Raw genomic sequence first — 113332 nt, 5'->3', positions numbered from 1 at the left:
GTTGACGGGTGCGCTCGCCGATCCAGACCATGTGGCCCGAGGTGTCGTAGAGGCGCCCGGTGCGCGAGTCGACGCGGGTGAGGGCCGACTCGTAGTCGAGCAGCAGCGCCTCGTGCGAGGCGTAGAACTCGACGGTCTGGAACTCGGCCGGGTCGGTGCCGCAGGCCCGCATGAAGTTGAGCGCGTTGTCGATCTCGCGCGCCAGCTGTTCGTAGCGCTGGCCCGAGGGGGACGACTTCACGAAGTCCTGGTTCCAGGCGTGCACCTGGCGCAGGTCGGCGTAACCGCCGGTGGTGAAGGCGCGCACCAGGTTGAGCGTCGAGGCGGAGGCGTTGTACATCCGCTTCAGGCGCTCGGGGTCCGGGACGCGGGACTTCTCGTCGAAGTCGAAGCCGTTGACCGAGTCGCCCCGGTACGTCGGCAGGGTCACGCCGTCGCGGGTCTCGGTGCCCTTGGAGCGGGGCTTCGAGTACTGCCCCGCGATGCGGCCCACCTTCACGACGGGCACGGAGGCGGCGTAGGTCAGGACGGCGCCCATCTGGAGCAGCGTCTTCAGCTTGTTTCGGATGTGGTCGGCGGACACGGCGTCGAAGGCCTCGGCGCAGTCGCCGCCCTGGAGCAGGAACGCCTCGCCCTTGGCCACAGACGCAAGGCGGGCGCGCAGCTGATCGCACTCGCCTGCGAAGACGAGCGGCGGATACGACTCGAGGTCCGCGATCACATCGCGCAGAGCCTCGGCATCGGGGTACTCAGGCTGCTGCGCCGCGGGAAGGTCTCGCCAGGTGTTGCCACCGGTTGCGGTGGTCTTAGCGTTCACGGTCACCTCGTTAACCTTACGGGGTCGGGCCGGGCGTCCAAGCAGGTGCCCAGAAGTTGAGACGCGGGGAGCATGACACCATCCCACCCAGGCCTCCTGACAGAAATCAGCCAATTCCTTCCGTGAGTTTCTCCGGGTGAACGCCTCCCTTCCTCGCCACGCATTCTCGGCGCTACGTTTTAGAGGCCGGGACCGGTCACCCGACCTCTCCGTCCGAGGGGGTCTCGATGGAAGCTGAGCAAGTTATCCGAGAGGCCGTCCGTGACGGCAGGTGGTACTTCGTTCTCACGATCCCCGCGGGGTGGCTTCTAGCGGCGATCCCGGTTTTCCATGCCTCCGCGCGACTGAAATGGCAGAGGCTGCGCAGGGAGGGGACGCTATTCGCCGCGACCGGCGCACTCACCTTCATCGCCGTGTACTTCATCCCCCTGCGCCAGCTGCAGATCTCCCTTGCTGCACTGGGCTCCACGGTCGCTGCCGCCCGTTCGGCGCGGATACGCCACTTCGCCTACACTCTGCCCCACCATGACCCCGAATGGATTTCCCGCGACCGCCGCGAACGCCGCTACAACGCGCGAAAACTGGTGGCTCTCAATCCACATGAGGCTGACGCAAGGCGTATAGGCCACCCCACCAACCGGCCGTCCCGCATTCCGGACCCCCGGGACGGCGGCCTTGTCGACGTAAACAGGGAAACCGTGTATTCCATTTCCCACGGATGTGAGATATCGACGGAAGAGGCGGAGTCAGTGGTGCAAGCCCGAGAGAAGATCGGCCGCTACACGAGCCTCCAGGAGGTGGTGACGCGCGCCGATCTGCGTGACCTCACCGACGTCGCCCTGCGCGAGCACGGCGTGATCTATCCGGATACCGAGGACTGGGACGCCGGATGGCGCAGCCGGTTCGCCCGCTGGAGCCGCTGGCATCTGCGACGCGAAGGATTCCGGTAGGCTGCCGCTCATGTTCGCGCACGCATCGATCCAGAACTGGTGGTGGACCGCTCTCCCGGCGGCCCACTGACTGCGCGTACACCGAATCGCGAAGGCCGCCCGAGGGGCGGCCTTTGTTGCGTTCTGAGGCCGTTCCTCTCCGAGTGAGAAGGAACGACACCGATGCACCTGACCGACCTCCTGTCCGACGACCGCCCGTTCGCCGTGCTCCGCCGCCGCACCCCCGGCCACGACCACGACACGGTCGAGGTCCTGATCGGCTCCGTCGGCACCTACGACCGGCTCGCCGACATCCCCGACGAGGGCCTCGCGCTCATCCCCTTCCGGCAGATCAGGGAGCGCGGCTTCGACGTGCGCGACGACGGCACGCCGCTCGCCGTCCTCACCCCCGACGAGACGTACGAACTCCCGCTCGCCGAGGCCCTGTCGGCACTGCCCGCACACGACGTGCGGGTCGAGGACGGGGCCTTCGACGTGGACGACGACGCGTACGCGGACATCGTCGGGCGGGTCCTGCGCGAGGAGATCGGGCGGGGCGAGGGCGCCAACTTCGTCATCCGCCGTACGTACGAGGGTGCGATCCCCGGCTTCGGCAGGGCGGACGCGCTCGCGCTCTTCCGGCGGCTGCTGGTGGGCGAGCGGGGTGCCTACTGGACGTACGTCGTACACACCGGGGACCGCACCCTGGTCGGGGCCAGCCCCGAGGTGCATGTGCGGATGTCCGGCGGGACGGTCGTGATGAACCCGATCAGCGGGACGTACCGCTACCCGGCCGACGGCCCCACCGCGGACGATCTGCTCACCTTCCTCGCCGACGGCAAGGAGACCGAGGAGCTGTCGATGGTCGTCGACGAGGAGCTCAAGATGATGTGCACGGTCGGCGACATGGGCGGTGTCGTCGTCGGCCCGCGCCTGAAGGAGATGGCCCATCTCGCGCACACCGAGTACGAGTTGCGGGGCAAGTCGTCGCTCGACGCGCGCGAGGTCCTCAAGGAGACGATGTTCGCGGCGACGGTCACCGGGTCGCCGGTGCAGAACGCCTGCCGGGTCATCGAGCGGCACGAGACCGGGGGCCGCGGCTACTACGCGGGCGCCCTCGCCCTCATCGGCCGCGACGCGGGCGGCGCCCAGACGCTCGACTCCCCCATCCTGATCCGCACCGCCGACATCTCCCCCGCGGGCCGCCTGCGCGTCCCGGTCGGCGCCACGCTGGTGCGCGGCTCGGACCCGGCGGGCGAGGTCGCGGAGACCCACGCGAAGGCGGCGGGCGTGCTCGCGGCTCTGGGAGTACGTCCCGGACGGCCCCGCCACGAGGACGTACGCCCCGCACTCGCCGACGACCCGCGAGTGCGGGCGGCACTGGACAGCCGCCGGGCCGGGCTCGCCCCGTTCTGGCTGCGGATGCAGGAACAGACGGCCGAGCTGTCCGGGCACGCCCTGGTGGTCGACGGCGAGGACACGTTCACGGCGATGCTCGCGCACCTGCTGCGCTCCTCGGGACTGGACGTGACGATCCGGCGCTACGACGAGCCGGGCCTGCGGGAGACGGTGCTCGCCCACGAGGGCCCGCTGGTCCTGGGCCCGGGCCCCGGCGACCCCGCGGACTCCACCGACCCGAAGATGACCTTCCTGCGCTCGCTCGCGGCCGACGCCATCAGGAACCACCGGCACGGAGTCCTCGGCGTCTGCCTCGGCCATGAACTGCTCGCCGCCGAACTCGGCCTGGACATCGTCCGCAAGGAGGTCCCGTACCAGGGCGCGCAGACCCGGATCGATCTGTTCGGGCGGCCGGAGACGGTCGGCTTCTACAACAGCTTCGTGGCGCGCTGCGACGACGAGACGGCGGCCGAACTGACCGCGCACGGCGTCGAGGTCAGCAGGGACGCGGCGACGGGCGAGGTGCACGCGCTGCGGGGGCCCGGCTTCGCGGGCGTCCAGTTCCACCCCGAGTCGGTGCTCTCGCTGCGCGGCACGGCGATCGTGCGGGAGCTCCTGTCGGGCGTACTGGTCTAGGGGGCAGGGGCAGGGGCGGGGGCCGCCGGGACCAGCACGTTCTCGCCGCGGCGGCCCTCCCGGTAGTCCAGGACGTTCTGCACCGTGGTGTCGATGATCTGGCCCACCGCGTCCCGGGTGTAGTACGCCTGGTGCGAGGTGACCACGACGTTCGGGAATGTCACCAGGCGGGCCAGGGTGTCGTCCTCGACGACCTGGAGGGACTTGTCGAGGAAGAAGAGCCCCGCCTCCGCCTCGTACACATCGAGCCCGACGCCCGCGAAACGGCCCGCGCGCACCTCCCTGACGAGGGCCTCGGTGTCGATGAGCCCGCCCCGGCTCGAGTTCACCAGGATCGCGTCGTCCTTCATCATCCGCAGCGCGTCGGCGCCGATGATGTGGTGGGTGGCGGGGAGCAGCGGCACATGCAGGCTGATCAGGTCGGCCTCGGCGAAGAGCCGGCCCTTCTCGACGTACTTCATGCCGAGCTCGACGCACGCGGGGTTCTGGGTGATGTCCCAGCCGAGCAGCTTCATGCCGAAGCCGTGCGCGATCCGGGTGAACGCCTCGCCGATCTTCCCGGTGCCGAGCACGCCGACCGTGCGGCCCCGCAGGTCACGGCCCATCAGGCCGTCGAGGCGGAAGTCGAAGTCGCGGGTGCGGTTGCTGGCGCGGACGATGCGGCGGTTGACGGCCATCGCGAGGGTCCAGGCGAACTCGGCGACGGAGTACGGCGAGTAGTACGAGACGCGGGCGACGGTGAAGCCGAGGCGCTCGGCGACCTGGAGGTCGATGTTGTTGAACCCGGTCGAGCGCTGGGCGATCATCTGCGTCCCGCCGGCGGCGAGGGTCTGCAGGACGCGGTTGCCGAGGTCGGCGTTGACGCTGGTGGAGATGATCTCGTAGCCGGCGGCGATGGGGGCGGTGTCCTCGGTGAGGAAGACGTCCAGGCAGCGGACGTCGTGGTGGGCGGCGAAGGCCTTCTCGATCAGCGGCTTCTCGTCGGCCTGCACGCCGAAGGCGAGGATCTCCATGGGGCCGAGTGTAGGTACCGCCCTGGGGGACGGCACCCGGAGGCCGGAGCCTCCGGGGCGCTCCACTCAGCCGAAGAAGACCCCCACCTCGGAGTACAGCTTCGGATCCACGGTCTTCAGCTTCGACGTGGCGTCAGCGATCGGTACCCGCACGATGTCCGTCCCCTGCAGCGCGACCATCTTGCCGAAGTCGCCGTCCCGTACGGCCTCGATCGCGTGCAGGCCGAAGCGGGTGGCGAGCCAGCGGTCGAAGGCGCTGGGGGTGCCGCCCCGCTGGACGTGACCGAGCACGGTCGTCCGGGCTTCCTTCCCCGTCCGCCCCTCGATCTCCTTGGCCAGCCACTCGCCGACCCCGGAGAGCCTGACGTGCCCGAAGGAGTCCTGCGTCCCGTCCTTGAGGACCATCTCGCCGTCCTTGGGCATGGCCCCTTCGGCGACGACGACGATCGGGGCGTACGAGGCCTTGAAGCGCGAGGTCACCCAGGCGCAGACCTGGTCGAGGTCGAAGCGCTGCTCGGGGATGAGGATGACGTTCGCGCCGCCCGCGAGGCCCGAGTGCAGGGCGATCCAGCCCGCGTGCCGCCCCATGACCTCGACGACGAGGACCCGCATGTGCGACTCGGCGGTGGTGTGCAGCCGGTCGATCGCCTCGGTGGCGATCCCCACCGCGGTGTCGAAGCCGAAGGTGTAGTCCGTGGCGGACAGGTCGTTGTCGATGGTCTTCGGTACGCCGACGACATCGATGCCGTACTCGTCGGTGAGCCGGGCGGCGACGCCGAGGGTGTCCTCGCCGCCGATCGCGATGAGGGAGTCGACCTCGTACTTGGCGAGGTTCTCCTTGATCCGGCGGATGCCGTTCTCGACCTTGAGCGGATTGGTGCGCGAGGAGCCGAGGATGGTGCCGCCGCGGGGCAGGATGCCGCGCACGGCCGGGATGTCGAGCCGGACGGTGTCGCCCTCCAGGGGACCGCGCCAGCCGTCCCGGAAGCCGACGAAGTCATAGCCGTACTCCTGGACGCCCTTGCGGACGACGCCCCGGATGACGGCGTTGAGCCCGGGGCAGTCGCCGCCTCCGGTCAGTACTCCGACTTTCTTGGCCGCCATGGAATGTCCCTTCGCCTCAGTGACCTGATGCGAGTCACGCTAATGGTGATCCAGGTCACTGAGGGACGGTGCGGACGGTCAATTCCGTTGCCCCGCAAGGGAGTTGATCAAGCATGTTCACTCGAATGAGGGTCGAATGAGGGCTACTCGTCGTCGAGTCCGCGCTCGATCGCGTACCGCACGAGCTCCACCCTGTTGTGCAGCTGGAGCTTGCCCAGGGTGTTCTGCACGTGGTTCTGCACGGTGCGGTGCGAGATGACCAGGCGCTCGGCGATCTGCTTGTAGCTCAGGCCCTTGGCCACGAGCCGCAGCACCTCGGTCTCGCGGTCGGTGAGCTGCGGGGCCTTCGGGTCGTCCGGGGTGCCCGGCGCCGGATCGGACGCGAGGCGGCGGTACTCGCCGAGGACCAGGCCCGCGAGGCCCGGCGTGAAGACCGCGTCGCCGACGGCCGTGCGGCCCACCGCGTCGGTCAGCTCGGCGGTGGAGGCCGACTTCAGGAGATAGCCGGTGGCCCCCGACTTGACCGCCTCCAGGACATCGGCGTGCTCGCCGCTGGCCGAGAGGACGAGCACCCGCAGGGCCGGGTTGGCGCCGACGAGTTCCTTGCAGACCTGGACGCCCGCCTTCAGGGGCAGGTTCAGATCGAGTACGAGGACGTCCGGCGCGGCGGCCTGCGCGCGGCGCACAGCCTGCTCGCCGTCGCCCGCCGTGGCGACCACGTCGAAGCCCGCCTCCGCGAGGTCGCGGGCGACCGCGTCCCGCCACATCGGGTGGTCGTCGACGACCATGACCTTGACCGCACCCTTGCCGTCCCGGTCGTCCCGCACGTCCTGCCGCTGCTCGCTCATCGTTCCTTTCCTGCCTTCCCCCGTGTGCTGCCCACGTTCTCCGGGCTCCCCGCGATCCGCGGGACCCTCATTTCCACTTCCGTACCCTGCCCCGGCACCGAGATCAGCTCGGCCGTCCCCCCGATGTCCCGCAGCCGCCCCCGAATCGACAGGGCGACGCCGAGCCGCCCCTCGCCCTCGGCCTCCGCGAGGCGGCCATCGGGGATGCCGGGGCCGTCGTCCCGCACCGTCACGATCACCGCGTCCGGCTCGTCCTCGACGAGGATCCAGGCGGCGGCGTCCGGGCCCGCGTGCCGGTGGACGTTGTCCAGGGCGGCGCCGACCGCGGCGGCCAGTTCCCGTGCGGTCTTCGCCGGGAGCCCGACGGGGGCGCCCGGCTCCGAGACGGTCACCTTCGCGCCCGCGTACGGAAAGAGCAGCGAGCGCAGGTCACAGGGGTCGGCGTCCTCCGCGTCCTCGTCGGGCTCCTCCACCGCGCGGACCACGGCCCCCAGCGAGGCGTCCTCCGACACATGGGACGTACGGACCAGGCCGCCCGCCACCAGCGCGCGCAGCGCGACCTCCTGCTCCCCCGCGAGCCGGCCGAGCTCCGCCGCCTCGCCGCCGAGCGCGCTGCCGCGCCGCTGCACCATCGCGAGGACCTGGAGCACGCTGTCGTGGATGTCGCGGGCCAGGCGCTCACGCTCGCGGGTCGCGGCCTCGATCTCCAGGGCGCGGGCGAGGGTGCGCTCGGAGGCGCGGGCCACCTCGACGACGTAACCGATGGCGATGGAGGCGATGCAGACCAGGAGGACGTTGTGCAGCGTGTCCTGGGTGGGCCTGCCGCGCTGCGCGATGTTGGCGACGCCGACGAGTGCCGACGCGAAGGCCGCCCACCGCCAGCCGCCCTTGATCGCGAAGGCGAGCACCGCGCCCGCCGTCCATATCGAGGGCAGCGTCGGGCCGTCGTGCACGATCCGCTGGTGCGAGTCGGCGACCGGCGTGAGCAGGATCCCGGTGATCGCGACGGTCAGGTCGATGACGAGGAACCGCTTGGTGCAGCTCGCGGCGCCCGCGACCTTCGGCAGGGTGGCGAGCGTCCAGCAGACGAGCACCACGTAGTACGCGATGGCCACCCAGGGGCGGTCGAACCGCTCGTACGCGGCGACGAACAGGCCGATCGCGTAGAGCATGGTCAGCACGCGGTAGCCGGTCAGCGCACGCCACAGCGGCTGCTCGACCGACATTCTCATGACGCGTACACGCTTAGCTGTGCTGGTCACGTCCCCCCTTGCCCCTGAGGGCGCCTCTCGGCTCCCCCTCCGCACCGACGCCGCTAGGCGCCGGACCGTTCCTTCTCGGCCACCGCGGCCTTCTTCTCGGCTTCCCTCTCGGCCTTCGCCTCGTCCGCGAGACGGCGCTTCGCGGCGGTCGCGTACTCGTCGACGTACTCCTGGCCGGAAAGCTTCATGATCTCGTACATGACCTCGTCGGTCACCGCCCGCAGGACGAACCGGTCGTGGTCCATGCCCTGGTACCGGCGGAAGTCGAGCGGCTCACCGATCTTGATGCCGGGCCGCATCAGCTTCGGAAGGACCTTGCCGGGCGGCTGGATCTTCTCGGTGTCGATCATCGCCACGGGAAGCACCGGCGCCCCGGTGGCGAGCGCCACGCGGGCCAGGCCGCCGGGCTTGCCACGGTAGAGCCTCCCGTCGGGCGAACGGGTGCCTTCCGGGTAGATACCGAAGAGCTCACCGCGCTCCAGGACCTCGATGCCGCTCTTGATGGCCGCCTCGCCCGCGCCGCGCCCGCCGGAGCGGTCCACGGGGAGCTGGCCGACGCCCTTGAAGAAGGCCGCCGTGAGCTTGCCCTTCACACCGGGTGACGTGAAGTACTCCGCCTTGGCGATGAAGGTGACCTTCCGGTCGAGCACCGCGGGCAGGAAGAAGGAGTCCGAGAAGGAGAGATGGTTGCTCGCCAGGATGGCCGGTCCTTCGGCGGGTACGTTCTCAAGGCCTTCCACCCAGGGCCTGAAGCCGAGCTTCAGCGGCCCTCCGATGGCGACCTTCATTGCGCCGTAGATCAAACCGAGTGCCTCCTGTTATGTGTGGATCAGACCTTAACCCGCTGTAAGCCCAAAGGGCCCGACGGCCCTGGTCGGTGTCAGTCCGGTCGCGTACCGTGAAGTACTCCGCGTAACCCCGCAGCCACATCTCACGAAGGAGACCGAAGTGCCGGTCCTCCCCGGAGCCGAGCCGTACCGCCACGAGGGCGGCGAGGTCGGCGTCCTCCTCTGTCACGGCTTCACCGGATCCCCGCAGTCCCTGCGCCCCTGGGCCGAGTACCTCGCGGAACAGGGCCTGACCGTCTCCCTCCCGCTGCTGCCCGGACACGGCACGCGCTGGGAGGACCTGCAGATGACCGGCTGGCAGGACTGGTACGCGGAGGTGGAGCGCGAGCTGCACGGGCTCCTCGAGCGGTGCTCGGAGGTCTTCGTCTTCGGCCTCTCCATGGGCGGCGCGCTCACCCTGCGGCTGGCCGCGAAGCACGGCGACGCGGTGCGCGGCATCGTCCTGGTGAACCCGGGGAACAAGGTGCACGGCCTCGCGGCGCGCGCGCTGCCGGTCGCCCGCCATCTGGTGCGTACGACGAAGGGCATCGCGAGCGACATCGCCAAGGAGGGCTCGGACGAGGTCGGCTACGACCGGGTGCCGCTGCACGCGGCGCACTCCCTGCGCCAGTTCTTCGCCCGGGTCGACGGGGAGCTGCCGCAGGTGACCCAGCCGCTGCTGCTTCTGCACAGCCCGCAGGACCATGTGGTGCCGCCGGTCGACTCGGCCAGGATCCTCAGCCGGGTGTCCTCGACGGACGTCACCGAGATCCTGCTGGAACAGAGCTACCACGTCGCGACGTTGGACCACGACGCGGACCGGATTTTCGACGAGAGCCTCGCGTTCATCGGCCGGCTCGCCCCCAGTGTCGGCAAGGAAGGGACGGCCTCCGGTGGCTGAGCAGGACCGACGTGAACCGGACCACGACGAGGACCGCGAGCCCGAGGAGAAGGCGACCCCGGAGGGCGGCGTGCCGCTGGACGAGGACGCGGTCTGGCAGGAGATCGTCGCCGGGTACGGCCAGGAACCGGCGGACCCGCCGGGCGCCAAGCCGTTCAAGTCCGTGGAGGACCTGGCGCTGCTCGAGCCCGAGACGAACGAGCCTTCGGAGAAGGACGGCAAGCGGGGCAAGGACTCCGAGGACACCGACGCGTCCGGCACGAAGACACCCCTCGGCGGCTCCGTCTCCTTCGCGCCCGGAGTCGGCGGTCCGCGTGACTACGACGCGCCCGAGGCCTCCGACGACGACCTGGACGCGGACGACGAGGGCCACTTCGTCCCGCCGGAGCCGCCGCCGCTGCCCGAGGCCGACGTGACGGCGAAGTTCGCCTGGCTGGCCGTGATCGGCGGGCCTGTGCTGCTCCTGCTCACCGTGCTGCTCGGCTGGAACATGACGTGGTGGATCGCCACGCTCAGCATCGGCGGCTTCCTCGGCGGCTTCGCCACGCTGGTGACGCGGATGAAGGGTGACGACGACGAGGACGACGATCCGGGGCGCGGCGCGGTCGTCTAACCCCCTTGAGCTGCCGGGATTCTGAGGGCGGCGAGCACGGGCAGATGGTCCGTGGCCGCCCGCAGATCCGCCTCGCTCACCCCGTCGAGCTCCAACGGCACACCGCAGCCGAGCACTTCGACCCCGGACGTCGCGAAGATCGCGTCGATACGCTGATGGGGGTCGCCCGGCGTCGAGGTGTTCTCGCCGCCCCAGGGCGCCGTCGCCCAGCAGTCCCGCAGCTGAGCGGCGAGCCTGCGGAACGTACGCCCCTTGGGGCGGTCGTTCAGGTCACCGCCCGCGACGGCGTGCTCCACGCCCATCCCGGCGAGGCGGTCGAGCAGCATCCCGCCCTGCGCGTACCGCTCGTCGCTCCGCAGGCTCAGATGGCAGCTCAGCACGCCGAGCCTGGCGCCCCCGAACCGCACGACGGCGGTCGCGAAGCCGCGCCGGTGCAGGCCGGGGGTGAGCGGGAGCAGCACGTCCTCGGTCCGCTCCACGGTCGCCCGCAGCGAGCAGAGCAGCGCGGGCCCGGAGGCGGTGGCCCCGCCCGAGAGGATCACCAGATCGGCCGCACGTGCAAGGCGCGCCAGCTTCTTGCGCCACCGGAAGAACCGGGGCGCCTCCTGGACGAGTACGAGATCGGGCTCGCACGCGGCGATGACGCGGGCCAGCGCGTCGGTGTCGTCCCGCATGGACCGAATGTTGTAACTGAGCACCCGGACGACGGCTGAACCGTCTTCACCGGTCCGTGAGTTGGGCAGCGGAGTGATCGCCATGCGGGCCAAGATACGCGCTGGCCGCCTGCGTTGTGGGCAGGCGTTCCGCACGGCGCATGGGGCCTCCCCTGCTCGAGCGGAGCCGAGAGCCTGGGGAAGGGTGGGCACAACGCACCAACGCCGGGCAGCAACGCCGGGCACCGACGCCGGGCACCGACGCCGGGCACCGACGCAGCAAGGCGCCCGCCGCCCCGCAGAGGGGCAACGGGCGCCAAGAAAAAATCACCGAGCAGCGACTACCCCTGCCGAGCAAGGTCAGCGGCACCGACGAGCCCCGCCTTGTTGCCCAGCTGAGCCGCCAGCACCTGCGCATGCGGGCGCCACTCCCCGCCGATCAGCCACCGCCGGAAGGACTTCCGGATCGGGTCGAGGACCAGCTCGCCCTCGTCGGAGAGCCCCCCGCCGACGATGAACGCCGAGGGGTCGAAGAGCGAGGCCAGATCGGCCAGGCCCGCGCCGACCCAGCGGGCCAGCTCACGGTAGGAGTCGACGGCGACAGGATCACCCTGCCGGGCCGCCTCACTGATGTGCTTGCCCTCGATGCCGTCCACCGTGCCGTCGCCGAGCCCGAGGAGGATCTCCGCGGCCTCCGGCGTCGCGTTGGCCCGCTGCCGCCCGTACCGCAGAAGGGCACGCCCCGACGCGTACTGCTCCCAGCAGCCCTGGCTCCCGCAGCCGCACAGCAGTCCGTCCGGCACGGTCCGGATGTGCCCGAACTCCGCGGCGACGCCGAAGCGTCCGCGGCGCAGCTTGTTGCCGATGATGATGCCGCCGCCGAGGCCCGTGCCCAGCGTGATGACGATGACGTCCTCGTGGCCCTGGCCCGCACCGAACCTGTACTCGCCCCAGGCCGCCGCGTTCGCGTCGTTCTCGACGACGACCGGCAGGCCGACCCGCTGCTCGACCTTGTCCTTCAGCGGCTCGTGGCGCCAGTCGATGTTCGGCGCGAAGAGAACGGTGGCGCGCTTGTCGTCGACGTATCCGGCGGCACCGATGCCGACGGCCTCCACGTCGTTCCCCTTGCCGGCCCCCGACACGGCGGCACAGATCGCGTCCACGATGCCGTCGGCGGTCGGCGGCGTGGGCACCTTGTGGGTGTCGAGAATGGTGCCCTCTTCGTCGACCACTCCGGCCGCGATCTTCGTGCCGCCGATATCGACGCCGATGGTGAGTCCCATGTGTCCCTCAGTTTCGGTCGAGCCCCGCTACGGCCAACCGTACCCGAGGGGTGTGTCAGTCCAAGTCGATGTGTTCGCCGGGCCCAGGCCCTTCGTCACGCCGCTCCGGGCCGCCCGCCGAATCGCTCCCGCGGGTCCAGCGGCCCTCTTGGCTCTCGACCGCGGAGCGGTAGGCGGCGAGCAGTTCGTTGCCCGCGGCGGCGAGGTGGTCGAAGACATCGGGGTTGCGCTCGATGACCGGTTCGACGGCGGCCTTCGCCTGCTGGACGACCTGCTTCACCGTCTGCTCGACGGCGCCCTGCGCGACCGCGCCGAGCAGCGGCGTCTGGAGTCCGGACAGCTTCTCGGAGACGGCGTCGACGAGCTTGCGCAGCTCCTCGCCCGCCGATCCCGGCGGTGTCCCGTACTGCTCCCGGCGGCGGGCCTTCTCCGCCGCGAGGTCCTCGGCGCACGCCTTCTCCCAGGCGTCGGCGTCGGTGTCGGCCGCTTCGGGCTCGGGCACTTCGCGCTCGGTGGCATCGCTCATGACGGGCAGACTCCTGCGGAGGGCGGCCGGTGGACCCATGGACCGGGACCATGGACCGGGGACCTATGGATTCGTACTCCCGACGTTACCCGAACGGCGGTAGGCCGTTCACCGTGTACGCGGCCACAGATCCGGGTCGGGCGTGAACCGCACCCGCAGCTCGCCCTCGCGAAGACCGGCGCCCGCGACGGTGCAGCGGCGCAGCGCGGACGGCAGGGTGACGATGCGCCGGAACGGGCCCGCCGTGACGACCAGTTCGTCGCCGCGCCGGATCAGGCCGAGCTCGTCGCGCACGGCTCCGGGGAGCGGGATGTGCCAGACGAGGACGCCGTCGTCGGCGAGGGCGTCGGTGACGGGCCACTCGACCGGCTCACGGGCGGCGCCCGGCGCGGGCACGCCGAGGGCCGCCAGGTCGTCGGCGCCGCTCGGGTCGTGGCCCAGGTGCGGCAGTGTGCGGAGCTCTTCGCCGTACGTCCCCGTCCACTCGGCCAGGGTCTTGCGCTGCTGGGCGATGAGCCCGGCGAGCCAGGTGTCGGTGGTGTCGTCGGGCAGCACGCGGTTGGCGAGGACGGCGTCGGTGCGCAGGCCCTGCAGGGCGAGGCCGGTGGCGGCGGCGCGCACCGCGTCGGCGCCCGCGGGGCCCGGTTCAACGACGAGCCGCACGGTCGTGCCCGGATCCTCGATCACGGCCTGCGCGGCGGCGAGTTCGGCGTCCCAGCGGGCCGCCGTGTCGTACAGCCAGCCGGCGGGCATCGGGACGCCCGCGATGCGGCCGAGCATCGGGCGCAGGGCGCGGGCGGCCTGCCGCTCGGGGGGCAGCAGCCTGCGCAGGTAGCGGCGCAGCTGCTCGGGGAGCGCGAGCAGCGCCAGGGCGCGGGGTGCCGGAGGGAGGTCCACGACCACGGTGTCGTACGCGGCCTGCCCGGCGTCGCGCAGGGCGCGCAGCAGGGCCAGCTCGTCGCTGCCGGGCAGCGGGGTCAGCTCCTCGCCCTCGAGGCGTCCGGCGCCGAGCAGGTCCAGGGCGGAGGCCGCCTTCTTCTGCAGGGCGAGGAGGTCGTCACGGAATGCGTCGCCGGGGGTCAGTCGCCGGACGGTGAGGCCCGGCTCTTCGGCGGTGTCGACTGGGTCGGCGGAGATGAGGAGGGTGCGGGCGCCCTCCCGGGCCGCGGTGAGCGCGGTGGCCTTGGCGACAGTGGTACGGCCTGAACCGCCGGGGCCCGTGACGAGGAGGGTGCGCATAAGGGTGAACGGTACGCCCCTGGCCTGCGGTGCCCCGAAGCGCTTAAGCCCCGGCCTCCACACGCTTCTTCAGGCCCGCCAGAGCCCGGTCGATGATGACCTTCTCCGCCTTGCGCTTGATCATGCCCAGCATCGGGATCTTGACGTCGACGGTCAGCTGGTAGGTGACCTCGGTGGCCTCGCCGGACGGCTTCAGGATGTACGCCCCGTCGAGCGACCTCAGCATCTGGGACTTGACGAGGGTCCAGCTGACCTCGCTCTCGCCGGTCCAGGTGTAGCCGAGCGTCTGGTCGTCCTTGATCGCGCCCGCGTCCATGACGAGGCGGACCTCCTTGGCGCGGCCCTGGTCGTCGGTGGTCAGCACCTCGGCCTTCTTCACCTCGCCCGTCCAGTCCGGGTAGCGCGCGAAGTCGGCGATCACTCCCATGACCTCGGCCGGTGCCGCCTCGATCGTGATGCTCGAGCTGGTGTGTTCCGCCATCGCCGTGGCTCCTCCAGATGCGGTCCGTCAAAGGGGTCATGCAGACGTGTGTGACGCGTGAAGGCTATCGCGCACCGGGTCGACCGCTGTCACCACTCCAGCGACCACGGCCTGCCCGAGCCCGCGAAGTGCCCCACGTTCACACACTCGGTGGCCCCGATGCGCATGCGCCGGGTCAGCGGCTGATGGACGTGGCCGAAAAGTGCGTATCTCGGGCGGGTCTTGTGAATGGCCGCGAGCAGTGCCCGGCTGCCCCGCTCGAAGCGGCGCGCGACGGTGTCGTACACGAGCTCGGGAACCTCCGGCGGGATGTGCGTGCAGAGCACGTCGACCTCGCCGACGGCCTCGATCTTGGCCGCGTACTCCTCGTCGCTGATCTCGTAGGGCGTCCGCATGGGCGTGCGCAGTCCGCCGCCGACGAAGCCGAAGACCCGCCCGCCGATCTCGGCGCGCTGGCCGTCGAGGACGGTGGTGCCGGGCGCCGCGTACTCGGACCACAGGGCCGGTATGTCGACGTTGCCGTATGTGGCGTACGTAGGCGTGGGGAAGGCGGCGAAGAGTTCGGCGTACTGCTTGCGCACCGCGCGCTCGATGGCCGGTCCCCTGTCTATGCCCGCCCACAGCCGCTTGCCGAGCTCCCTGGCCTCGTCGAAGCGGCGCGCGGTGCGCAGCTCGACCAGGCGGTCGGCGTTCTCCTCGCCGAAGAGGTCGGGGAAGATGCCGCGCGAGTGGTCGGCGTAGTCGAGGAAGAGCACCAGGTCACCGAGACAGATGAGCGCGTCCGCGCCCTCGCCCGCGCGGGCGAGATCCTTTGTGTTGCCGTGCACGTCACTGACCACATTGATCCGGAAACCTGGCATGCCGATCACCCTAGAACGAGCGGGCAAAGGTGGGTAGAGGCCTCATGAGCGGGCGGACCTGCGGTTACTTCCGAGTCGTGAGGAGCGTGGCGTACTGTGCGGTTCAGACCACAACGACGTGTGACGCACCGAACATCTGGCCCGGACCCCCTACCGAACAAGCCATACCCATGGGTAACGTCCGGGCAGTCCAGTAGTGCTCCAGTTCAACTTCCCCCCGGGAGCACCTGCCCGATCTTGGACCGCACCGTCGCATCGCACAACGTCGTGGCGCCGGCGCCCTATGTAGGAGCAGCAGTCTTGCGCGAGTTCAGCCTTCCGGCCCTGTACGAGGTCCCCGCGGACGGCAATCTGACCGACATCGTCCGCAGAAATGCCGTGCAGCATCCGGATGTCGCCGTCATCGGCCGCAAGGTGGACGGCACCTGGCAGGACGTCACCGCCAAGAACTTCCTCGCCGAGGTGCGCGCCGCCGCGAAGGGGCTCATCGCCTCCGGAGTGCGCCCCGGCGACCGCGTCGGGCTGATGTCCCGCACCCGGTACGAGTGGACGCTCGTGGACTTCGCGATCTGGAGCGCGGGCGCGGTCACCGTGCCGGTGTACGAGACGAGTTCGGCCGAGCAGATCCAGTGGATCCTGGGTGACTCCGGCGCCGTGGCCATCGTCGTCGAGCTCGACGCGCACAGCGCGGCCGTCGATTCCGTCCGCGACCGGCTTCCCGACCTGGTCGACGTATGGCAGATCGACCGCGGCGGTGTCGAGGAGCTGAACCGCGCGGGCGCCGACGTCCCGGAAGAGACCGTCGACGAGCGCAGCGCGGTCGCCGGCGCCGACGACCCGGCGACCATCGTCTACACCTCGGGCACCACCGGCCGCCCCAAGGGCTGTGTGCTCACGCACCGCAGCTTCTTCGCGGAGTGCGGCAACGTGGTGGAGCGGCTGAAGCCGCTGTTCCGCACCGGCGAGTGCTCGGTGCTCCTCTTCCTTCCCGTCGCGCACGTCTTCGGGCGTCTCGTCCAGGTCGGCGCGCTGATGGCGCCGATCAAGCTGGGCCACGCGCCCGACGTCAAGAACCTCACGGACGAGCTGGCGTCGTTCCGGCCGACGATGATCCTGGGCGTCCCGCGCGTCTTCGAGAAGGTCTACAACTCGGCGCGCGCCAAGGCGCAGGCCGACGGCAAGGGCAAGATCTTCGACAAGGCCGCGGACACGGCGATCGCGTACAGCCGCGCGCTCGACACCCCGAGCGGTCCCTCGCTCGGCCTGAAGATCAAGTACAAGACGTTCGACAAGCTGGTCTACAGCAAGCTGCGGGCCGTCCTCGGCGGCCGCGGCGAGTACGCGATCTCGGGCGGCGCGCCGCTGGGTGAGCGCCTGGGCCACTTCTTCCGCGGCATCGGCTTCACCGTCCTCGAGGGCTACGGCCTGACGGAGTCCTGCGCGGCCACCGCCTTCAACCCGTGGGACCGCACGAAGATCGGCACGGTCGGCCAGCCGCTGCCCGGTTCGGTCGTCCGGATCGCCGACGACGGCGAGGTGCTGCTGCACGGCGAGCACCTGTTCACGGGGTACTGGAACAACGAGGGCGCGACCGAAGAGGCGCTCGCCGACGGCTGGTTCCACACCGGCGACATCGGCACGCTCGACGAGGACGGGTATCTGCGGATCACCGGCCGCAAGAAGGAGATCATCGTGACGGCGGGCGGCAAGAACGTCGCTCCCGCGGTGATCGAGGACCGGATCCGCGCGCACGCGCTTGTCGCCGAGTGCATGGTCGTCGGCGACGGCCGCCCCTTCGTGGGCGCGCTCGTCACGGTCGACGACGAGTTCGTGGGCCGCTGGGCCTTGGACCATGGGAAGCCCGCGGACTCCACGGCCGCGTCGCTCCGTAACGACGCGGATCTCCTTGCGGCGATCCAGAGTGCCGTCGACGACGGCAACGCGGCGGTCTCCAAGGCGGAGTCCGTACGCAAGTTCCGCGTTCTCGCTACGCAGTTCACGGAGGAGTCGGGGCATCTGACTCCGTCGCTGAAGCTGAAGCGGAACGTTGTGGCGAAGGATTACGCCGACGAGATTGAAGCGCTTTACCGGGGCTGACGGTGCGCCCCCTCACCGTGGGGGCTGGTGCTGTCTCGCGACTCCCGGTCGCGGCTGGTTGCTCGCGCAGTTCCCCGCGCCCCTGAAGCCGGGGCTGCGCCCCGCTTCCCAGGGGCGCGGGGAACTGCGCGACCAGCCCATGACGGCAGAAAGCCGCCAACGAACCCCCAGCAGCACCCCCATAGGCGCTACAGAAGTTCCTTGAGCCTCTCCGCCAAGAGATCCCAGCGCCACTTCTCCTCGACCCAGGCCCTCCCCCGCTCCCCCATGCGCTGCCGCAACTCACCGTCGCCGAGCAGGGTGACGATCCTGTCGGCCGCGTCCTCGGGGACGCCGCCGCGGACGACCCACCCCGTCTCCCCGTCGAGGACCGCGTCCGGCGCGCCCCCGGAGTCGCCTGCGACGACCGGAAGGCCCGTCGCCGAAGCCTCCAGGTAGACGATGCCGAGCCCCTCCACGTCGAGGCCCCCGCGCCGGGTGCGGCAAGGCATCGCGAAGACGTCGCCCGCCCCATAGTGCGCGGGCAGTTCCTCCCACGGCACCGCTCCGGTGAAGCGGACCGACTCCGAGACGCCCGTCTCGGCGGCCAGTTTCCGCAGCTCCTTCTCGTAAGGGCCGCCTCCGACCACCAAGAGCACCGCTTCAGGCTCCCGCGCCAGAATCCGCGGCATCGCGAGGATCAGCGTGTCCTGCCCCTTGCGCGGCACGAGGCGGGAGACACACACCACCACCGGCCGGTCGGTCAGGCCGAGCCGGGCCCGGACCGCGTCGCCGCCCGAGCCCGGGTGGAACGTCTTCTCGTCGACGCCGGGCGGCAGTTGGACCATCCGCCCCGCAGCCGCGGGGGTCAGCGCGGCGGCGATCCGGGAGCGCGTGTACTCACCGAGATAGGTGATCGTGTCCGTCGACTCGCCGATCCGGCGCAGGAGTTGCCGCGACGCGGGCAGCTGCGCCCACCCCGCCTCGTGCCCGTGCGTCGTCGCCACGAGCCGCGTCGCCCCCGCCTTGCGCAGCGCGGGCGCCATGAGCCCCAGCGGTGCCGCCGCCCCGAACCACACCGACGTACAGCCGTGTTCGCGCAGCAGCGAGACCGCGCGCCGGGTGACGCGCGGGGTCGGGAGCAGCATCGTCGTGGGGTCGCGTACGACCTTGAAGGGCTGCTCGGCGTCGAAGGCGGCCGTCGCCTCCGCGCCCTCGCGGCCGCGCTTCCAGGTCGAGGCGTAGACGACGAGCTGCTCGGGGTCCAGGCGAAGGGCCATGTTGTGCAGGAACGCCTGGATGCCACCGGGCCTGGGCGGGAAGTCGTTCGTGACGATCAGGGTCTTGTGCATCGTCGCCGACAGTACCGAAAGCCGGGCAAGGCGCCGAACGGCCCCGCCTCTTGGCCCCTTCACCGCCCCGCCTCGTGGCCGATCCACGGCCCCGTCCGCCATCATGGCTCCCGAATCCCAATGAACCGGCTGAAAAGGGGCGTGGTGGCGCGTGGTGCGGATCCTCTCCGTCTGGGTCCTGACCCGGACCGTCCTGCTGCTCTGCGTCCTCAAGGTCCTCACCGCCCCGGGCCCCGACGTGACCAGCGACGTCTGGGTCATCTACCAGGGCTGGTACGAGGTCCTGCGCACCGGCACCTTCCCGCTCGACGACGTCACCTGGCAGTACCCGCCCGCCGCCGCCCTCGCGGTCCTCTCCCCCGCCCTGCTGCCCTTCATCGGCTACGGGACCGCCTTCTTCGTCCTCGCGCTCCTCGCCGACGCGCTGGCCCTCGGGCTGCTCCTGTACGCGGGGCCGCGGCCCGGCAGAACGCTGCGGGGGGCCTGGGTGTGGGTCGTGGGCGTGGCGCTGCTCGGGCCCACCGTGTACGCCCGTTACGACCTGATGGTGACGGCCGTCGCGGTCGCCGCGCTGCTCGCGGGGGCCCGGCATCCGCGCACGATGGGGGCGCTGGCGGGCTTCGGCGCGCTGCTCAAGGTGTGGCCGGTGCTGCTGCTCGTCGGCACTCCACGCGCGCGTGCCACCCGGCGCTCCTGGGGCGCGGCGGCGGTCACGGCCATCGGTGTCGCCCTCGCCTTCCTGGTGACGATGCCGGGGGCGCTCGCCTTCCTGACCTTCCAGCGCGACCGGGGCACCGAGGTCGAGTCGCTCGGCGCCCTCGTCTTCCATGTCGCGCGGCACTTCGGCTGGAGCGGCCAGGTGCAGCTGAACTACGGCTCGGTGGAGTTCCTCGGCCCCTACGTCCCGCTGGTCAGCACGGCGGCGCAGGCGCTGTCCGTGGCGGCCTTCTGCTGGCTGCTCGTGTGGCGGCTGCGGGCGCGCGCCTGGTCGGCGGGCACGGTCGCGGACGCGGCCTTCGTCGCGGTGCTGCTGTTCACGGTGACGAGCCGGGTGATCAGCCCGCAGTACCTGGTCTGGCTGGTGGGGATCGCCGCCGTGTGCCTGGTGTTCCGTACGAGCCGAATGGTGCTGCCCGCCCGGCTCGTCCTCGCGGCCACGTTCGTCACCTTCCTGGAGTTCCCCGTCTGGTTCTCGCACGTGGTGGCCAGTGATCCGCTGGGCATCGCGCTGCTCTTCGTACGCAATGGTCTGCTCGTCGCCGCCGCGCTGCTCGCCTGCCGGAGCCTGTGGCGGCGGACGGTGTCCGAGCCCCGCCTCCAGGGGTGCGACGCGTCCCCCGGAGAGGTCAGCCGAGCTCCGCGCGCAGATACGTACGCCACCGCGCCGTGAACTCCTCCGGAGTGGTGTCGAGGACCTCCTTCAGGGCGCCCTCCACCGCACCCGGCCTCTTCTTGTGCTCGCCGACCTCTTCGTAGAACGCCGTAAGGCGTTCCTCGCCCCACTGGTCCGCGATCATCCGGCAGGCCAGCCACGCCCCTTCGTACGCCTGCGCGAGCTTCCCCGCGTCCCCGCTGAAGCCGAAGTCGCCGTCCTCGGGCAGCGCTCCGGGCAGCCGCTCCTCCTGTACGGCGCGCCTCAGTTCGGGCGCGGCCTGCGCCGCCGTGCGGCCCGTGCCGCGGTAGCCCACCCAGTCGGCGAAGCCTTCGGAGAGCCACAGCGGGGTGGCCGGAGAGGTGTGCGCGCGGGTCGCTACGTGGGTCGTCTCGTGGGTGATGACGACCTGCTTGCCGAAGGCGCCGAGCACGCCGTACGCCTCCGGGTTGACGATGATCCGGTCGGCGGGCGCCTGCCCGGAGCCGCCCGCCTCCCCCGTGGTCACCGCCGCGATCCCCTGGTAGCCGGAGGCGGGTGCCCCCAGCAGCCCCGCCATGCCGTCCAGGGACTTGGGCACCAGGACGACGACCCGGCCGGGCCACTTCCCCCGCCAGGCGTCCCGCACCAAGGGCACCGCACGGTCGGCCATGTCCGCGTACTCCCGCAACTCCGCATCGCTGCGCCCGACGCCCAGGACGAGGCTGTGAGCGCCCCGTACGGACGCGACGGGCCCCTGGTCCCAGAGTTGCTCGGTGGCCTTCTTCGCGGGGCGCTCGGCGGCGACGTACCACTGTCCGTCGCGCTCCCGGAGCGAGAGCGTGCGCGTCGTGCTCAGCGGCGCCGTGTCGTAGCCCTTGATCCGGTAACGCAGCTCGGCGGTCGCCGTGGCCCGCTCGCCGTCCCGGTCGAAGGCGGTCAGGCGGTACCCCCATGAGGCGAGCGGGAGATCACGGAGGTTGTCGTAGGCGTCGGCGGGGCGGCCGGTCGCGCGGTACGCGGCGGCGTCCCGGTCGAGCACCGCCTCCGCGCGCCGCTCGAGCATCCGGCGCACATCACCGGGGGCGGCATCGGGCGCCGAAGGACCGCCGCACCCGACGAGCAGCGCGACGCAGAGCCCAAGCACCCCCGACCCACGCCCGCGACCAGCCATGTTTCAGATCGTACGGGCAGCGGGCGGCGGAGCGCCGGTCAGATCCGCGTCACGGACGACACCGGCATCATGCCCACCGGGTCGTAGCGCACGGCCGCGCCGGGGTAGGGCGCGTGCACGACCTGGCCGTTGCCCATGTACATCCCGATGTGGCTCGCGTCATCGCGGTAGGCCACGAGGTCGCCGGGCTGCGCCTGCGCGAGCGGCACCTGCCGCCCTGCGTACCGCTGCGCCTGCGAGGTGCGCGGCAGGCCGACGCCCGCCTGTGCGTACGACCACTGCGTGAGGCCCGAACAGTCGAAGCCGGAGGGACCGTTGGCCCCCCACACGTAGGGGCGGCCGACCGCCGAGCGTGCGGCGGCCGTGGCGGCCGCGGCCCGCGCCGACGCGGGCACCGCGGCGCCGAGGTCGGGCAGCTCACCGCGGCCCGAGCGCGACGCCCTGTCGTACGCGTCGCGTTCGTCGGACGGCAGCGAGTTGAGCAGCCGCCGCGCCTTGGCGAGCTTGTGCTCGACGGTGCGCTTGTGGCGGGCCACGGCCTTGCGGCTCTCCTCGAGCTCGGCGAGTTTGCGGGTCGCCTCCGTGCGCTCCTGGGCCAGGGCGCGCTGGGCCTTGTGCAGATCGGTCAGCTCATCGGCCTGCCGGGCGCCGATGCGGTCGAGCGCCGCCGCCTTGTCCAGATAGCCGTCCGGGTCGGAGGAGAGCAGCAGGGCGAGCGAGGGGTCGATGCCGCCGGAGCGGTACTGGGCCCCGGCGAGCGCGCCCAGCGCGCCGCGCATCGTGTTGATGCGCTCCTGGCCGCGGGCGACGCTGTCCTTGGCGATTCGGACCTGCTCGCGCAGCTTGTCCGCGCGCTCGTCGGCCTTGTTGTACGACTCGGTGACCTGCTCGGCCTGCTCGTAGAGGCGGTCCACCTTGGCCTTGGTGTCGGACGGAGTGTCCTGCGGCGCGGCGCCCGCCGGTGCGGCGCCGAGGGCGGCGGCAGCGGTGGCCGCCGCGACGGAAAGAACGGTGACGCGGGTGCCACGCGCACCCCGGTCGGGTCCGGAATCTGCGGGACGACGATGGGATCCCAAGGGAAGCCGCTCTCCTCTTCCGCTGACGCCCCCGACGGTCGGGGAATGCGCGCGACATTGACGTCCTCCCCGGCACGGCGGCCGAGGCTCCGGCCTGCCGACCCGCGTCGCGGACCGGCTTCCGGCGGGTTCCTGCTTCACGGGCCCCTGCCGGACGCTGTGTTCCGGTCTTACGCGAGCCTCCACAGGCGTCACTTCCCGCCCGTCCGGCGGTAGATCCGTCGGCCGGGGCTGACGGACAGCGCGCAAGCTATCACGCAGCGCGACGCGGATCGCCTGTGCACAGCCGGACGCCCCGCCATCGACGCAGGTCGAGGACGGGGCGTTGAGTCAGCGGTAGTTGGCGGAATTCGCCCGTTCGGGCGGCATGCCGGTCGTTTCAGATGCGGACCGCCGGACGGGAATCCGACCGGAAATCAGATGCGGACGCCGAACTGGAAGGACCCGATGGTCGACATCGACTCGTAGCGCACCACGGCGCCCGGCTTCGGGGCGTGGAGCACCTGGCCGTTGCCCGCGTAGAAGCCGACGTGCGCGAGGCTGTTGAAGAACACCAGGTCGCCGGGCTTCAGCTCACCCCGGCCGATCTTCGTGCCGTCGTTCTGCTGGGTGTAGGTGGTGCGGGTGATCTGCACACCGGCCTGGTTGTACGCCCACTGCGTGAGGCCGGAGCAGTCGTAGGAGTTGGGGCCGCTGCCGCCGGAGACGTACGGCTTGCCGAGCTGGGTCGCGGCGGCGCTCAGGGCGGCCTGGCCGCGCTGCGAGGCCGGGACCTCCTTGCCGAGGTCCACGCGGTCGCCGGCGTCGCGGCTGGCGCGCTGCTCCTTGGCGGCGAGCTCCGCCTTCTCCTCGGCGGTCAGGGTGTTGAGCAGCTTCTGGGCTGCGCCGAGCTTGCTCTGGACTTCCTTCTTCTTCTTGCCCAGTTCCTTGCGCGTGTCGGCGAGGTCCTTGAGCTTGTCGGAAGCCTCCTTGCGCTCCTGCGCGAGGGTCCGCTGCTTGTCCTGGACCTTCTGGAGCGCCTCGACCTGCTGACTGCTCAACTGGTCCATGGTGGACGCTTTGTCGAGGTAGTCGTCCGGGTCGGCCGAGAGGAAGAGCTGGACGGAGGGGTCGATGCCGCCGGAGCGGTACTGCGCGCTGGCCATCGAACCGAGGCCGCTGCGCAGGTCGTTGAGGTCCCCCTGGCCGCGCGCGACCTTGTCCTGAAGCTCGCCGATCTCCTTCTCGAGCTTCTCCTGCTTCTCCTTGGCGCCGTTGAACCGGTCGGTGGCCCGGCCCGCGTCCTCGTAGAGCTTGTCGACCTTGGACTTGACCTCGTCCTTGCTCGGCTTCTCGCTCGGCGATGCGTTGGCGGCCTGCGAGGTGAGCGCCACGGCAGCGGCGGCGGTCGCGGTGAGCACGGTCACGCGGGTGCGGCTCGGCTGCTTGGGTCGACGGTGGGACGCCACGAAGGCGGCTCCTTCTTCCTCCAGCCGCCTACCGAAACCCGGTGGGCGGGTACCACCGCTGTCACCCCGGATGGGTGATCAACCGAGCGGAGGTTCGAGGCGAGACCTTAGTGACCTTCTTGTGATCAGTTCAAATCCTGACCAGCAAAAAGTCGCCGGTCGGGCGCATTCTTTACCGTTGACGCACAGGCGGTGATGGGCACTTGACGCTACGTTGCGTAAGCGTCGCCCCAATTCGGGCATAGGGCACAGGAGTTACTCAGGCACCCTTAGCTCCACAGAATCGGGCGTACGGTCAGCCGCGCGAGAGCCGCTTCAGGAGGACGACCGAAGCGACCGGTCGCGCCCCCGCCTTCGCGATCCCGTCGGCCACTTCGCGGTCGGTCGAGACGACGACCACGGGGCGCCCGGGAGGCTCGGCGCGCACCAGCTGGCGGATCAGTTCGTCCGCGGTGACGCCCGGCTTGGAGAACAGCACCCGTACTCCGCGCGGCGGCGCGAGCAGGACGGGCGCGGCGAGTTCGGCCCCGTCGAAGACGCAGGTCACCTCAGCGCCGGTCTGGGCGGCGAGCTGCGAGAGCGAGCCGAGCAGGCGGAGGCGCTGCTTCTCCAGGGGCATCGTGGGATAGCCGGTCTTGGTGACGTTGTAGCCGTCCACGACCAGGTGCGCCTGCGGCAGCGCGAGCAGTTGGTCGAGGATGGCCGGATCGTTCTCGGAGAGCGCGCGGGCCGCGATGTCCTTCGGGGTCATCCGCCCCGGCTCGACGGCGTCCACGGTCTCGGCGGGCCGCACCGACACGGGCGGCAGGGCGAGTTCACGGCGCAGCCCCTGAGTGGCCTCCAGGACCGTGTCCAGGAGCAGCCGCACCCGCATGTCCTCGACGCTGCGGCCCTCGCGCGCCGCCCTGCGGCTGGCCTCGAGCGCCGCCTCGGTCTCGCCGAGCCGGGCCTTGAGCCGCCGGGTCTCGCTCTCGGCGGCGGAGACCTGCGCCTGGACCTCGGCGCGTACGGCGTCGGCGTCGGCCGCCGCCTTGCGCAGGGCCGCCTCGCCGCGCTTGACGTCGCTGAGCGCGCCGCGCAGCTTGCGATGCATCGATTCGGCTTCCTTCTTCGCCGACTCGAGCTCCGCGCGCAGCCGTTCCGTCTCGGCCTTCGTCTGGCCGCGGGCCGCCGCGAGCTCCTCGCGCAGCCGCTCCAGCTCGGCCCGCGTCTCGTCGTCGACGCGCTCGGCGTCCGCCCGCTGGGCCTCCTCGCCCGCGGCGGTCACCAGCTTCACCCAGCCGGTGGGGCGCAACACATAGGCCGCGGCCGCCACGTCGAGCGGGTCCGCGGCCGGGGGCGGTGAGCCCGCGTCCAGGGCGCCGGTGAGCTCGGGCTGCGCCTCTCTGAGACGTTCGCCGATGCGCTGCCGGAAGAGCGGATCGCCCTCCAGGGCGGTCGCCATCGCGTTGCCCGCGAACTTCGTGCGCCGGGTCGGTGTGAAACGGGCGTACTGCCGAAGCTGTGCGGGCAGTTCGCTCACCGTGAGTCCGCCGAACCCGTCCGAGACGATCTGGACGACCCGGCGGCGCACCCCGTCGGGCAGCGGGCGGTCGAGCACCTCAGCGGCGCCGTCGTCCGGCTCCCCGCTCGCGCTCTCCACCATCGCTCACCCCACTTGCTGTGCGGGGCCCGCTCCCTCAGGAGCCGGCGCCCGGCCTGTCCACGAGTTCCACCTTGTCCACCGCGTTGCACCAGCGGCAGCGCACCGACTCGATGGTCTCACTGACCACCTCGCGTTCCTCGACGTTCGACTCACCGGCCAGGTCGAGGTGCACATATTCGACGACCTTCGACGAGCGGGTCACGTCGAAACGCGTGAGGTTGCCGCAGAGCGTGCAGCGCCACCGGGTGGTGTCGGTCGGCAGAGGAACCGTCATCGTGGCTGTATCGCTTTCCTTCGGGATTCCATGGTGCGCGGTGCCCGTAACCCTAAGGCCTGTAAGGGTCTCCATGCGGCGGCGTCCACGGCGGCGAGGCGGTCTGTGCGGGTAGCGTCCGTTACGTCATGCTCTGTTCATGATCACCACATGGGGTGCGACGGCGGTCCGGCTGGTCAGGGGCCAGTCGGCCCCGGTGACGTACGGCCTGATCGTCGTCTGCTGTCTGGTCTTCGCGATCTCCCCAGTGTCCGGGCTCAACCCCGTGTACGGCACCGGCGACGAGCTGCTCGCCGCCCAGCAGGACTACTTCGCGCGGTGGGGCGTGGTCCCCTCGGAGCTGATCAGCGGGGTGCCGCGCGCCGCGCTCGCCCCGGCCACCGCGCTCTTCGTGCACGGCAGCTGGCTGCATCTGCTCGGCAACATGCTCTTCCTCTACGTCTTCGGGGCAATGGTCGAGGAGCGGATGGGGCACCTGCAGTTCGCGCTCTTCTACCTCGGCTGCGGCTATCTCGCCCTGCTCGCCTACGCGGCCGCGCACGCCGGCTCCGACCAGACCCTGGTGGGCGCGTCGGGGGCGATCTCGGCGGTCCTCGGGGCCTTCCTGCGGCTCTTCCCCAAGGCGCGGGTCACCAGCCTCTTCCCGTTCCTCTTCTTCCTGCCGCTGCGCTTCCCCGCCTGGGTGGTGCTGCCGTTCTGGGTGACACTGCAGTGGCTCGCCGCGCTCCAGGGCGGGCAAGGTCCCGGCGTCGCCTATCTGGCCCATCTGGTGGGCTTCTCGCTGGGCTTTCTGTACGCGTGGGTGCGCTATGGCCGGACGGATAGAGTGAAGAAACCAGCACCGGCCACCGAGGGAGACAGCCAGCCGTGATCACCGCGATCGTGCTCATCAAGACCAGCGTGGACCGGATCCCGGAGATCGCCGAGTCGATCTCCGCCCTCGAGTGCGTCAGCGAGGTCTTCTCCGTCACCGGCACCTACGACCTGATCGCCATGGTGCGCGTCGGCCGCCACGACGACCTGGCCGATGTCATCCCCGGCAAGATCAGCAAGATCCCCGGCGTGGAGGCGACGGACACGCATGTCGCGTTCCGTACGTACTCGCAGCACGACCTGGAGGCGGCGTTCGCGATCGGCCTCGACTCCTAGCCGTGTCGCCTGGATGAGGGTTTCTTCATCCGCGGCTCATGCTGCTGCGTACGGCGGCGGGCGGCCCGGAGGTGACGGTGCTGCGCGGCGGGGATCTGACGCTGGATCTGCGGACCCGCAGGGCGCGTTCGGACGAGCGGACGGTGGACCTGACGGCACGTGTGGGGTACCGGCTTCCGGGACAGAGCCCCCCATAGGTCCGGTGAACTTCCTTTCATCTACGGCTCATTGAGGGCTCACGGCGCCGCACCACGCTGAACGGCGTGACCCTGAACCCGCGCCAAGGCATCACCCTCTGCGACCGGCGTGATCAGCAGCGACACCCTCTTCGGCACCCTCGGCGACGAGACCGTCTGGCTGCTGATCTGCGCTTCCGTGCTCGCCGCCGCCGTGGCCCGCAGCGGCCTCGCGGGACGGGCGGCGGCCTTTCTGGTCACCGGGGCGCGCAGCGTACGGCAGTTGACGCATCTGACGACGGCGGCCCTGGTCGTGACGGCCTTCGCGGTGCCCGCGACCTCCGGGCGCGCCGCGCTCGCGCAGACTCAGGCCCCGGTGGTGTCCGGCACGCAACGCCCGTCCTCGGTGCGGTAGTTCCAGCGCGCGCCGTCCGCCACCAGCTCCTTGACGGCGCGCACGAAACGCTCGACGTGCTCGTCCGGGGTGCCCGCGCCGAAGCTCACCCGGATCGCGTTCAGCGACTTCTCGCCGGGCGCGGCCTCGGGAGCGCCGCACTCGCCCTGGGTCTGCGGGTCGCTGCCGAGCAGGGTGCGCACCAGCGGGTGGGCGCAGAAGAGACCGTCGCGTACGCCGATGCCGTACTCGGCGGAGAGCGCGGCCGCGAAGTGCGAGCTGTTCCAGCCCTCGACCACGAAGGAGATGACGCCGACGCGCGGGGCGTCGTCACCGAAGAGCGAGAGCACCTTCACCGCGGGCACCTCGGCGAGACCCTCGCGGACCTTGGCGATGAGGTGGTTCTCGCGGGCGACGAGCTCGTCGAAGCCCGCCTCGGTCAGCGCCTTGCAGGCGGAGGCGATGGAGTACACGCCGATGACGTTCGGCGAACCGGCCTCGTGCCGCGCGGCGGTGTCGTGCCACTCGACGTCGACGCCGCCGTCCGTGCGCCGCGCCACCTTCCGCGAGGCGCCGCCGCCGGCGAGGTACGGATCGGCTTCCCGCAGCCAGTCGGAGCGGCCCGCGAGGACGCCCGAGCCGAAGGGCGCGTACAGCTTGTGACCGGAGAAGGCGACCCAGTCGACGTCCAACTCGCTGACGGAGACGGGGTGGTGGGGCGCGAGCTGCGCGGCGTCGAGCACGATACGGGCGCCGTGCGCGTGGGCGGCGGCGGCGAGTTCCTTGACCGGCCACAGCTCACCGGTGACGTTCGACGCACCGGTCACGCAGACCAGGGCGGGCCCAGTGGGGCCTCCCCTGCTCGAACGAAGTTGAGAGCTTGGGGAAGGGTCGCGGTCGGCGAGGGCGCGCTCGAGGGTGGCGACGGCCTGGTCGGCGGTGCGCGGGGCGTTCAGGTACGTCACACGGGCGTCGCGCCAGGGCAGCAGCGAGGCGTGGTGCTCGGTCTCGAAGACGAAGACCTGGCAGTCGGCCGGGAGCGCGGCGGCGAGCAGGTTGAGCGAGTCGGTGGTCGAGCGCGTGAAGACGACCTGGTCGCCCTCGCGGCAGTCGAGGAACTCGGCGACGGCGACCCGGCTGTTCTCGAACAGGTCGGTGGAGAGCTGCGAGAGGTACCCGGCCCCGCGGTGCACGCTGCCGTAGTACGGCGCGTACGCGGCCACGTCGTCCCACACCCGCTGCAGGGCCGGCGCGCTCGCCGCGTAGTCGAGCGCGGCGTAGGTCACCTCGCCACCGGTGACGAGCGGCACGGTGACGTCACGGCCGAGGACGGCGAGGGGGGCACAGACGGACGAGTCGGCGGCAACGGCGGAAACAGACATGGCGAACTCCCGTGGGAAGGCAGGCGAGTTCACTGCGTCGACGCCCGTGCGGCACGCAGGGCGGTGCAGTGATGAAGAGAAAAGGGGGGTGCGGAAAAGGGGCCGAGAAGCCCTATCGCATTCGCTTGCTCACGAGACTGCTCCCTTGAGGACCAGGACCCCAGGGATGCGACACTCATCGAGTGCGCAGGGGTCCGCGCTTGCCATACGCCTTGCTGCGTACGACCTGGTCTTCACCCGGGGCACCCCGCCACGGACGGAGGGTTGCCGGACAGCGAGCCGGGGCCTAATCGCTGTCACTCATGACCTGTTGAGCATCTTGCCACACGATCTTCGACGCGCAAGGCGCAGTCCAGAATCCGGACTGCGCCTTGCGTCACACCTGTCGGCCGCCTCAGCGGTTGCTGGCCGCCACCCAGCGCTCCAGGGTCCGCTTCGCGGCCCCCGAGTCGATCGACTGCGCCGCCTTCGCCATACCGGCCCCGATCTGCGCCGCGAGCGGCTCGTCGGTCGGGTCGAGGGCGACCAGGGCCGCCGCCGCGTTCAGCAGCACGGCGTCCCGCACGGGCCCCGTCTCACCGTCGAGCAGCCGCAGCGCGACATCCGCGTTGTACGAGGCGTCGGCGCCCCGCAGCGCCTCGATGGGCACGAGGTCGATGCCGACGTCCCGCGGGTCGAAGGCCTCCTCGCGCACCTGCCCGTCCCGCACCACCCAGACCCGGGACGTCGAGGTCGTCGTCAGCTCGTCGAGGCCGTCGTCACCGCGGAAGACAAGCGACGAGTTCCCGCGCTCGGCGAAGACTCCGGCCACGACGGGGGCCATCCGGGCGTCGGCGACGCCGACCGCCTGGGAGCGGACCTTGGCCGGGTTGGTGAGCGGGCCGAGGAGGTTGAAGACGGTCCGGATCCCCAGCTGGCTGCGCGCCGCGCCCGCGTGCCGCAGCGCCGGGTGGAACTTCACGGCGAAGCAGAAGGTGATCCCGGCTTCCTCGGCCACCTCGACGACCCGGTCGAGCGACAGCTCCAGGTTCACCCCGAGCTTCTCCAGTACGTCGGAGGCGCCCGAGGCGCTGGAGGCCGCGCGGTTGCCGTGCTTGACGACCTTGGCGCCCGCGCCGGCGATGACGATCGCGGACATCGTGGAGATGTTGACGGTCTTCGCGCCGTCACCGCCGGTACCGACGATGTCGACGGTCCGCCCCGGCACCTCGATGAGATTGGCGTGCTCGTACATCGCGCGTACGAGACCGGAGATCTCCTCGACCGTCTCGCCCTTGGCCCGCAGCGCCACCACGAAGCCGGCGGTCTGCGCGTCGGTGGCCTCGCCCCGCATGATGCGGTCCATGGCCCAGGCGGTGTCGTCGGCGCTCTGGTCGCGCCCGTCGAGCAGTCCGTTCAGTACGTCGGGCCAGGAACGGCCCGCCGCGGTGTTGCCTCCTGCGGGGGTCACAGCGCTCATCTGCCGCTCCTGAGTTCGTATAAAGGGGCCAGGGACACCCTATCCAGGTCCGGGGACGGCAAAGAGCCCCGTCCGCGCAATGGACGGGGCTCTTGCCGTGGCGACCTTGTGGTCAGAGCTCGATGAGCTCAGGGATCAGTGGTGGCCGTGGCCGCTCGTGATCTCCTTGTACTCCTCGACGGTGGGCTTGGGGATCTGGCTTTCCTCCCCGTAGTAGCCCTTCGAGAGCTTGACCCGGAGCTTCTGCGAACCGGTCACCTTGCGCTTGACGCCGTTCTCGTCGACCAGCGGGCCGATCTCGACCGGCTTGTACTGCTCGTGCGCGGTGAGCGTGTGCAGCTGCTCCTTGTTGAGCGGCTCGTGGACCTCGATGAACTCGCCGTGCGGCAGGCGCTTGATGATGCCGGACTCGCGTCCGTGCAGCACCTTGTCCCTGTCACGCCGCTGCAGCCCCAGGCAGACCCGCTTGGTGATGATGAACGCGAGGACCGGGAAGACGAAGAAGGAGATCCGCACGAACCAGGTGATCGAGTTGATCGACAGGTGGAAGTGCGTGGCCCACAGGTCGTTGCCGCCGCCGATGAGCAGCACGAAGTACCAGGACAGCCAGGCGACGCCGAAGGCCGTACGGGTCGGGGCGTTGCGCGGGCGGTCCAGGATGTGGTGCTCGCGCTTGTCCCCGGTGACCCAGGCCTCGATGAACGGGTAGACCGCGATCGCCACCAGGACCAGCGGGAAGATCACCAGCGGGATGAACACACCCAGGACGAGCGTGTGACCCCAGAGGTTGATCTCCCAGCCCGGCATGAAGCGGATCAGGCCTTCCGAGAAGCCCATGTACCAGTCGGGCTGGGCTCCGGTGGAGACCTGGTCCGGACGGTACGGGCCGAGCGCCCAGATCGGGTTGATCGTGGCGATCGCCGCGATGGCCGTGATGACACCGAAGACCAGGAAGAAGAAGCCTCCGGCCTTGGCCATGTAGACCGGGAGCAGCGGCATGCCGACGACGTTGTTGTTGGTCTTGCCGGGGCCCGCGAACTGCGTGTGCTTGTGGAAGAAGACCAGGATCAGGTGCGCCACCACGAGGCCGAGCATGATGCCGGGCAGCAGCAGGATGTGCACCGAGTAGAACCGGGCCACGAAGTCGGTGCCGGGGAACTCTCCGCCGAACAGGAACATCGACAGGTACGTACCGACGATCGGCACGGACAGGACCGCGCCCTGCATGAAGCGGACACCGGTGCCGGAGAGCAGGTCGTCCGGGAGCGAGTAACCGGTGAAGCCGGTGAACATGCCGAGGACGAGCAGCGTGAAGCCGAACAGCCAGTTGACCTCACGCGGCTTGCGGAAGGCGCCCGTGAAGAAGACGCGCATCATGTGCACGAACATCGCGGCGATGAAGATCAACGCGCCCCAGTGGTGGATCTGCCGGATCAGCAGACCACCGCGCACATCGAAGCTGATGTGCATGGTCGAGTTGAACGCCTCCGACATCAGCTGTCCCTGCAGCGGGACATAGGTGCCGTGGTACTCCACCTCGTTCATCGACGGGTGGAAGAACAGCGTCAGATACACACCCGTGAGGATGACGACGATGAAGCTGTAGAGGGCGATCTCACCGAGCATGAAGGACCAGTGGTCCGGGAAGATCTTGCGCATGTTGGACTTGGCCAGGGAGTAGATCCCGAGCCGGCCGTCCGCCCAGTCGGCGAGCCGCTCACCGGCGGGCGCCTCCTTCTTGCGCTTGTCGCTTGCCGAAGTGCTCATCCGCGCTCCCAGAATGCAGGACCGACGGGCTCTTCGAAGTCGCCGAGCGCCTCGAGGTAGCCCTCGTCGTTCACGCCGATGCGCAGCTGCGGCAGTGCGTGACCGGCCGGGCCGAAGATCACTCGGGCACCGTCGGAGAGGTCGAAGGTTGACTGGTGGCACGGGCAGAGGACGTGGTGCGTCTGCTGCTCGTACAGGGAGATCGGGCAACCCACGTGGGTGCAGATCTTGGAGTAGGCGACGATGCCGTCGTGCGACCAGTCGAGCTCGCGCTTGTCCTTGATGTTGTCCGGCTGGATCCGGACGATCATCAGGGCCGCCTTGGCGATCTCCGTCTGGAAGCCGTGGTCGTGCTCCTCCAGGCCCTCGGGCTTGGCGAAGGTCAGCGATCCGACCGCGACGTCCGCCGGGCGCAGCGGCTCGTTCGTGTTCATGTTCACGAGCAGCTTGCCCTTGCCCCAGAGCGTGTGCCGCAGCTTGTCCTCGGGCAGCGGACCGAGGTCACGCAGCAGGACGAGGCCGGTGAGCGGCACCATGGCGAGCGCACCGAACATCGTGTTGCGGATCAGCTTGCGGCGGCCGAACTGGGACTCCTCGGTGCCGGTCTTGAAGTCGTCCATGACCTTGGCCCGAAGCTCGGGCGAGGCCTCGATGGCGTGCCGCTCGTCGGCGATCTCCACGTCGGACATCAGGGTGCGGGCCCAGTGGACCGCTCCCGCGCCGATGCTGAAGAGGGCGATGCCGAGGGTCATGCCCAGCGCGAAGTTGAGCGCGCTGATGCGGCCGATCGGGAAGATGTAGACGCTCTGGTCGACCGGGAAGGCCACGAACGCGGCGATGAAGCCGACCGTGGACAGCATCGAGAGCAGGAACAGGAAGGCGACTGTGCGCTCGGAGCGCCTTGCGGCCTTCTCGTCGATGTCCTGGACGCGATGCTGATGGGGCGGCAGCCCCGGGTCGGCGAACGGGTTCTCCTCGTCCGCGACCGCTACCGAGGTGTGCTCGGTCTCCTGCACGCTGGGCAGGTTCTCTTCTGGATTCTCTTGGCTACTCATGACTTCTTGGCCTTTGCGGTCCGAGCGGCGACCCACACGGCGACCGCGATCAGCGAGCCGAGGCCGAAGATCCAGCCGAACAGGCCCTCACTGACCGGTCCCAGACCGCCCAGCGAGAGACCACCGGGGCTCTCGGTCTCTTCGCCGTTGACCGCGTCGACGTACGCGATGATGTCCTTCTTATTCTTCTCCGGCATGACCGTGTCGGGGAAGGACGGCATGTTCTGCGGGCCGGTCTGCATGGCCTCGTAGATGTGCTTCGGGGAGACATCCTCCAACGACGGTGCGAACTTGCCGTTCGTCAACGCGCCGCCTTCACCGGTGAAGTTGTGGCACTGCGCACAGTTGGTGCGGAACAGCTCGCCGCCCTTGGCGATGTCCGCCCCTTCCGGGCTGTACTGCTTCTCGGTGGGGACGTTCGGCCCGGCGCCCAGCGAGGCGATGTACGCCGCGAGCTGGTCGACCTGGGCCTGGTTGTAGATGGCCTTCTTCTTCGGCGCCTGGGCGCCCGGCTGCTGGAGCGGCATACGGCCGGTGCTGACCTGGAAGTCAACAGCGGCGGCGCCGACGCCCACCAGGCTCGGACCGTCGGAGGACCCCTGACCGCCGGTTCCGTGGCAGCTGGAGCAGCCAACGGCGTAGAGCTTCTTGCCTTCGTCGATGGCAAGGGACTGGGCGGTGTCGTCGGCCTGCGCCTTGTCCGCGGGTGCGAACGCGGCGTACAGCCCCCCGGTGGCCGCCAGCGCGAGGAGTAGTACGACGACCGCCGCCAGCGGGTGGCGTCGTCGTGCGGAGAGCTTTTTCACGGATTACCCCGGTGTCAGGATCTTCTGCGTCGATGCTTCGGAATGGTTCGGGTTCGGGCCCGGCTACTTGATCATGTAGATCGTGGCGAAGAGACCGATCCACACGACATCGACGAAGTGCCAGTAATAGGACACGACGATGGCTGCGGTCGCCTGCTCATGGGTGAACCTCCTGGCCGCGTAGGTGCGACCCAGGACCAGCAGGAAGGCGATGAGGCCGCCTGTCACATGCATGCCATGGAAACCGGTGGTCAGGTAGAAGACCGAGCCGTACGGGTCGGAGGAGAGCGAGAGCCCATCCTTCTTGACCAGCTCGGTGTACTCGAAGACCTGACCGCCGATGAAGATCGCACCCATGATGAAGGTGACGATGAACCACATCCGGAGCTTCTTCACGTCACCGCGCTCGGCGGCGAATACGCCGAGCTGGCAGGTGAGGGAGGAGAGCACCAGGATCGTGGTGTTCGTCGCCGAGAACGGGAAGTTGAGGGCCGAAGCCATTTCCTTCCAGTGATCAGGACCTGTCACCGATCGCAGGGTGAAGTACATCGCGAAGAGGGCCGCGAAGAACATCAGCTCGGAACTGAGCCAGATGATGGTTCCGACGCTGGTGAGGTTCGGCCGATTGACCGGCGGGTGCGCGTGCCCGGTATCTACTGTCGTTGCTGTCGCCACGACCGACATTATGTCGGTCGCTTATCCCGCCCTCACCCCGGGGGGTGCCGTTCGGAGTGTCTACGGCGTGTGTCCTGCCCGTATGGCCCATCGAAGGGCTGTCCGAACCGCTGTTGACGGGGTGTTCGGAGGAGTAGCATCCGCGCATCGGTCCCCGGCCGAGAGCCCCTCAACAAAGCGGAGGAACAATGCAGCCGACCGCCACGGTGCTGGTCTACAGCGACAACGCGAGCACCCGCGAGCAGGTCCGGTTGGCCACCGGACGCAAGCCGGCTGCGGACGTTCCCGCGGTCGAGTTCATCGAGTGCGCGACGCTGCCCGCCGTGCTGAAGGAACTGGACCGGGGCGGCATCGACGTCTGTGTACTCGACGGCGAGGCCAAGCCCGTGGGCGGCATGGGCGTCTGCCGTCAGCTCAAGGACGAGATCTTCCAGTGCCCGCCCGTACTGCTGCTCATGGGCCGCCCGCAGGACGCCTGGCTGGCCACCTGGAGCCGCGCGGAGTCGGCGGTGACCCTTCCGGTGGAGCCGGTCGAGTTCGCCGAAGCGCTGGCCGCCCTGCTGCGTGTCAGGCCGGCTGTCGGAGCCTGAGGCGACCTTCTGGGCGCACAGGACGTGCGGGAGGGGCTCACGCGCCGCGTGAGCCCCTCCCGCACGTCTCCCTGAGGCCGGGTCAGACCTGCGGCCGCAGCCGGGCCGCGTCGACCGCCGTGGGGCCTTCCTTGGCGCCGGCGAGCAGCTCGCTGCCGTCGCGCCATTTCTTCCAGTCGACGTTCCAGTCGCCGAATCCGTTGCCGAACGGATCCATGTCCGCGCCGTAGCTGTTGACGACCTTCACGATGTCGCCCCGCCGGAAGGTCTCGTAGAACCAGGCGGCGTTGTCGGTGCTCATGCCGGTGCAGCCGTGGCTGGTGTTCTCGTTGCCCTGCGAGCCGACCGACCAGGGCGCCGCGTGCACGTACTCGCCGGAGTCGGTGACCCGCGTCGCGTAGTAGACCATTTTGTCGTAGAAGTCCGACGCTCCGATGCTGGCACTGGTCATGCGTACGGAGTACTCCTTGCCAAGGACCACCTTGACGCCGTTGCGCGTGGAATAGCCGGGCTTGCCCGTGGTCACCGGCATGGAGTTGATCTCCTCGCCGTTGCGGTAGACCGTCATGTAGTGCGACCCGGCGTCCGTCACGGCCTCGATCCGGTCGCCGATGGTCAGCCTCAGCGGCTTGGCGTCGCCGCCCCAGAGCTTCTTGCCGACCTTGATGCCTTCGAGGTTGCTGCGTACGGCGATGCTGGCGCCCGTGGGCCAGTACTCCTTGGGGCGGTAGTGCAGCGTCTTGCTGTCCACCCAGTGCCAGGCGCCCTCCGTCACGGGCTGCGTCTCCACCTTCAGCGCGCGCTCCACGACGGCCCGCGCCTTCTTGTCCTTCACATTGTGGCTGAGTGCGGCCGTGACGGGCTGCCCCACGCCGTACTTGCCCGACTCGGGGCCGAAGGTGACGTCGAGGCGCCGCTTCTTGGCCGGGGCGTCGGTGTCGAAGGCAAGGACCTTGCGGCCCGGCGCGCCGTCCTCGTCCTCGGTGCTGACCCGCACCGTGTAGTGGGCCCCCGCGGCGAGCGGCGAAGTGCTGTGCCAGCGGGCGCCGTCGGCGGCGAGTTCACCGGCGATGTACCGCCCCATGGCGTCGGTGGCCGTCACATCGGTGATACGCCCCTCGTCGCCCTCGGCGGTGATCTCGAGCGCCTTGTCCGGGTCCGCCTTCTGGCTGCCCACGGGGCCGTTGAAGGCGATCTGGCCGGCCGCGTCGTACGGCTTGGCCGAGAGCGGATGGCCGTCGGAACCGACACATGCCGTGGCCCCGACACCGAGGCCGGCCACCAGCATCGTGCAGCTCAATACAGTGCGGATTCGCGGTGAGTGGCTCATGAAACACACGCTATGAAGGTTCATCACCTCCGGCGCGTCGGGTGACCCGTACGAGTGTCAAGCCGACACGCCGAGGGGCCCGGACTCTCTTGACGGAGTGTCCGGGCCCCTCGGTGCGGGGTGAACTACAGACTCACTGGGTCTGGTTCTCGCCGCGGTAGTACTCGAAGACCCAGCCGAAGAGACCGATCAGGATGATCGGGGTCGAGAAGTACAGCAGCCACCAGCCGAAGACGACGCCCAGGAAGGCGAGCGCGCCACCGACGGCCAGGGAGAGCGGCTGCCAGCTGTGCGGGCTGAAGAAGCCCACCTCGCCGGCCTCGTCCGCCACCTCGGCCTCCTTGTCGTCCTGTGCGGCCGCGTCGACACGCCGGGCCGTGAAGGCCAGGTAGTAGCCGATCATGATGCACAGGCCGAAGGCCAGGAAGAGCGCGGTCGTACCGGCCGGCTCCTTGGACCACCAGCCGTAGACGATCGCCATGGCGAGCACGAAGACGCTCAGCCAGATGAACATCTTGCCCTGGATCTTCACTTGCCGGCCTCCTTGCCACCGGTGAGGACGCTGGCACCGTGACCGCCGTGCTCGAGCTGCTCGAGCGCCACGATCTCAGGGTGATGCAGGTCGAACGCCGGGGATTCCGAGCGGATGCGCGGCAGCGTGAGGAAGTTGTGCCGCGGCGGCGGGCAGGACGTCGCCCACTCGAGCGAGCGGCCGTAGCCCCACGGGTCGTCGACCTCGACCTTCTTGCCGTACTTGGCCGTCTTCCAGATGTTGTAGAAGAACGGCAGGATCGACAGGCCGAGCAGGAACGAGCAGATCGTCGAGATCGTGTTCAGCGCGGTGAAGCCGTCGGCCGCGAGGTAGTCCGCGTAACGACGCGGCATGCCCTCGGCGCCCAGCCAGTGCTGCACCAGGAACGTGCCGTGGAAGCCGATGAACAGCGTCCAGAAGGTGATCTTGCCGAGCCGCTCGTCCAGCATCTTGCCGGTGAACTTCGGCCACCAGAAGTGGAATCCGGAGAACATCGCGAAGACCACGGTGCCGAAGACGACGTAGTGGAAGTGCGCGACCACGAAGTACGAGTCCGAGACGTGGAAGTCCATCGGCGGCGAGGCCAGGATGACGCCGGTCAGACCACCGAAGGTGAAGGTGATCAGGAAGCCGACGGCCCAGAGCATCGGTGTCTCGAAACTCAGTGAGCCCTTCCACATCGTTCCGATCCAGTTGAAGAACTTCACGCCTGTTGGCACGGCGATCAGGAACGTCATGAAGGAGAAGAACGGTAGGAGCACGCCACCGGTGACGTACATGTGGTGCGCCCACACGGTCACGGAGAGACCCGCGATCGCGATCGTCGCGCCGATCAGGCCCATGTAGCCGAACATCGGCTTCCGGGAGAAGACCGGGATGACCTCGGAAATGATTCCGAAGAATGGCAACGCGATGATGTACACCTCTGGATGGCCGAAGAACCAGAAGAGGTGTTGCCATAGCAGCGCGCCGCCATTGGACGCGTCGAAGACATGGGCACCGAACTTGCGGTCCGCCTCCAGGGCGAACAGCGCGGCGGCCAGGACCGGGAAGGCCAGCAGGACCAGCACGGCGGTCAGCAGGACGTTCCACACGAAGATCGGCATCCGGAACATCGTCATGCCGGGCGCGCGCATGCAGATGATCGTGGTGATGAAGTTGACCGAGCCGAGGATCGTGCCGAAGCCGGAGAAGGCCAGACCCATGATCCACATGTCGGCGCCGATGCCCGGCGAGCGGACGGCGTCCGACAGCGGGGAGTAGGCGAACCAGCCGAAGTCGGCCGCACCCTGCGGGGTGAGGAAGCCGCCCACCGCGATCAGCGAGCCGAAGAGGTACAGCCAGTACGCGAACATGTTCAGCCGCGGGAACGCCACGTCGGGCGCGCCGATCTGCAGCGGCATGATCCAGTTCGCGAATCCGGCGAACAGCGGCGTCGCGAACATCAGCAGCATGATCGTGCCGTGCATCGTGAACGCCTGGTTGAACTGCTCGTTCGACATCAGCTGCGAGCCGGGACGAGCGAGTTCGGCGCGCATGAAGAGCGCCAGCACGCCGCCGATGCAGAAGAACGCGAACGACGTGACCAGATAGAGCGTGCCGATCGTCTTGTGGTCAGTGGTGGTCAACCACTTGATGACGACGTTTCCCGGCTGCTTGCGCCGTACCGGCAGCTCATTCTCGTACGAGTCGTCTGCTGCCTCGGCACCCTGAGGTTCGTTGAGGATGCTCACAGGTTGTTCGTCTCCCGGTTCTTCTCGTGGCTCGTCTGCTCGATGCCGGCCGGGATGTAACCGGTCTGGTTCTTCTTCGCGAGGTCCTCGAGGTGCTTCTGGTAGCGCTCGGGGGAAACGACCTTCACGTTGAAGAGCATCCGGGAGTGGTCGACACCGCAGAGCTCGGCGCACTTGCCCATGAAGGTGCCCTCCCTGTTGGGAGTCACCTCGAAGGCGTTGGTGTGGCCCGGGATGACGTCCTGCTTCATGAGGAACGGCACCACCCAGAAGGAGTGGATGACGTCACGCGAAGTCAGTACGAAGCGGACCTTCTCGCCCTTGGGGAGCCAGAGGGTCGGGCCGGGGTTGCCGTTCTGCGGGTTCCGCTCGCCGGGCGTACCGACCTCGTAGACACCGCCGGCGTTCGCCGGGAAGGCCTTGCGGAACTTGTCCGGGATGGCCTCGAGCTCCTTGGACGTCTTGGCGTCGCCCTTGTTGGAACCCGGCACGTCCTCGATGTAGTTGAAGCCCCAGCTCCACTGGAAGCCGACCACGTTGACCGTGTGGGCGGGCTTTGCGTCGAGCTTGAGGAGCTTCGACTCATCGCGAGCCGTGAAGTAGAAGAGCACCGAGACGATGATGAGCGGGACCACCGTGTACAGCGTCTCGATCGGCATGTTGTAACGCGTCTGCGGAGGTACCTCCACCTTGGTGCGGCTGCGCCGGTGGAAGATGACACTCCACAGGATCAGACCCCAGACCAGCACGCCCGTGGCGAGCGCTGCCGCCCACGAGCCCTGCCAGAGGGAGAGGATCCGCGGAGCCTCTTCCGTTACGGGGGTGGGCATACCAAGGCGGGGGAAGTCCTTGTATGTGCAACCTGTAGCGGTCGCAAGGATCAGGCCCGCAGTCAGCACCTGCGGCAGCTTCCGCCGCATCGGGCGCCGCGACGAGCGGTCGGAGCCGTTGGGACTCACGTAGCGCCTTCCCGAGAGTCTCGGCCCGCGCTTCGGCTGCGGCCTTCTCGGTGGTCGGTCGCCGCCCTGCGGCGGGCAGGGGTTTGGATGTTTATGCGGGCCAAACCTTACTGGACGCTATTTGGGGTCGCGCGGGGAGGGTGCCTAACGCGCCGCGGGTCACTCCGAAGGGTGGGCGCCCCTTCCGGCGGCGGCTTTCTGACGGGGGGTCGGGGCGCCCAGTAGCTCGGTGGAATCCGTCCGTCCGCGAGTGCGGGTGCGTTGGGGCTTGTCGCGCAGTTCCTCGCGCCCCTACGGGGCCGCTCCTCGGGCGCGGGCGTTCTATAGCGTGGTGGTGTGTCCTACTTCGATGCCGCTTCCTCCGCTCCCCTTCATCCCGTCGCCCGGCAGGCGCTGCAGGCCTCGCTCGATGAGGGGTGGGCCGATCCCGCGCGGCTCTATCGGGAGGGGCGGCGGGCCCGGCTGTTGCTCGATGCCGCGCGGGAGGCCGCCGCGGAGGCCGTCGGGTGCCGCCCGGACGAGCTCTCCTTCACCTCGTCCGGCACCCGCGCGGTGCACTCCGGGATCGCCGGGGCGCTCGCCGGGCGGCGGCGCGTCGGGCGGCATCTGGTGGTGTCCGCGGTCGAGCACTCGTCGGTCCTCCATGCGGCCGCGGCGCACGAGGCCGATGGCGGGACGGTCACCGAGGTGGGGGTGGACCGGGCCGGTGCGGTGGACCCCGAGGCGTACGCCGGGGCGCTGCGCCCCGACACGGCACTCGCCTGCCTCCAGTCCGCCAACCACGAGGTGGGCACCGAACAGCCGGTGGCGGAGGTCGCGTCGGCCTGTCGCGCCGCCGGGGTGCCGCTGCTCGTGGACGCGGCGCAGTCGCTTCCGTGGGGTCCTGTCGACGGGGACTGGTCACTCCTTGCCGCGAGTGCCCACAAATGGGGCGGGCCCGCGGGTACGGGACTTCTCGTCGTACGCAAGGGAGTGCGGTTCGCCGCTCAAGGCCCCGCCGACGAGCGGGAGTCGGGGCGGGCGGCCGGTTTCGAGAACATCCCCGCCGTGGTCGCCGCCGCGGCCTCGCTGCGGGCCGTGCGGGCCGAGGCCGCCGCGGAGGGGGCCAGGCTGCGGGAGCTGACCGAGCGGATCCGGGCGCGGGTGCCGGGGCTCGTGCCGGACGTGGAGGTGGTGGGCGATCCCGTGCGGCGCCTGCCCCATCTCGTCACGTTCTCCTGTCTCTATGTCGACGGGGAGACAGTGCTGCACGAGCTGGACCGGGCCGGCTTCTCGGTCTCGTCCGGCTCGTCCTGCACCAGCTCGACGCTGACCCCGAGCCACGTCCTGAAGGCCATGGGCGTACTGAGCGAGGGCAATGTCCGGGTGTCACTCCCACGGGGGACCCAGGAGGCGGAGGTCGAGCGCTTTCTCGAGGTGCTGCCGGGTGTGGTGGCCGGGGTGCGCGAACAGCTGGGCGCTCCGGTGGCGGCGCCCCCGTGCGCGCAATCCCCCGCGTCGCTGGTCGTGGACGCGCTCGGCAAGCGCTGCCCGCTGCCCGTCATCGAGCTCGCGAAGGTCATCGGGGACGTGCCGGTCGGCGGCACCGTCACGGTCCTCGCGGACGACGAGGCGGCGCGGCTCGACATCCCGGCGTGGTGCGAGATGCGGGAGCAGGAGTACGTGGGCGAGCGGCCGGCGGACCACGGAACCGCCTATGTGGTCCGCCGGAGCTCGTGACCGGGCCAGGTGCGCCCGGATCGTGACTAGGGTCTGTCCGATGGGTCCTGCCGGGGTCGCGGGCCCTGATCAATCGGCACCCGGCGCGAAGGCCGGCCTGACCCATCGGACAGGCCCTAGGCCAGGTGCGTCTGGACCTCGGCGGCAGCCGCATGGCCGTACGCCTTGGTGAAGCGCTCCATGAAGTTGCTGCGCCGCAGCTCGTACTCCTGCGTGCCCACGGTCTCGATGACCAGGGTGGCCAGCATGCAGCCGACCTGTGCCGCGCGCTCGTGCGAGACGCCCCAGGCCAGGCCCGAGAGGAAGCCCGCGCGGAACGCGTCACCGACGCCGGTCGGCTCGACCTTCGCCTCCTCCTCGGGGACGCCGACCTCGATCGGGTCCTTGCCGACGGACTCGATGCGGACGCCGCGCGAGCCGAGGGTCGTCACACGGTGGCCGACCCGCGAGAGGATCTCGGCGTCGCTCCAGCCGGTCTTGGACTCGATGAGCCCCTTCTCGTACTCGTTGGAGAAGAGGTACGTGGCGCCGTCGAGGAGGGTGCGGATCTCCTCGCCCTCCATGCGCGCGATCTGCTGCGAGAAGTCCGCGGCGAACGGGATCTCGCGGGAGCGGCACTCCTCGGTGTGGCGGAGCATCGCCTCGGGGTCGTCAGCGCCGATCAGGACCAGGTCGAGGCCGTCCACGCGGTCGGCGACGGTCTTCAGTTCGATGAGGCGGGCCTCGCTCATCGCGCCCGTGTAGAAGGAGCCGATCTGGTTGTGGTCGGCGTCCGTGGTGCAGACGAAGCGCGCGGTGTGCAGGGTCTCGGAGATGCGCACCGACGCGGTGTCCACGCCGTGCCGGTCGAGCCAGGCGCGGTACTCGTGGAAGTCGGAGCCCGCGGCGCCGACCAGGATCGGGTCGGTGCCGAGCTGCCCCATGCCGAAGCTGATGTTCGCGGCGACGCCTCCCCTGCGGACGTCGAGGGCGTCGACCAGGAAAGAGAGGGAGACCGTGTGCAACTGATCGGCGACCAACTGGTCGGCGAAGCGGCCGGGGAAGGTCATCAGGTGGTCGGTGGCGATGGAGCCGGTGACTGCGATACGCACGGCTGAGTACTCCTGTGGAGGAGAGGCGAGGGGTTGACAGTTCACGCTACCGGGTCAGAGCACCCCCACTGAAGAGGCAAAACTACCCGATAGTAGGGCTTTTTTCGCAGGGCTTCAGATGCGTACGGTGCGTTTATGGCCGTTATCTCGAAGCATGTCGTCACCACGCGTCCCGTCGAGCTGCCCTCCGAGCCCCCGGAGAACATGGAGACCCTGCGCGGCGACTGCGCCCGCATGGCCCGGCATTGGGTGGCGCCCGCCGCGGCCACCGCCGCCCCGGTGTCGCCCGCCCTGATCCACGGAGTCACCGTGCCGACCGCGTCCGCGCGGCTGATCGACGGAATGTCCGAGTACGGAGACTGACCGAAACTGACTCCAGGGGCACCGGAGCGCACGGAGGGAACCGTGCGCTCCCCCGCTGCGTCCCACCGCTGTCCCCCGTAAAGGGGATGCGGGATACGAACGAGACTCACCCACGGGTCTCAAGGGACAGCAGTGCAGTCGAAGGAGCGATGCGGTGAGCACCGAGCGATCCGTTCATGACGCGGCCGAGCCGCAGCGGCGGCGTTCCCGCCTTGCCGTCGCGTCGGTGGCGGCAACGGTCCTGCTCGTCGGTGGCGGCGGCGCCTACTTCGCCGCGACGGCGACCGGCGGCAGCGGCAGCAGCAATGACGGCGGCGCGCCCGCGGGGGACGGCGGGGCGCCCCCGCCGCTCGCGCTCGACGGATACACGGACGGCGACCGGAGCGGCGGCACCGGAGGGATCGCCCCGGGCGAGCCCGACCCGAACGGCGCCGCCTACCGCGCCGAGGGCAAGCTGCCCGACGGGCCGGATTCGGCGGCCGTGTACCACGCGCGGGGCACGGTCGGCGCGGACCAAGTGACCGAGCTCGCCCGGGCCTTGGGCGTCGAGGGCAAGCCCACTTCGCGGGACGGGGCCTGGCGGATCGGTCCGGCCAAGGACGGCTCGGGACCCTCGCTCCAGGTGAGCAAGCAGGCCCCCGGCACCTGGACGTTCACCCAGTACGCCACCGGTGGTACCGACAACTGCCAGAAGGGCAAGCCCTGTTCGGGGACGTCGACCGCACCGAACGGCTCGGGCGACGCGGTCGGTGAGAGCGCGGCGAAGAAGGCCGCCGCGCCGGTCCTGAAGGCGCTCGGCCAGGACGACGCGAAGCTCGACGCCCGCCAACTCATGGGCGCCGTACGGGTGGTGAACGCCGACCCAAAGGTGGGCGGCCTCCCGACGTACGGCTGGTCGACCGGCATCCAGGTCGGCTCGGACGGTCAAGTGGTCGGCGGCAGCGGCCAGTTGAAGGCGCCGGAGAAGGGCGCGACGTATCCGGTGACGAGCGCCGACGAGACCCTGAAGCAGCTCAACAAGTCGGGCAAGGGCGATGGCCGTGTCGGCATCGGCGGTTGCGCCACGGCGGTGCCGGACCACGCGACGGGCTCCGGGGAGCAGCCGGCGCCGGGCAACGGACAGCAGCCGGCGGCGGGTGACGGCGACAAGCAGACAGCGGGTGACGACGACAAGCGGACGCAGGCGCCCTGCGAGCCCTCGTCCGCTCCCCCGAAGCCGCAGCCGATCACCGTGAAGGGTGCGACGTTCGGGCTCGCCGTGCAGTTCGTGGACGGGCGCCAGGCGCTCGTGCCGTCCTGGCTCTTCGAGGTGAAGCCGCAGGGCGCGCAGGACAGTTTCACCGTGACGCACCCGGCGGTGGAGCCGAAGTTCCTGACCTCGCCGAGCACGCCGACCCCCAAGCCGACTCCCACGCCCTCCGGGAAGCCGGGCGAGAACCCGACGCTGCGCGTCGAGTCCTACAGCGCGGACGGCAAGTCGCTGACGCTGCACTTCTGGGGCGGCGTGTGCAGTGACTACTCGGCGTCGGCCGAGGAGAGCAAGGGCAGTGTGAGCGTCAAGGTGACCGAGACCCACAAGAAGGGCGAGGTCTGCATCATGATCGCCAAGGAGTTCACGGAGACCGTGACCTTGGACGCGCCGCTCGGCGACCGCAAGGTCGTGGACGCGGCGGGCGGCGAGACGGTGCCGCGGAAGTAGCCGCAGCCGGCAGACGAAGACGGCCCCCGAGATCTCGGGGGCCGTCTTCCACGTACGGGACCGGACGTTGGCCCGGCGTACGGATTTAGCTGAAGGAGTCGCCGCAGGCGCAGGAGCCGGTGGCGTTCGGGTTGTCGATCGTGAAGCCCTGCTTCTCGATGGTGTCGACGAAGTCGATGGAGGCGCCGCCCAGGTAAGGAGCGCTCATCCGGTCGGTGACGACCTTCACGCCGTCGAAGTCCTTGACGACGTCGCCGTCGAGCGTGCGCTCGTCGAAGAACAGCTGGTAGCGCAGGCCGGAGCAGCCGCCGGGCTGAACGGCGACGCGCAGCGCCAGGTCGTCCCGGCCCTCCTGCTCAAGAAGGCCCTTGACCTTGGCCGCGGCGGCGTCGGACAGGAGGATGCCGTCGCTCACGGTGGTGGTCTCGTCCGATACGGACATCTGCTTCTCTCCCGGGTTGTACGGAGACTGCTTGCCGACGGTTGCAACCGTCGGGGCCGCGGATTCATTCCGGGCCGAGCGCTGTGTCTCTCGGCCGTCTGTCCCTTCATGCTCGCACATGACATCCGCCGGAGCACCGACCCGTGAAAGGCGAACGCGTCACATCGACACTATGGCCATCGTCAAACTGACGTGAAGCGGTTATGATAGATAACGTCAATTAGACGAAAAGGCTCGTCTGCAGAAGAGAAAGGGTGCGTGTCTCGTGACCACCGCCCAGTCCCCCGTGGACCTCGTGGACCTCGATGTTCAGCCCACGCCGCTTGCCCTGCTGCTGCTCGGCCGTGAGGCCGACCCCAAGAGCGAGCGCGGTGTGGAGTGCCCCGGCGACCTGCCGTCGCCCTCCGACCCCGACCTGGTCGAGCGCGCCCGCGCCGCCAAGGAGAGGCTCGGGGACAAGGTCTTCGTACTCGGCCACCACTACCAGCGCGACGAGGTCATCCAGTTCGCGGATGTCACCGGCGACTCCTTCAAGCTGGCCAAGGACGCGGCCGCCAAGCCCGAGGCGGAGTACATCGTCTTCTGCGGCGTGCACTTCATGGCCGAGTCGGCGGACATCCTGACCACCGACGACCAGAAGGTCGTGCTTCCCGACCTGGCGGCGGGCTGCTCAATGGCCGACATGGCCACGGCCGAGCAGGTCGCGGAGTGCTGGGACGTGCTGACCGAGGCCGGGATAGCCGAGCAGGTCGTGCCCGTCTCGTACATGAACTCCTCCGCCGACATCAAGGCCTTCACCGGCAAGCACGGCGGCACGATCTGTACGTCGTCGAACGCCAAGCGGGCCCTTGAGTGGGCCTTCGAGCAGGGGGAGCCCCATTCGACAAAGGTCCTCTTCCTGCCCGACCAGCACCTCGGCCGGAACACCGCGGTCCGCGACATGGGCTTCTCGCTCGAGGACTGCGTGGTCTACAACCCGCACAAGCCGGGCGGCGGCCTGACCGTCGAGCAGCTGCGCGACGCGAAGATGATCCTGTGGCGCGGGCACTGCTCGGTGCACGGGCGCTTCTCGCTGGAGTCGGTCGAGGACGTGCGGGCGCGGATACCCGGCGTGAACGTCCTGGTGCACCCGGAGTGCAAGCACGAGGTCGTGGCCGCGGCCGATTACGTCGGCTCGACCGAGCACATCATCAAGACCCTGGAGGCGGCGCCTGCCGGCTCCAAGTGGGCCATCGGGACCGAGCTCAACCTCGTACGCCGCCTGGCCAACCGCTTCGCCGCCGAGGACAAGGAGATCGTCTTCCTCGACAAGACGGTCTGCTTCTGCTCGACCATGAACCGGATCGACCTGCCGCACCTGGTCTGGGCGCTTGAGTCCCTCGCCGAGGGCAACCTGGTCAACCAGATCGAGGTCGACCGCGAGACCGAGCAGTTCGCGAAGCTGGCGCTGGAGCGGATGCTGGCGCTTCCGTAGTCCTGTTTCTTTTCTCGTACGTAAGGCTCGTACGTAGGCTCGTAGGTAAGGGGCGCCCGCCACTGCGGGCGCCCCTTACCGCGTGCTAGATCTGCGCCGGGACGCCCGCCTTCTTCGCCCGCTTCGTCTCGCGCTTCGCGCGGCGCCGCTCCTTGCGGAGTTCCAGCATCGCGTACAGCGTCGGGACGAGGAGGAGGGTGAGGAGGGTCGAGGTGATCAGGCCGCCGATCACCACCACCGCGAGCGGCTGGGCGATGAAGCCGCCCTCGCCCGTGATGCCCAGGGCCATGGGGAGGAGAGCGAAGATCGTCGCCAAGGCCGTCATGAGGATCGGGCGGAGGCGGTGGCGGCCGCCTTCGATGACCGCGTCGACGACGCCGTATCCCTGCTTGCGGTACTGGTTGATCAGGTCGATCAGGACGATCGCGTTGGTGACGACGATGCCGATCAGCATCAGCATGCCGATCATCGCCGGGACGCCCATCGGGGTGTCCGTCGCGATGAGCAGGCCGATCGCGCCCGTGGCAGCGAACGGGATGGAGACCAGCAGGATCAGTGGCTGCGCGAGGGACCGGAACGTCGCCACCAGCAGCATGAAGACGATCGCGATCGCCGCCAGCATCGCCAGGCCCAGCGAGGCGAACGCCTCGTCCTGGTCCTCGGAGACACCGCCGATGGACGCCGTGGCACCGTCCGGCAGCTTCAGCGCGTCGAGCTTCTTGGTGAGGTCGGCGCTGACCGCGCCCGTGTTCTCACCGGTGGGCTTCGCCGTGATCGTCGCGGCGCGCGCGCCGTCGATGCGGGACATCGAGACCGGTCCGTCGACCAGCTTGACGGAAGCGATGTCACCAAGCCTGACGCCAGTGCCGAGGTTCAGCCTGCGCAACTCGGCGAGGGTCTTCGCCGGCTTCGCCGACTTCACCACCACGTCGCGCTCGGTGTCGTCCAGGATCGCCTTGCCGCTCTTCGTGCCGCGGACCGCCTGGGCGACGGCCTGACCGAGCGTGGTGTCGTTGAAACCGGCCGCCGCCGCCTTGGAGTTGGCCTTGACCGAGATGCGCGGGATGCTCTGCGAGAGGTCGCTCTGGACGTCCGTGACGTCGTCGAGCTTCGCGACCTCGGCGCGCACCTCGTCGGACGCCTTGCGCAGCACGTCCCCGTCGGCGGCCTTGACCACCACGCTCAGGTCCTGGCTGCCGAAGCCGTCACCGGCCGCGATGGACGTCTGGCCGATGCCGGAGAGCTTGCCGAGCTCCTCCTCGACCAGGTCCTGGGTCCTGTCGTACGACGACTTGTCCTTGAGCGTCAGGGTGTACGAGGCCTGGTTGGTGTCCGTGCCGCCGCCGAAGGCCGCCATGAAACCGGACGAGCCGACGGTGACCTGGTAGTCCTTGATCTCGTCGAGGCCGTCCAGCATCTTCTCGATCTTCTTCGCCGAGGCGTCGGAGGCGGAGAGGCTGGTACCGGGCTTCAACTCCTGCTTGATGGTCAGGACTTCCTGCTCGCCCTGGTCGAAGAAGTTGGTCTTCAGGAGGGGCGCCATGCCGAACGTACCGACGAGGATCACGATCGCGATGGCGAGGCTGGTGAGGCGGCGCCGCGTCGCGAACCGCAGGACGGGGACGTAGACGCGCTGGAGCCTGCTCTTCGCCTCCTTCTCCTCGGCCTTGCGGCGGGCCTCATCCGGGTCGGCGCCGCGCACGTCCTTGGGGGCGCGCAGGAACCAGTACGAGAGAACCGGGACGACGGTCAGCGAGACGAGCAGGGACGCCAGGAGCGCCGCCGTCACCGTCAGCGAGAACGAGCCGAAGAGCTCGCCCACCATGCCGCCGACCAGGCCGATGGGGAGGAACACCGCGACCGTGGTCAGGGTCGAGGACGTTACCGCGCCCGCGACCTCCTTGACCGCCTTGATGATCGCGGCCTCGCGCTCCTCGCCGTATCCGAGATGGCGCTTGATGTTCTCCAGGACCACGATCGAGTCGTCGACGACGCGGCCGATCGCGATGGTCAGCGCGCCGAGCGTGAGCATGTTGAGGGAGAGGTCGCGGGTCCACAGGACGATCAGTGCGAGGACGACCGAGAGCGGGATGGAGACCGCGGTGACCAGCGTCGAGCGGATCGACGCCAGGAAGACCAGGATGACGATGACCGCGAAGACCAGGCCGAGCGCGCCCTCGGTGGTGAGGCCCTCGATGGACTTGGAGACGGCCGGGCCCTGGTCGCTCGCGACGGTCAGGCCGGAGCCGCTGCCCAGGTCCTTGCGGAGGTCGGGCAGCTTGTCCTTGACCGCGTCGGAGATGGCGACGGCGCTGCCGTCCTGGTCCATGGTGATCGCGACGGCGAGGCTCGGCTTGCCGTTGGTGCGCGTGATGGACGTGGGGTCCGCCGGCTGCTGCTTCACCGTGGCGAGGTCGCCGAGGCGGACCGGCTTGCCGGGGCGCTCCCCGGGCTTGGCCTCGGGGGTGACCATCAGGTCCTGGATCTGCTTCAGGGAGGTGAAGCCGCCGCCGACCTGGACGGTGCGGTTCTTGCCGTCCTCGTCGAAGGAGCCCGCGGGGAGCGTGGCGCCGCCCGCCTGGAGCGCCTGGCCGAGCGCGGCCTGGGTCAGACCCGCCTTGGCCAGCTTCCTGTCGTCGGGGGTGACATCGACCTGGAGGTCGCGTACGCCGTCGACGGTGACCTGGCCGACGCCGTCGATGTCCTCCATGGCGGGGACGACGGTGCGGTCGAGCTGGTCGGAGAGCGCCTGCTGGTCCTTGTCGGAGGTGACGGAGAGGACCACGGTCGGGATGTCGTCCGTGGAGCCCGCGATGACCTGCGGGTCGACGTCGTCGGGGAGTTCGGCCCCGGCGCGGTTCACGGCCTGCTGGACATCGGCGACGAGCTGCTTGGAGCCGTTGCCGTAGTCGAACTGGGCCATGATCACGGCGTTGCCCTCGCTCGCCGTGGAGGTGATTGAGGTGATCCCGTCGACCGCGTCGATGGAGGACTCGAGCGGCTCGACGACCTGCTTTTCGACCACATCGGGGGACGCGCCCTGGTACGGGGCCAGGACGGACACCATCGGGAGTTCGATGGAGGGCAGCAACTGCTGCTTGAGCTGAGGGATCGCGATGGCGCCGAAGACGAGCGCGACGATCGATATCAGCCCGATCAGGGCCCGTTGGGCCAGGCTGAATCGGGACAGCCAGGACATGGTGGTCTCTCTCTGTGGCGTACTGCGCAGGAACGGGCACCGGCAGGCCGGTGCCCCCTACACGATCTGCCATGTCCGGAGAGGGAACTGTCACTCCCGGGTCCCGTTCTGATGCGGCGCATACTGCGGGCGCAGTACACCGCACTCCGGCTCACTCCACCCTTGGACGTACCAGGCCGGATTCGTAGGCGATCACCACGAGTTGTGCCCGGTCACGGGCGCCCAGCTTCGCCATCGCGCGGTTCACATGGGTCTTCACGGTGAGCGGGCTGACCTCGAGCCGCTCGGCGATCTCGTCGTTCGAGTGGCCGCCCGCGACCTGGACGAGGACCTCGCGCTCACGCCCGGTGAGCGCGTCGAGCCGCTCGCCGCGCACCCCGCCCGCGCCGTCACCGTCCGAACCGTCGCCCTGCGCGAGGAACTTGGCGATCAGGCCCTTGGTCGCCGCCGGGGAGAGCAGCGCGTCGCCGGCGGCCGCGATGCGGATCGCGCCGAGCAGCTCGTCCGGCTCGGCCCCCTTGCCGAGGAATCCGGAGGCACCCGCGCGCAACGACTGCACCACGTACTCGTCGACCTCGAAGGTCGTCAGCATCACCACGCGTACGTGGGCCAGGGCGGGGTCGGCACTGATCATCCGGGTGGCGGCGAGGCCGTCCGTGCCGGGCATGCGGATGTCCATCAGGACGACGTCGGCGGCCTGCGCCCTGGCGAGCTCGACGGCCTCCGCGCCGTCCGACGCCTCGGCGACGACTTCCATGTCGGACTCGGAGTTCACGAGCACCTTGAACGCGCTGCGCAGCAGTGCCTGATCGTCGGCGAGCAGCACCCGGATCGTCACGCGGTGGTCCCTCCCTCTGCCGGGCTGACCGGCTTTGCCGTGACGGGCAGGATCGCATGGACGCGGAAACCGCCGCCGTAGCGGGGGCCCGCGGTGCAGCGGCCGCTGAGCGCGCTGACGCGTTCACGCATCCCGATCAGACCGTGCCCGCCGCCGTTGTCCTCGTCATCCTGGGGCTCGGTGCCCTCCCCCGGCCCGTCGTCGAGGACCGTCACCTCGATGTTCGGTCCTACGCGGACGACGCTGACTTCGGCCTTGGCGCCCGTACCCGCGTGCTTCTGTACGTTGGTGAGCGCCTCCTGGATGATCCGGTAGGCGGCGAGGTCGGCCCCGGCGGGCAGCTCCGTCTCCGCGTCGCCGCGGGTCACCTCCACGGGGAGGCCCGCGTGCCGGAAGGTGTCGACGAGATCGTCGAGGTGGGCGAGGCCGGGGGCGGGCTCGGTGGGGGCCTCTGGGTCGCCGGACTGCCGCAACAGGCCGACGGTGGCGCGCAGTTCGTTGAGCGCGGAGCGGCTGGCGTCGCGCACGTGGGAGAGGGCTTCCTTCGCCTGGTCCGGCCGCTTGTCCATCACATGCGCGGCGACTCCGGCCTGCACGTTGACGAGGGCGATGTGATGGGCGACGACATCGTGCAGATCGCGGGCGATGCGCAGCCGCTCCTCGGCGACGCGCCGCCGGGCCTCTTCCTCCCTCGTCCGTTCCGCCCGCTCGGCACGCTCTCTTATGGCGTCGACGAAGGCACGGCGGCTGCGGACGGCGTCGCCCGCGGCGGCGGCCATGCCGGTCCAGGCGAAGATGCCGAGGTTCTCCTGGGAGTACCAGGGCAGGGGCCCCGCGACCATCGCCACTCCTGTCAGTCCCGTCATGGTGACCAGGCCGACGCGCCAGGTGGTGGGCCGGTTGGTGGTGGCGGCGACGGTATAGAGGGCGACGACCGCGCTCATGACCACGGCACCGCGGTACGCGCCGGTGACGAGGTCGATGACGGAGACGGTGGAGGTCGCGGCGAGCACGATCCAGGGGTCGCGGCGCCGGAAGACCAGCGCCGCGGCCCCGAGCACCATCAGCATCACACTCAAGGTGCTCGGGGTGCGGGTGCCCCAGCTGGGTCCTCCGTCGTGCCGGTACGGCTCGACGAACGACCCGATGATCATGCAGACGAGAACGGCCGCCGCGAGGGCGCCGTCCACCGCCAGGGGATGAGCCTTGGCCCAACAGCGGCCTCGCACGAGAGTCGTCACGCCTTAAACGGTACGGGGCCCTGCGGGCTGCCGGGACCGGTCTGCCGGCTCGGCTGCTTTGGGCACCGGGAGCCGTCCGCCGCCCACCCGTCCGATTGACCCGCAGTCAGCCGGGGATCAAGCCGTCGTCGCTCAGCATCTGGCGGACCTCGTCCAGCGTCGCTTCCTCGGCGGGGAGGATCAGTTCCGAGGGTTCCAGCGCCTCGTCCGGGAGGGGCTCGCCCAGCTCCCGGACCTTGTCGAGGAGCGCGGCCAGCGTTCTGCGGAAGCCGGACTCGTCGCCGCTCTCCATCTCGGCCAGCAGCTCGTCGTCCAGCTTGTTCAGTTCGGTGAAGTGGCTGTCGGCCAGCTTCACCTGCCCCTCCCCCATGATCCGTACGATCATGTCGTCCTCCTCGGACGTGAGCGGTGAGCCGATGTGGAGCTACTGCTTGTCGAAGCGCGGGGTGTCCTGCGGCTGCTGGGCCTGGGGCTGTCCCTGACCCGGCTCGATGGCCTGCTTCGGCGTCGAGCCGCCGGCCAGTTCCGCCTTCATGCGCTGCAGTTCCAGCTCTACATCAGTACCACCGGAGAGGCGATCCAGCTCGGTCTGGATGTCGTCCTTGGCCAGCCCGGAGGAGTCGTCGAGGGCACCGGAGGCGAGCAGCTCGTCGATCGCGCCGGCCCGCGCCTGGAGCTGCGCGGTCTTGTCCTCGGCACGCTGGATGGCCATGCCGACGTCGCCCATCTCCTCGGAGATGCCGGAGAAGGCCTCGCCGATCCGGGTCTGCGCCTGCGCCGCGGTGTACGTGGCCTTGATCGTCTCCTTCTTCGTACGGAAGGCGTCGACCTTGGCCTGGAGGCGCTGCGCCGCGAGAGTGAGCTTCTCCTCCTCGCCCTGGAGGGTCTGGTGCTGCGTCTCCAGGTCGGTCACCTGCTGCTGCAGGGCGGCCCGGCGCGACAGCGCCTCGCGGGCCAGGTCCTCACGGCCCAGGGCGAGGGCCTTGCGACCCTGGTCCTCGAGGGTGGAGGACTGCTTCTGGAGCTGGCTCAGCTGCAGCTCGAGGCGCTTGCGCGACGTCGCCACGTCGGCGACACCACGGCGCACCTTCTGCAGCAGCTCCAGCTGCTTCTGGTAGGAGTAATCGAGGGTTTCGCGCGGGTCCTCGGCCCGGTCAAGGGCCTTGTTCGCCTTCGCGCGGAAGATCATCCCCATACGCTTCATGACACCGCTCATGGGCTTCGCGCGCCCCCTTCTGACGGACTTCTCAGCTCCAGGTACTGCAACAGAACCCACAGTACGGGCCCTGCATCCATTACCGCACTGTTCGCGTGCGGATGCGCTCATCCCCAAGGACGACTGCGTCCTGCCGCGCTCCGGCGCAGGGAGTAGGTGCACCCCTGTGAACCCCTCTGCAAGCGCCCGCAAAGCGGCTGCAAACCGCACTGAACGTCCCCGTAGACACATAATCAAGACGCCCGGTGTTGCCGGATCGTTCCCCGTCGGGCTGGAGTCCACACGCCCGCCCGTCTCCCACCACCGCCCTTGCAAAGAGGGGCCTTCGGCCCCGCACCTATTTTTTACCCCGTACCCTTGGGTTTTGTGTTCCGTAGCCGATCCAAGGACGAGAAGGCCCCGGCGAGCAAGGCCCCGGTGACCGACTCCCAGCAGACCCGTGACCCCGAGGCCCCCAAGGGCCGCCCCACGCCCAAGCGCAGTGAGGCCCAGACCCAGCGCCGCAGCGTGGCCAACACGCCTGTGACGCGCAAGGAGGCCGCGAAGCGGCAGCGCAGCGAGCGCCGCGTCCAGATGGACAAGCAGCGTCAGGCGCTCGCCAGCGGTGACGAGCGCTATCTGCCCGCTCGCGACAAGGGTCCGGTGCGCAAGTTCGCCCGTGACTTCGTGGACTCGCGGTTCTGCATCGCCGAGTTCTTCCTGCCGCTGGCAGTGATCATCCTCGTACTGAGCATGGTCCGGATCCCGCAGCTGCAGAACATCGCGCTGCTGCTCTGGCTCGTCGTGATCGTCCTGATCATCCTGGACTCCGTCACGACGGCGTTCCGCCTGAAGAAGCGCCTCGCCGAGCGCTTCCCGGACCAGAGCAAGAAGGGCGCCGTCGCCTACGCCCTGATGCGTACGCTCCAGATGCGCCGACTGCGACTGCCCAAGCCGCAGGTCAAGCGCGGAGAGCGGCCCTGAGCGGTTTCGCCGGCGGGGCCGCCGCCTGGCTGGAGAAGCTGGGCGGCCTGCGCAATGCCGTACGCCAGGAGCTGGTGTCCCGGCAGCTCGACGAACAGATAGCCGCGCGCTTCCCCGTGGGGCAGCGGCTGCGGGTGCTCGACGTGGGCATGGGCCAGGGCACGCAGGCGCTGCGCCTCGCCCGTGCCGGTCACAAGGTGACGGGCGTCGAGCAGGATCCGACGATGGTCGCCGCGGCGCGTGCCGCGCTCGACGCGGAGCCCGAGGGCATCCGCGGGAGGGTGCGGATCGTCGAGGGCGACGGGCACGAGACCGGGGTGCACTTCCTGCCGGGCAGCTTCGATGTGGTGCTGTGCCATGGCGTACTCATGTACGTCGAGGAGCCCGACGCGTTGCTCGCGGGGCTTGCCCGGATGCTGGCGCCCGGGGGGCTCCTCTCGCTGCTCGTCCGCAACGCGGACGCGCTGGCCATGCGGCCGGGGCTCGCCGGGGACTGGGCGGGGGCGCTGGCCGCCTTCGACTCCACCACTTATCGCAACCGCATCGGCATCGAGGCGCGTGCGGACCGGCTCGACGCGGTGGTCGCGTCCCTCGCCGGGATCGCGGCGCCGCTGCACGCCTGGTACGGGGTGCGGGTCTTCACCGATACGGCGGCGGACGGGGTCGCGCCTCCTGCGGAGGCCGAGCTGGACGCGTTGCTCGCGGCCGAGGAGCGGGCCGGGCGTACCGACCCGTATCGCCGGGTCGCGGCGCTGCTGCATCTCTGCGGGGTACGGGACTAGGGGTACGCCCCGGATCCGTGCAGCCACCCGATTGCCCCGCATCCCAGAGCGGCACATTCGGGCAAACACGACACTCGGGGCATGAATGTCTCGCGTACCCGTCACGCCACCGTCGCCGCGGCCCTCGTCGCGGGGCTCCTTCTCGGCGGCTGTTCGAGCGGCGGCTCCGGGGACTCCGGTGAGTCCACCACGCAGGCCGCGCCCGCCGCAGCGAACGACCTGGAGGACGACTACCAGCAGGTCATCGAGGACGTCCTGCCGTCCGTCGTGCAGATCGAGGCCTCCGACAGCCTCGGCTCCGGCGTCGTCTACGACGACAAGGGGCACATCGTCACCAACGCCCATGTCGTGGGCAAGGAGCGGACCTTCAAGGTGACGACGGCCACCGGCGAGCAGACCCTCGGCGCGGAGCTCGTCGCCGCGTACCCGGAGCAGGACCTCGCCGTCATCAAGCTCGACGACGTGCCGAGCGGGCTCAAGGCCGCGAAGTTCGGCGACTCCAACAAGGCCGAGGTCGGGCAGATCGTGCTCGCCATGGGTTCGCCGCTGGGTCTTTCGTCCAGCGTCACTCAAGGCATCGTCTCCGCCACCGGCCGGACCGTCAGCGAGGGCAGCACGGGCGGCGGGACCGGCGCCACCATCGCCAACATGGTGCAGACGTCCGCGGCGATCAACCCGGGCAACAGCGGCGGCGCCCTGGTCGATCTCGACAGCGAGGTCATCGGCATCCCGACGCTCGCGGCGACCGACCCGGACATGGGGGACGGCGCGGCGCCCGGCATCGGGTTCGCGATCCCGTCCTCGATGGTGAAGACCGTCGCCGACCAGATCATCAAGGACGGCAAGGTCACCGACTCGGGCCGGGCCGCGCTCGGCATCACGGGACGCACGGTCCTCGGCGACGACTACCGGCCCGCGGGCGTCGCCGTGGTCGACGAGCAGCAGGACGGTGCGGCGGCCGATGCGGGTATCGAGACCGGCGACATCATCACCAAGGTGGGCGACGCCGACATCACCACGATCACCTCGCTCTCCGAGGCCCTCGCCGGGCAGCAGCCGGGCGACGAGACGAAGGTGACGTACGTACGGGACGGCGCCGAGAAGACCGTCGACGTCACGCTGGGCGAGATGTAGCGGGACGTGAGGGAGGCGGTGGCCGACGGCCACCGCCTCCCTCACGTCCAGGCCCGGCTCAGCCCTGTGCCGCGTCCTCCGCGTGCAGGCTCATCGGCCCGTAGATCTTGTTCGCGTCCTCGAACAGCGACACCTGGTCGGCGCCGCCGTCGGCGAGTTCTTTCCAGTACTCGCCGACCCAGGACTCCGCGTCGCCCTGAGTGGTGAACTCCTCGGGCTGCAGCGCGGGCTGGACCTCCGTCCCGTCCGCCTTCTCGAACCGCCACGTCCATGCCGCCATGCCAGCCTCCCGATGGTCCGACAGCTGTGTGAAGCCGCTTGAAGCCTAGCCGGGCGAGCGGCGCTCGCGGCGACGCGGGAGGATCTTCTCGTGGAACTGACTCTGCTCGGCACCGGCGCTCCCGAAGGCCTGCCCGTCCCAGGCTGCCCGTGCGCGGCCTGCGCGACGGCGCTCGGCGACGCCGCACGCGCCGCCACCGCGCTCCTCGTCGACGGCGTTCTGCTGCTCGACCTCACTCCTGGCGCCGCCCTCGCGGCCGCCCGCTCCGGGCACACGCTCGGCGGCGTACGCCAGGTCCTCCTCTCCCATCCGCACGACGGCCCCTCGGTGGAGGTACCGGCCGGTCTGCCGCAGCCGGGCCGGGTGCCGGACGGGCGGGAGCTCGCGCTGCTCACCGGGCACCGGGTGCGCGCGGTGGCGATGGACCACCCGGGCACGGGGTACGAGGTGACCGGGCCCGACGGCGAGCGGCTGCTGTATCTGCCGCCGGGGGGTGCGCCGTCCGGGGTGCCGGACGGCGCACCGGCGTACGAGATGGTCGTGGCCGATGTCATCGGGCGGCCCGACGGGCTCGCCCGGCTGCGGGCGGCGGGCGCCATCGGGCCGACGACGGACATCATCGCCGTGCATCTGAGCCATGAGGTGCCGCCGGGCGCGGAGCTGCGGCGCAGGCTCGCGGCCGCCGGTGCGCGGGCCGTGCGGGACGGTGCGACGCTGGTGGTCGGCGCCTATGAGGACGTACCGGATGTGCCGCGGCGCACCCTCGTCGTGGGCGGCGCCCGGTCGGGGAAGTCGGTGGAGGCCGAGCGGCGGCTCGAGGCGTTCCCCGATGTGCTGTACGTGGCGACGGGCGGGACCAGGAACGGCGACTCCGAGTGGGCGGACCGGGTGAGCGCGCACCGCGAGCGGCGGCCCGGTTCGTGGAGCACCGCCGAGACCTGCGACCTCGTGCCGCTGCTCGCCGGGAACGGGCCTCCCCTGCTCATCGACTGCCTGTCGCTGTGGCTGACGTACGCGATGGACGAGGTGAACGCGTGGGACGACGCCGAGTGGGCGGGCGGCGGCGAGCGGGCCCTGCGCAAGCGGGTCGCCGAGCTCACGGACGCGCTGCGGGCGACCCGGCGCACGGTCGTCGCCGTCTCGAACGAGGTCGGCTCGGGCATCGTCCCCGCGACCGCGTCGGGCCGCCGCTACCGCGATGAACTGGGCCGTCTCAACGCGGCGTTCGCGGCGGAGTGCGAGCAGGTCCTGATGGTCGTGGCGGGCCAGGCGCTGGCCCTGCGGGGCTGACCGGGCCGACCGGGCCGACCGGGCCGACCGGGCCGCTCACGCGTCCGGGTTCCTGCGGGCGATGATCCGGTAGGCGTTGGAGAACCGGGTGCGGCTGACCACGGGTGCGAGCAGCCGGTCGGCCAGGGCGGCGGCGGCCAGCAGCGGGGTCGCGAGGCGGGCCGCGGCGCGGATGCGGCCGAGGGTGACGGCGAGGCCCGCGGTGAGGTCGAGCGGGATGTGCGGCTCGCGCCGGTCGGTGGCCACGACGGTGTAGCCGAGGCTCTCCAGCTCGCGCCGGAGCGCGGTGAGCGGGATGCGGTGGTGGGGCTCGGGCCGGATCCAGCCCTTGCCGAGGAGCCTGGCGTACCGGCTCTCCGGGACGGGGACCTCGATCATCAGATGGCCGCCGGGCCGCAACACCGTGCGGGCGGCGATGAGTTCGATGCGCGGATCGGCGCTGCGCTCCAGGTAGTGGAACATGCTCAGCGCGTCGTAGCGCCCCGCGAGCTTCGGCGCGAGATCGGCGAGCAGTCCCCGGTGGGCCTCCTCCACGCGGCCCGCCTCGCGGCCCGCCTCCACCCGCTCGGTGCGGTCGAGCCCGTCGAAGGCGGTGTACGGGTGGACCTGCTTGGCGGCGGCGGGGAAGTGCCCGTGTCCGGTGTCGACGTCCAGCCAGCTCTCGGGCTCGATGAAGCGGCCCATCGCGCGGGCGCGTGCCTGGTGGCGGCGGGCCGCCGAGTGCGGGGCGGCGAGGATCTTCTCGGCCTGGGCTGCGGCGACCTGGGCGGCGTCCATGGGGGTGGAGGGCTCCTCTGTCAGGCGGTTCGAGCAGTACGACAATCCCCTTGAAACGGCACGTAAGGGATGATCGACACCGGTGCAATGACACCACGGAGGCGACCGCACGGGTCCCCGACCCTCCCGGTACTGTTCGGCGAATGAGCTCGCTGAATCTCGACGACTTCACCGACCTGATCGAGCGCCCCGACGGCGGCGTGCGGCGCGACGCCGAGGAGCGCAGGGAACGGCAGAGCGTGCCGCCCGGGGCGCTCGGGCGCCTCGACGAGCTGGGCGAGTGGCTGTCCGCCGCCCAGTCGTCGGTTCCGGTCAAGCCGATCGAGCGGCCGCGCGTGATCCTGTTCGCGGGCGACCACGGGGTCGCCGAGCTCGACGTCTCCGCAAGGCCCGCCGGCGGCGCGGCCGAACTCGTGCGCTCCGTACTCTCCGGCGAGAGCCCCGTCGCCGTGCTCGCGCGCCGCCTGGACGTGCCCGTCCGCATCGTCGACATGGCCCTGGACTGCGACCCGGCCGAACTGCCCGCCGAGGTGGCGGGTCACCGGGTGCGGCGCGGCTCGGGGCGCGTCGACATCGAGGACGCGCTGACGGCCGAGGAGGCCGAGGCCGCGGTGCGGGCCGGGATGGCCGTCGCCGACGAAGAGGCCGACTCCGGCACCGACTTGGTCGTGCTCGGCGATGTGAGCGTCGGCGGGACGACACCCGCCGCGACGCTGGTCGCCGCGCTCTGCGGGACCGACGCGTCCGTGGTGACCGGGCGGGGCGGCTCGCCGATCGACGACCTGGCGTGGATGCGCAAGTGCGCGGCGGTCCGTGACTCGCTGCGGCGGGCGCGGCCCGTGCTCGGGGACCAGCTGGAGCTGCTCGCGGCGGTCGGCGGGGCGGACATCGCCGCCATGACCGGGTTCCTGCTGCAGTGCGCGGTGCGGCGTACGCCCGTGATTCTTGACGGCGTGGTGGCTTCGGCGGCCGCGCTGGTGGCCCAGCGGGTCGCCTTCCGGGCGCCGGACTGGTGGCTCGCGGGGCATGCGAGCGGGGAGCCTGCGCAGGCCAAGGCGCTGGACCGGATGGCGCTCGATCCGGTGCTCGAGCAGGGCGTGAAGGTGGGCGAGGGCGTGGGCGCGTTGCTCGCCGTGCCGCTGGTGCGGGCCGCGGCGGCGCTCTCCGCCGAGCTGCCGGTTGCGCCTGAACCGGCGGCGCAGGACGCGGAGTAGCCGCGGGGCGCCGCCGTGCGGAACGCCTGCCCGCAACTCGGACATCACGGCCCATATGATCCCCTTTCATGGGAGATGAGCCGAATGTTGCTTCTGGGCGTAATCGGCGGATCGCTGCGGGCTTCAGTGTCTGGTACTTGCGCGCCGTCACCTTCATCAACTTTCTGAGCGCGGTCTGGGTCTCCCTGGGGCAGGATCTGCGGCGGCACAACACCGAGAACTACTTCACCCCGTATCTGCTGACGGCAGGATTCGCCTCGGGGGCGTTCACGATGTTCCTGGCCATCACGATGCGCCGCCGCAAACGCGCCGCCTGGATTCTCAACCTCGTACTCAGCGGGCTCTTCCTGCTTCTCTTCGCGTTCGCGATGATCTTTCCGGAGATCCGTCAGCACGCGCAGAACTGGATCTCCCTCGTCCTGACCGCCGCCTTCGTCGCCGCGCTGATCGTCGGGCGCCGGGAGTTCTACGCCAAGGGCGACCGGTCGAATCCGAAGCTCGCGGCGGCCGTCGCGGTCGGCGGTCTTCTCGTGACCTCGCTGATCGCCGCACTCCTCGTCACCGTCACCAACCACGCGGACGACGAGTACCGTTCGACCTTCCTCGACCGCTGGCGCTACGGCACCATGCGGCTCGTCTCGCTCGCCGCCGACGACACACGGTTCGAGGGCATCGCCACGCCGGGCTGGGTCAACGTCACCATCAACGTGCTCAGCACGCTCCTCCTCCTTGCCGTGCTGTACGCCGCCTTCCGCTCACGCAAGGCCGTCGACCCGCTCACCGAGGACGACGAGGCCAAGCTGCACGGGCTGCTCGACAAGTACGGGGAGCGCGACTCGCTCGGGTACTTCGCGCTGCGCCGCGAGAAGAGCGTCGTGTGGTCGCCGAGCGCCAAGGCGGCGGTCGCCTACCGGGTGATCGGGGGCGTCTCCCTGGCCTCCGGTGATCCCATCGGGGATCCGGAGGCCTGGCCCGGCGCCATCGAGCCGTGGCTCGCCGCCGCCCGCGAACACGGCTGGATCCCGGCCGTGATGGGGGCGAGCGAGGAGGCGGGCACGATCTACGCGCGGCACGGTCTCGACGCGCTGGAGCTGGGCGACGAAGCGATCGTCGAGACGGCTGAGTTCACGCTGGAGGGGCGGGCCATGCGCACCGTCCGGCAGGCGTACAACCGGGTCAAGCGGGCCGGGTACGAGGTGCGGATCCGGCGTCACGAGGATATTCCGGCCGACGAGATGGCGTATCTGCTCGAGCGCGCCGACGACTGGCGGGACGGGGCCACCGAGCGCGGCTTCTCCATGGCGCTCGGGCGGCTGGGCGACCCCGCCGACGGGCGGTGCGTGATGCTCGAATGCAGGGACAGCCGCGCGGGGGAAGGCGCCGGCGAGTTGAGAGCGGTGCTCTCGTTCGTGCCCTGGGGGCCGAACGGGCTCTCCCTCGACCTGATGCGGCGCGACCGCGACTCCGAGAACGGCCTGATGGAGTTCATGGTCATCGAGCTGCTCCAGCGCGCCCCGGAGATCGACATCACTCAGGTGTCGCTGAACTTCGCGATGTTCCGGTCCGTCTTCGAACGCGGCTCGCGGCTCGGCGCGGGCCCGGTCCTGCGGTTGTGGCGCTCGCTGCTCACCTTCTTCTCACGGTGGTGGCAGATCGAGTCGCTGTACCGGGCCAACGCGAAGTACCGCCCGATCTGGGAGCCGCGCTTCCTTCTCTTCGAGAAGAGCGGTGACCTGCCGCGCATCGGCATCGCGTCGGCCCGTGCGGAGGGCTTCCTGGAAGCGCCGGGCCTGCCGAAGTGGCTGCATCGCAAGCATCTGGAGTCCCGACGATGAACACCCTGCCCCTGTCCCTGTCCCGGATGGCACGCGACGAGTGGGGGCCGCTGTACGCCGCCGTGCGGGACGGCATCGCCGAGCGGCGGTGGCGGGCGGCGCCGATGACGCTCGCCGCGGTCTGTCTGACCGCCCTCCTCCAGTTCGTGCAGAACCAGTCCTGGGGCTATCAGTTCGTCCAGAACATCGGTTCCGTACGGGCCGATGACCCGCTCTGGCTCGCCCTCCTTCGAACCCCGCTCTCGCTCTTCGTACCCGCGCTCGACCTGCCCGTCTGGGGAGCGCTCGCGCAGGTCCTGCTGGTGTTCGGCATCGCCGAGATCTGCGTCGGCTGGTGGCGCACGCTCGTCATCGGCTACGCGGCCACCCTCGCGGGCACGCTCTACGCGCGCGTGGGCATCGCGTGGGGTCCCGGCAACCCGCTGGGGCTTCCCGCGTCCGACGCGCAGGTCGTCGACACCGGGCCTTCCGCCGCCGTGGTGGGGCTCGCGGTCTATGTGTGCTGGCGGTACCGGGCGTGGTTCACGGGGGCCCTGGTGATCGCCGTGATGGTCATCGAGGTCTTCGTGAAGAACAACCTCGCGGGCAAGGAGCACTTGGCGGCGATCGCGGCCGTACTCGTGCTGTGCGGCTGCTCGGCGGTGGTTCAGCGGCGCGGGCGCGCGAGTTCCGTGTCGGGCTTGCCGCCGATCAGATCCTGAAACTTGCGGCGCGGGCCCGCCCAGCGGCGGTCGTGGCGGTAGGCGCGCAGGCCCGCTCGGGCGCGGGCGCGGTGCCGGTTGCGGTAGAAGCGCCTGGCCCATGCCGATCCGGGGCGGGCGAGGCGGATCGCGCCGACCATCGCGACGAGCGGGACCACCATGCCGATCAGGGCCGTCTGCAGCTTGCCCTTGGCCAGGGCGATCAGGGCGAAGCAGCAGTTGAAGGCGATGTTCAGGGCGAGCGCGGCGCGGTTGTTCCGCTCCTCGGGCGACAGGTCGTTCACGCCGAACGGGGTGAAGCCGGTGAGGATGAGCACCACCAGGGCCGCGGTGAGCATCACCACCTCGACGCTCTTGCGGCCCTGTTCGCTCCAGTAGACGTCGTCGAGGTAGAGGATCAGCGCGAACTCGTCGAGGACGAGGCCGGCGCCGACCCCGAACATGACCGCCGCGAGCATCGACCCCAGGCTGTGCATGCCCGCGGCCACGGCCCAGAAGCCGCCGACGAGCATGAGGAAGATGCCGGGTACGACGTGATGGATGTGTACGTCGCCCGTGCTGATGTTCCGGAAGGGGCCCTTGCCCGCGCGGATGAGGCGGGTGATGGTGCGGGTGACGAGGAAGGTGGCGACGAAGGAGAGCAGGGCCAGGAGCAGCGGAAGCTTCCCCGGCTCCACGATGTTCGTTTCCCACCAGTCGGCCATGGGGCCATCCTCGGCCGGGGGGTACGGCACCGCACCCGCTGCCGCCCCGGATACCCTTCCGCGGTGCCCCGATCCTCCCCCGCCGACGGCCCCCGCTTCGCCTTCGGCACCCTCACCGCGCTGCCCGTCGACGTCACCCGGTGGGACCGTGAAGCCGCCCGCTCCGGGATGCTCTGCGCTCCCCTCGCCGGGCTGACCGTCGGGCTCTGTGCCGCGGCGGTCGGCGGAGGGCTCATGGCCCTCGGTGCGGGGCCGTTGCTCGCCGCCGTGGCGACCGTCGCGGCCCCCGCCGCGCTGACCCGCGGCCTCCACCTCGACGGGCTCGCCGACACCGCCGACGGTCTCGGCAGTGCCAAGCCCGCCGAGGACGCGCTGCGGATCATGAAGCAGTCCGACGTCGGGCCGTTCGGCGTCATCACGCTTCTCTTCGTGCTGCTCGCCCAGGTCGCCGTCCTCTTCCAGCTCTACGACGCCTCGTGGACCCGCGGCGCCCTCGCCGCCGTCGTCTCCGCGGCGGCGGCCCGGCTCGCCCTCACCCTGGCCGCCCGCACGGGCGTACCCCCGGCCCGCCCGGAGGGCCTCGGCGCCGCCGTGGCGGGGACCGTTCCGAGGAAGGCCGCGCTGCTCACGGCGGCCGCCGTCACCGCGGCCGCCGCGGCTGCGGCTCTGCCCTTCGGTACGTACGAGGTTGTGCGGTACGCGGTCGCCGTCGTCCTCGCGGTCTGCGCCGCCGAACTGCTCCTTCGCCACTGCGTCCGCCGCTTCGGCGGCATCACCGGCGATGTCTTCGGCGCCCTCGCCGAGACCGCCGCGACAACGGCCCTGGTCGCCCTGGCTCTCGGCTGAGGCGCGCGGCAAACATGAAAATGCCGACACGTTCGGATGAATCTGCGCTGGCGCGATCGAATCGGCATGACGCGCGTAGGCTCATGTCCGGCGCCCTTCCGGCCCGTTCTAGGCTGGCGCCGGGCCCGGTCGACCCAACCCCATCGGCCTTGGAACTCAACGGAAGCGAGAATTCACCACCGTGACTGCTCTGACTCTCAGCACCGCCGCCGCGTCCGGCCTCCGTGCCGACGCGATCGTCGTCGGCGTCGCGAAGGGCGCCAAGGGGCCGGTCGTCGCGCCCGGCGCCGAGTCCGTGGACAAGGCGTACGACGGCAAGCTCGCGTCTGTCCTGGAGACCCTCGGCGCCACGGGCGCCGAGGGCGAGGTGACCAAGCTGCCCGCCCCCTCCGGCTTCAAGGCGCCGGTCATCGTCGCGGTCGGCCTCGGCACGGTGCCGGAGAAGGACGAGACGTACGGCACGGACGCCCTGCGCCGCGCCGCCGGTACCGCCGCGCGTGCCCTGTCCGGCTCGAAGAAGGCCGGGTTCGCCCTGCCCGCCGAGGACGCCGAGGACGCCGGTTCGATCGCCGAGGGCGCGCTGCTCGGCGCGTACTCCTTCGACGCGTACAAGGAGAACGGTTCCGCCAAGGGCAAGGACGCCAAGGGTCCGCTCGCCGAGATCGCCCTGCTCGGCGGCAAGCCCCGCGACAAGGCGTACAAGGCCGCGATCGAGCGCGCCACCGCCGTGTCCGAGGAGCTGAACCGCGCCCGCGACCTCGTCAACACCCCGCCGAACGACCTGAACCCCGAGGCCTTCGCCGCCGTCGTCACCGCGGCCGGCAAGGAGCACGGCATCAAGGTCCAGGTCCTGGACGAGAAGGCGCTCACCAAGGGCGGCTTCGGCGGCATCCTCGGCGTCGGCGCCGGTTCGGAGGCCCCGCCGCGTCTGGTGAAGCTGTCGTACACGTCGTCCAAGGCGAAGAAGAACCTCGCCTTCGTCGGCAAGGGCATCACCTACGACTCGGGCGGCATCTCGCTGAAGCCCGCCGGTCACAACGAGACCATGAAGTGCGACATGGCCGGTGCCGCGGCCGTCTTCGCCGCCGTCGTCGCCGCCGCGCGCCTCGGCCTCGAGGTGAACGTCACCGGCTGGCTCGCCCTCGCCGAGAACATGCCGTCCGGCTCCGCGACCCGCCCCGGCGACGTCCTGCGGATGTACAGCGGCAAGACGGTGGAGGTGCTCAACACCGACGCCGAGGGCCGGCTCGTCCTGGCCGACGCGATCGCCAAGGCCTCCGAGGACAAGCCCGACGCGATCGTCGACGTGGCGACGCTGACCGGCGCGATGATGATGGCGCTCGGCAGCCGCACCTTCGGCATCATGGCCAACGACGACGCGTTCCGCGCCGCGATCCACGACGTCTCCGAGGAGGCGGGCGAGCCCTCCTGGCCGATGCCGCTGCCCGAGCACCTGAAGAAGGGCATGGACTCCCCCACCGCCGACATCGCCAACATGGGCGAGCGGATGGGCGGCGGTCTGGTGGCCGGTCTCTTCCTCCAGGAGTTCGTGGGCGAGGGCATCACCTGGGCGCACCTGGACATCGCGGGCCCGGCCTTCAACGAGGGCGGCCCGTTCGGCTACACGCCCAAGGGCGGCACCGGCACCGCGGTCCGCACCCTGGTCCGGCTCGCGGAGCGCACGGCCGCGGGCGACCTCGGCTGATTTGCGTACGTTGCGTGGGGCCCCGGACGGCAGGTACGTCCGGGGCCCCACGCGGTTTCGCCCACAACGAAATCCGTACGTTCGTACACCTTGGTAACCCCTGGACGTGTCGAATCAGACGTCTCACAGCCCGGCCCGCCGTCCCACCTCCCGCCGACAAGTGCGAAGATGGGTTCTCGGCAGGACAGGGCCCCCACCACAGGGCCGAAACAAGAGCGGCCGAATACCAGCCGACCGACCGGTCGTCCCCCGGGAAGAGCGGTCCGGCGTACGGCGCACATGCATGGAGGACGTGACGTGGCGAACGACGCCAGCACCGTTTTCGACCTAGTGATCCTCGGCGGCGGTAGCGGCGGTTACGCCGCGGCACTGCGCGCGTCGCAGCTGGGCCTGGACGTCGCCCTGATCGAAAAGGGCAAGGTCGGCGGCACCTGCCTGCACAACGGCTGCATCCCGACGAAGGCCCTGCTGCACGCGGGCGAGGTCGCCGACCAGGCTCGCGAGGCCGACCAGTTCGGTGTGAAGGCCACCTTCGAGGGCATCGACATGGCGGCCGTCCACAAGTACAAGGACGACGTGATCTCGGGCCTCTACAAGGGCCTGCAGGGACTCATCGCCTCGCGCAAGGTGACGTACATCGAGGGCGAGGGCCGTCTGTCGTCCCCGACCTCCGTGGACGTGAACGGCCAGCGCGTCCAGGGCCGCCACGTGCTCCTCGCGACCGGCTCCGTGCCGAAGTCGCTGCCGGGCCTGGAGATCGACGGCAACCGCATCATCTCCTCGGACCACGCCCTGGTCATGGACCGCGTGCCGAAGTCCGCGATCATCCTGGGCGGCGGCGTCATCGGCGTCGAGTTCGCCTCGGCGTGGAAGTCCTTCGGCGCAGAGGTGACCGTCGTCGAGGGCCTCAAGCACCTCGTGCCGGTCGAGGACGAGAACTCCTCGAAGCTTCTTGAGCGCGCGTTCCGCAAGCGCGGCATCAAGTTCAACCTCGGCACCTTCTTCGAGAAGGCCGAGTACACGCAGGACGGCGTCCGCGTGACCCTCGCCGACGGCAAGACCTTCGAGGCCGAGGTGCTTCTGGTCGCCATCGGCCGCGGCCCGGTCTCCGCCGGTCTCGGCTACGAGGAGCAGGGCGTCGCGATGGACCGCGGTTACGTCCTGGTCGACGAGTACATGCAGACCAACGTCCCGACCGTCTCGGCCGTGGGCGACCTGGTGCCGACCCTCCAGCTCGCGCACGTCGGCTTCGCCGAGGGCATCCTGGTGGCGGAGCGCCTGGCCGGTCTCAAGACCGTCCCGATCGACTACGACGGCGTGCCGAAGGTGACGTACTGCCACCCCGAGGTCGCCTCCGTGGGCATCTCCGAGGCCAAGGCCAAGGAGATCTACGGCGCGGACAAGGTCGTCGCCCTCAAGTACAGCCTGGCGGGCAACGGCAAGAGCAAGATCCTGAAGACCGCGGGCGAGATCAAGCTCGTCCAGGTCAAGGACGGTGCCGTGGTCGGCGTCCACATGGTCGGCGACCGCATGGGCGAGCAGGTCGGCGAAGCCCAGCTGATCTACAACTGGGAGGCGCTGCCGGCCGAGGTCGCGCAGCTCATCCACGCCCACCCGACGCAGAACGAGGCGATGGGCGAGGCCCACCTGGCCCTCGCGGGCAAGCCGCTGCACTCCCACGACTGATCTCTCAGTCACACGGGCGCGACGACCAAGACTTCCGCAATTTCGTAAGGAGCAACTGAAACCATGGCGGTTTCCGTATCCCTTCCGGCGCTCGGCGAGAGCGTCACCGAGGGCACTGTCACCCGTTGGCTGAAGGCCGAGGGCGAGCGCGTCGAGGCCGACGAGCCGCTGCTCGAGGTGTCGACCGACAAGGTCGACACCGAGATCCCGTCGCCCGCCTCCGGCATCCTGGCGTCCATCAAGGTCGCCGAGGACGAGACCGTCGAGGTCGGCGCCGAGCTCGCCGTCATCGACGACGGCAGCGGTGCGCCCGCTGCCGCCCCGGCTCCGGCCGCCGAGCCCGCTCCGGCCCCGGTCGCCGAGGCCCCCGCCGCTCCGGCTCCCGCCGCCGAGGCCCCGGCTCCGGCCGCCGCCCCGGCCGGTGGCGCCACCGGCACCGACGTGACGCTGCCCGCCCTGGGCGAGTCGGTCACCGAAGGCACCGTCACCCGCTGGCTGAAGGCCGTCGGCGACGAGGTCGCCGAGGACGAGCCGCTGCTCGAGGTCTCCACGGACAAGGTCGACACCGAGATCCCGTCGCCGGTCGCGGGCGTGCTGCTCGAGATCGCCGTCGGCGAGGACGAGACCGCCGAGGTCGGCGCCAAGCTCGCCGTCATCGGCGCCGCGGGTGCCGCTCCGGCGGCCGCCGCTCCGGCTGCCCCGGCCGCTCCGGCTGCGGCTCCGGCCGCCCCCGCCGCTGCCGCTCCGGCTCCGGTTCAGCCCGCGGCTCCGGCTCCGGCTCCGGCTGCGCCCGCCGCTCCGGCTCCGGTCGCCCCGGCCCCCGTCGCCCCGGCCGCTCCGGCCGCTCCGGCCGCTCCGGCCGCGCCCGCCGCGACCTCGCCGGCCTCCCCGGCCGACGACGGCGCGTACGTCACTCCGCTGGTCCGCAAGCTCGCGGGCGAGCACGGCGTGAGCCTCGCGGAGGTCAAGGGCACCGGCGTCGGTGGCCGCATCCGCAAGCAGGACGTCATCGCCGCCGCCGAGGCCAAGAAGACCGCCCCGGCTCCGGCCGCCGCCGCTGCCCCGGCCGCCTCGAAGGCCCCGGCCCTCGAGGTCTCCCCGCTGCGCGGTCAGACGGTCAAGATGACCCGCATGCGCAAGGTCATCGGCGACAACATGATGAAGGCGCTGCACTCGCAGGCCCAGCTGACCTCGGTCGTCGAGGTCGACATCACCAAGCTGATGAAGCTGCGCGCCAAGGCGAAGGACTCGTTCGCGGCTCGCGAGGGCGTCAAGCTCTCCCCGATGCCGTTCTTCGTCAAGGCCGCCGCCCAGGCTCTGAAGGCCCACCCGGTCGTCAACGCCCGGATCAACGACGACGAAGGCACCATCACGTACTTCGACTCGGAGAACATCGGCATCGCCGTTGACGCCGAGAAGGGTCTGATGACGCCGGTCATCAAGGGTGCGGGCGACCTGAACATCGCCGGTATCTCCAAGAAGACCGCCGAGCTGGCCGGCAAGGCCCGTGGCGGTGGCCTCACCCCGGACGACATGTCCGGCGCCACCTTCACGATCTCCAACACCGGTTCGCGCGGCGCCCTGTTCGACACGGTCATCGTGCCGCCGAACCAGGCCGCGATCCTGGGCATCGGTGCCACGGTGAAGCGTCCGGTCGTCATCAACCACCCGGACCTGGGCGAGACCATCGCCGTCCGTGACATGACGTACCTGTCGCTCTCCTACGACCACCGTCTGGTGGACGGCGCGGACGCCGCCCGCTACCTGACCGCGGTCAAGGCGATCCTCGAGGCCGGCGAGTTCGAGGTCGAGCTCGGTCTGTAGTCCTACCGCCCCGTAGGGCTGTAAGACTCGTCTCATCAGCGCGTACGCCCCCGTTCGGAGGTTTCCGGACGGGGGCGTCGCCGTATTGTCTAGGGGTCACCATGCCCTGGGGCGCTGCCCCCGCAGGAGGAGCCCACATGACCGCGCCCGTTGTTCACTCGCTGCGCGAACAGATCCGCGAGCACATCGTGGAGGGGATCGTCAGCGGGCGCTGGAAGCCGGGCGAGCGGATCGTGGAGCGCCGCATCGCCGTGGAGCTGGAGGTCTCGCAGACCCCCGTCCGCGAGGCCCTGCGGGAGCTGGAGACGCTGCGGCTCATCGAGTCCGCGCCCAACAAGGGCGTACGCGTACGCAACTTGACGGCGGCGGACCTGGAGGAGAGCTACCCGGTCCGTGCGGGCCTTGAGGCGATCGCCGCCGAGCTCGCGGCCGAGAGCCTGGCCGAGGACTGCTCGGCCCTGGAGCCCCATGTGGCCGCCCTGTACGAGGCGGACCGGGCCGCGGACGGCACCGCGCAGGTGCGGCACACGGTGGGCTTCCACCGGGAGCTGGTGCGGGCCGCGGACAACTCCGTACTCCTGCACACCTGGGAGGGCCTCGGCATCGAGGTCTTCACCGCCTTGTCCATCCGGTGGCTGGGGACCGTCCAGCAGTCGTACGCGGAGGAGCACGAGGCCCTGGTCTCGGCCTTCCGCAGGCGTGACCCGGCGATCGCGGAGCTGGTGAAGGCCCACGTTCTCGGCTGCGCCCCGCGCGCCTGACGCCCTTCCTCAGGACACCCCCTCAGGGGTCCCGCTCATCCGTGGCCGCACCCCTGCAAACGTGCCCTCACCTGCGTAAACCCTTCAAATCCAAGGCACCCGGTGCCCGCTTTACTGGCACCGGATGCCTACTTTCCCCCTCTGGCGGAGTTTTCGCCTTCAACCCTTTGATCGATCATCGATCACGGAGTTAGAGTCTCCCGGGGCTTTCACCAAGGCCCCACGCCCTGTCCTGCCAAAGACCTAGGGCACCCCCACCCCTTACCGAAACAGGGGACCCCCTCCGACTCAGGAAGGCGGCGACATGACCGACCCCTCCGCAATCCAGCCGAGCGAGCTCGACCAGCTCCCGGACCGCGACCCCGAGGAGACCGCCGAATGGCAGGCCTCCCTGGACGCCGTTACGCAGGCGGCCGGGCCGCACCGTGCCGCGTACCTGATGCGCCGCACGCTGGAGCGCGCCGAGGGCGCGGGCCTGGCGCTGCCCAAGCTCCTCGAGACCGACTACGTCAACACCATCCCCACCTCCGCCGAGCCCGCCATTGAGGGCGACGAGGAGATGGAGCGGAAGATCGCCGCGTGGAACCGCTGGAACGCGGCCGCGATGGTGACGCGTGGTTCGAAGTACGGCGTCGGCGGCCACATCGCCACCTTCGCCTCCGCCGCCTGGCTGTACGAGACGGGCTTCAACCACTTCTTCAAGGGCAAGGAGTCCGGGGAGGCCGCCGGTTCCGGTGACCAGCTGTACATCCAGGGCCACGCATCCCCCGGCATCTACGCCCGCGCCTTCCTCGACGGCCGTCTGAACGAGACGCAGCTCGACAACTTCCGGCAGGAGGCGGGCGGCAACGGCCTCCCCTCCTACCCGCACCCGCGCCGCCTCCCCTGGCTGTGGGAGTTCCCGACCGTCTCCATGGGTCTGGGTCCGCTCTCCGCCATCTACCAGGCGCGCTTCAACCGGTACCTCACCAACCGCGGCATCAAGGACGTCTCCGCCTCGCACGTGTGGGCGTTCCTCGGTGACGGCGAGATGGACGAGCCCGAGTCGACGGCGGCCCTCGCCCTGGCCGCGCGTGAGGGTCTGGACAACCTCACCTACGTCATCAACTGCAACCTGCAGCGCCTCGACGGCCCGGTCCGCGCGAACTTCCGCGTGGTGCAGGAGCTTGAGGCCCAGTTCCGCGGCGCCGGCTGGAACGTCATCAAGGTCCTGTGGGGCAACGCCTGGGACGAGCTGTTCCAGCTCGACACCACGGGCGCGCTCGTCCGCCGCCTGCGTGAGGTGCCGGACGCCCAGTTCCAGACGTACGCGACGCGCGACGCCGCCTACATCCGCGAGCACTTCTTCGGTGCCGAGCCCGCGCTCGTGGCTCTTGGCCAGCTGCTGAGCGACGACAAGATCAGCGAGTGCTTCCACCTCTCGCGCGGCGGCCACGAGGCCCGCAAGGTCTACGCGGCCTACCGCGCGGCGCTCACCCACAAGGGCGCGCCGACCGTGATCCTCGCGCAGACGGTCAAGGGCTTCACGCTGGGCAAGGGCTTCGAGTCCAAGAACGCCAACCACCAGATGAAGAAGCTGACGGTGGACGAGTTCAAGGACATGCGTGACCTCCTTGAACTGCCCATCTCCGACAGCCAGTTCGTCGACGGCCAGGTGCCTTACGGCCACCCGGGCGCCGACTCCCCCGAGGTCCGCTACCTCCAGGAGCGCCGCGCGGCCCTCGGCGGCCCGGCCCCGGCCCGCCGCACGCAGCCGCTCGCGCCGCTGCCCGCCCCCGCCGACAAGGCCTTCGCCTCGTTCGACAAGGGCTCCGGCAGCCAGTCCATCGCGACGACCATGGCGTTCGTACGACTCGTCAAGGACCTGATCCGCGACAAGGAGACCGGCAAGCGCTGGGTGCCGATCGTCCCCGACGAGGCGCGCACCTTCGGCATGGAGTCGCTCTTCCCGTCGCTCGGCATCTACTCGCCCAAGGGCCAGAACTACGAGCCGGTCGACCGCGACCAGCTGATGTACTACCGCGAGGCGAAGGACGGCCAGATCCTCAACGAGGGGATCACCGAGGCCGGGTCGATGGCGGACTTCATCGCCGCGTCGTCGTCGTACGCGACGCACGGCGAAGCGATGATCCCCTTCTACATCTTCTACTCGATGTTCGGCTGGCAGCGGACCGCCGACCAGATGTGGCAGCTCGGCGACCAGCTCGGCCGCGGCTTCCTCGTCGGCGCCACCGCCGGTCGTACGACGCTGACGGGTGAGGGTCTGCAGCACGCGGACGGCCACTCGCCGGTGATCGCCGCGACGAACCCCGCCGCGATGTCGTACGACCCTGCCTTCGCCTACGAGGTCGCGGCGATCGTCAAGGACGGTCTGCGCCGGATGTACGGCGAGGCGGCCCCCGGTGAGGACCAGAACGTCTTCTACTACCTCACCGTCTACAACGAGCCGATGCCGCAGCCCGCGAAGCCCGCGGGTGTGGACGAGGGCATCGTCAAGGGTCTCTACCGCTTCAACACCGCCGAGACGGCCGGGCTCTCCCCCGCCTCCCCCAAGCTCTCGACTTCGCTCGAGCAGGGAGGTACCCCCTTCGTCTCGCGCATCCAGCTGCTCGGCTCGGGCACGGCCATCCACTGGACGCTCAAGGCCCAGCAGCTGCTCGCCGAGGAGTGGGGTGTGGCCGCCGACGTGTGGTCCGCCACCTCCTGGACCGAGCTGCGCCGCGACGCCCTGGAGGCCGACGAGGCCATCCTGCGCGGCGAGGAGCGTACTCCCTACGTGCGTACGGCACTTGAGGGTGCGCAGGGTCCCGTGCTCGCCGTCTCCGACTACATGCGGCAGGTCCCGGACCAGATCGCGCAGTGGGTCGAGCAGGACTACTCCTCGCTCGGTGCGGACGGCTTCGGGCTCTCCGACACGCGTGACGCCGCGCGTCGCCACTTCGGCATCGACGCCGAGTCGATCGTCGTCGCCGCGCTCGCGCAGCTCGCCCGTCGTGGCGAGGTGCCCGCCGCCGCGGTGAAGGAGGCTCGGGCCAAGTACGGCCTGTAAGCCTTCGGCTTGACGCTTGATACGTGTGCGGGTCCCCACCGTCTGGTGGGGGCCCGCATTCGTGTGCGCGGCATCATGGGACCATGCGCGCTGCCCGCCTCATCAAAATGGTGCTGCTGCTCCAGGCACGGCCCTCCATGACCGCCGCCGAGCTCGCGGCCGAGCTCGAAGTGTCCGAGCGGACCATCACGCGGGATGCGCAGGCGCTGTCGGAGGCGGGCGTTCCGGTGTACGCCGACCGGGGCCGGACCGGCGGCTACCGGCTCATCGGCGGGTACCGTACGCGCCTCACCGGGCTCGGGCGCAGCGAGGCCGAGGCACTGTTCCTGTCCGGAGTGCCGGGCGCGCTGCGGGAGATGGGCCTTCAGGACGCGGCTTCGGCGGCCCGGCTGAAGGTGTCGGCGGCGCTGATGCCCTCGCTGCGGGACGCCTCGCAGAACGCCTCGCAGCGGTTCCATCTGGACGCGCCGGGGTGGTTCAAGGAGACGCCCGCCCCGGAGCTGCTGCCCGCCGTGGCGGACGCGGTGTGGGACGACCGCCGGGTCACCGCCCGCTACCGGCGCCAAGAGGCCGAGGTCGAGCGGGAGTTGGAGCCGTACGGGCTCGTGCTCAAGGCGGGCGTCTGGTACTTGTGCGCGCGGGTCCCGGCATCCGGTTCCGCCGCCTTCCGCGTGTACCGCATCGACCGGTTCGTCTCGGTCACCGCCGGCGAGGAACGCTTCGTACGCGACGAGGAGTTCGACCTGCCGGGGTTCTGGGAGGAGCGGGCCGCGCAGTTCGCGCGGGCGATCCTGCGGGCCGAGGTCGTGGTGCGGCTCTCCGAGGCAGGGGTGCGGCACCTTCCGTACGCCACCGATCCCGCGTCCGCGCGCGAGGCGATGGAGTCGGCGGGCGGGCCCGACGCGGCGGGCCGGGTGTGTGTCACGCTGCCCGTCGAGAACGAGGACGTGGCGTTCACCCAGCTCATGGCGCTCGGGCCGGAGGCGGAGGTCATCGCGCCCGCGGGTCTGCGGGCGCGATTCGCGCGGGCGGCGGCGCGGATGACGGGGCTGTACGACTCCTGAGGTGCCCTCAGCGGTAGCCGGTGACGTCGGCGGTCTTGCTCGCCTGGTCGACCTCCGTCAGATAGCGCCAGGCGTCGGGGGCCGAACCGTCCACGTCCGTGAAGCCGTACTCCTTGGCGAGGCCGCCGCTGGAGAGCGACTTTCCGTTCCAGCGGGCCACCTCGGGGTCGGAGGCGAGCGCGACGAGGGCGCGGCCCACGAAGGTCGGCGTCTCGGAGATCGCGAAGTGCGGGTTCTGCTCGCAGCCGTCCCGCCAGTTCTCCTCGCTCACGCTGAAGGCGGTGTCGAGCATGAACTCGGAGCGCAGCCAGCCGGGAGTCAGACAGAGCGCCGTGCAGCCGTACTCCCCGACCTCCTCGGCGAGACCGCGCGCCATCCGCAGCGGGGCGGACTTGGCCAGGTCGTAGTAGAAGGGCTTGCGGTAGTTGGGGCCGTTGTACTCCTCGGTCCCGTCGGTGACCTCGACGACCAGGCCGTCGGGGTTCTTCACGAGCAGCGGCAGCGCGTACCGGCTGGTGACGATGTGGGTCTCGACGCCGAGGCGGAGGATGCGCATCCCCTTGTCGAGGTCGTGCTCCCACATCTTCTTGCCCCACTCGACGTGGACGTCCCCGCCCCAGATGTCGTTGACCAGGATGTCGAGGCGGCCCTGCTCCCGGTCGATCCGCTCGACCAGGGCTTCGACCTGCTCGGGCTCCAGATGGTCGGTGGGTACGGCGATGCCCTGGCCGCCGCCCGCTTCCGCTCCCGCTCCCGCCTCGGTGACCAGCTCCGCGGTCTCCTCGATGGTCTCGGTGGTGCGGCCGACCTCACTGGTGTGCTCGCGGGTCGTCCGCCCCGTCACATACACGGTCGCCCCGGCGCGGCCGAGCTCCACGGCCATGGCCCGGCCCGCGCCACGGGTGGCACCGGCGACGAGGGCGATCTTTCCGGTCAGTGCGTGCGGCAGTGCGCGTGTGGTGTCCATACTTCGAGGCTTCCACCCAATGCCGACATCTGCTGTCGGGTTTTCCATGGGCATGTGCACGCATAACGAGACAGTCGCATCCGCCGCACTCCGCGTGCGTACCCATCCCCCAGGACCGATGCTTGTCCCGTGATGGACGAGACGGAGTTCTGGGAGATCGTGGACCGCACCCGCGTGGCCGCCGAAGGCGACCCGGAGGACCACGCCGACCTGCTCGCCGAGCGACTGCTCGAGCTCGAGCCGGACATGGTGCTCGACTTCGCCCGTCACTTCGAGGCGCGCTACAACCGCGCCTACCGCTGGGACCTTTGGGGCGCCGCCTGGATCCTGCTCGGCGGCGCGAGCGACGACGCCTTCGACTACTTCCGGTGCTGGCTGATCGGCCAGGGCCGTGAGGTCTTCGAGGGCGCCCTGCACGACCCCGACTCGCTCGCGGATCTCCTGGAGGACTTCGACGAGGAGATCGACGGCGACGGCGAGGAGCTGGGGTACGCCGCCGACGAGGCGTACGAGCAGCTCACGGGCGTCGTCACCCCCGACCTCGGCATCGCACCGGCCCCGCCGGAGCCGGAGGGCACCCCGCTGGACTTCGAGAACGACAGCGTGATGGCAGAGCGCTATCCGAAGCTCTGGGTCGCGTTCGGCGGTATGGACTAGCCCTTGCGGGGCTCGCGGCTCTGCAGCCTCGCCGCCGTCTCCCTGATCGCGGGGAGCGCGGCCGTCAGCGCCGCACCCGGGCAGTAGGTGAAGTAGCCGTCGTTGTGCCCGGAGATCGCCCGGAACTGCCCGCTGGTGCCCGCCCGGTATTTGCTGAGGCTGTTCGTGGAGACCAGCCGCACCGTCGACCGCGGGTCGATGCCCGAGAGCCCGAGCTTCCACGCCGCCAGCGCCGCCACGGCATCCGTCATGGCCTTCGGAACCGGCACCCCCTCCGTGAACGTCCCGATCGCCGCGATCCCCACCGAGCCCCGGTTGAAGCCCTGCGCGTGCGCCCCCACCACGGCCTTGTCGATTCCGCCCGCCCTCCCCTCGTAGATGGTCCCGCACCGGTCGACCAGGAAGTTGTAACCGATGTCGTCCCACTGCCTGCCCTCCGCCTGCCCCTGGTACAGATAGCGGATGATGCGCGGGACATCCGCGCAGTCGTAGCCGTTCGGCGAGTCCGTGTGGTGCACGAAGACCGCGTCGACCCGGTCGGCGTACCGGGCGGGCGGCGGATCCTTCACCCCGTCGGCCAGCCAGTCGGCGCGGAGCACCACGGGGGGCCGCGCCGCCGGATACCCGGCGGGCCGCCGTACCCGCGTCGCGGCCGCCGGCATCAGGGCGGCCCGCCCGGTCACGCCGACCGCCGCCCCGGTGACCCCGCCGAACTCCACCGGTCCGCGGGCCCGCGCCACCGCCCCCGATGTCCCCGGCCCCACGGACACCGCGCACATCAGCAGCAGCGACACGGCCGCGGCCCCGGGCACACAGCACAAGGCGACACGGGCCGCTCGGGCCGCCGGCCGGCCGTCCGCTATCGCTCGGGCCCCCGCGGCGCGCACCGAAGACGGCACGCGCCTCACGGATATCGGTATACCGCGGAAGACACGCATGGTCCGACTCTCCGCCCGCCCGGCCCAGCCCGCGATCCGCGGTATGCCACTTGGCTGAACGAGCACCCGGCGTGGGTCGGCTGAAGGGCCACCCGGCGCGGCTCGTCGGGCAGCGGCTCCCGCTCAGACCGCGCCCGGCTCCTGCCCCGGGTTCGTCCGCGCGAGGATCATGTCCGTACGCGGCTGGAGTGCCGCGTCGATCATCTCGGGCTGCGGAGTGATCCAGTATCGGCCCTCCGCGGCCTGCTCGAAGACACGGCGTGCGTGCTCCTCGGGCGTGATCCCCTGGGTGTCGGCGCGCTGCTGCAGCTGTTCGCTGAAGCCCGCTATCTCCGGCGGTGTGCCGTCCCCCGGCCGCGCGGCCCTGAATATCTCGCTCTTGACCGAGTCCGGCAGCACCACCGAGACCTGCACCCGCGCCTGCTTCATCCGCATCTCGTGGGCGAGGGACTCGGTGAGCGCGAGCGTCCCGAACTTGGTCACGCTGTAGGGCGCCATCAGGGGGCTCGGCAGCAGTCCGCCGACCGAGGACACATTGAGCACCCAGGTCCGCGTGGACCGCTCGAGCAGACGCGGCACGAAGGAACGTATGCCGTTCACATACCCGCCGATGTTGATCCGCAGGGCGGCGTCCCAGCGCTCGGCGGGGATCTCCCAGGAGTAGCCCATCGCCATGATCCCGGCGTTGTTGATCAGCATGTCGACCGTGCCGAAGCGGTCGTACGCGCGGTCCGCGAGGGCGTCGACGGACAGCGGGTCGGCCACGTCGGTCACGACCGCCTCGACCTCGGCGCCGGAGCCCCGCAGTTCATCGGCCAGCGCCGAGAGGCGGTCGGCGGCTATGTCGGCGAGGACCAGACGCATGCCCAGGGAAGCGGCATGCCGGGCGAATCCGGATCCGATGCCCGCGGAGGCGCCGGTGATGACGACGACCTTGCCCGCGAAGGTCTCGCTTGCGTTGCTCATGGTGCTCCTGTCGAACCCTCAGAAGATCGAACCCTCAGAAGTGGGTGCCGCCGTCGATGCGGACCTCGGTGCCGGTGATGAACTTGCCGTCCTCGGAGCCGAGCATCGCGACCACGGAGGCCACGGACTCCGGTCCCGCGAAGCCCTGGCCGATGGCCGGGGCGAGTTTCATGAACAGGCTCATGTCCGCGCCCTCGGGCAGGCCGGGGCCCACGCTCTGCCTGCTGGCGCCGCTGCCGTCGGTCATGCCGCTGGAGATGGAGCCGGGCTGCACGGCGGTGAAGCGGATGCCCTGCTTGGCGTACTCACTGGCGAGCGCGTGCGTCATGGACTGGATGCCGCCCTTGCTCGCCGCGTACGCCGCCATGTACGGGTGGGCGAACATCGCGGACGTGGAGCTGAAGTTGATGACGGCCGCGCCGTCGCCCTGAAGCAGGGCCGGTATCGCCTCGCGGATCACCAGGAACGTACCGACCAGGTTGACCTGGATGACGCGGTTGAAGGAGTCCAGGCTGGTCTCGTGGGTGTGCGAGGAGCGGAGCACGCCCGCCGCGTTCACCAGGACGTCGAGGCCGCCGAGCGCGGTGACCGCGGCGGCGACGCCCTCGCGCACCGAGGTCTCGTCGGAGATGTCGACGACCAGGGTGGTGAGCCGGTCGGCCGCGGCGCCCGCCTTCTCGACGGTGTCCTTCAGGCCGGCCTCGCTGACGTCGGCGGCCACGACCTTGCCGCCCTCATCGAGGATCCGCAGGACGGTGGCCTGGCCGATGCCCGAGCCGCCGCCGGTGATGAGTGCGCGACGGCCTTCGTAGCGGTTCATGAAAATGCCTCCGATCAGCTCCGGGATCCCCGGTCCGTCGATGGACCCGGCCTCCCCGGTCTCATTTCAATGTACGCCTGTCTGGCATGTTTTGCCATGCCGACAATTCATGTATCAGGGTGATGTCCGCGCGTAGGCTGCGGGCGTGAGCACCCAACCGACGCAGCCATCGCAACCGTCGCTGACCGAGCGCCGCAAAGCGGCCACGCAGCTCGACATCGCCCGCGCCGCCGCCGAGCTCTTCGCCGAGCGCGGCCCGGACGGCACCACGGCCGAGGAGATCGCGGGCCGGGCCGGGGTGGCGCTGCGCACCTTCTACCGGTACTTCCGCAACAAGCAGGACGCGGTCGGCCCGCTCCTCGCGGGCGGCGGCGCCCGGTGGCGTACGCACCTGGCCGCGCTCGATCCGGCCGCCGGGGTGTCGACGGCCCTGGAGCGGTCCATCGCTGACGTGCTCACCGCGGCGGACGACCGCGCGGTCGAGTCCCTGGAGTGGACGCGCGGCCTGCTGCGCGCCGCGCAGGACGATCCGGCGCTGCGTGCCGTCTGGTACCGCGTGAACCAGGAGTCGGAAGAGCAACTGGTCCCCGTCCTCGCCCGGCTCGCCGGGGACGACGCCGACCCACTGGACGTACGCCTGGCGGCGGCCGCCGCCACGGATGCCGTCCGCCTGGCCCTGGAGACCTGGGCCGCCACGGACGCGCCGGCCGAGGGCCCCGGCTCCCCCGCCGCCCTCGCGGTGCACTGCCTGCGGGAGCTGACGGGCGGCCTGCGGCTGCTCGCCGCCCCTAAGAGCCGGGGGGCCTAGGGCCTGTCCGGTGGGTCAGGCCGGTCTTCGCGCCGGGTGCCGATTGATCAGGGCCGAGCGGGCCCTGGTGCGTGCGGCTGCAAGGCGGAGGAGGGCGGCAACGCGGAGCGTCGGCAACCGACGACAACGCCGGAGGGGGCACCTCCCTGCTCGAGCGAAGCCGAGAGCTTGGGGGAGCGCGTGCCAGGGGTCGCGACCCCGGCAGGACCCATCGGACAGGCCCTAGACCTCCACCGCGAACGCCAGCAGCGCCACGTCGTCCCCGACCCCGCCGGAGAACCGTACGAGGTCCCGCCAGACCGCGGACGTCAGCGCCGCCGGGTGGTCCCACACCTCGACGGGGAACGTCGAGAGGCGCTCGGCCAGCGGATAGAAGGCGCCGGACGCGTCCCGCGCCTCGGTCACCCCGTCGGTGACCGCGAGGAGCCGGTCGCCGGGTTTCAGCGCCACGCTCACTTCCTCGGGCGGCGCGACACCGGCGATGCCCAGGCCCAGCGGGGGTCCCGGGGTCACATCGAGCTCCTCCACGGTGCCGCCGCGCAGCAGCAGCGGCGGCGGGTGACCACAGGAGACGAGCCGCACCTCCGCGGCGTCGTCGCGGAACTCCAGGAGCACGGCGGTGGCGAAGAGTTCGGCGTGTTCGGCCTGCGCGGAGTCGATCACGAGACGGCGGTCGAGCCGTCCGGCCACCCCCTCCAGGTCGGGCTGGTCGAGCACCGCCTCCCGGAAGGCGCCGAGCAGCGAGGCGACCGTCCCCACGGCCGCGAGCCCGTGCCCCTGTACATCGCCGACCAGCGCCCGCACACCGCACGGCCCCTTGCGTACGTCGAAGAGATCGCCGCCCACCAGGGTCCCGCCCTGTGCCGCACGGTAGAGGCCCGCGCAGCGCACCGGGCCCACGCGTTCCGGCAGCGGCGGCAGGACGGCGAACTGGGCGGCCTCCGCGACGGTGCGGACGGTCACGAGCTGGGCGTCGCGCCGGCTGCGCACAAAGGCGAACACGATGCTGAGCAGCGCCACGAAAGTGACGGTCAGCAGATCGCTGTCTCCGGGGCGGCCGAGACCGAAGCCCGGCAGGGAGAGCAGGATGATCACGGTGCCGCCGAAGAGGGCCGTGGCGGACGCGCCGTACGACATCGCCGCCATCGGCGGGACGGCCGCGAGCAGGAAGCTGAGGTCGACCGCCTCCGGGGTGACCAGCTGGATCACGCAGATCACGACCAGGAGCAGCGGCGGAGACCCGCGCACCCAGCGGGGCCGCGGCGCTTCGCGAAGCCTGCTCGGCTCGTCTCGGTCCCGACGACTGGCCGCGGCCCTGATCATCGGTTCGCTCCTTCCGGGGTACGTCTTCACGCTCCTACGCGCGCGTGGAGACCGCACGCCGGGCCGGTCCTTCGGGGGGCCGGTCCTTCGGGGGCCGGTGCCCGGTGGTCAGGTGCCCGGTGGTCAGGTGCCCGGTGGTCAGGTGCCCGGTGTGTCAGAGGGTGCGGCCCATCAGCACGTCGTCCACGTAGACACCGTCCAGGAAGAATTCGCCCGGCAGCACTCCCTCGACCACGAACCCCTCGGATTCGTAGAGCGTCCGCGCCGGAGCGTTGTGGCCGAGGACCCGCAGCGTGATGCGCCGCGCGCCCTGCCGCCGGGCCTCCTGCACCGCGGCCCTGACCAGGCCACGCCCTATCCCCTTGCCGCGCGCCTCGTCGGCGACGGCGAAGCCCAGGATCTGGCGTACGTGGGCGTTGGCGAGCAGGGGTGTGGGATAGCCGAGCCTGATGTAGCCGACGACCTTGCCGTGCAGTTCGGCGACCAGATGGTCGTGGGGGCCGAAGCGTTCGTTGAAGAAGGGCGGGTGTGGCGGCTGCGGCGCCGGCTGCACCGCGTGCAGCGTGGACCAGGTGTCGCGGTCGATACGGCCGAGGGCTTCTTCGTCGTCCGGCAGAGCGGTACGTATGTGCGTATCCGGCATGAGCGTCACTGTACGGCGGCCCCTTGAGGCCCAGCAGCGGGGTTTCGCGGCAGGATGGCTCCATGGAGCCCACCGAGCCCAAGAAGTCAGCCCCGTCAGCCCCGTCAGCCCCCTCGTCAGCACAGTCAGCTCCGTCAGCTCCGTCAGCTCCGTCGACGCGGCGGCTGCGCGTCGCGGTGGCCGGCTCGTCCGGTCTCATCGGGTCGGCGCTGACGCGCGCCCTCGCCGACGACGGACACGAGGTGGTGCGGCTCGTGCGAGGGGCACCTCGTACGAAGGACGAGGTGCGCTGGGACCCCAAGGAGGGGTACGTCGACACGGCGGGGCTCGCGGGCTGTGACGCGCTCGTCAATCTGGCGGGGGCCGGGATCGGTGACCACCGCTGGACGGACGCGTACAAGCGGGAGCTCCGTGACAGCAGGGTGCTCGGCACCGCGGCGCTCGCCGCCGCCGCTGCCGCGCTCGACGAGCCGCCGCGGGTGTTCCTGTGCGCCAGCGCGATCGGCTACTACGGAGACACCGGTCAGCGCGCGGTGGATGAGAGCGCGCCTCCTGGAGAGGGCTTCCTGCCGTCGCTGTGCGTGGAGTGGGAGGGGGCCGCGGCCGCCGCCCAGGACGCGGGCATCCGCACGGTCATCGCGCGCAACGGCTTGGTGGTGGCGCGTGAGGGCGGAGCCTGGGGACGGATGTTCCCGCTCTTCAAGGCGGGGCTCGGCGGGCGCCTGGGCAACGGCCGCCAGTACTGGAGCTTCATCTCGCTGCACGACGAGGTCGCCGCGCTGCGCCACCTCCTGGACCGGGACGACCTGTCGGGGCCGTTCAACCTGACGGCGCCCGATCCGCTCACCAACCGTGAGGTGACGGCCGCGATGGGGCGGGTGCTGCACCGGCCCACGCTCTTCACGGCACCGGAGCCCGCGCTGCGGCTCGTGCTCGGGGAGATGGCCGGTGACGCGCTCGGCAGCCTGCGGGTCCTGCCGACCCGCCTCCTGGAGTCAGGATTCACGTTCGCGTTCCCGGGCATCGAGGAGACGATCCGCGCGGCACTGCGGCGATGACTCCGTGCGGTGCTGCGCCGATGACTCCGCGCGGCACCAAGGCAATGACGGCACGCCCGCGATCGCCGTGCGACCGTCGTGCGACCGTGCCCGGTCCATGCGCGACTGCCTCTGACCGGTCCGGCTCCTACCCTCGTGCGGAACTCGGGTATTCCGGAGCCCTGTTGAGGGCATGACGTCCCCAGCAGCCGCGCAACCTCGGGGAGGGGCACGTGCTAGACCCTGCGCACCAAGCGGATGTCGTCGTCGTGGGAGCGGGGGTCGCGGGACTGGCGGCCGCCCACCAGCTGACCAGCGCCGGTGTAACGACCGTTGTCCTGGAGGCCGCCCCTTACGTCGGCGGACGGATGTCCACGGAGAAGGTCGACGGGTTCCGGCTCGACAGGGTGGGCCAACTGCTCACCACGTCGTACCCCGAACTGCGTCACACGCCGGCGCTGGACGCCCTCGTGCTGCGGCCCTTCGCCCCCGGCATCCTGGTGCACAGCGACGGACGCCACCACCGCGCCGTCGAGCCCACGAGCGCACGGGGCGCAAGGGGCGCACTCACGGCGGCGCGCGCCCTCGCGAGCGCCCCCCGGGTTCCGCGAGCCGCGAGGACCGCGCCCCGCGCCGCCCCTCTCGGCGGCGCCCTCGACCAGGCCCGCCTCGGCGCGGCGCTCGCCAGGATCGGGGCAACGCCCGTGGAACGCCTCCTCGCGCGCCCCGAACTCCCGGCGGCGGACGCCCTCTTCGCCCGCGGCCTGCCGTCGCGCACCATCAACGGCTTCCTGCGCCCGCTGCTCTCGGCGCTCCTGTGCGACCCGGACCTGACCACGTCGAGCAGGTGCGCGGACCTCGCCCTGCACGCCTACGCGCGCGGCCGGCTGTGCCTGCCGGAGGGCGGCGCCGAAGTGCTCCCCGAGCACCTGGCGGCCGCACTGCCGCCGGAGACGGTACGCACCGGCGTACGCGTCACCGACGTCTCCACCACCTCGGTCACGACGGCGGACCACGGCGAACTGCCCTGCCGCGCCGTCCTGCTGGCCACCGACGCCCGTGCCGCCGCCGAACTCCTGCCCGGCCTGCGCGTGCCGTCCTTCCACCCGGTGACCGTCCTGCACCACGCCGCTCCCGAGCCGCCGCTCGCCGAGCCCGCGCTGCTGCTCGACGCCGACCGTTCGGGCCCGGTCGCGCACACGGCCGTCATCAGTCACGTCGACCCCTCGCGCGCGCCCGCGGGACGCGCCCTCATCTCCTCGACGGTCCTCGGACCGCCGCCCGACGAGCGGGCCGTCCTCGCCCATCTCGCCGACCTCTACGGCACGTCGACGGCCCGCTGGGAGCCGCTGGCCGTCCACCACACCCGCGAGGCCGTGCCCGCGATGCCGCCCCCGCACGACCTGCGCCGCCCGGTGCGGCTGCTCGCCGGGCTCTACGTGTGCGGGGACCACCGGGACACCAGCACGGTGCAAGGGGCCCTGCACTCGGGTCGCCGTGCGGCGCGGGCAGCACTCGCGGACTTCGGCGTGCCCCCTACGTACGGGACGAGTTCTCTGCCGCTCGCGGCCTGACGTACGCCTCGGGGCCTGATGCCTTGAGCCGCCGCCATCCATCCGACCTCTAGGCCAACTCCCGGAAGCCCCCGCGCCCCCACGCGGGGGCTTCCCTCTTCCCTGCAACTCCCCTTGCCACACCGGTATCACCCGGCTACGGTCCCACCGGATCGTCAAGCCGCGGGAGGCTCACGTGCGTCGCACCATGCCGGTGATATCGCTCATCCTCGGCCTATTCATGGGAGGTCTAGCTTTGCCAACCGCCCACGCCGACACGACAACGGCTCCGAACACGACAACGGCTCCGAACACGACCGCGGCTCCGAACACGACCGCGGCCCCGAACACCCCCTCCGTGATCCCCCGCCCCACCGACTGGACCGCGCTCGACGGCCGTACGAAGCTCACCGAGCGCACTCGCATCCTCATCGACCCGCGCGCCGAATCCACCACCACGCTCCCCCAGGGACGCAGTGAACTGCCGGGCCCCGCACGGCAGTCCGTACACCAGCTCGCCACCCAGCTCCGTACGGAGATCAAGCAGGTCACGGGCATCACGCCCCGCATCAGCGACGACACGGGGCACCCCGCCGACGGCGACATCGCGCTCGGCCTGACCGCCGATGGCCAACTGGGCGCCGAGGGCTATGCCTTCGACAGCGCGGGCCCGATCCGCATCAGGGCCGCGTCCGCCCATGGCCTGTACTACGGCACGCGCACCCTGCTCCAACTCCTGCGCGCCACCGACACGAAGGACCACCGCGAGGTCCCCCGCGCCCGCTCCACCGACCGCCCCGCGCAGGCCGTCCGCATGGTCCACCTCGACGCGGGCCGCAAGTACTGGAAGATCTCCTACCTGGAGAACCTGATCCGCAGGATGGGCGACCAGAAGCTCAACACCCTCTTCCTGCACCTCTCCGAGTCCGAGGGCTTCCGCCTCTACAGCCCCAAGTTCCCGGGCCTCGCCGACCCGGAGCACAGCTACAGCCGCGCCGACATCGAGCACCTCAAGTCCTTCGCGGCCCGCCACCACGTCCAGTTGATGCCGGGCCTCGAACTCCCCGGCCATGCCACCGTGATCAGTGAGGCCTTCGGCATCGGCTTCGGATCCGGCGCGAACGCCTGCACGGGCGCACACACGCACTCACACCTCACGCCCGACTGGATCATCGACATGACCAGCGAGAAGGCGATCGAGAAGTCGAAGGAGATCGTCGACGAGTTCGCCGGCTGGTTCGACGCGCCGCTCTTCTCGATCGGCGCGGAGGAAGTGCCCGGACAGCTGGCCGAGTGTCCGCGTGTGAAGGACTACCTCGCGTCGGCCCCCGACGTCTCCACTCTCGGCGACCTGCTCAACCGCTACATCAACACCCTGGACGACGTGGTCACTTCGCACGGCAAGCGCACCGCCGTCTACAACGGCTCCGAGCACCTCACCGCGCCCCAGCAGCAGGTCCGCGCCCCCGTCGTCTTCCTCACCTGGGAGGGCACGGGCGCCGAGCCCGCCGTCCCCGGCCACGACGAGATCGCCATCGGCCCCTTCTACGACACCCCGAACAACTACCACCACCTCTACCCGGACGAGCCCTGGATGTACGACAGCTGGGCCCCGAACACCGACCCCGACATGCTCGGCTCCGGCCTCACCAACTGGGCGGACTACAACTTCTGGGCCGACGACGGCTACTTCGAGAAGAGCATGGCGGGCGCCCGCGCGATCCTCGCCGACCGCGCCTGGAACAAGTCCGCGACACCCGACACGCTCGCCGACTTCCGGGCCCGCGCGACCCGCATCGGCGACCCTCCGGGCACCACCCCCGCGCCGGTTCCGCCGCGCGTCCAGGGGCGCCCGAGCCACCGCTGGACCTTCGACGACGCGTCGTACCCGAGTGGCTGGACGTACGCGGGAAGCCCCGGCAACACGATCTTCGCCGAGGACGTGGCAGGTGACCTGCCCGGCACCTCGTACATCATCAACAACCCGACGCCCGTGCCCGGCGTGCGCGGCCAGGCCTGGCGCTTCGACTCCGACCGGGACGGCGTGGGCTTCGGCGGCCTCGACGTCGCCGAGCCGTGGACGGTCTCGGTGCAGGTGCGCCCCTCGGCCAGGACCACCGACCAGGTGCTCCTCAGCTCCAAGGCGGGCGCCCTGAAACTGATGCAGCACGGCACCGGCAGGGTCGGCTTCACTCGGTACGGCTCGGCTGACCACAGCTTCGACTACACGCTCCCGCTGGACCGCTGGACGCGGCTGACCTGGGTGACGACCGAGGGTCACACCACTCTGTACGCCGACGGAGAGCGGGTCGGGGCCGTCGCGGCGTCGATCCCGCTGCCGCTGCGGTCCATCGGGACGGAGACCGCGAGCCTGCGGGGCGACCTCGACGAACTGACCACGTGGGACGAGGCGTTGACTCCGGAGGCGGTCGCGAACCTGAAATAGCGCGCTACGGAGTGCGATGTAAGGGGCGGGGCACCAGGTGCCCCGCCCCTTACATCGCACCGCCGGACCTCACCCCAGCGCCGCCACCTTGTCCCGGTAGCCGCGCACCGGCGCCGCGTCCCGGTAGGGCTCCAGGCGCCGCTCGAATTCCCGTACGTACTCGACCGCACGGACGCTGCGCATCTCACCCGCAGCCTGCGCCGCCTCCGCGCCCAGCTGGCAGGCCTGCTCCAGCTCTCCGAGGGCGAGGCGCGCGGAGGCGAGCACCACCCGGCAGAAGAGCCTGCTGCGGGCGTAGCCGGCGCCCCGCAGCTGGAGCGAGCGCTCCGCGTGCTGGGCGGCCACCCGGTACTGCTGGAGGTCCCGGTGGCAGTGGCCGAACTCGTCGGCGAGCTGCGCCTCGTCGAAGAACCGCGCCCAGTAGGGGACATCGTCACCGGGCCGCGCGGCCTCGAGCGCACGCTCGGCCCGCACCATCGACGCCGTGCACGCCCGCACCTCCCCGAGCACCCCGTGCCCCCGCGCCTCCACGGAGTGCAGAAGCGCCTGCACGACGGGTGGCGCCGCGGAGCCGACGCCCTGCTGCGCCACCCGCGCCAGCTGGACCGCCTCGCGCCCGTGCCCGAGGTAGACGGCCTGGCGGCTCATCGTGACCAGGACATAACTGCCGTACGCCCGGTCCCCCGCCGCCTGCGAGAGGCGCAGCGCCTGGACGTAGTACCGCTGGGCGAGGCCGTGCGCCGCGATGTCGTACGAGGTCCAGCCCGCGAGCCGGGTCAGGTCGGCGGCGGCCGCGAAGAGCCGCCGCCCGGCCTGCTCGCCGTAGCTGCCGCGCAGCATCGGCTCGGCCTCGTGCTCCAGATAGCGCACGAGCGCCTGCCGGGCGTGCCCGCCGCCGTACGCGTGGTCGAGCGCCCGGAAGAGCTCGCCGACGGAGCGCAGGGCGGCGATGTCACCGCTGCTCACCTTCGCCCCGACGCCTCGCTCGGGCTCCTTGCGCTGGCGCGGTATGGCCGGACGCCCCTGCGACGGCACACGGGCGCCGGGGCCGAGGTCGCCGCGGCCCACCCGGTCGTCGGCGCGGCCGATCAGCCAGTCCCTGCTGGGGACGACGAGCCCGGCCGGGGTGAACGCGATCTTCCGCAGCTCGGCATGGCTCCCGGAGTCCTTGCGCCAGAGCCCGCCGACGATGTCGATGGCCTCCTCGGGCGTTGCCGCGAACTCCAGACCGGCGTACACCGGCGCGCACGCGTCGAGCCCCAGGTCCTGGGCGGAGAGGCGCCGGCCGAGCCGCCGGGTGAAGACCTCGGCGATCAGCGCGGGCGTGGTGCCGCGCGGCTGCTGCCCGCGCAGCCAGCGGGTCACCGATGTCTTGTCGTACCGCAGATCGAGACCGTGCTCGAGCCCCAGCTGATCGACGCGGCGCGCGAGCCCCGCGTTGGAGAACCCGGCTTCTGAGATGAGCGCGGCTAGCTGGCGGTTGGGGGTGCGCTGCGGAGGTCGTTCCGTCATCAGCTGTGCGGTCTCCTGCCTTTCGGGCGTTGCCTTGAGCAGCCCTTATGGCTCTGTGAACGGCGTGAATGTAGCGGCCCTCAACGCCCTCATCGTGACCTTCGACCCGCATTCATCCGATCGTGTGAGGATTGACCGGAGGACTGACGGGAATCCGCTGCCCGTACAGTGGCTGGGGGCGCGATATGTGCACGGTGAAGGTTCTAGGGAGGCACTTGCCGTGAGTGAGATTGAGTTCGTCCGGCTGGGCTTCGGTCCGGACTTCGTCGAGTACCAGGAGGCCTGGGACGAGCAGCGTCGCGTACACGCCGCGCGCTTCGCCGACGAGCTCCCCGACACCTGTCTGCTCCTCGAGCACCCGCCGGTCTACACGGCGGGCCGCCGCACGGACCCCAGTGAGCGCCCGCTGGACGGCACCCCCGTCATCGACGTGGACCGCGGCGGAAAGATCACCTGGCACGGTCCGGGCCAGCTCGTGGGCTACCCGATCCAGAAGCTGCCGCGCCCGGTGGACGTCGTAGCACATGTGCGCCGTCTGGAAGAGGCGCTTATCCGTACGTGTGCGGAATTCGGCCTGAAGACCTCGCGGGTCGAGGGCCGCAGCGGCGTATGGGTCCTGGGCGACCCGGTGGAGCAGCGCCCGGCGCTGGGCGGGCTGAACCTGGACTTCGACCCTCGGGTCGCGGACGAGGAGTTCGACCCCCGGCTCAACGGCCCGGAGTACGCCCCGTCCAACGCGGGCCAGCGCCGCGAGGACCGCAAGATCGCCGCGATCGGCATCCGCGTGGCCAAGGGCGTGACCATGCACGGCTTCGCGCTCAACGTGAATCCGGACAGCACCTGGTTCGACAAGATCATCCCGTGCGGCATCCGCGACGCGGGCGTGACGTCGCTCTCGTACGAACTGGGCCGCGAGGTCACGATCGCCGACGTGCTGCCGGTCGCCGAGCGGCATCTGCGGGACATCCTGGAGAACGCGGAGCTCAAGCCGCGCCTCGTCGAGACCGCAAAGACCACCGAGACCGCAGAGACCGCAGAGACCACCGAGACCGCAGAGACCACCGAGCGGCCCGAGGCCGAAAAGGCCACCGCCTAGGGAATGCGCCCCGCCGGCCGCAGGTTGGCCAGACGTAAGCCCAACGACATCACGGGCGTACCCTGATGTACGCCGAAGAATCGAAGCTACAGGGAGCCGATGTGTCCGCAGTCGCACCCGACGGACGCAAGATGCTGCGCCTGGAGGTCCGGAACGCCCAGACCCCCATCGAGCGCAAGCCCGAGTGGATCAAGACCCGGGCGAAAATGGGCCCCGAGTACACGAAGATGCAGAACCTCGTGAAGAGCGAGGGTCTGCACACGGTCTGCCAGGAGGCGGGCTGTCCCAACATCTACGAGTGCTGGGAAGACCGCGAGGCCACCTTCCTCATCGGCGGTGACCAGTGCACCCGGCGCTGCGACTTCTGCCAGATCGACACGGGCAAGCCGCAGGCCCTCGACCGCGACGAGCCGCGCCGCGTGGGCGAGTCCGTCGTGACGATGGACCTGAACTACGCCACGATCACCGGCGTCGCCCGCGACGACCTGGAGGACGGCGGCGCCTGGCTGTACGCGGAGACCGTGCGCCAGATCCACGCGATGACGGCGGACCGCGCCGAGGGCCAGACCAAGGTCGAGCTCCTCATCCCCGACTTCAACGCGGACCCGGACCAGCTGGCCGAGGTCTTCTCGTCCCGCCCCGAGGTCCTCGGGCACAACGTGGAGACCGTGCCGCGCATCTTCAAGCGGATCCGCCCCGGCTTCCGCTTCGAGCGCTCGCTCGAGGTCATCACCCGCGCCCGCGAGGCCGGTCTGGTCACCAAGTCGAACCTCATCCTCGGCATGGGCGAGGAGCGCGAGGAGATCAGCGAGGCGCTGCACGCCCTGCACGACGCGGGCTGCGAGCTCATCACGATCACCCAGTACCTGCGCCCGACGCCGCGCCACCACCCCGTGGAGCGCTGGGCCAAGCCCGCAGAGTTCGTGGAGCTGAAGGAGGAGGCCGAGGAGATCGGCTTCTCCGGGGTCATGTCCGGCCCGCTGGTCCGCTCCTCGTACCGGGCCGGCCGTCTCTACCAGATGGCGATCGAGAAGCGTGGCGCGTACGTCGCCTCGCAGGCGGTGTGATCCGGTCGGTGTGATCCGAGCTGTGTGATCCGAGCTGTGTGATCCGAGCCGTGTGATCCGAGCCGTGTGATCCGAGCCGTGTGATCCGGTCGGGAGCCCGACTGTGTGAATCGGCGCACAAGTAACTACCGGCCAGTAGTAGCCGAGATGATGCGGTCCACGCAGTCCCCGCAGGTGAGGGGACCGTATGGGCCGCATCAGCGTTTTGGGGCTCAGCGTCAAGGTTTCATCGGTGTTTGACCGGTCGGTCACGCCCTGGTAACACCAATCAGTGACCCTGGAATTACCCCACGTACAGCCCTACCCATAGCCGCTCAGGAGGGCCCCACCATGCAGGCCGCGCCCGTACGCGCCACCGCCATCCCGTCCGTCACCGACGCACTGCGTGCCGTCGAGTCGCTGCTCATGAGCGGCGGCCAGCGCACCGCACGCCGCAACGCCTGGACGTCCGTGCTCGACGACCGGCGCCGCGCCAAGGACCGGGCCGAGGCGCTGCGCGTGCTCGAAGAGGCGATGACAACCCGCACGTCGTAGTCACTTCCAGGGACACGTAGACTTCAGGACATGGCGAGGAAGGAAACCGCGGCGGACGCCGCGAACCCCGGGCGACTCAAGCAGATCGCTCTGACCTACAAGATGACCCGCAAGGCCGATCCGCGGATCGGGCTTGTCATCGCGGCTGTGGGAATCGTCACCTTCGGTGTCTTCCTCGCGATCGGTTTCGCGATCGGCCACCCGATCTATCTCGGCATTCTCGGCTTTGTGCTCGCCTTCCTCGCGATGGCGATCGTCTTCGGGCGCAGGGCCGAGCGGGCCGCCTTCGGGCAGATGGAGGGCCAGCCCGGTGCGGCGGCCGCGGTGCTCGACAAGATCGGCCGCGGCTGGACGACGACTCCGGCGGTGGCGATGAACCGCAGCCAGGACGTCGTGCACCGCACGGTCGGCAAGGCGGGCATCGTGCTCGTGGCCGAGGGCAACCCGAACCGGGTGAAGAGCCTGCTGGCCGCCGAGAAGAAGAAGATGGCGCGCGTCGTCTCCGACGTCCCGGTGCATGACGTCATCGTCGGCACCGGCGAGGGCGAGGTCCCGCTGAAGAAGCTGCGTACGACGCTTCTGAAGCTCCCCCGCGTCCTCCAGGGCCCGCAGGTCACGGCGACCAACGACCGGCTGCGCGCGATGGGCGACCTGATGAGCAACATGCCGCTGCCGAAGGGGCCGATGCCGAAGGGCATGCGGATGCCTCGCGGCGGACCGAAGATGCGCTGACCCTGTCTCTACGTCGACGAAGGCCCCGGAACCGAAGCGGTTCCGGGGCCTTCGTCGTTCGGATTCCGGGGCCTTCGTCGTGCGGATTCCGGGGCCTACGTCGTACGGAAACGATCAGATCCGCACCTGGACCGCGCGGGCGAGGCGGTCGTGCAGGCCACGGCCGTCTCGGTCCCAGATCAGGGCCGGGATGGCGAGGCAGAGCAGCAGGCTGCGGACGACGGTCCAGCCCATGCCGAGCCGGCCGCCGCCCTCGGCGACGACGCGCAGCTTGAAGAGCGCCTTGCCCGGGGTGCAGCCGACGGTGCCGACGGTCAGCACGTTGAGCGCGAGGAAGACCCCCAGGCCCCAGTTGCCCATCGCCTGCTGGTCACCGCGCGCGAGCAGGCCGTATGCGATGAACAGGCACAGGGCCCAGTCGACGACGACGGCGCCGATCCGGCGCCCCGGCCGCGCGACCGAACCCGGCCCCTCCTCCGGCAGGCCGAGCTGCTCGCCCCGATAGCCGAAGTCGACGCCCGCGTCCTCTGCCGCCGCACGCGGGCCGGACAGCCACGATCCGATTACTTTCCTGTTGTCCACCCGTCCACGGTACTGCGCCCGATTTCGTACGAGGACGGGCGGGGTAGGACGAATGGCGCCCGCCTCGCACCCGGCCCGGTTAACTTCGGCGAAACAAATGGGTCATGCTTGAGAAATCCCCCGTCCCTATGGTCGGGTCCCAGCGTGTGCCACCGCACTGGCCGCACAACGAGCTGCAACCCCGTACCCACCTGGGGGCCGGGAGTAGGAGGAGTTGGATGTTCCAGAACGCCGACGACGCAAAGAAGTTCATCGCGGACGAGGACGTGAAGTTCGTAGATGTCCGGTTCTGCGACCTGCCCGGAGTGATGCAGCACTTCACCATCCCGGCAGCGGCGTTCGACCCGAACGAGGAGCTGGCCTTCGACGGCTCGTCGATCCGCGGGTTCCAGGCCATCCACGAGTCCGACATGGCGCTGCGCGCGGACCTGTCGACCGCCCGGGTCGACCCCTTCCGCCGCGACAAGACCGTCAACATCAACTTCTTCATCCACGACCCGATCACGGGCGAGCAGTACAGCCGTGACCCGCGGAACGTGGCGAAGAAGGCGGAGGCGTACCTGGCCTCGACGGGGATCGCCGACACCGCGTACTTCGGCCCCGAGGCCGAGTTCTACGTCTTCGACAACGTCCGCTTCCAGACGTCGGCGAACGAGAGCTTCTACCACATCGACTCCGAGGCCGGCGCCTGGAACACCGGCTCGACCGAGAACAACCGCGGCTACAAGGTCCGCTACAAGGGTGGCTACTTCCCGACCCCGCCGGTCGACCACTTCGCCGACCTGCGTGCCGAGATCTCCTTGGAGCTGGACAAGCAGGGCCTCCAGGTCGAGCGCCAGCACCACGAGGTCGGCACGGCCGGCCAGGCGGAGATCAACTACAAGTTCAACACGCTGCTCGCCGCGGCCGACGACCTGATGCTCTTCAAGTACATCGTGAAGAACGTCGCCTGGCGCAACGACAAGACCGCGACCTTCATGCCGAAGCCGATCTTCGGCGACAACGGCTCGGGCATGCACGTCCACCAGTCGCTGTGGGCCAACGGCGACCCGCTGTTCTACGACGAGCAGGGCTACGCGGGCCTCTCGGACACCGCCCGCTACTACATCGGCGGCATCCTCAAGCACGCCCCGTCGCTGCTGGCCTTCACCAACCCGACGGTGAACTCCTACCACCGCCTGGTCCCCGGCTTCGAGGCCCCGGTCAACATGGTCTACTCGCAGCGCAACCGCTCCGCGGCCATGCGTATCCCGATCACGGGCTCGAACCCGAAGGCCAAGCGCGTCGAGTTCCGTGCCCCGGACCCGTCCTCGAACCCGTACCTGGCGTTCTCGGCGCTCCTCCTCGCGGGCCTGGACGGCGTCAAGAACAAGATCGAGCCGCCGGAGCCGATCGACAAGGACCTCTACGAGCTGGCCCCCGAGGAGCACGCGGGCGTCGCCCAGGTCCCGACCTCGCTCCCGGCGGTCCTCGACGCCCTCGAGACGGACAACGAGTACCTCCAGGCGGGCGGCGTCTTCACGTCCGACCTGATCGAGACGTGGATCGACTACAAGCGCACGAACGAGATCGCCCCGATCCAGCTGCGGCCGCACCCGCACGAGTTCGAGCTGTACTTCGACATCTAAGCCGCTGGGTCGTGACCTGCGGAAATCAGTGAGGGCCGCCGCCTCGGTACGAGGTGGCGGCCCTCAGCTCGGTTACGGACCGCTCCACCTCCGCGTCGACCAGGTCGTGGTTGAGCGCGAAAGCCGCCGTCGCGCCCATGCCCGCGGCGGAGATAACCAGCGCTCGCGCGTCGGCGACGTTGCCGACGGTCCTGCGCACCCCTATGACGACGGCGTCGTATGTGTTCTGCCCTGTCGTCTGCCCGTTCTTCTGCGTGTCGCTCACTGCGATCACCTCCGGGGCACAGGCTGCGCCGAGCGCGCCTCAGCCGACCATTACTGTTGCCGATTCCGGGACAGGAAGTGAATGCGTTCGCCCTGCTTCCCGAAGAGGCTGAGCACCTCGACGCTGCCCCGGCCCGCCGCACCGAACCAGTGCGGGATGTTGCAGTCGAACTCGACCGCCTCGCCCGGTCCGGCGACGAAGTCGCCGTCGCCCAGCTTCACGCGAAGCCGCCCGCGCAGTACGAAGAGCCATTCGTGGCCCGCGTGGGTGCGTAGATGGGGTTCGGTGTCGTGCGCCGGGATCGTCAACTTGTAGGCACGTGGCTCCGCTTGCTGCCGTGACAACGGGATCAGCACTCGGCCGTCTTTCCTCGTGGGCTTCTGCGGCACGCGCGGATCGAGGATCCGTGGTGCGGCGACGATCTCGTCGAGCGGGATACCGAGGGCCGCGGTGATCGGCAGGAGGAGTTCGAGGCTCGGCTTGCGCTGAGCGGATTCCAGCCGGGACAGCGTGCTGGTCGAGATGCCCGTGGCGCGGGCGAGTTCGGCCAGGCTGATGTCCTTCTTCTCGCGGGCACGTCGCAGGCGGGGGGCGATCTGCTCGATCACGGCGTCGACACTCGGTTGCTCGTCCATGGTCGGCAGGGAATCAACATGTCCCGGAAACGGCAACGGTTTTTGTCGGGGCCCTGCGCATCTCCCGATCCTTTGGGCTGCCGTCGTGATCCGGATGGACCACCGCTACGGGCTCGATGAAGACGAAGCCGATGACGAAGACGATGACGATGACGATGACGAAGAGGGTGGGTCCTGATGGTCAGAACCGAAACGATGTCGGGCCGGAGCACTGGCTCCGGGCGGCTGCCCGCAGGCGTTTACCTGCTGGGCTTCAGCCTGTTCGCCATGGGAAGCGCGGAGTTCCTGCTTGCGGGTGTACTGCCCGCCGTCGCCGACGACTTGGACGTCTCGCTGTCCTCGGCCGGGATGCTCATCACCGCGTTCGCCGTCGGTGTCGTGGTCGGAGGGCCGCCGTTCGCCGTGCTCAGCCTGCGCTGGCCGCGCCGCACCGCGCTGGTGGCCACGCAGGCCGTCTTCGCGGCCGGTGTGGCCGCCGGGCTGCTCGGCGACTATCAGGTGCTGCTGGTCACGAGAGTGGTGTCGGGCATCGCCTACGCGGGGTTCTTCGCCGTCGCGTCGGTGACCGCGATCAGCCTGGTGACGCCGGACCGCAACGCCCGCGCTTCCGGTGTCGTGGTCAGCGGCCTCAGCCTGGCGATGGTCGCCGGTGGTCCTGCGGGCACACTGCTGAGCCACTTCACCGACTGGCGCGGGGGCTTCTGGGCCGTCGTCGTCTTGACGGTCGCTGGGATGGCCGGTTGCCTTCTCGGGCTTCCCGCCACCAGGTCGGGCGCCTCATCGGCCGTCGCGCCGTGTGTGTCTGCCGAGCTGGCCACGATGCGCAGGCCCGCGCTCTGGAGCATGCTCGCGATCACTGTCCTGACCACTGCGGCGTACATGATCTCGTTCAACTATCTGGCGGCGATGCTCACGGACATCACCGCCCTTCCCGAGGTCTGGGTCCCTGCGATCCTCGCGCTGTTCGGAATCGGCTCCTTTGTGGGTCTGTCCATCGGCGGGCGCGTCTCCGACCGGCGCCCCCACCTCGCGCTGCTCACCGGCGCGACGGCGATCGTGCTCCTGTCGGTCGTGCTGGTCGCGGCGGTCGAGGAGGTCTGGGCCGTGGTGCCGACCGTGTTCCTGCTCGGTGTCGCCGCGTTCGTGCTGAACCCCGCGATCTACGGGCGCGTCTTCGCGATCGCGGCCGATGCCCCGACCCTCGCCGGCGCCACGACCGTGTCGGCGTTCCAGCTGGGCATCAGCATCACCCCCGTACTGGCAGCAGCCGCGTTCACCCAAGGCGCCTCGCTCACCTCGGTCGGCTGGATCGGGGCCGCCCTCGCCGTGGCCGCTGTTCCGCTCGTCCTCCTCGACCGGGCGCGCCGGGCCGGCTGAGACTGTGGCGAGGGCCGCCGTCCCGGTCGGGGTGGCGGCCCTCGCTGTGTTCAGTGTGGTGCCCCTGGAGTCAGGGACGCGTCACTTGTATTCAGGCTCGCGTCACTTCGAACCGGAGCCCTCGAAGCCGTAGTGGCGCGCGTCATCCCCGTCGTTGTTCCAGTCGAGCAGCAGGGCGCCGTCGGTGTACGCGCTCTTGCCGCCCACGTACTTCTTCGCCGTGGACGTGGTCCACGAGCCGTTGCCGCTGCCGTTCATGGTCGCCAGGTTGTCCTGGATGTAGAACGTCTTCTTGCCGAGTACGGTGTCCGCGCCGCCGTCGGCGTGCTTCACGTACAGCCGGAAGTGGGCGTTGTCGAAGGTGTTCGACAGGTCCGTACCGGCGTACCACGGCGGGGCGTCCCAGCTCACGGTTGCCTTGGCGTAGATGTAACCGCCGGAGCGGGCCACGCAGTTCTTGACGGTGAAGTCCCAGTTGTCGCCCCAGGGACCGGAGTAGCCAGCGTCGTCGATGGTGCGGGAGCTGGAGTTGCACTTCCAGCTCAGCGCGGAGGCCGGGGTCGCGGCCAGGACCGCGGTGCCGGCGACGGTCGCGCCGACCAGTGCGGCCGCGACGGCCTTCCGCGCGGCGGACGAGCGTGGCACGGACGGTATGTGACGCATGCTCAGTTTCATGGATCCCCTCGTTGGTGTTGCGTCCATCGCCCCACCCGAACAGGGCGTTCCTGCTCGGCTTCATGCGGGGCGGTGATCATTTACCTTAGCGATCCATTGCCGTGCGTTCGACTTGCGTTCCACTGATCACCACCGCAGCTTCACGGAACACCCCGAGGTGGACCCGCTCAGTCCGACTCCGACCCCGACCCCGACCCCGGCCGCGTACGTCGGGCGTACGCGCGGGCCGCTCGGGCGCGGTCGCCGCAGCGGGTGGAGCACCAGTGGCGGCGGCCGTGCCGCAGCAGGTAGCGGTTGCAGGGGGCGGAGCCGCAGGCGGTGAGGCGGTCGGCGGCGGGGCCGGTGAGCAGGTCGGCGGCGTCGGCGGCGAGGGTCGCCAGGGCGTGCTCGACGATCTGCGTCGTGGGGTGGGAGGCGGCCCGGTACAGCCCGCGGGCGGGGTCCCAGTGCAGCAGGGTGGCCGCGGGCGCTCTGGTCAGTGCCTCGTTGAGTGCGGCGAGCGCGCTCGACGGGGGCGGGCATCCGTCGACCCGGGCGGCGAGCAGGGAGCGGATCTGCTCCCGCAGGGCGCGGAGTTGGGCCGTACACATCTCCTGGAGTCCGGCGTCGGCCGGGGCGAGGTCGTGCGCGAAGAGCCACTGGTTGGCGGCGGCCGGGGTGCCGAGGAGGTCGGTGAACTGGCCGCCGGGCAGGGCGATGGCGCTGTTGGCGAAGTCGAGGGCGGCGTACCGCTCCGCGCCGGGGGCGGGTGGGGGCGTCGACTCTTCGACAGGCGGGGGCGTCGACCCTTCGACAGGCGGGGGCGTCGACTCTTCGGCAGGCGGGGGCGTCGACTCTGCTGCACCCGGCGACGGCGGCTCTGCGGCACCCGGCGACGGCGGCTCGGCCGCGCCCGTCGCCCGCGCCTCAGCGATCACGTACTCCTTCACGTGCCTCATGGTACGTCTTGCCCTCATCCGTGAGAAACGACTAACGTCCTCACGGATAACTCGACCCCCATCCGTGAGGTGCGTTTCATCATGGCTGCTTCCATGGCTGCTTCCGGCACGACCTACGACCAGCTCCCCGTACGCGTCTTCGGCGGCCCGACCGCCCTCTTCGAGTACGGCGGGCTGAGGTTCCTCACCGACCCCACCTTCGACGCGCCCGGCGACTACTACCCGGTGCCGGGCGGCCCCGGCCTGACCAAGACCGCGCCCGCCGCCGGCTCCCCCGCCGACCTCGGCCACGTCGACGTGGTCCTGCTCTCGCACGACGAGCACCCGGACAACCTCGACGACTCCGGGCGGGCCCTGCTCGCCGACGTGCCGCTCACCCTCACCACCCCGGGCGGCGGGCGCCGCCTTGGGGATGGCGCGAAGGGCCTGGCCGACTGGGAGGCCATAGAGCTCGAGCGGCCCGGCGGCGGGCGGGTGACCGTGACGGGCGTGCCCGCCGTCCACGGTCCGGGGCCGCGCGGGGACGTCGAAGCGGTGACCGGTGAGGTCGTCGGCTTCGTCCTGACCGGGGACGGACTTCCCACGGTCTACGTCAGTGGCGACAATGCCTCCCTCAGCGCGGTCGGGGAGATCGCCGCGCGGTTCGGGCCGGTGGACACCGCCGTGCTGTTCGCCGGGGCTCCCCGCTTCCCGTTCCTGTTCGACGGTGCGCCCATCGTCCTCGACAGCGCCCAGGCCGCGGAGGCCGCCAAGATCCTGGGGGCGCGCCGGGTCGTTCCCGTCCACTTCGACAGCTGGGCCCATTTCACCGAGGGGCGCGAGGAGTTGGTCTCCGCCTTCGCCGGGGCGGGGCTCGCGGATCGCCTCGATCTGGGCTGAAGACCTGAAGTGACGGCGTGTCACGGCGACCCGACAAAAGCTCGGCGATCAACCATGTCCCCCTCCATCAAGGGGAGTTACCGTGTGACGATGTCCTAGCGTGAGTCTCCCGGACAGGTCGGCATCGAGATTCGGTTGGTCAGGTGACAGAAGCTCTTCCGATGCGCACGGTGGTCATCCTTACGGCACTTCGGCTGGAGTACGAGGCCGTACGAAGTCATCTCGCCGACCCTCAGCCACAGTGGCACGCCGACGGCACCTTCGTGGAGGTCGGGTCCCATCAGGGCGACCACGCCACCTGGCGGGTCGCCCTGGCCGAGATCGGCGAGGGCAACCAGGCCGCCGCCGCGCTGACGGGGCAGTTGCGCGCCTGGCTGCAGCCCGACGCGCTGTTCTTCGTCGGGATCGCGGGCGGCGTGAAGAGCGACATCCAGCTCGGACGTCGTCGTGGCGACCCGTGTGCACGCGGTGCACGGAGGCAAGGAGTCCGCGGAGGGCTTCAAGTCACGCCCACGGAGCTGGGAAGCCTCGCACCGGCTGCTTCAGGCCGCGAAGTTCGCTCTGCGCGGCCCGCAGTGGCGCGGCACGGTCCACTTCAAGCCGGTCGCGGCCGGCGAAGTCGTGCTCAACAGCCCGGACTCCGCCCTCGCCGCGCAGCTCGACGAGCGGTTCAACGACGCCGTGGCCATCGAGAGGGAGAGCGCGGGCGTCGCCCAGGCGGCCCACCTCGCCGGCACGCTCTGGCTCACCATCCGCGGCATCAGCGACAAGGCCGACGGCCAGAAGCACATCACCGACGCCGCCGGTTCCCAGCCGGCCGCCGCCGGGAACGCGGCCGAGGCCGCCTTCGCCGTCCTGAGCGCGCTCAAGCCGGCACCCCCCGGTGAAGCGCCGCAGGTCGAAGCGCTGCCCGTTGAAGCACCGCCTGTCGAAGCACAGACCGGCGAAGCACCGCCCGGCGAAACACGGACCGGCGAAGCCGCCCACGAGAACCCGACCGGACAGACGCCCGTCAGCCAGGCGCAGAGCGAGCCGACCCCCGAGCGCCAGGCGAGCGAACGGGCCCGCACCCCGACACCGGTCTGTACGACACCCTGGACGCGGCGGTGAAGAACCTGCGCGAGGACTACGACCCGGCGGCCATCAACGCGGTCGTGCTGCTGACCGACGGCGTCAACGAAGACAGCGACAGCCTCTCGCTCGACAAGCTCCTGAAGCGGATCGGTGATCGCGGACAGCCGCAGATCCGGGTGTTCACGATTGCCTACGGCGACAAGGCGGACGAGAAGGACGCCGGGGGCAGGACCGTCCTCCAGGAAGTCGCCTCCGCCACCGGAGGCCGGGCGTACGACGCGAAGAACCCCAAACTCATCAATGATGTGATCACCAGCGTGATCTCCAATTTCTGAGAAAAGCGTGATCTCTAACTCGTGATCTCTGACTCGTGATCTCTGACTCGTGATCTCTGACTCGTGATCTCTGACTCGTGATCTCTAATTTCTGAGAAACCGGATCGCCGGGCGCCCGTCCGTGGCCCCGGTCACCACCGCCCGCACCCCGTACACCTTCGCGATGAGCTCCTCCGTGATCACCTCGGCGGGGGTGCCCGACGCGTAGGTCCTGCCCTCGTGCAGGACCAGCAGGTGGTCGCAGAACATCGCCGCCAGGTTGAGGTCGTGCAGGGCGATGACGCTCGTCACGGGGAGGTCGGCCACCAGGGAGAGGAGGTCCAGCTGGTGGTGGATGTCCAGGTGGTTGGTGGGCTCGTCCAGGAGGAGTTCGCGGGGGTTCTGGGCCAACGCGCGGGCTATCTGGACGCGTTGGCGTTCGCCGCCGGAGAGGGTGTGCCAGGACTGGGCGGCGCGGTCGGTGAGGCCGGTGCGGTCGAGGGCATCGGACACCGCCTCGTCGTCCTGCGCGGTGGGCGGTGACCAGGCCCTGCGGTGCGGGATGCGGCCCAGGCGTACGACGTCTCGTACGGTCAACTCGACCTGGGTCACGGAGTGTTGGTCGACCACAGCCACTCTGCGCGCCACCGTGCGGCGGCCGAGTTCCGGCAGCGGGCGGCCGTCCAGGGTGACCACCCCCGAGGCCGGGGACAGCACACCGGCGAGCAGGCGCAGGAGGGTGGACTTGCCCGAGCCGTTGGGGCCGAGGAGGCCGACCGTCGCACCCGGCGGCGGGGCGATGCTCACCCCGTCGACGACGAGGCGCCCGCCCGCCCGGCGGCTGACCCGGTCCGCCCCCAGGCCGGCGGTCATAGGGCCGCCTTCCGCGTGCGGTAGAGGACCAGGACGAACGCAGGGACGCCGATCAGCGACGTCACGACTCCCACCGGCACCTCCTGCGGGTCAAGGACCGTGCGGGCCAGGGTGTCCACCCACACCAGGAACACCGCGCCCGCCAGCGCCGTGACCGGGAGCAGCCGCGCGTGCCCGGAGCCGACCACCGCGCGGGCCGCGTGCGGCAGGACCAGGCCCACGAAGCCGATGGCGCCCGCGCTGCTGACCAGGACCGCCGTCAGGAGGGCCGTGACGGAGAGCAGGATCAGACGGGTGCGGGCCACCTGGACGCCCAGCGTCGCCGCCGCGTCCTGGCCGAACGCGAAGGCGTCCAGGGTGCGGGCGTGCGCCAGGCAGACGGTGAGCGCCGCCAGGAGGACCGCCGCGCAGATCCATACGTCCGTCCAGCCCACCCCGCTGAGCGAGCCGAGCAGCCAGAACAGCACCCCGCGCGTCGTCTCCGCGTCGGCCGCCGTCAGGATCACGAACGAGGTGAGCGCCGAGAACAGCTGCATGACCGCGACCCCGGAGAGCACGACGCGGTCGGCGCTGCCGCCCAGCGCGTGGCTGAGCAGCAGGACCAGCGCGAACGAGCACAGGGCGCCGGCGAAGGCGCCCGCCGAGACCGAGACGGCTCCCCCGCCGACCCCCAGGACGACCACCGCGACCGCCCCCGTGGACGCCCCGGAGGAGACACCGAGGACGAAGGGGTCGGCGAGCGGGTTGCGCAGGAGGGACTGGAGGACGGTCCCGCAGACCGCGAGGCCCGCGCCGCACACCGCGGCGAGCAGGGTGCGCGGCATCCGCAGGTTCCAGACGATGCCGTCCCGCAGCGGCGTAAGGCGCGTCTCTCCCCCGCCGAGGTGCGCCACGACCGCCGAGAACACGTCCGGTACGGAGATGGCGGCGGGGCCGATGGTGACGGCCACCGCCACGGAGAGCGCGAGCGCGGCGGCGCCCGCCGTCCACAGCAGGGCGCCGCGCGCTTGCGTCACTTGGCGAGCCCGAACTCGCGCAGGGCGTCCGCGACTTGCTCCACTCCGTCCACCGTCCGGATCGTGGGGTTCATCGCCTGGCCGCTGAGCAGGACGTACCGCTTCTTCTTCACGGCGGTCAGGTTCTTGGTGACCGGGTTGGACTCCAGGAACTCGATCTTCTTCTCCGCGCTCTCGGCGGTCTGCGACGTGCGGGTGAGGTCGCCGATGACCAGGACGTCGGGGTCGCGGTCCGCCACCGTCTCCCAGTTGATCTGGGGCCACTCCTCGCGGGTGTCGTCGAAGACGTTCTCGGCGCCGAGCTCGCGCGTGATGATGCCGGGGGCGCCGCAGCAGCCCGCTATGTAGGGGGACTTGGAGTCGGAGAACCAGTAGAGGAGCGTGGTGTCGGAGGCGTCGATGTCCTGCTTGGCCTTCGCCAGGCGGGACTTCAGGTCGGCGACGAGGCGCTCGCCGCGCTTCTGGACCCCGAACGCCCGTGCCAGGTCGCGCACTTCGCCGTACACCGTGTCCATGGTGAGCGTCTTGACGCGGCTGCCGTCGCCGTCACCGGCGTTGTCCTTGCCCGCGCAGTCGGTGGGCGAGACGTACGAGGGGACGCCGAGCTCGGTGAACTTGGCGCGGTCGGCGACGCCGCCCTGGCTCACCGTCGCCAGGAAGGAGGCGGTCACGAAGTCCGGCTCCTGGGCCAGGACCTTCTCGAAGGAGGGGTAGCGGTCGGAGAGGCGCTCGACCTTGGCGTTCTCCTTCTCCAGGCCCTTCAGTACCGGGTCGGTCCAGGTGCCGGTGCCGACCATGCGGTCGGCGAGGCCCAGGGAGAGCAGGATCTCGGTGGAGCCCTGGTCCAGGGAGACCGCCCGCCGCGGCGGCGCCTTGATCTCCGACTTCTTGCCGCAGGAGGTGAGGGTCAGCGGGTAGCCTGCGGCCTTCTTTTCCGTGGTGGAGGGGGTCGACGAGCCGCCGCAGGAGGTCAGCGTGACGGCCAGGGCCATGCCGAGGAGGACGGGCATACGTACACGACGGGCTGTGGAGGACACACGATCCCTTGAGTCTCACGGCTCATACGCGGAGCCTGGCCTGCTTGATCACCTCCGCCGCCCGGTGCGCGGACGGAGGTGCCAGCAGGTCTTCGGACTCGGGGATCGGCCGGACGGGGCGCCTTCCCAGGCGTCCGTGGACGCCCAGTGGCCGTTGCCCCGCCCGTTCCCCCTCACCGCTGCGCGTCAGTTCCGGATTCGCACCGGATTCCCTGGCCCTGGTGTGGGTTCGACTGGCGTGCGCAAATTATCACGCGGGCCGGGGCGAGCCGCGGTAGGTGCCGAAGGACCACTTGTTGCCCTCGGGGTCGGCGATGGCGAACTCCCGGCTGCCGTACGGCTGGTCCTCGATCTCGCGGATGATCTTCACTCCGGCGTCGGTGAGGCGCCGGTGCAGATCGTCGACGTGGTCGGTGACCACGTACGCCCCGAAGGTGCCCGGCTTCAGGCACCAGTCCTGGGACTTCTCGTCGTACGAGCCGAGCATCACGGCGCCGCCCTCGGGCCAGTCGAGCTCGGCGTGGGCCACGCGGTCGCCGTCCTCGTACACGGCGGTGCGCAGGAAGCCGACCGTGCCGACCAGGAAGTCGATCAGGGCGGGCGCGTCATGGGCCTGGAGGGTCGGCCAGACGTCGGGGGCGCGGCCCGCGGGGGTGGATGCGGTCTGGGTCTGCTGCTTCTCGGTGGTGTCCATGGCTCCTACTCTTCGCCCCCTCCATGGCTCCCGGCTTGGATATTCCGGCACTCTTCGGCCAGCCAGCCGCTGGGGCTCGTGCCGGTGTACTGCCGGAAGTCCCGCACCAGGTGGGAGTGGTCGTAATAGCCGCAGTCGGCGGCGACCCGCGCCAGATCGGGCGCGCCGCCCGCGGCGACGGAGCGCACGACGGTGTTCCGCGCGCGCTGGAAGCGCATCAGGCGGGCGGCCTGCTTGGGGCTGAGCCCCAACTCGGCGCGGAAGAGGGCGGTGAGGCGGCGCTCGCTGAGCGCGACGTGCCGGGAGAGACCGCCGAGCGTGCCCGCGCCCCGGTGCCTGGCCAGCCAGGCCCAGGCCTCCGCGACCTCGGGGCGGACGGATCCGCCGGTGCCGTCGGCGGCCACGCGCTGCCTCAAGTAGGCGGCCAGGGCGGCGAATCGCTCCTCCCAGCCGTCCCGCTCGCACAGCAGCTCCCGTACGTCGGCTGCGCGGCGCCCCATCACATCGGCGCCGGACGTGACGATGTCGCCGGTCAGTTCGGCGGCCGGTACGCCGAACAGGGCGCGGGCGGCGAGCGGATGGACGGCGAGCTGGATGCCCGCCTCGTGCTCGGGCCGCACGACGTACGCCGGGGACTGGTGCAGTCCGCCCAGGACGATGTCCGTGCTGATCGCGTCGGCGCCGCCCGCCTGCTCGGGGGTGAGGCCGCTGACGACCGGACCGTCGAGCGAGAAGATCAGGGTCAGATACGGGGACGGCAGGCCGCGGTGCAGGCCAGGACTCTCGCCCGTGGTGCGGTAGCCGACCGCGGACACGACCATGCCGTCGAGCCGCGGGACGGCCCGCACGAACTCGCGGGAGCCGGTCTTCATACGTTCCAGTATGCGATGGACGGGGCGTGGGCGCGGGGCGGAAGCGTTGGATGCTGCTACCCGCTCACGGGCTCCGCATGCCCCTATTCACCGGTGACGTCGATCATGGGAATCCGGTGTCTGACCTCGTACGATGACCCGCCGCTCCGGACGGGGCGCAGACCGCTCTCAGGGGGCAGAAACATGGCAGTAGGAGCAAAGGGCAGGCTCGCGGTTCTCGGTACGGCGGGCGCGCTCACCGCGGCGGTGCTCGCGGGCACGGCGCTCTGGCCGGGCACGGAGGCGACGGCGGCGGAGACCTCCGCCAAGACCGCGGCCGAGCTGCCGCACTGGCCGAAGCCGGTCGCCGCGAAGCTCGGCAAGGTCATCTCGGCCAACGACCACAAGGGCGCGTACGCCGTCTTCGACGCGGACAACACGACGTACCGCAACGACCTGGAGGAGTCCCTCCTGCCCTTCCTGGAGATGAAGGGGGTGCTGACCCGCGCGTCGATGGACCCGTCCCTCAAGGTCATCCCCTTCAAGGACACGGCGAAGCACAAGGAGAGCCTGTACAGCTACTACAACCGGCTCTGCGAGGTCGACGACCAGGTCTGCTACCCGTGGGCCGCGCAGATCTTCTCCGGTTTCACGCTGAAGGAGCTCAAGGGGTACGTCGACGAACTCCTCGCCCACGACAAGCCGATCCCGGCCGAGTACTACGAGGACGGCAAGCTGACCAAGACCGAGGTCGAGCCGCCCGAGTTCTTCACCGGCATGCAGGAGCTCTACAAGTCCCTGCGCGCGCACGGCATCGAGGTGTACGTCGTCAGCGCGGCGAGCGAGGACCTGGTGCGGATGGTCCTTTCGGACCCCAAGTACGGCTACAACGTGAAGCCCGAGAACGTCATCGGCGTCGGCCTCCAGCTCAAGGACCGCAAGACCGGTGAAGTCACCAGCTCCCGCAAGGAGATCGCCGAGGGCCGCTTCGACGAGAAGAAGCTCGCCGGGCGCGAGCTCACGCCGAACCTGTGGGCGCCGCTGACCTGGTATCAGGGCAAGCCCGCGGCCATCAACACGTACATCGACGAGTGGAGGAAGCCGGTCCTGGTGGCGGGCGACACCCCGGTGAGCGACGGCCCGATGCTGTTCCACTCCGCCGATGTGGAGCACGGCGGGGTGCGGGTCTGGGTCAACCGCAAGGACAAGTACATGAAGCAGCTGAACGACATGAAGCAGACCAACGCCGACCGGCAGCGGGAGCTCGGCCAGAAGGTCACCGCCGACAAGCGGTGGCTGACGGTGGTGCCGGACGAGATCCGCTAGCTCTCGCGGAGCGCCGCGAAGGTCTCGGCGATCCGGGTGCGGTCGGCGCCGTCCGCGATGAGGGCGTGCAGGAAGAGCCTGGCCTTGGGGGCGTCCAGCGGGCCCGCGGGGATGAGGCCGCGCCGGATCAGGTCGTACTCGGAGCCGGGCCCCCGGTAGGTCTGGCTGAGAGTCGTGCCCGCGCCGGTGCGGGACGCGAGGACCACGGGGATACGCGTGGTCAGCTCGGCCAGCGGTTCGACCAGCCAGGTCGGTACGTGGCCCGCGCCGAAGGCCGCGACGACCAGGCCGTCGAACCGCCCGTCCACGGCTTCGAGGAGTTCACCGCGGTCGCCCATCGAGAGGGTGACGAGGGCTACGCGGATGGGGGTCCGGAGGCGGAGGGGGCGTTCGACGGTGGGGCGTGCCGGGCGGAGGTGGATGCGGGGTGTGCCCTCGACGACCGTGCCGAGGGGGCCCGCGCCGGGGGACGCGAACGTCGCGGTGGATGTGGTGTGCGTCTTGCGTACGTGGCGTGCTGCGTGGATCTCGTCGGCCAGGACGGTGAGGACGCCGAGGCCGGCGCAGGCCGGGTCGGCGGCGACGGCGATGGCCGCGGCGAGGTTCGCGGGGCCGTCGGCGCCGGGGAGGTCCGGGCGGCGCATGGCGCCCGTGACGGCGATGGGGGTGCGGGGGCGGGGCGTGCAGGTCAGGTCGAGCAGGAAGGCGGTCTCCTCCAGGGTGTCGGTGCCCTGGACGACCACGACGCCGTGACCGGCCGCCGTCGCCTCGTCCACCTGGGCCGCGAGGGCGGTGATGTCCTCGATGGTGAGGGAGGAGCTGGGGAGTCGGCGGAAGTCGTGGACTTCCACGGCGACGTCGGGCGACACCTGAGCCAGGAGCTCGTCCCCGGTGAGACGGGGTGAACTCCCGCCGCGCTGGGCGGAGATGGTGCCGCCGAGGGTGAAGGTGGTGACGGTGGTCGGCATGCGGAGATTCTCGCATCACCGGCTCCGCCGAGTTCGTCCTCAGACGCCGGGCAGGCTGGATACCACGCCGGAGGCGATCGCCTCGCCCAACGCCGCGTGATCCGCCGCGTTCTGCACGGCGTACCGCAGCGCGAAATCCGCCACGGCGCGGTCGAACGGGTCGGAGCCGCCCAGGTACGCGGCTATCGCGATCCGGTCGCCGGAGCGGGCGTGCGCTCGGGCGAGGGCCGTGCCGCACAGGCCCGCGTAGAGGGAGAGTTCCGCGGGCTTCATGGAGGTCACGTCCGCCGAGCCCTTCATGTCGCGGAGCTGGCGCCAGTAGAAGGCGCGGCCCTGGGGGCCGGTCATCCAGCCCAGGAAGATGTCGCCCGCGGCCTGCAGCAGCCGCTGGCCCGCGACCACCCGGTGACCGGGGTGGCGGTACGGGCCCTGCGGCAGGTGGTCCTCGAGGACCGATCGCATCGCCTCCTTGATCTGGAGGAAGAGCGGGTCGGCGGCGTCGCGGCCCGCCAGCAGGACGATGAAGCAGCGGGTGCCCACGCTGCCGACGCCGACCACCTTCCGCGCCGCGTCCACGAAGTGGTAGCGGTCGAGGAGGAGCCTGCGCTCCTCGGAGAGCGTGGAGCGGTAGTCGCCGAAGATCTTCCGCAGCGCCGCCATGTCGGGCGCGCCCACCGGTTCGAGGAGCGGTGGATCGTGGATGATGCGGCGCTCTCCGTCCACCTGCTCGGTCAGCTTGCCCAGCGCCTGGAGGCTGGTGCGCCGACGGGCGCGGTCGAGGGTCGTCGTCACCCGCTCGCGGTCGCCGGTGGAGTCGATGAGGGTCAACAAGTCGTGGGCGTCTATGCGTTCGTACCAGACGGCGAGTTCGCCGAGCCCGGCAAGGCGTCGCATCGAGGTCCGGTACGCCGTCGCCGCCGCGAGGGCCGCGTCGCGGGCGGCGTGTTCCGCGTGGCCGTTGTCGCGGGCGGCCACGGCGATGCTGGCGACCAGGCGTTTGACGTCCCATTCGAAGGGGCCGGGGTAGGTCTCGTCGAAGTCGTCGAGGTCGAAGAGCAGGGCGCGTTCCGGCGAGGCGAACAGGCCGAAGTTCAACAGGTGGGCGTCGCCGCAGAGTTGGACCGTCAGGCCGGTGTCCCGCTGGACGGCGAGGTCGCCCGTCATGACGGCGGCCGCGCCGCGCAGGAAGGCGAAGGGGGACGCGGACATCCTGCCGTAGCGGATGGGCAGGAGTTCCTGGACACGGTCCGCGCCCTGGCGTTCCAGGACGGCCACCGGGTCGGGGCGGTCGGCCGAGGGTATCCAGGCGCCGTGCGAGGAGCGGGACGCGCGTTTGCGGGCCGCCTTGCCTAGCCGCGCGCGTTCGGCCGGGGTGGTCATGGCCCGCTCCCCTCTCCGATGGTGGCTCCCGGCAACAGCCTCCTCTCAGGGGCAGCCAATGCCGCCTGGGGCGCGTACGCATGCCGGGTACGGCAAATGGGTGACGCGCCCACTCCTGGGCAGCGGCCGTCAGCCGCCGCCCGGGCTCGCCCAGGCCGCCACCCGCTTGGCCAGCGCCCCGCCCGCCCGCGTCCACGCGAAGTGGTCGAGGTGACCGCCCGCCTCCTGCGCGGAGTAGTGGCGGCGCGTGAGGCGGGCGCCCGGCACCTTCCCGACGAGGTGGTCGACCGCGGGCGCGGGGGCCAGGGTGTCGCCCTCGACGGAGACCGCGAGGACGGGCAGGGTGAGGGCGCGCAGGGCGGCCTCGTAGTCGTGCCGGGAGCCGGTGGCGGCGTAGCGGCCCGTGCGGCCCTGGCGTGCCCAGTCCCGCATGACGCCCTTGCTCTGGTTGCCGCCGAAGCCGAGCCGCACGCCCGGCCACCGGCCGAGCAGCGTCGCCGTCGCCGCGGCGAACAGCTCGCCGACGAGCAGCAGGGGTCCGCGCAGCCGGCCGTACGCACGGAACCAGACCGATCCGGAGGCCACGAGGGCGACTCCGTCGACACCGGGGCCGATCCCCAACGCGGCGTGCACCAAACCGAGTTGACCGCCCAGGCTGTGCCCGAGGAGGTACAGCGGGGGTTCGGGACCGAGTTCGGCGCGTATCGCCTCGATGACGGCCACCAGGTCCTGCTCCACGATCACGCGGTAGCCATGGTCGACGGCGGCGGCGTCCGTCACGCGCGGAGTGCTCTCGCCCTGCCCCCGCAGGTCCACGGTGAGCGCGGTCAGGCCCTCGCCGTGCAACTGGTGCGCGAAGGCCCGGTAGTAGCGGGCGGGTGTGCCCATGGCGGGCAGGATCAGGACGGCCGGCGCGGGACCGGGTGCCGCGGGACCGTCCTGCGCCGCATCGGCCCTGCGCAGAGCGCGGACGGGAAACCCTGCCCCGTCCGGGAGTTGAACGGTGACGAGCAGCGGCAGCTCACCGACTGACCGCGCACCGCCCGTGCCGGGCGACTGCTCCGAGACTGGTTCCTGCTGTGTCATGCGGCCAGCATGAACCACGCGTACGGGCGGGAACCCGCGGGCCCCCACCCGTACCGCTCACCTCAGCGCCTCAGCGCCTCAGCGGCTGTACCGCATCAGCGCGCGCACCATATGGCAGGTGATGTCCGACGGCGGATGGATTCCCACGTCCTCCGCCATGCTGCGGATCCTTGTGTTGCTCGCTTGGTTCGGTACGTAGACCCCCGCGTCGAGCAGGGCTATCGCCAGGCGCATGGCCTTCAGGCGCCGGTTGTGCGTGATGTACCACTCCCGGGGCCGTCCGGCCGGGAGCGGCCTCTTCTCCAGTGGTGCGTACGTCAGGTCGATCATCACGGGCCGGGAAGCGTTGCGCTTCGACTTCGACTTCGATGTGAGTGCGGCAGCGGGCACAGGCAATCCTCCTGTCGCGGTCAGGACCCCCGTCGGGAACCCTCGAACACTGCTTTGATTCTACTGCCCGGCACTGACAATCGCCGCTGGCCAGACGGCCTTTGGGGCGGTGTGACGGGTGGGTCGCGGGTAGCGTGTGACGCATGGAGATCTGGATCAATCCCGCCTGCTCGAAGTGCCGCGGCGCGCTCACCCTGCTGGATGCGGAGGGCGCCGACTACACCGTCCGCCGCTACCTCGACGACGTACCCACCGAGGCCGAGATCAGCGACGTACTCGAACGTCTCGGCCTCGAGCCCTGGGACATCACACGGACCCAGGAGCAGGCCGCCAAGGACCTGAACCTGAAGGACCGCGAGGCCTGGCCGCGCGACGCCTCCGGCCGCGCCCGCTGGATCAAGGCACTCGCCGGGCACCCCAAGCTCATCCAGCGCCCGATCATCACCGCCGACGACGGCACGGCGGTGGTGGCGCGCACGGAGGAGGCGGTACGGGACGCGCTGTCCCGCTAGCCCTTCAGCTGTCCCGCTAGCCCTTCAGCTGTCCCGCTAGCCCTTCAGCTGTCGCGCCGGCCCTTCACCCGAGGAACTCGGCCACCATGCGGTTCAGTTCGGCCGGGTTCGTGTGCGGCAGCGCATGGTGGCTGACGTCCGGCAGCACGGCCGTCCGCACATCGGGCAGCAGCTCGGCGGCGCGGGCGGCCACCTTGCCCACGTCGTGCGCGCGTCCGCTCCCGGCGAGCAGGACCAGGACGGGGAGCCTCAGGGTGCGGAGCGCTTCGGGGGCCGGGCGCGGGCCGGTGACCGGTTTCGCCGTGCGGAACTCGGCCGCGTGCTCCTGGAGCCGGAGCCAGTCGGCGTCGAGCGGGGCGCCGCCGGTCTCCCAGGCGAGGAACGTGCGGGTGCGCCGGGCCGAGGGGCGCAGCAGCGTCGGCAGCGCGTGCAGCAGATAGCCCGGCCTGAATCCGGTGAAGCACTGGGTCGGGTCGACGAGGACCAGGCGCCGGACGCGGTGGGGTGCGTGCAGGGCGTAGTGGAGCGCGATCCAGGCGCCGTACGAGTGCCCGCAGAGGTCGACCGCCGTATCCAATGCATCGCCCACGACCTGGTCGAGGAGCGCGTCCAGCCAGCCCGCCAGGTCGGCCACGGACCGGATCGGCCGGCTCGGCTCTGGCACGCTGCGGCCCGGCTCGCCGATCAGGTCGACGGCGTACACGCGCCGCGTGCGCGCCGGCTCTTCGACGTTCGCGAACCAGCTCCCCGCGGTCGCGCCGCCGCCGGGCAGCAGCACGAGGGGCGGGGCGTCGGCCGGACCGCACACCGTGACGTACGTGTCCCCGAAGGGAGTCGGGACGGTGCGGTGCACGGTCCCCTCGGGCCACTTCGCGAGGACCGTGTCGTACGCCGTGCGGAACGCGTCGGTGTCAGCCATGCGGCCACTATCTCGCTGATCACCGTCGAACGCGGCTCGGCCGTCGCGCTCGGCCGGTCCTTCTTCAGCGGAACAGCGGCTCTGAAGACGGCACGTGAAGTGGGCCACATCAGCCCCAGGTAACACGGGGTTCACATTCGAGCAATGGGCGGGAAATCGCCTGTTGGCAGGCTGCGCGGCATCACCACGGCACCGCAGCACCCGCACGTTCTGCGCCGTACCGAGCGTTTTAAGGATGAGCCCCCGTGACCTTCAAGGCCGAGTACATCTGGATCGACGGCACCGCGCCGACCGCCAAGCTCCGTTCGAAGACGAAGATCCTCGCGGACGGCGCCGAGCTTCCCACCTGGGGCTTCGACGGATCCAGCACCAACCAGGCCAAGGGTCACGCCTCCGACCGCGTGCTCAAGCCGGTCTTCACCTGCCCGGACCCGATCCGCGGCGGTGACGACGTACTCGTGCTGTGCGAGGTCCTCAACACGGACATGACGCCGCACGAGTCCAACACCCGCGCCGCGCTCGCCGAGCTCGAGGAGCGGTTCGCCTCGCAGGAGCCGATCTTCGGCATCGAGCAGGAGTACACCTTCTTCGAGGGCGACCGCCCGCTCGGCTTCCCGGTCGGCGGCTTCCCCGCCGCGCAGGGCGGCTACTACTGCGGCGTCGGCTCGGACGAGATCTTCGGCCGTGACGTCGTCGAGGCGCACCTGGAGAACTGCCTGAAGGCCGGTCTCGGCATCTCCGGCATCAACGCCGAGGTCATGCCCGGCCAGTGGGAGTTCCAGGTCGGCCCGCTCGCCCCGCTCGAGGTCTCGGACCAGCTGTGGATCGCCCGCTGGCTGCTCTACCGCACCGCCGAGGACTTCAAGGTCTCCGCGACCCTCGACCCGAAGCCGGTCAAGGGCGACTGGAACGGCGCCGGTGCGCACACCAACTTCTCCACCAAGGCGATGCGCGAGGGCTACGCCCCGATCATCACCGCCTGCGAGTCCCTCGGCGAGGGCTCGAAGCCGCTCGACCACGTCAAGAACTACGGCGCCGGCATCGACGACCGCCTCACCGGCCTGCACGAGACCGCCCCGTGGGACGAGTACAAGTACGGCGTCTCCGACCGTGGCGCCTCGGTCCGCATCCCGTGGCAGGTCGAGGTGGAGCAGAAGGGCTACATCGAGGACCGCCGCCCGAACGCCAACGTCGACCCGTACGTCGTGACCCGGCTGCTCGTCGACACGTGCTGCACCGCGCTGGAGAAGGCCGGTCAGGTCTGATCCCGTCCGTACGTTCCTGAAGAGGGCGCCCGCCGATTCGGTGGGCGCCCTCTTCGGCAGGGGGTGACCGCTCTTCTGCAGGGGGACACCGCTGCCCCTTCCCTCTGCCATCTGATTCAATGGGGGCATGGGCAGCCACAGGAACACAGCGACAGGTCGTCACCACGACCTCGAGCCGTTCTGGCCTTCCCGTCAGCACCATGACTTCGACCGGGTGTGTTGCCGCGCGATGAACGCGCAGGCCCGCTAAAGCCGTTCACCCGGCCTTCGCCTGACGCGCACGACGTACGTACGTCCTCGACGACTGACGACTCCTCGCGCGAAAGAGCTGATCCCCCATGGCGAACTCCCGTTCCTTCCCCGCGTCCACCGCAACCCCGCTCACCAGCCCCGCCCGTGGCCGGCTGCGGGCCGTCGATCCCGACGAGGTGGTGCAGATCACCGACTTCCTGCCGCCGGGCGCGACCTGGCTCCCCGCACCCCAGCACACGCTGCCCACGCTGCCGGGCCAGCCGCCGATGATCGGCTACTTGGTGCTCGTACCGGCCGGGCAGGAGGCCCCTGTCGTGGCCGAGCCCGAGCCGCGGCGGGAGGCCACGGGGCCCGGGGCGGGGCCCGTGTGGATCGATCCCGTGCAGCGTGCCGCGCAGGTCGACGGGGTGCCGCTCGACCTCACCTATCTGGAGTTCGAGCTGCTCGCGCATCTCGTCGCGCACCCCCACCGGGTGCACACGCGCGACCAGTTGGTGACCACGGTGTGGGGGTACGGGCACGTGGGCGACGGGCGGACCGTCGACGTCCACATCGCCCGGCTCCGGCGCAAGCTGGGTGCCGAGCACCGCAAGACGATCCAGACGGTGCGCCGCGTCGGCTACAAGTACGCGCCGCCGGCACCGCGCTGACCTCCCGCTCCTTCGGGTTTCTCGCTCTGCTTTCTCGCTCTGCTTTCTCGCTCTGCTGCGAGCAGAACCCTGTTCCCCCCGGCGGGCCTTGGCGGGCAGAGTCGTCGGCATGAGACTTCTGATGCTCGGCGGTACGGAGTTCGTGGGGCGGGCCGTGGTCGAGGCGGCGCTCGCGCGTGGCTGGGAAGTGACGGTCTTCCACCGCGGGCGCCACGATGCACCCGCCGGTGTGACGTCCCTGCACGGGGACCGCACGGCCGATGACGGGCTCGCGGCGCTCTCCGCCTCCGACGCGGAGTGGGACGTGGTCGTCGACACCTGGTCGGGGGCGCCGAGCGTCGTGCGCGATGCGGCGCGGGTCCTCGCGGGGCGTGCGGGGCGGTACGTGTATGTGTCGAGCGGCTCGGTGTACCGGTATCCGGGGGTCGCCGGGTCCGACGAGTCGTATCCGGTGGTCGAGGGCGACGCGGACGCCCGGTCCGTGGCGTACGCGGAGGACAAGCGAGGCGGGGAGCTCGCCGCCGTCGCGGAGTTCGGCGCGGAGCGGGTGGTGTTGGCTCGGGCCGGGCTGATCCTCGGTCCCTACGAGAACATCGGGCGGCTGCCGTGGTGGCTGAACCGGGTGGCGCGGGGCGGGCCCGTACTGGCGCCCGGGCCCCGGGAGTTGGACCTCCAGTACATCGACGTGCGGGACCTCGCCGAGTGGGTCCTGGACGCGGGGTTCTCGGGTCTTCACGGGGCGTACAACATCGTCTCCCCCATCGCGCACACCACGATGGGGGAGTTCCTTGAGGCGTGTGTCGCCGTGGCCGGGGCGGACGATGTGGAGCTGCGGTGGACGGATCCCTCGGTGATCGCCGATGCGGGGATCGAGCCGTGGATGGAGCTGCCGGTGTGGCTGCCGCCGGGGGAACTCCACGACACGATGCATCGCTCCTCGACGGAGAAGGCGGGGGC

The 113332-nt window shown here is 70.5% G+C and carries 106 protein-coding genes, 2 pseudogenes and 2 riboswitches (1 of these 110 cut by a window edge); of the genes and pseudogenes, 48 read left to right on the top strand and 60 right to left on the bottom strand.

The genetic code is table 11. The features are described from left to right. Positions 1-823, bottom strand: the 5' portion of a protein-coding gene (locus E2651_RS00555; RefSeq protein WP_135328934.1) for a 3-deoxy-7-phosphoheptulonate synthase class II. The gene continues 530 nt to the left of window position 1, outside the view; 823 of the gene's 1353 nt are visible here — the first part of the coding sequence; it begins with the start codon at positions 821-823; its stop codon lies off the left edge, out of view. Between the two features lie 221 nt (positions 824-1044). On the opposite strand from E2651_RS00555, the gene E2651_RS00550 reads away from it, so the two are divergent. Then, entirely contained in the window at positions 1045-1767 is a 723-nt protein-coding gene (locus E2651_RS00550) for a hypothetical protein (RefSeq protein ID WP_135328933.1), read from the top strand. Between the two features lie 162 nt (positions 1768-1929). Next, the gene (locus tag E2651_RS00540; protein ID WP_135328932.1) at positions 1930-3780 is read left to right on the top strand and encodes an anthranilate synthase family protein; all 1851 of its coding nucleotides are present in this window, start codon (positions 1930-1932) and stop codon (positions 3778-3780) included. Here the strand turns inward: E2651_RS00540 and E2651_RS00535 are convergent. The 5 genes from E2651_RS00535 to E2651_RS00515 all read right to left on the bottom strand — a co-directional run bounded on the left by E2651_RS00535 (position 3777) and on the right by E2651_RS00515 (position 8795). Then, positions 3777-4793, bottom strand: a complete 1017-nt coding sequence (locus tag E2651_RS00535; RefSeq protein ID WP_135328931.1) for a 2-hydroxyacid dehydrogenase — start codon at positions 4791-4793, stop codon at positions 3777-3779. The genes E2651_RS00540 and E2651_RS00535 overlap by 4 nt on opposite strands. Before the next feature lie 66 nt (positions 4794-4859). Then, the gene (locus E2651_RS00530; RefSeq protein WP_135328930.1) at positions 4860-5897 is read right to left on the bottom strand and encodes a 6-phosphofructokinase; all 1038 of its coding nucleotides are present in this window, start codon (positions 5895-5897) and stop codon (positions 4860-4862) included. 143 nt (positions 5898-6040) lie between these two features. Next, a complete protein-coding gene (locus tag E2651_RS00525) occupies positions 6041-6745 on the bottom strand; it encodes a response regulator transcription factor (protein ID WP_135328929.1) in 705 nt (234 codons plus the stop codon). Beyond that, entirely contained in the window at positions 6742-7971 is a 1230-nt protein-coding gene (locus E2651_RS00520; RefSeq protein ID WP_135328960.1) for a DUF5931 domain-containing protein, read from the bottom strand. The genes E2651_RS00525 and E2651_RS00520 overlap by 4 nt, the downstream gene beginning before the upstream one ends. Positions 7972-8060: 89 nt before the next feature. Next, positions 8061-8795, bottom strand: coding sequence for a lysophospholipid acyltransferase family protein (locus E2651_RS00515; RefSeq protein WP_135328959.1), 735 nt, complete (start codon positions 8793-8795; stop codon positions 8061-8063). 160 nt (positions 8796-8955) lie between these two features. On the opposite strand from E2651_RS00515, the gene E2651_RS00510 reads away from it, so the two are divergent. Together E2651_RS00510 and E2651_RS00505 are read left to right on the top strand one after the other, a co-directional pair. Continuing rightward, the gene (locus E2651_RS00510; protein ID WP_135328928.1) at positions 8956-9735 is read left to right on the top strand and encodes an alpha/beta fold hydrolase; all 780 of its coding nucleotides are present in this window, start codon (positions 8956-8958) and stop codon (positions 9733-9735) included. Next, complete coding sequence (locus E2651_RS00505; protein ID WP_135328927.1) at positions 9728-10348, top strand: hypothetical protein; 621 nt, start codon at positions 9728-9730, stop codon at positions 10346-10348. The genes E2651_RS00510 and E2651_RS00505 overlap by 8 nt, the downstream gene beginning before the upstream one ends. Here the strand turns inward: E2651_RS00505 and E2651_RS00500 are convergent. From E2651_RS00500 to E2651_RS00475, 6 genes are all read right to left on the bottom strand, one after another. Beyond that, positions 10345-11106 (bottom strand): endonuclease/exonuclease/phosphatase family protein, encoded by a 762-nt coding sequence (locus E2651_RS00500; RefSeq protein WP_135328926.1) that lies wholly within the window; start codon positions 11104-11106, stop codon positions 10345-10347. The genes E2651_RS00505 and E2651_RS00500 overlap by 4 nt on opposite strands. Positions 11107-11342: 236 nt before the next feature. Next, positions 11343-12284, bottom strand: a complete 942-nt coding sequence (locus E2651_RS00495) for an ROK family glucokinase (protein WP_135328925.1) — start codon at positions 12282-12284, stop codon at positions 11343-11345. A gap of 55 nt (positions 12285-12339) precedes the next feature. Beyond that, positions 12340-12810, bottom strand: a complete 471-nt coding sequence (locus tag E2651_RS00490) for a DUF5304 domain-containing protein (protein ID WP_135328924.1) — start codon at positions 12808-12810, stop codon at positions 12340-12342. Positions 12811-12918: 108 nt separating this feature from the next. Next, positions 12919-14049 (bottom strand): ArsA family ATPase, encoded by a 1131-nt coding sequence (locus E2651_RS00485; protein WP_135328923.1) that lies wholly within the window; start codon positions 14047-14049, stop codon positions 12919-12921. Positions 14050-14092: 43 nt separating this feature from the next. Next, positions 14093-14530 carry an SRPBCC family protein gene (locus E2651_RS00480; RefSeq protein WP_135328922.1) on the bottom strand — a complete coding sequence of 146 codons (438 nt, stop codon included), beginning with the start codon at positions 14528-14530 and terminating at the stop codon, positions 14093-14095. Between the two features lie 89 nt (positions 14531-14619). Next, the gene (locus E2651_RS00475) at positions 14620-15369 is read right to left on the bottom strand and encodes a metallophosphoesterase (protein ID WP_135328958.1); all 750 of its coding nucleotides are present in this window, start codon (positions 15367-15369) and stop codon (positions 14620-14622) included. 321 nt (positions 15370-15690) lie between these two features. Here E2651_RS00475 and E2651_RS00470 point away from each other — a divergent pair, with 321 nt between their 5' ends. Then, positions 15691-17487 (top strand): AMP-dependent synthetase/ligase, encoded by a 1797-nt coding sequence (locus E2651_RS00470; protein ID WP_135328921.1) that lies wholly within the window; start codon positions 15691-15693, stop codon positions 17485-17487. Positions 17488-17675: 188 nt separating this feature from the next. Here the strand turns inward: E2651_RS00470 and E2651_RS00465 are convergent, their stop codons facing one another. Beyond that, positions 17676-18818 carry a glycosyltransferase family 4 protein gene (locus E2651_RS00465; RefSeq protein ID WP_135328920.1) on the bottom strand — a complete coding sequence of 381 codons (1143 nt, stop codon included), beginning with the start codon at positions 18816-18818 and terminating at the stop codon, positions 17676-17678. A 151-nt stretch (positions 18819-18969) separates the two neighbouring features. On the opposite strand from E2651_RS00465, the gene E2651_RS00460 reads away from it, so the two are divergent. Further along, positions 18970-20208 carry a glycosyltransferase family 87 protein gene (locus E2651_RS00460; protein ID WP_135328919.1) on the top strand — a complete coding sequence of 413 codons (1239 nt, stop codon included), beginning with the start codon at positions 18970-18972 and terminating at the stop codon, positions 20206-20208. Here the strand turns inward: E2651_RS00460 and E2651_RS00455 are convergent. From E2651_RS00455 to E2651_RS00435, 5 genes are all read right to left on the bottom strand, one after another. Then, positions 20165-21343, bottom strand: coding sequence for a hypothetical protein (locus E2651_RS00455; RefSeq protein ID WP_135328918.1), 1179 nt, complete (start codon positions 21341-21343; stop codon positions 20165-20167). The two genes, E2651_RS00460 and E2651_RS00455, sit on opposite strands and share 44 nt — an antisense overlap. Before the next feature lie 38 nt (positions 21344-21381). Then, positions 21382-22419 carry a C40 family peptidase gene (locus E2651_RS00450; protein ID WP_135328917.1) on the bottom strand — a complete coding sequence of 346 codons (1038 nt, stop codon included), beginning with the start codon at positions 22417-22419 and terminating at the stop codon, positions 21382-21384. Between the two features lie 416 nt (positions 22420-22835). Then, a complete protein-coding gene (locus tag E2651_RS00445; protein ID WP_167828632.1) occupies positions 22836-23867 on the bottom strand; it encodes a C40 family peptidase in 1032 nt (343 codons plus the stop codon). Between the two features lie 295 nt (positions 23868-24162). Next, positions 24163-25512 (bottom strand): NYN domain-containing protein, encoded by a 1350-nt coding sequence (locus E2651_RS00440; protein WP_135328916.1) that lies wholly within the window; start codon positions 25510-25512, stop codon positions 24163-24165. A gap of 34 nt (positions 25513-25546) precedes the next feature. Continuing rightward, positions 25547-25786, bottom strand: a complete 240-nt coding sequence (locus E2651_RS00435) for a hypothetical protein (RefSeq protein WP_135328915.1) — start codon at positions 25784-25786, stop codon at positions 25547-25549. Positions 25787-25925: 139 nt separating this feature from the next. Here E2651_RS00435 and E2651_RS00430 point away from each other — a divergent pair, with 139 nt between their 5' ends. The 4 genes and pseudogenes from E2651_RS00430 to E2651_RS00415 all read left to right on the top strand — a co-directional run. Next, positions 25926-26657 carry a rhomboid family intramembrane serine protease gene (locus E2651_RS00430; RefSeq protein WP_135328914.1) on the top strand — a complete coding sequence of 244 codons (732 nt, stop codon included), beginning with the start codon at positions 25926-25928 and terminating at the stop codon, positions 26655-26657. Then, entirely contained in the window at positions 26654-26935 is a 282-nt protein-coding gene (locus tag E2651_RS00425) for an Lrp/AsnC ligand binding domain-containing protein (protein ID WP_135328913.1), read from the top strand. The genes E2651_RS00430 and E2651_RS00425 overlap by 4 nt, the downstream gene beginning before the upstream one ends. A gap of 32 nt (positions 26936-26967) precedes the next feature. After that, a pseudogene (locus E2651_RS00420) lies at positions 26968-27096 on the top strand (DNA-binding response regulator); the annotation flags it as partial. Between the two features lie 139 nt (positions 27097-27235). Next, a pseudogene (locus E2651_RS00415) lies at positions 27236-27472 on the top strand (SLC13 family permease); the annotation flags it as partial. Positions 27473-27477: 5 nt separating this feature from the next. On the opposite strand, the gene E2651_RS00410 reads toward E2651_RS00415, so the two are convergent. From E2651_RS00410 to E2651_RS00385, 6 genes are all read right to left on the bottom strand, one after another. Continuing rightward, on the bottom strand, positions 27478-28887 hold the full coding sequence (locus E2651_RS00410; protein ID WP_135328912.1) for an aminotransferase class V-fold PLP-dependent enzyme: 1410 nt from the start codon (positions 28885-28887) through the stop codon (positions 27478-27480). A gap of 191 nt (positions 28888-29078) precedes the next feature. Then, positions 29079-29195, bottom strand: a riboswitch (SAM riboswitch). 86 nt (positions 29196-29281) lie between these two features. After that, positions 29282-30346, bottom strand: coding sequence for an anthranilate phosphoribosyltransferase (gene trpD / locus E2651_RS00405; RefSeq protein WP_135328911.1), 1065 nt, complete (start codon positions 30344-30346; stop codon positions 29282-29284). Positions 30347-30481: 135 nt separating this feature from the next. Beyond that, positions 30482-32113 (bottom strand): ubiquinol-cytochrome c reductase cytochrome b subunit, encoded by a 1632-nt coding sequence (locus tag E2651_RS00400; RefSeq protein ID WP_135328910.1) that lies wholly within the window; start codon positions 32111-32113, stop codon positions 30482-30484. Next, positions 32110-33168, bottom strand: coding sequence for a Rieske 2Fe-2S domain-containing protein (locus E2651_RS00395; protein WP_135328909.1), 1059 nt, complete (start codon positions 33166-33168; stop codon positions 32110-32112). The genes E2651_RS00400 and E2651_RS00395 overlap by 4 nt, the downstream gene beginning before the upstream one ends. Beyond that, complete coding sequence (locus E2651_RS00390) at positions 33165-33974, bottom strand: c-type cytochrome (protein WP_135328908.1); 810 nt, start codon at positions 33972-33974, stop codon at positions 33165-33167. The genes E2651_RS00395 and E2651_RS00390 overlap by 4 nt, the downstream gene beginning before the upstream one ends. A gap of 63 nt (positions 33975-34037) precedes the next feature. Further along, positions 34038-34658, bottom strand: a complete 621-nt coding sequence (locus E2651_RS00385; protein ID WP_135328907.1) for a heme-copper oxidase subunit III — start codon at positions 34656-34658, stop codon at positions 34038-34040. 179 nt (positions 34659-34837) lie between these two features. Between E2651_RS00385 and E2651_RS00380 the strand changes: the two genes are divergently transcribed. Continuing rightward, positions 34838-35239 (top strand): hypothetical protein, encoded by a 402-nt coding sequence (locus E2651_RS00380; protein WP_135328906.1) that lies wholly within the window; start codon positions 34838-34840, stop codon positions 35237-35239. An 82-nt stretch (positions 35240-35321) separates the two neighbouring features. Here E2651_RS00380 and E2651_RS00375 read toward each other — a convergent pair whose 3' ends face one another. The 4 genes from E2651_RS00375 to coxB all read right to left on the bottom strand — a co-directional run bounded on the left by E2651_RS00375 (position 35322) and on the right by coxB (position 39793). Beyond that, complete coding sequence (locus tag E2651_RS00375; protein ID WP_135328905.1) at positions 35322-36569, bottom strand: Ig-like domain-containing protein; 1248 nt, start codon at positions 36567-36569, stop codon at positions 35322-35324. 133 nt (positions 36570-36702) lie between these two features. Continuing rightward, the gene (locus E2651_RS00370) at positions 36703-37101 is read right to left on the bottom strand and encodes a cytochrome c oxidase subunit 4 (RefSeq protein ID WP_135328904.1); all 399 of its coding nucleotides are present in this window, start codon (positions 37099-37101) and stop codon (positions 36703-36705) included. Next, positions 37098-38834: a cytochrome c oxidase subunit I gene (gene ctaD, locus E2651_RS00365; protein WP_135328903.1), complete on the bottom strand. Its 1737-nt coding sequence runs from the start codon at positions 38832-38834 to the stop codon at positions 37098-37100. Before ctaD ends, E2651_RS00370 begins: the two co-directional genes overlap by 4 nt. Beyond that, positions 38831-39793, bottom strand: a complete 963-nt coding sequence (coxB, locus tag E2651_RS00360; protein WP_135328902.1) for a cytochrome c oxidase subunit II — start codon at positions 39791-39793, stop codon at positions 38831-38833. The genes ctaD and coxB overlap by 4 nt, the downstream gene beginning before the upstream one ends. A gap of 336 nt (positions 39794-40129) precedes the next feature. Between coxB and E2651_RS00355 the strand changes: the two genes are divergently transcribed. After that, the gene (locus E2651_RS00355; RefSeq protein ID WP_135328901.1) at positions 40130-41512 is read left to right on the top strand and encodes a cysteine desulfurase/sulfurtransferase TusA family protein; all 1383 of its coding nucleotides are present in this window, start codon (positions 40130-40132) and stop codon (positions 41510-41512) included. A gap of 116 nt (positions 41513-41628) precedes the next feature. On the opposite strand, the gene E2651_RS00350 is transcribed toward E2651_RS00355, so the two are convergent. Then, positions 41629-42603, bottom strand: a complete 975-nt coding sequence (locus E2651_RS00350) for a carbohydrate kinase family protein (protein ID WP_135328900.1) — start codon at positions 42601-42603, stop codon at positions 41629-41631. Between the two features lie 135 nt (positions 42604-42738). Here E2651_RS00350 and E2651_RS00345 point away from each other — a divergent pair, with 135 nt between their 5' ends. Together E2651_RS00345 and E2651_RS00340 are read left to right on the top strand one after the other, a co-directional pair. Next, positions 42739-42966, top strand: a complete 228-nt coding sequence (locus E2651_RS00345; RefSeq protein WP_135328899.1) for a hypothetical protein — start codon at positions 42739-42741, stop codon at positions 42964-42966. Positions 42967-43120: 154 nt separating this feature from the next. Then, entirely contained in the window at positions 43121-44665 is a 1545-nt protein-coding gene (locus tag E2651_RS00340) for a hypothetical protein (RefSeq protein WP_135328898.1), read from the top strand. Positions 44666-44750: 85 nt separating this feature from the next. Here E2651_RS00340 and E2651_RS00335 read toward each other — a convergent pair whose 3' ends face one another. Continuing rightward, positions 44751-45107 carry an iron-sulfur cluster assembly accessory protein gene (locus E2651_RS00335; RefSeq protein WP_030786960.1) on the bottom strand — a complete coding sequence of 119 codons (357 nt, stop codon included), beginning with the start codon at positions 45105-45107 and terminating at the stop codon, positions 44751-44753. A 265-nt stretch (positions 45108-45372) separates the two neighbouring features. Between E2651_RS00335 and nadA the strand changes: the two genes are divergently transcribed. Then, positions 45373-46581, top strand: coding sequence for a quinolinate synthase NadA (gene nadA, locus E2651_RS00325; RefSeq protein WP_135328896.1), 1209 nt, complete (start codon positions 45373-45375; stop codon positions 46579-46581). Between the two features lie 85 nt (positions 46582-46666). Here the strand turns inward: nadA and E2651_RS00320 are convergent, their stop codons facing one another. The 5 genes from E2651_RS00320 to E2651_RS00300 form a co-directional block, all read right to left on the bottom strand. Further along, entirely contained in the window at positions 46667-49780 is a 3114-nt protein-coding gene (locus E2651_RS00320; protein WP_135328895.1) for an efflux RND transporter permease subunit, read from the bottom strand. Between the two features lie 151 nt (positions 49781-49931). Further along, a complete protein-coding gene (locus E2651_RS00315) occupies positions 49932-50618 on the bottom strand; it encodes a response regulator transcription factor (protein WP_135328894.1) in 687 nt (228 codons plus the stop codon). Further along, positions 50615-51859 (bottom strand): sensor histidine kinase, encoded by a 1245-nt coding sequence (locus tag E2651_RS00310; protein WP_135328893.1) that lies wholly within the window; start codon positions 51857-51859, stop codon positions 50615-50617. Before E2651_RS00310 ends, E2651_RS00315 begins: the two co-directional genes overlap by 4 nt. A gap of 106 nt (positions 51860-51965) precedes the next feature. After that, complete coding sequence (locus E2651_RS00305; RefSeq protein ID WP_135328892.1) at positions 51966-52244, bottom strand: hypothetical protein; 279 nt, start codon at positions 52242-52244, stop codon at positions 51966-51968. Positions 52245-52283: 39 nt separating this feature from the next. Beyond that, positions 52284-53075 carry a PspA/IM30 family protein gene (locus E2651_RS00300; protein WP_135328891.1) on the bottom strand — a complete coding sequence of 264 codons (792 nt, stop codon included), beginning with the start codon at positions 53073-53075 and terminating at the stop codon, positions 52284-52286. A gap of 309 nt (positions 53076-53384) precedes the next feature. On the opposite strand from E2651_RS00300, the gene E2651_RS00295 reads away from it, so the two are divergent. The 3 genes from E2651_RS00295 to E2651_RS00285 all read left to right on the top strand — a co-directional run bounded on the left by E2651_RS00295 (position 53385) and on the right by E2651_RS00285 (position 55954). Beyond that, entirely contained in the window at positions 53385-54038 is a 654-nt protein-coding gene (locus E2651_RS00295; RefSeq protein ID WP_167828631.1) for a DUF3043 domain-containing protein, read from the top strand. A gap of 74 nt (positions 54039-54112) precedes the next feature. Next, complete coding sequence (locus E2651_RS00290) at positions 54113-54820, top strand: class I SAM-dependent methyltransferase (RefSeq protein WP_135328889.1); 708 nt, start codon at positions 54113-54115, stop codon at positions 54818-54820. Positions 54821-54901: 81 nt separating this feature from the next. Beyond that, complete coding sequence (locus E2651_RS00285; RefSeq protein WP_135328888.1) at positions 54902-55954, top strand: trypsin-like peptidase domain-containing protein; 1053 nt, start codon at positions 54902-54904, stop codon at positions 55952-55954. Positions 55955-56012: 58 nt separating this feature from the next. Here E2651_RS00285 and E2651_RS00280 read toward each other — a convergent pair whose 3' ends face one another. Further along, a complete protein-coding gene (locus E2651_RS00280; protein WP_135328887.1) occupies positions 56013-56234 on the bottom strand; it encodes a hypothetical protein in 222 nt (73 codons plus the stop codon). A 90-nt stretch (positions 56235-56324) separates the two neighbouring features. Between E2651_RS00280 and E2651_RS00275 the strand changes: the two genes are divergently transcribed. Further along, positions 56325-57524, top strand: a complete 1200-nt coding sequence (locus E2651_RS00275) for a bifunctional adenosylcobinamide kinase/adenosylcobinamide-phosphate guanylyltransferase (protein WP_135328886.1) — start codon at positions 56325-56327, stop codon at positions 57522-57524. A gap of 36 nt (positions 57525-57560) precedes the next feature. Here the strand turns inward: E2651_RS00275 and E2651_RS00270 are convergent, their stop codons facing one another. Next, entirely contained in the window at positions 57561-58301 is a 741-nt protein-coding gene (locus E2651_RS00270) for a class I SAM-dependent methyltransferase (protein ID WP_135328885.1), read from the bottom strand. Positions 58302-58444: 143 nt separating this feature from the next. Between E2651_RS00270 and cobT the strand changes: the two genes are divergently transcribed. The 3 genes from cobT (at position 58445) to E2651_RS44540 (ending at position 62051) form a co-directional block, all read left to right on the top strand. Then, entirely contained in the window at positions 58445-59515 is a 1071-nt protein-coding gene (gene cobT / locus E2651_RS00265) for a nicotinate-nucleotide--dimethylbenzimidazole phosphoribosyltransferase (RefSeq protein ID WP_135328884.1), read from the top strand. Between the two features lie 68 nt (positions 59516-59583). After that, a complete protein-coding gene (locus E2651_RS00260; protein ID WP_135328883.1) occupies positions 59584-61350 on the top strand; it encodes a phosphatidylglycerol lysyltransferase domain-containing protein in 1767 nt (588 codons plus the stop codon). Continuing rightward, entirely contained in the window at positions 61347-62051 is a 705-nt protein-coding gene (locus E2651_RS44540; RefSeq protein ID WP_209446028.1) for a hypothetical protein, read from the top strand. Before E2651_RS00260 ends, E2651_RS44540 begins: the two co-directional genes overlap by 4 nt. Here the strand turns inward: E2651_RS44540 and E2651_RS00250 are convergent. Continuing rightward, positions 61997-62755, bottom strand: a complete 759-nt coding sequence (locus tag E2651_RS00250; protein WP_135328882.1) for a hypothetical protein — start codon at positions 62753-62755, stop codon at positions 61997-61999. The genes E2651_RS44540 and E2651_RS00250 overlap by 55 nt on opposite strands. 63 nt (positions 62756-62818) lie before the next feature. Between E2651_RS00250 and E2651_RS00245 the strand changes: the two genes are divergently transcribed. The 7 genes from E2651_RS00245 (at position 62819) to E2651_RS00215 (ending at position 73690) form a co-directional block, all read left to right on the top strand. Next, positions 62819-63601, top strand: a complete 783-nt coding sequence (locus E2651_RS00245; protein WP_135328881.1) for an adenosylcobinamide-GDP ribazoletransferase — start codon at positions 62819-62821, stop codon at positions 63599-63601. Between the two features lie 181 nt (positions 63602-63782). Then, positions 63783-65306, top strand: coding sequence for a leucyl aminopeptidase (locus E2651_RS00240; protein WP_135328880.1), 1524 nt, complete (start codon positions 63783-63785; stop codon positions 65304-65306). 297 nt (positions 65307-65603) lie between these two features. Continuing rightward, positions 65604-66992, top strand: coding sequence for a dihydrolipoyl dehydrogenase (lpdA, locus tag E2651_RS00235; RefSeq protein ID WP_135328879.1), 1389 nt, complete (start codon positions 65604-65606; stop codon positions 66990-66992). Positions 66993-67055: 63 nt separating this feature from the next. After that, positions 67056-68816: a 2-oxoglutarate dehydrogenase, E2 component, dihydrolipoamide succinyltransferase gene (sucB, locus tag E2651_RS00230; RefSeq protein ID WP_135328878.1), complete on the top strand. Its 1761-nt coding sequence runs from the start codon at positions 67056-67058 to the stop codon at positions 68814-68816. 137 nt (positions 68817-68953) lie between these two features. Then, positions 68954-69577, top strand: a complete 624-nt coding sequence (locus E2651_RS00225) for a GntR family transcriptional regulator (RefSeq protein ID WP_135328877.1) — start codon at positions 68954-68956, stop codon at positions 69575-69577. A gap of 304 nt (positions 69578-69881) precedes the next feature. Continuing rightward, entirely contained in the window at positions 69882-72626 is a 2745-nt protein-coding gene (gene aceE, locus E2651_RS00220) for a pyruvate dehydrogenase (acetyl-transferring), homodimeric type (protein ID WP_135328876.1), read from the top strand. 83 nt (positions 72627-72709) lie between these two features. After that, on the top strand, positions 72710-73690 hold the full coding sequence (locus tag E2651_RS00215) for a WYL domain-containing protein (protein WP_135328875.1): 981 nt from the start codon (positions 72710-72712) through the stop codon (positions 73688-73690). A 7-nt stretch (positions 73691-73697) separates the two neighbouring features. Here the strand turns inward: E2651_RS00215 and E2651_RS00210 are convergent, their stop codons facing one another. Next, the gene (locus E2651_RS00210; protein WP_135328874.1) at positions 73698-74657 is read right to left on the bottom strand and encodes an SDR family oxidoreductase; all 960 of its coding nucleotides are present in this window, start codon (positions 74655-74657) and stop codon (positions 73698-73700) included. A gap of 132 nt (positions 74658-74789) precedes the next feature. Between E2651_RS00210 and E2651_RS00205 the strand changes: the two genes are divergently transcribed. Then, the gene (locus tag E2651_RS00205; RefSeq protein WP_135328956.1) at positions 74790-75314 is read left to right on the top strand and encodes a DUF4240 domain-containing protein; all 525 of its coding nucleotides are present in this window, start codon (positions 74790-74792) and stop codon (positions 75312-75314) included. Here E2651_RS00205 and E2651_RS00200 read toward each other — a convergent pair. The 3 genes from E2651_RS00200 to E2651_RS00190 form a co-directional block, all read right to left on the bottom strand. Beyond that, positions 75311-76093 carry a peptidoglycan recognition protein gene (locus tag E2651_RS00200; RefSeq protein WP_135328955.1) on the bottom strand — a complete coding sequence of 261 codons (783 nt, stop codon included), beginning with the start codon at positions 76091-76093 and terminating at the stop codon, positions 75311-75313. The genes E2651_RS00205 and E2651_RS00200 overlap by 4 nt on opposite strands. Positions 76094-76375: 282 nt before the next feature. Then, positions 76376-77218: an SDR family NAD(P)-dependent oxidoreductase gene (locus E2651_RS00195; protein WP_135328873.1), complete on the bottom strand. Its 843-nt coding sequence runs from the start codon at positions 77216-77218 to the stop codon at positions 76376-76378. A gap of 34 nt (positions 77219-77252) precedes the next feature. Further along, on the bottom strand, positions 77253-78038 hold the full coding sequence (locus tag E2651_RS00190) for an SDR family NAD(P)-dependent oxidoreductase (RefSeq protein ID WP_135328872.1): 786 nt from the start codon (positions 78036-78038) through the stop codon (positions 77253-77255). Between the two features lie 145 nt (positions 78039-78183). Between E2651_RS00190 and E2651_RS00185 the strand changes: the two genes are divergently transcribed. Then, positions 78184-78846, top strand: a complete 663-nt coding sequence (locus E2651_RS00185) for a TetR family transcriptional regulator (RefSeq protein ID WP_135328871.1) — start codon at positions 78184-78186, stop codon at positions 78844-78846. Positions 78847-79068: 222 nt separating this feature from the next. Here E2651_RS00185 and E2651_RS00180 read toward each other — a convergent pair whose 3' ends face one another. After that, a complete protein-coding gene (locus tag E2651_RS00180; RefSeq protein WP_135328870.1) occupies positions 79069-80169 on the bottom strand; it encodes a PP2C family protein-serine/threonine phosphatase in 1101 nt (366 codons plus the stop codon). A gap of 154 nt (positions 80170-80323) precedes the next feature. Next, positions 80324-80812 carry a GNAT family N-acetyltransferase gene (locus E2651_RS00175; protein ID WP_209446026.1) on the bottom strand — a complete coding sequence of 163 codons (489 nt, stop codon included), beginning with the start codon at positions 80810-80812 and terminating at the stop codon, positions 80324-80326. 176 nt (positions 80813-80988) lie between these two features. Between E2651_RS00175 and E2651_RS00170 the strand changes: the two genes are divergently transcribed. The 3 genes from E2651_RS00170 (at position 80989) to E2651_RS00160 (ending at position 85848) form a co-directional block, all read left to right on the top strand. Next, the gene (locus E2651_RS00170; protein ID WP_348541590.1) at positions 80989-81870 is read left to right on the top strand and encodes a TIGR01777 family oxidoreductase; all 882 of its coding nucleotides are present in this window, start codon (positions 80989-80991) and stop codon (positions 81868-81870) included. A 212-nt stretch (positions 81871-82082) separates the two neighbouring features. Continuing rightward, positions 82083-83423: an NAD(P)/FAD-dependent oxidoreductase gene (locus tag E2651_RS00165; RefSeq protein ID WP_135328867.1), complete on the top strand. Its 1341-nt coding sequence runs from the start codon at positions 82083-82085 to the stop codon at positions 83421-83423. A 337-nt stretch (positions 83424-83760) separates the two neighbouring features. Next, on the top strand, positions 83761-85848 hold the full coding sequence (locus E2651_RS00160) for a family 20 glycosylhydrolase (protein WP_135328866.1): 2088 nt from the start codon (positions 83761-83763) through the stop codon (positions 85846-85848). 69 nt (positions 85849-85917) lie between these two features. Here E2651_RS00160 and E2651_RS00155 read toward each other — a convergent pair whose 3' ends face one another. After that, a complete protein-coding gene (locus tag E2651_RS00155; protein WP_135328865.1) occupies positions 85918-87360 on the bottom strand; it encodes a regulator in 1443 nt (480 codons plus the stop codon). Positions 87361-87580: 220 nt separating this feature from the next. Here E2651_RS00155 and lipB point away from each other — a divergent pair, with 220 nt between their 5' ends. The 4 genes from lipB to E2651_RS00135 all read left to right on the top strand — a co-directional run bounded on the left by lipB (position 87581) and on the right by E2651_RS00135 (position 90789). Next, the gene (gene lipB / locus E2651_RS00150) at positions 87581-88456 is read left to right on the top strand and encodes a lipoyl(octanoyl) transferase LipB (protein ID WP_135328864.1); all 876 of its coding nucleotides are present in this window, start codon (positions 87581-87583) and stop codon (positions 88454-88456) included. A 101-nt stretch (positions 88457-88557) separates the two neighbouring features. Then, the gene (locus E2651_RS00145) at positions 88558-89523 is read left to right on the top strand and encodes a lipoyl synthase (protein ID WP_135328863.1); all 966 of its coding nucleotides are present in this window, start codon (positions 88558-88560) and stop codon (positions 89521-89523) included. A 330-nt stretch (positions 89524-89853) separates the two neighbouring features. Continuing rightward, the gene (locus E2651_RS00140; protein ID WP_135328862.1) at positions 89854-90057 is read left to right on the top strand and encodes a hypothetical protein; all 204 of its coding nucleotides are present in this window, start codon (positions 89854-89856) and stop codon (positions 90055-90057) included. A 30-nt stretch (positions 90058-90087) separates the two neighbouring features. Then, complete coding sequence (locus E2651_RS00135; RefSeq protein ID WP_135328861.1) at positions 90088-90789, top strand: DUF4191 domain-containing protein; 702 nt, start codon at positions 90088-90090, stop codon at positions 90787-90789. 114 nt (positions 90790-90903) lie between these two features. Here the strand turns inward: E2651_RS00135 and E2651_RS00130 are convergent, their stop codons facing one another. Next, positions 90904-91371, bottom strand: a complete 468-nt coding sequence (locus E2651_RS00130) for an RDD family protein (protein WP_135328860.1) — start codon at positions 91369-91371, stop codon at positions 90904-90906. 218 nt (positions 91372-91589) lie between these two features. On the opposite strand from E2651_RS00130, the gene glnA reads away from it, so the two are divergent. Beyond that, a complete protein-coding gene (glnA, locus tag E2651_RS00125) occupies positions 91590-92999 on the top strand; it encodes a type I glutamate--ammonia ligase (protein WP_135328859.1) in 1410 nt (469 codons plus the stop codon). Positions 93000-93024: 25 nt separating this feature from the next. Here the strand turns inward: glnA and E2651_RS00120 are convergent, their stop codons facing one another. Further along, positions 93025-93264 carry a hypothetical protein gene (locus E2651_RS00120; protein WP_209446025.1) on the bottom strand — a complete coding sequence of 80 codons (240 nt, stop codon included), beginning with the start codon at positions 93262-93264 and terminating at the stop codon, positions 93025-93027. A gap of 50 nt (positions 93265-93314) precedes the next feature. After that, entirely contained in the window at positions 93315-93899 is a 585-nt protein-coding gene (locus E2651_RS00115; RefSeq protein ID WP_135328858.1) for an XRE family transcriptional regulator, read from the bottom strand. A 177-nt stretch (positions 93900-94076) separates the two neighbouring features. Here E2651_RS00115 and E2651_RS00110 point away from each other — a divergent pair, with 177 nt between their 5' ends. Further along, positions 94077-95276 carry an MFS transporter gene (locus E2651_RS00110; RefSeq protein ID WP_245238464.1) on the top strand — a complete coding sequence of 400 codons (1200 nt, stop codon included), beginning with the start codon at positions 94077-94079 and terminating at the stop codon, positions 95274-95276. Positions 95277-95378: 102 nt separating this feature from the next. Here the strand turns inward: E2651_RS00110 and E2651_RS00105 are convergent, their stop codons facing one another. Then, positions 95379-95939: a hypothetical protein gene (locus E2651_RS00105; RefSeq protein WP_135328857.1), complete on the bottom strand. Its 561-nt coding sequence runs from the start codon at positions 95937-95939 to the stop codon at positions 95379-95381. A 179-nt stretch (positions 95940-96118) separates the two neighbouring features. Beyond that, positions 96119-96880 carry an ABATE domain-containing protein gene (locus E2651_RS00100; RefSeq protein WP_348541589.1) on the bottom strand — a complete coding sequence of 254 codons (762 nt, stop codon included), beginning with the start codon at positions 96878-96880 and terminating at the stop codon, positions 96119-96121. Between the two features lie 102 nt (positions 96881-96982). Between E2651_RS00100 and E2651_RS00095 the strand changes: the two genes are divergently transcribed. From E2651_RS00095 to E2651_RS00080, 3 genes are all read left to right on the top strand, one after another. After that, positions 96983-97768: an MBL fold metallo-hydrolase gene (locus E2651_RS00095; protein WP_135328953.1), complete on the top strand. Its 786-nt coding sequence runs from the start codon at positions 96983-96985 to the stop codon at positions 97766-97768. 447 nt (positions 97769-98215) lie between these two features. Then, positions 98216-98878, top strand: coding sequence for a hypothetical protein (locus tag E2651_RS00085; protein ID WP_135328855.1), 663 nt, complete (start codon positions 98216-98218; stop codon positions 98876-98878). Further along, positions 98875-99177 (top strand): VWA domain-containing protein, encoded by a 303-nt coding sequence (locus E2651_RS00080; RefSeq protein ID WP_167828630.1) that lies wholly within the window; start codon positions 98875-98877, stop codon positions 99175-99177. The genes E2651_RS00085 and E2651_RS00080 overlap by 4 nt, the downstream gene beginning before the upstream one ends. A gap of 84 nt (positions 99178-99261) precedes the next feature. Here the strand turns inward: E2651_RS00080 and E2651_RS00075 are convergent, their stop codons facing one another. The 5 genes from E2651_RS00075 to E2651_RS00055 form a co-directional block, all read right to left on the bottom strand. Next, the gene (locus E2651_RS00075) at positions 99262-100029 is read right to left on the bottom strand and encodes an ABC transporter ATP-binding protein (protein WP_135328853.1); all 768 of its coding nucleotides are present in this window, start codon (positions 100027-100029) and stop codon (positions 99262-99264) included. Continuing rightward, a complete protein-coding gene (locus E2651_RS00070; RefSeq protein ID WP_135328852.1) occupies positions 100026-101045 on the bottom strand; it encodes an iron chelate uptake ABC transporter family permease subunit in 1020 nt (339 codons plus the stop codon). Before E2651_RS00070 ends, E2651_RS00075 begins: the two co-directional genes overlap by 4 nt. Continuing rightward, the gene (locus tag E2651_RS00065; protein WP_167828629.1) at positions 101042-102055 is read right to left on the bottom strand and encodes an ABC transporter substrate-binding protein; all 1014 of its coding nucleotides are present in this window, start codon (positions 102053-102055) and stop codon (positions 101042-101044) included. Before E2651_RS00065 ends, E2651_RS00070 begins: the two co-directional genes overlap by 4 nt. 92 nt (positions 102056-102147) lie before the next feature. Further along, positions 102148-102335, bottom strand: a riboswitch (cobalamin riboswitch). Continuing rightward, positions 102333-102776 (bottom strand): VOC family protein, encoded by a 444-nt coding sequence (locus E2651_RS00060; RefSeq protein WP_135328850.1) that lies wholly within the window; start codon positions 102774-102776, stop codon positions 102333-102335. Its footprint overlaps the riboswitch before it by 3 nt. A 5-nt stretch (positions 102777-102781) precedes the next feature. Beyond that, positions 102782-103648 carry a helix-turn-helix domain-containing protein gene (locus tag E2651_RS00055; RefSeq protein ID WP_135328849.1) on the bottom strand — a complete coding sequence of 289 codons (867 nt, stop codon included), beginning with the start codon at positions 103646-103648 and terminating at the stop codon, positions 102782-102784. A gap of 183 nt (positions 103649-103831) precedes the next feature. Between E2651_RS00055 and E2651_RS00050 the strand changes: the two genes are divergently transcribed. Further along, a complete protein-coding gene (locus E2651_RS00050; RefSeq protein WP_135328848.1) occupies positions 103832-104953 on the top strand; it encodes a haloacid dehalogenase-like hydrolase in 1122 nt (373 codons plus the stop codon). On the opposite strand, the gene E2651_RS00045 is transcribed toward E2651_RS00050, so the two are convergent. The 4 genes from E2651_RS00045 to E2651_RS00030 all read right to left on the bottom strand — a co-directional run bounded on the left by E2651_RS00045 (position 104950) and on the right by E2651_RS00030 (position 108777). Beyond that, a complete protein-coding gene (locus E2651_RS00045; RefSeq protein WP_135328847.1) occupies positions 104950-105921 on the bottom strand; it encodes an asparaginase in 972 nt (323 codons plus the stop codon). The genes E2651_RS00050 and E2651_RS00045 overlap by 4 nt on opposite strands. Positions 105922-105960: 39 nt before the next feature. Then, positions 105961-107301: a DUF2252 domain-containing protein gene (locus tag E2651_RS00040; protein ID WP_135328846.1), complete on the bottom strand. Its 1341-nt coding sequence runs from the start codon at positions 107299-107301 to the stop codon at positions 105961-105963. Positions 107302-107430: 129 nt separating this feature from the next. Next, positions 107431-108387, bottom strand: a complete 957-nt coding sequence (locus E2651_RS00035) for an alpha/beta fold hydrolase (RefSeq protein WP_135328845.1) — start codon at positions 108385-108387, stop codon at positions 107431-107433. Between the two features lie 78 nt (positions 108388-108465). Continuing rightward, entirely contained in the window at positions 108466-108777 is a 312-nt protein-coding gene (locus tag E2651_RS00030) for a hypothetical protein (RefSeq protein WP_135328844.1), read from the bottom strand. Positions 108778-108920: 143 nt separating this feature from the next. Here E2651_RS00030 and E2651_RS00025 point away from each other — a divergent pair, with 143 nt between their 5' ends. Next, entirely contained in the window at positions 108921-109289 is a 369-nt protein-coding gene (locus E2651_RS00025; protein ID WP_135328843.1) for an arsenate reductase family protein, read from the top strand. 64 nt (positions 109290-109353) lie between these two features. Here E2651_RS00025 and E2651_RS00020 read toward each other — a convergent pair whose 3' ends face one another. Then, positions 109354-110208, bottom strand: coding sequence for an alpha/beta fold hydrolase (locus tag E2651_RS00020; RefSeq protein ID WP_135328842.1), 855 nt, complete (start codon positions 110206-110208; stop codon positions 109354-109356). Between the two features lie 245 nt (positions 110209-110453). Here E2651_RS00020 and glnII point away from each other — a divergent pair, with 245 nt between their 5' ends. The 3 genes from glnII to E2651_RS00005 all read left to right on the top strand — a co-directional run. Next, on the top strand, positions 110454-111473 hold the full coding sequence (gene glnII, locus E2651_RS00015) for a glutamine synthetase (RefSeq protein WP_135328841.1): 1020 nt from the start codon (positions 110454-110456) through the stop codon (positions 111471-111473). Positions 111474-111811: 338 nt separating this feature from the next. After that, positions 111812-112375 carry a winged helix-turn-helix domain-containing protein gene (locus tag E2651_RS00010; RefSeq protein ID WP_135328840.1) on the top strand — a complete coding sequence of 188 codons (564 nt, stop codon included), beginning with the start codon at positions 111812-111814 and terminating at the stop codon, positions 112373-112375. 109 nt (positions 112376-112484) lie between these two features. Beyond that, positions 112485-113332 (top strand): NAD-dependent epimerase/dehydratase family protein (locus tag E2651_RS00005; protein ID WP_135328839.1); only part of this gene is annotated, 848 nt, incomplete at its 3' end.

The organism is Streptomyces sp. MZ04 (genome assembly GCF_004684775.1).
Lineage (GTDB): Bacteria > Actinomycetota > Actinomycetes > Streptomycetales > Streptomycetaceae > Streptomyces.
This window is presented reverse-complemented; position numbering and strand designations above follow the sequence as displayed.

Excerpts from the sequence above, each read along its gene's own strand:
- E2651_RS00440 (WP_135328916.1), bottom strand. The coding sequence starts at position 25,512 with ATGGTGGAGAGCGCGAGCGGGGAGCCGGACGACGGCGCCGCTGAGGTG.
- E2651_RS00135 (WP_135328861.1), top strand. The coding sequence starts at position 90,088 with ATGGCGAGGAAGGAAACCGCGGCGGACGCCGCGAACCCCGGGCGACTC.
- E2651_RS44540 (WP_209446028.1), top strand. The coding sequence starts at position 61,347 with ATGAACACCCTGCCCCTGTCCCTGTCCCGGATGGCACGCGACGAGTGG.
- E2651_RS00320 (WP_135328895.1), bottom strand. The coding sequence starts at position 49,780 with ATGTCCTGGCTGTCCCGATTCAGCCTGGCCCAACGGGCCCTGATCGGG.
- E2651_RS00385 (WP_135328907.1), bottom strand. The coding sequence starts at position 34,658 with ATGTCGGTCGTGGCGACAGCAACGACAGTAGATACCGGGCACGCGCAC.
- E2651_RS00400 (WP_135328910.1), bottom strand. The coding sequence starts at position 32,113 with ATGAGCACTTCGGCAAGCGACAAGCGCAAGAAGGAGGCGCCCGCCGGT.
- E2651_RS00280 (WP_135328887.1), bottom strand. The coding sequence starts at position 56,234 with ATGGCGGCATGGACGTGGCGGTTCGAGAAGGCGGACGGGACGGAGGTC.
- E2651_RS00410 (WP_135328912.1), bottom strand. The coding sequence starts at position 28,887 with ATGTCTGTTTCCGCCGTTGCCGCCGACTCGTCCGTCTGTGCCCCCCTC.
- E2651_RS00430 (WP_135328914.1), top strand. The coding sequence starts at position 25,926 with ATGATCACCACATGGGGTGCGACGGCGGTCCGGCTGGTCAGGGGCCAG.
- E2651_RS00115 (WP_135328858.1), bottom strand. The coding sequence starts at position 93,899 with ATGGACGAGCAACCGAGTGTCGACGCCGTGATCGAGCAGATCGCCCCC.
- sucB (WP_135328878.1), top strand. The coding sequence starts at position 67,056 with ATGGCGGTTTCCGTATCCCTTCCGGCGCTCGGCGAGAGCGTCACCGAG.
- E2651_RS00065 (WP_167828629.1), bottom strand. The coding sequence starts at position 102,055 with ATGCCCGTCCTCCTCGGCATGGCCCTGGCCGTCACGCTGACCTCCTGC.
- cobT (WP_135328884.1), top strand. The coding sequence starts at position 58,445 with ATGAGCTCGCTGAATCTCGACGACTTCACCGACCTGATCGAGCGCCCC.
- E2651_RS00205 (WP_135328956.1), top strand. The coding sequence starts at position 74,790 with ATGGACGAGACGGAGTTCTGGGAGATCGTGGACCGCACCCGCGTGGCC.
- trpD (WP_135328911.1), bottom strand. The coding sequence starts at position 30,346 with ATGAGCGCTGTGACCCCCGCAGGAGGCAACACCGCGGCGGGCCGTTCC.
- aceE (WP_135328876.1), top strand. The coding sequence starts at position 69,882 with ATGACCGACCCCTCCGCAATCCAGCCGAGCGAGCTCGACCAGCTCCCG.
- E2651_RS00345 (WP_135328899.1), top strand. The coding sequence starts at position 42,739 with ATGGCCGTTATCTCGAAGCATGTCGTCACCACGCGTCCCGTCGAGCTG.
- E2651_RS00485 (WP_135328923.1), bottom strand. The coding sequence starts at position 14,049 with ATGCGCACCCTCCTCGTCACGGGCCCCGGCGGTTCAGGCCGTACCACT.
- E2651_RS00375 (WP_135328905.1), bottom strand. The coding sequence starts at position 36,569 with ATGAGCCACTCACCGCGAATCCGCACTGTATTGAGCTGCACGATGCTG.
- E2651_RS00010 (WP_135328840.1), top strand. The coding sequence starts at position 111,812 with ATGGCGAACTCCCGTTCCTTCCCCGCGTCCACCGCAACCCCGCTCACC.
- E2651_RS00105 (WP_135328857.1), bottom strand. The coding sequence starts at position 95,939 with ATGCGTCACATACCGTCCGTGCCACGCTCGTCCGCCGCGCGGAAGGCC.
- E2651_RS00455 (WP_135328918.1), bottom strand. The coding sequence starts at position 21,343 with ATGGCTGGTCGCGGGCGTGGGTCGGGGGTGCTTGGGCTCTGCGTCGCG.
- E2651_RS00180 (WP_135328870.1), bottom strand. The coding sequence starts at position 80,169 with ATGATCAGGGCCGCGGCCAGTCGTCGGGACCGAGACGAGCCGAGCAGG.
- E2651_RS00045 (WP_135328847.1), bottom strand. The coding sequence starts at position 105,921 with ATGCCGACCACCGTCACCACCTTCACCCTCGGCGGCACCATCTCCGCC.
- E2651_RS00535 (WP_135328931.1), bottom strand. The coding sequence starts at position 4,793 with ATGGAGATCCTCGCCTTCGGCGTGCAGGCCGACGAGAAGCCGCTGATC.
- E2651_RS00025 (WP_135328843.1), top strand. The coding sequence starts at position 108,921 with ATGGAGATCTGGATCAATCCCGCCTGCTCGAAGTGCCGCGGCGCGCTC.
- E2651_RS00495 (WP_135328925.1), bottom strand. The coding sequence starts at position 12,284 with ATGGGACTCACCATCGGCGTCGATATCGGCGGCACGAAGATCGCGGCC.
- E2651_RS00525 (WP_135328929.1), bottom strand. The coding sequence starts at position 6,745 with ATGAGCGAGCAGCGGCAGGACGTGCGGGACGACCGGGACGGCAAGGGT.
- E2651_RS00075 (WP_135328853.1), bottom strand. The coding sequence starts at position 100,029 with ATGACCGCCGGCCTGGGGGCGGACCGGGTCAGCCGCCGGGCGGGCGGG.
- E2651_RS00480 (WP_135328922.1), bottom strand. The coding sequence starts at position 14,530 with ATGGCGGAACACACCAGCTCGAGCATCACGATCGAGGCGGCACCGGCC.
- E2651_RS00540 (WP_135328932.1), top strand. The coding sequence starts at position 1,930 with ATGCACCTGACCGACCTCCTGTCCGACGACCGCCCGTTCGCCGTGCTC.
- E2651_RS00465 (WP_135328920.1), bottom strand. The coding sequence starts at position 18,818 with ATGCACAAGACCCTGATCGTCACGAACGACTTCCCGCCCAGGCCCGGT.
- E2651_RS00210 (WP_135328874.1), bottom strand. The coding sequence starts at position 74,657 with ATGGACACCACACGCGCACTGCCGCACGCACTGACCGGAAAGATCGCC.
- E2651_RS00215 (WP_135328875.1), top strand. The coding sequence starts at position 72,710 with ATGCGCGCTGCCCGCCTCATCAAAATGGTGCTGCTGCTCCAGGCACGG.
- E2651_RS00055 (WP_135328849.1), bottom strand. The coding sequence starts at position 103,648 with ATGAAGACCGGCTCCCGCGAGTTCGTGCGGGCCGTCCCGCGGCTCGAC.
- E2651_RS00140 (WP_135328862.1), top strand. The coding sequence starts at position 89,854 with ATGCAGGCCGCGCCCGTACGCGCCACCGCCATCCCGTCCGTCACCGAC.
- E2651_RS00305 (WP_135328892.1), bottom strand. The coding sequence starts at position 52,244 with ATGATCGTACGGATCATGGGGGAGGGGCAGGTGAAGCTGGCCGACAGC.
- E2651_RS00530 (WP_135328930.1), bottom strand. The coding sequence starts at position 5,897 with ATGGCGGCCAAGAAAGTCGGAGTACTGACCGGAGGCGGCGACTGCCCC.
- E2651_RS00260 (WP_135328883.1), top strand. The coding sequence starts at position 59,584 with ATGGGAGATGAGCCGAATGTTGCTTCTGGGCGTAATCGGCGGATCGCT.
- E2651_RS00195 (WP_135328873.1), bottom strand. The coding sequence starts at position 77,218 with ATGAGCAACGCAAGCGAGACCTTCGCGGGCAAGGTCGTCGTCATCACC.
- E2651_RS00300 (WP_135328891.1), bottom strand. The coding sequence starts at position 53,075 with ATGAGCGGTGTCATGAAGCGTATGGGGATGATCTTCCGCGCGAAGGCG.
- E2651_RS00500 (WP_135328926.1), bottom strand. The coding sequence starts at position 11,106 with ATGGCGATCACTCCGCTGCCCAACTCACGGACCGGTGAAGACGGTTCA.
- E2651_RS00225 (WP_135328877.1), top strand. The coding sequence starts at position 68,954 with ATGACCGCGCCCGTTGTTCACTCGCTGCGCGAACAGATCCGCGAGCAC.
- E2651_RS00285 (WP_135328888.1), top strand. The coding sequence starts at position 54,902 with ATGAATGTCTCGCGTACCCGTCACGCCACCGTCGCCGCGGCCCTCGTC.
- E2651_RS00380 (WP_135328906.1), top strand. The coding sequence starts at position 34,838 with ATGCAGCCGACCGCCACGGTGCTGGTCTACAGCGACAACGCGAGCACC.
- E2651_RS00250 (WP_135328882.1), bottom strand. The coding sequence starts at position 62,755 with ATGGCCGACTGGTGGGAAACGAACATCGTGGAGCCGGGGAAGCTTCCG.
- E2651_RS00270 (WP_135328885.1), bottom strand. The coding sequence starts at position 58,301 with ATGGACGCCGCCCAGGTCGCCGCAGCCCAGGCCGAGAAGATCCTCGCC.
- E2651_RS00395 (WP_135328909.1), bottom strand. The coding sequence starts at position 33,168 with ATGAGTAGCCAAGAGAATCCAGAAGAGAACCTGCCCAGCGTGCAGGAG.
- E2651_RS00200 (WP_135328955.1), bottom strand. The coding sequence starts at position 76,093 with ATGTGCGCGGTGTCCGTGGGGCCGGGGACATCGGGGGCGGTGGCGCGG.
- E2651_RS00155 (WP_135328865.1), bottom strand. The coding sequence starts at position 87,360 with ATGACGGAACGACCTCCGCAGCGCACCCCCAACCGCCAGCTAGCCGCG.
- E2651_RS00050 (WP_135328848.1), top strand. The coding sequence starts at position 103,832 with ATGGCAGTAGGAGCAAAGGGCAGGCTCGCGGTTCTCGGTACGGCGGGC.
- E2651_RS00190 (WP_135328872.1), bottom strand. The coding sequence starts at position 78,038 with ATGAACCGCTACGAAGGCCGTCGCGCACTCATCACCGGCGGCGGCTCG.
- E2651_RS00020 (WP_135328842.1), bottom strand. The coding sequence starts at position 110,208 with ATGGCTGACACCGACGCGTTCCGCACGGCGTACGACACGGTCCTCGCG.
- E2651_RS00175 (WP_209446026.1), bottom strand. The coding sequence starts at position 80,812 with ATGCCGGATACGCACATACGTACCGCTCTGCCGGACGACGAAGAAGCC.
- E2651_RS00060 (WP_135328850.1), bottom strand. The coding sequence starts at position 102,776 with ATGGACACCACCGAGAAGCAGCAGACCCAGACCGCATCCACCCCCGCG.
- E2651_RS00515 (WP_135328959.1), bottom strand. The coding sequence starts at position 8,795 with ATGAAGGTCGCCATCGGAGGGCCGCTGAAGCTCGGCTTCAGGCCCTGG.
- glnA (WP_135328859.1), top strand. The coding sequence starts at position 91,590 with ATGTTCCAGAACGCCGACGACGCAAAGAAGTTCATCGCGGACGAGGAC.
- E2651_RS00490 (WP_135328924.1), bottom strand. The coding sequence starts at position 12,810 with ATGAGCGATGCCACCGAGCGCGAAGTGCCCGAGCCCGAAGCGGCCGAC.
- E2651_RS00520 (WP_135328960.1), bottom strand. The coding sequence starts at position 7,971 with ATGTCGGTCGAGCAGCCGCTGTGGCGTGCGCTGACCGGCTACCGCGTG.
- E2651_RS00335 (WP_030786960.1), bottom strand. The coding sequence starts at position 45,107 with ATGTCCGTATCGGACGAGACCACCACCGTGAGCGACGGCATCCTCCTG.
- E2651_RS00110 (WP_245238464.1), top strand. The coding sequence starts at position 94,077 with ATGGTCAGAACCGAAACGATGTCGGGCCGGAGCACTGGCTCCGGGCGG.
- E2651_RS00040 (WP_135328846.1), bottom strand. The coding sequence starts at position 107,301 with ATGACCACCCCGGCCGAACGCGCGCGGCTAGGCAAGGCGGCCCGCAAA.
- E2651_RS00095 (WP_135328953.1), top strand. The coding sequence starts at position 96,983 with ATGGCTGCTTCCGGCACGACCTACGACCAGCTCCCCGTACGCGTCTTC.
- E2651_RS00550 (WP_135328933.1), top strand. The coding sequence starts at position 1,045 with ATGGAAGCTGAGCAAGTTATCCGAGAGGCCGTCCGTGACGGCAGGTGG.
- E2651_RS00035 (WP_135328845.1), bottom strand. The coding sequence starts at position 108,387 with ATGACACAGCAGGAACCAGTCTCGGAGCAGTCGCCCGGCACGGGCGGT.
- E2651_RS00435 (WP_135328915.1), bottom strand. The coding sequence starts at position 25,786 with ATGACGGTTCCTCTGCCGACCGACACCACCCGGTGGCGCTGCACGCTC.